This is a genomic window from Ramlibacter sp. AN1015 (assembly GCF_037726105.1).
GTDB lineage: Bacteria > Pseudomonadota > Gammaproteobacteria > Burkholderiales > Burkholderiaceae_C > Ramlibacter.
In genome coordinates this window covers 113,577-225,424 of the sequence record NZ_JBBJUM010000007.1, presented here as the reverse complement: position 1 = coordinate 225,424, position 111,848 = coordinate 113,577, and the positions used below count along the sequence as shown (strand labels likewise).

Sequence of the window (111,848 nt, the reverse complement as noted above, 5' to 3'; positions counted from 1 at the left end):
CGACGAGCTCGACGCCTTCAAGGCCGAAGGCGCGAGCCGCATCCTGGTGCTGCCGGCCTATCCGCAGTATTCGGGCACCACCACGGCCAGCGTGTTCGACGCCGTCGCGCAATGGGCGGCGCGTTCGCGCAACCTGCCCGAGCTGCGCTTCGTCAACCGCTACCACGACCACCCCGGCTACATCGACGCCCTGGCCCGCGGCATCGAACGCCACTGGCGCGACCACGGGCGCGGCGAGCACCTGGTCCTGAGCTTCCACGGCGTGCCGGCGCGCACGCTCGCGCTGGGGGACCCCTACCACTGCGAGTGCCACAAGACCGGACGGCTCCTGGCGGCGCGCCTGGGCCTCGATGCCGCGTCCTGCACCATCAGCTTCCAGTCGCGCTTCGGCCGGGCCAAGTGGCTCGAGCCCTACACCGAACCGACCTTGCAGGCGCTGGCGCGCCGCGGCGTGCGCCGCGTCGATGTCGCGTGCCCCGGCTTCACCAGCGACTGCCTGGAAACGCTGGAAGAAATCGGCATGGAGGGCCGCCATGCCTTCCTGGCCGCCGGCGGCACCGACTATCAGGCCGTGCCATGCCTCAACGAGGCGTCCGACTGGATCGCTGCGCTGTGCGATATCGCTGCGCACGGCCTCGCCGGCTGGCCCAGCCGCGATCAGCCTGACGCGGCCGCGCTCACGCGCTCTCGCGACGCCGCGCGGTCGCTGGGCGCCACCGCCTGAGCCGCTCGCCGCCTTCTCAGCTGCGCAGCAGGTTGCGGCCCAGCACTTCGGTCTGCGGATCGGCCAGGCCGAGTTGCTCGCGCGCCGGCGGCAGCTGAGGCCGCGCGCCGGTCATGCGCAGCAGCTCGCGCGTCTCGCGCAGCACCACGAACTGCTCCTCGCCGCCCTCGTGCGGCCGCGCGCGCAGCATGCGCTCGTGGTCGCACAGCACGGTCTCGAGCAGGTCCACCACCTGGCGCGGCAGGAACAGTCCGCCGTCGAGCTCGGGGATCGCCTTGGGAAGTTGTCGCATCGCTTTTTCTCCTTGGATGCGAATCAGCGTAGAAGGGGGCCCCCGCCCCCTCTGTCGGCGCAGCGGGCGGCCGGGCGGCTGCGCGCTTCTGATGCCGCTGTCGGCCGCTGCCTACTTGGCGAGCAGCTCGCCATGGGCCGGCGGCTCGACCCGGACCGCTGCCTTGTTGGCGCCCGGCACCGCCCGCCGGGCCAGCAGGGTGTACATGGTGGGCACCACGAACAGCGTGAGCAAGGTGCCCAGCGACATCCCGCCCACGATGACCCAGCCGATCTGCTGGCGGCTTTCGGCGCCCGCGCCGTCGGCAAGCGCCAGGGGTACCGCGCCCAGCACCATCGCGCCGGTGGTCATGAGGATCGGGCGCAGGCGCTGCGCCGAGGCGCGCACCAGTGCATCGACCATTTCCATGCCGTCTTCGCGCAGCTGGTTGGCGAACTCCACGATCAGGATGCCGTGCTTGGTGATCAGGCCCACCAGCGTGATCAGACCGATCTGCGAGTAGACGTTGAGCGAGCCGCCCGACCATTTCAACGCAAGCAGCGCGCCCACCATCGACAGCGGCACCGACAGCATGATCACCAGCGGATCGACGAAGCTCTCGAACTGGGCGGCCAGCACCAGGAAGATGAACACCAGTGCGAGGACGAAGACGATGGCGAGCGCGCCCTGCGAAGCGCGAAACTCGCGCGAAGTGCCGTTCAGGTCGGTGGTGTAGCCGCTCTTGAGCAGCTTGGCGGCGGTCTGGTCCATGAAGGCCAGCGCCTGGCCGAGCGAATAGTCGGGCGCCAGGTTGGCGGTGATCGACACCGAGCGGCGCTGCCCGAAGTGGTTCAGCTCGCGCGGGCTCACGTTCTCGCGGACCTTCACCAGCGCCGACAGCGGAATCATGGTGTCGCCGCGTCCGCGCACCTGGATGCGGTCGATGTGTTCGGGCGTGCTGCGGCCGGCCGACTGCACCTGCACGATGACGTCGTACTGTTCGGCGTCGCGCTTGTAGCGCGTGACGTTGCGGCCCCCCAGCATGGTCTCCAGCGCCTTGGCGACCACATCGACGCCCACGCCGAGGTCGGCGGCGCGGTCGCGATCGACCTCGATGCGCAGCTCGGGCTTGTTCAGGCGCAGGTCCACGTCGGGCGAGACGATGCCCGGGTTCTTCGCCATCTCGTCGAGGAACTGACGGGTCACGCGATTGAGGTTTTCGTAGCTGTCGGAGGTCTGGATCACGAAATTGAGCGGCCGCTCCCGGAAGCCCTGCCCCAGCGAGGGCGGCGTGATGGCGAAGGCGTTGACGCCGGGCAGCGAGTTGAACTTCGGACCCAGCTCACGCGCCATCTCCAGGGTGGTGCGCTGGCGCGCCTCCCAATCGACCGCGCGGAAGATGACGCTGGCCTGCGACACCGTGGGATTGCCGACGTTGGCGAAGATGCGGTCGAACTCCGGGAAGGGCTGGCCCATGCGCTCCAGCGCCTGCGCGTAACGGTCGGTATAGCCCAGCGTGGATCCGTCGGGCGCATTCACCGTTGCCAGCACCACGCCGCGGTCCTCCAGGGGCGACAGCTCTTGCTTCATGGTCGGCCAGACCGAGGCGATGCCCCAGGCGCTCAGCACCATGACCCCCAGCACCAGCCAGCGCGCCTGGACCACATGGCCCAGCATCCGGCTGGAGCCCGAGGCACCGCGCCAGCGCGCCGTCACCACCCAGCGCAGCAGCCGCCCATAGCCTGCCGAAAGGCCGGTGAGCGCGCGCTCCATGCCACGGTCGAAGCGCCCGGGGCTCGGGTTGTGGCGCAGCAGCTTGGAGCACATCATCGGCGTGAGCGTCAGCGCGACGAAGCCCGACACCAGCACCGCGCCGGCGAGCGCCAGCGCGAATTCGACGAACAGCCTGCCCGTGCGCCCCGGGGTGAACGCGAGCGGCGCGTACACGGCCACCAGCGTGAAGGTCATGGTCACCACGGCAAAGCCGATCTCGCGCGCGCCCTTGATGGACGCAGAGAACGGATCGAGCCCTTCCTCGATGTGCCGGTAGATGTTCTCGAGCATGACGATGGCGTCGTCCACCACCAGCCCGATCGCCAGCACCAGGGCGAGCAGCGTCAGTGTGTTGATCGTGAAGCCGGCCAGCGCCATGAGCGCGAAGGTGCCCACCAAGCTGACCGGAATGGTGACGATCGGAATGACCGAGGCGCGCAGCGTGCGCAGGAACACGAAGATCACCAGAGCCACCAGCACCACCGCCTCGGCGATGGTGCGGTAGACGTTCTTGACGGAGCGGTCGATGAACAGCGAGTTGTCGTTGGCGATATCGACGCTGACGCTGGGCGGCAGGTCGGCCCGCAGGCGCGGCAGCATTTCGCGCACGCCGGCCGAGAGCGTCAGCGGGTTGGCGGTGGCCTGGCGGATCACGCCCGCCGAGATCGCGGGTCGGCCGTTCAGGCGCACCGCGCTGCGCTCGTCGGCCGGGCCCTCGCGCACCTGGGCGACGTCGCGCAGCTTCACCGGGTAGCCATTGGCGTTCTTGATCACGATCTCGCCGAACTGCGCAGGCCGCACCAGGTCGGTCTGCGAGGTGACGCTGAACTCGCGCTGCTGCGATTCGATGCGGCCGGCGGGGAGCTCGAGGTTGCTGCGCCGGATGGCGTCTTCGACGTCCTGGGTGGTGAGGCGATAGCCGGCGAGCTTGTCGGCGTCGAGCCAGACGCGCATGGCGTACTTGCGCTCGCCGAAGATGCGCACGTCGGCCACGCCGCTCACGGTCTGCAGTCGCGGCTTGACGACCCGGTTCACCAGGTCGTTGATCTGCAGCGGACCGAGCGTGTCGCTGGTGAAGGCCAGCCAGATCACCGGGAATGCGTCGGCTTCCACCTTGGCGATCACCGGCTCGTCGATCGCCTGGGGCAGGCGGTTGCGCACGCGCGAGGTGCGGTCGCGCACTTCGGCGGCGGCGGCGTCGGCATCTTTCTCGAGCCGGAAACGCACGGTGATCTGGCTCTGCTCGGCGCGGCTGATCGAGGTGAGCACATCGACGGCATCGATGCCGGCGATCGAGTCTTCCAGCGGCTTGCTGACCTGCGACTCGACCACCTCGGCCGACGCGCCCGGATAGCGCACGCTGACCGTGACGACGGGCTCGTCGATCTTGGGGTATTCGCGCACCGACAGGCGCTCGAAGCTCACCGCGCCGATCAGCAGCACCAGCAGCGACAGCACCGTCGCGAGGACCGGGCGCCGGATGGAAATCTCGGGCAGTTGCATAAGCGCCTCCGCCCGTCAGTTGCCGGGGCGGCCGGCAGACGCCATCTGCACGCAGGGGTTGGACCCCGCAACCTGCGGGCGCGGCGCGCCGGCGGAGGATGATCGGCCTGCCCCCGCGGCGGCCGTGCCGGACGCACCGGAGGAACCCTGAGCCGGTCCAGTGCCTTGCGCAGCCCGCGCTCCCTGCGCGGCCTGCGCCTCGTGCCTGCCCGGCACGCCCGAAGCGCTGGCCTCACCGCGACCGCCTGCGCCGTTCATGTCTGCGCGCCCGCCCGCGCCGCCGGAACCCGGCACATCGATCACCCGCACCGGCATGCCGTCGCGCTGGATGCGCTGCTGCCCCGCGACGACCACGGTGTCGCCGGGCTGCAGGCCGTGCAGCACCTCGACGCGTCCGGGTTGGCGCAGACCGACCTGCACTTCGACGCGCTGGGCAACGCGGGTGTCCTGGTCCGGGCCATCGACCAGCTTGATGACGAACTGGCGATTGCCCTGCGGCACCAGCGCCTCCTCGGGCACGACCAGCGCCTGGGCGCGCTCGCCGAACACCGCCGTCACCCGCGCGAACATGCCGGGGCGCAGCTGCTGCTGGCGGTTGTCGATGCAGCCGCGCACGCCCACCGAGCGACCGTTGGCATCGACCAGGGGATCGATCGCCTGCACGCGGGCGCCGAAGCGCTGCCCCGGCAGCGCATCGACCTCCACCATGGCGGACTGGCCGGGGCGCAGCCGCGCCTGGAACCGTTCGGGCAACCGGAAATCGACCAGGATCGCATCCAGGTCTTCGAGGTTGACGATGTCGGCGCCGTCCTTGAGGTACTCGCCGACGTGCACGTTGCGGATGCCGGCGGTGCCATCGAACGGCGCCACGATGCGCAGGCGGTCCGCCTGGGCCCGCGCCAGCGCCAGCTTGGCCTGCGCCACCTGCAGCGCGGCGCTGCTCTCGTCCACCGAGCGCTGGCTGATGAAGCCCTGCGCCACCAGCTCCTGGTTGCGACGGTGGTTGGCTTGCACGATGGACAGCTCGGCCTGCGCCTGCTGCACCTGTGCCCGCGGCAGTTCGTCGTCGAGTTGCACGAGCAACTGCCCGCGCCGCACGCGCGCACCGTCGCCGAAGTGGATCTGGGCCACGCGGCCGGAGACCTCCGGGCGCAGCATCACGCTCTGCCGCGAGCGCAGGCTGCCGACGGCGTGCGCGTCATCGACCAGCCGGACGACCTCGACTCTTGCCACCTCGACGGCCGGCGGTCGCGACGGCTGCGTGGCGGCACTGGCGGGGGCACTGGCGGGGGCGGCCGGCCCGCGGGCGCCGGCGCCCGCGGGCGCTGCGCCGCGCTCGGCGCCGGACGCGGATTGTGCCTGCGCGGCGGCCGGGACGTAGCGGTTCTGATACCACCAGGCCGCACCCGATGCGACGGCGATACCGGCGGCGGCCACGACCACATACAGAGGCTTCGATGCCATGTGCACTGCTTTCGTACGACTGCGGCGCGCGCTGCATGTGGCGCCGAGCCGCCCAATGTAGCAGCGCACGCCACGCGAACGCATCCGTAGGGGCCGCGCGGTGTCGCCCCGTCGGGCGCAGTGTTGCTCGAGCGCGGCGGTTCAGCGCGGATGCGCCGCTCGGCACCTTGCACGCGGGCTCGGTGCAGCCGCGGGCAAGACCCATTGCGCGGCGCGCCCGCCGGCGCGCGGGTCAGCGACGCATCGTCTGCTCGCAGCCGCGGTTGGCGAGCAGGTCGGCGCGCTCGTTGCCGGGGTCCCCGTTGTGTCCGCGCACCCAGCGCCAATCGATCACATGGCCGCCCTGCTGCACCAGCGCGTCGAGCTGCTGCCATAGCTCGACGTTCTTCACCGGCTGCTTGCTGGCGGTGCGCCAGCCCTTGGCCTTCCAGCCGGGCAGCCACTCGGTGATGCCCTTGAGCACGTACTGGCTGTCGAGCCAGAGGGTGACGTTGCACGGCCGCTTCAGCGCCTGCAGGGCCTGGATCACCGCCATCAGCTCCATGCGGTTGTTGGTGGTGACGGGTTCGCCGCCGAACAGTTCTTTTTCGGTGCTGCCGGACTTCAGCAGTACACCCCAGCCGCCGGGGCCCGGGTTGCCCTTGCAGGCGCCGTCGGTGTAGATCTCGATGGAGTTCAAGGCTTGTGCTTGCGTTGGTGGATGCGGTGGCCGCGGTTGGCCACGGGCACGGGGGCCGTGGCGATCTTCGTCTTGCGCTTCCAGCGTTGGCCCATCACGCGCACGCCCCGCACGCGCTTGACGGCCACCAGGAAGTAGGCGGCTCCGAAAATGGGCCACCAGCGCTCGCCCAGGCGGTCCATCCATTCGTAGCGCGCGAGCCATTTTTCGCTGGACAGCGCCGGGCGCCAGCAGCCGAAGCTGCCGATCTCGACCTCGAAGTTGAGCAGCCGCAGCCAGTCGCGCAGCCGCCGGTAGCCGATGAACTCGCCAGCGTCCGGCAGGTACAACTGCCCCACGCCGATGCGCTGCAGCATGCGTGCCCGCGCCTGGCGCATGCCCCACAGGCTCGCGGGGTTCAGCCCGCTGATGACGACCTTGCCTTCGGGCACCAGCACCCGCTCCACTTCGCGCAGGGTGCCGTGCGGATCGGCACTGAGTTCGAGGGAATGCGGCAGGATCACCAGGTCGAGGCTGCCCGCCTCGAAGGGCAGCGCATGCGAATCGGCCACCAGGTGAGGCCGCCGCCCGCGGGCGTCTTCGCCGTGCTGCAGTCCTAGCCAGCGGTGCGGCATGCGGTTGGCGCGCAGCGAATCGATGTCGGGCAGCCCCAATTGGAGCGCGTGGTAGCCGAAAATGTCGGCGACGGCGTCATCGAAGGCCGCTTGCTCCCAGGCCTGCAGATAGCGGCCCGGGGGTGTCTCCAGCCACTGCTGCATTCCTATAATCCGCTCGCTCATGAACTTGATTCCACTGCCGGCCTTCCAGGACAACTACCTCTGGCTGTTGCAAGACGGACATCGGGCACTGGTCGTCGACCCTGGCGATGCCGACCCCGTACATGCCGGATTGCGGCAGGCCGCAGCGCAGTTGGAAGCAATTCTAGTCACGCACCACCATGCGGACCACACCGGCGGCGTGGCCTCCCTGCGCGAATCGACCGGCGCCGCGGTGTTCGCCCCGGTGCGCGAAGCCGTCCCCGAGCCGGCCACCCGCGTGGCACACGGCGACACGGTGCGGGTTCTGGGGCTGAGTTTCCAGGTGATCGCGGTGCCCGGGCATACGGCCGGCCACATCGCCTACTACTGCCCCGATGCCGGCGGTCTGCCGCTGCTCTTTTGCGGCGACACGCTGTTCTCGGGCGGCTGCGGCAGGCTATTCGAAGGAACGCCGGCGCAGATGCTGGCGTCGCTGGATACGCTGTCCGCCCTGCCCGGCGCCACCCGCGTCTGCTGCGCCCACGAATACACGCTTTCCAACCTGCGCTTCGCCTGCGCCGTGGAGCCCGACAACACCGACCTGCAGCATTACCTGCGCCACTGCGAGCAGCGGCGCGCGGCCGACCAGCCCACCCTACCCAGCACCCTTGCGCAGGAACGGCTTATCAACCCCTTCCTGCGCACCCGCGAGGCGACCGTCGTGCGCGCCGCCCATGCCTACAACGGCGCGGATCCGGCCGACGAAGTCGCCGTGTTCGCCGCCATCCGCGAGTGGAAAAACAACTTCCGATGACACGACTCCTGAACCTGGCCGCCCTGGGCCTGACGCTCTGGCTGGCCGGCTGCGCCAGCGTGCCTGGCGAGAGTTCCAGCCCCGCCTCACCGGCGCCCGGCGCCTCGGCCGAGGCCGACACCGGCCCTGCGCCGGCCGCCGCCCACCATCCACGAGCGACGCCCCCCGTGGCTGCCGCGCGGCCCGCGGCGCCCGCGCTGCGTGCCTTGTCCGAAGGCGGCCCGCTCAAGCCGATCTCGGTCGCCGAGCTGGCGTCCGAGGGCGTTGCCATGCTGGAGCCGCCGCCCGACATGTGGCATCGCATCCGCCAGGGATTCGCCATGCCCGATCTCGACGGAGATCTGGTGCGCCAGCACGAGCAGTGGTATGCGAGCCGCCCCGACTACATCCAGCGCATGACCGAGCGCTCGCGCAAGTACCTGTTCCACGTGGTCGAGGAACTGGAGCGTCGCGGCATGCCGAGCGAGCTCGCCCTGCTGCCCTACATCGAAAGCGCCTTCAATCCGCAGGCGGTCTCCAGTGCCCGGGCCGTGGGCATGTGGCAGTTCATGCCGGCCACGGGCGCCGATTTCGAGCTGCGCCAGAACCTGTTCCGTGACGACCGCCGCGACGTGCTGGCCTCTACCCGCGCGGCGCTGGACTACCTGCAGATGCTGCACGGCATGTTCGGGGACTGGCACCTGGCGCTGGCCGCCTACAACTGGGGCCAGGGCAGCGTGGGCCGCGCCATCGCGCGCAACCAGAAGGCGGGCCTGCCCACCAGCTACGAGCACCTGAACATGCCTGCCGAGACGCGCAACTATGTGCCCAAGCTGCAGGCGGTCAAGAACATCGTGGCCAACCCGGAGCGCTTCCGCACCGAACTGCCACTGATCGAGAACCACCCCTATTTCCAGGCCGTGGACATCACGCGCGACATCGACGTGGAACTGGCGGCCAAGCTGGCCGACGTGCAACTCGAGGACTTCAAGGCGCTGAATCCTTCGCTGAACCGCCCGGTCATCCTGGCCGCCGGTACCCCCCAGATCCTGCTGCCCTGGGACAACGCCAAGGTGTTCAGCCGCAACCTCGAAGCCTATGCCTCGGGCCAGTATGCGAGCTGGACGGCCTGGACCGCACCGGCCAACATGAGCGCAGGCGACGCCGCGCGCCGCGTCGGCATGAGCGAAGCAGATTTCCGCAGCATCAACAACATTCCGCCGCGCATGATGATCCGCGCCGGATCGGTGGTGCTCGCACCGCGCCATGCCAAGGTGCTGGAGGACGTTCCGGGCCGTGTAGCCGACACCGCGCAGCTGCACCTGGCACCCGAGGTGGTGACCCGGCGCACCGTGGTGAAGGCGCGCAAGAACGATACGGTGGCGCGGATCGCCGCACGCTACCGGCTGCGGGCTTCGGACGTGGCCCACTGGAACGAGGTGTCGGAAAAGGCTGCCTTGAAGGTCGGGCAGCAAATGATCGTGTACCTGCCGGTGCGTGCGACGTCGCAATCGGCGGCCAACCGCAGGTCGGCGCCCTCCAGCCGGACCACGACCGCTCGAAAGAGCCGTCCGCCACAGGCCCGCGCAGCGAAGCCGGTACCCAAGGTCGCCGGTAGCCGCTGAGCCGGCGCAGCGCAGCGCAGCGGGAGAAGGCGCAAAGCGATGCGCCTGCGTGCCGGCCGGGCGGACCTCCGGCTGGCTCGGGCGAGGTGAAGGCGACAACTCGCCAAAGCGCGAGAGCATGAAGGGCGTCCAGGCAGGACGGCCGGCGTGGGGTGTCACACCGGAGTCTCAGGCCAGCCGGCGCCCAGCGATGCGCATGGTGTCGTGACTGTGGCGCGAGACGCTCGGCTGCCTGCCGTTGCGCCGCTCGCGATTCCCAGCGTTGCGAGGTACGAGACGGCCGCGAATCCGTGATGCGGCGGCCCGTGAGCCCTACTGCAAGGGCTCTTTCAGCGCCTTGGGAATGGGCAGAGGCAGCACGCTGATGCCCTCGTCCAGCAGCGCCTCGGTTTGTTCGCGCGTGGCCTGGCCGCGTATGCCGCGCTCCTGGACTTCGCCGTGGTGGATGCGCCGGGCCTCCTCGGCGAAACGCTCGCCCACGTCTTCGGTATGGGCCAGCACATGCCGCACCATCTTGAGGTAGGCGGCTTGCAGTGACTGTGCGGTCGGCGCAGCCGCTGCAGGCACGGGGTGCTCGCGCGATGCCGGCGCCGGTTCACCGGCGCCGAGGTTCAGGCGCGGCGCGCTCGGCAGCTTGACGATCTGTGTGTCGCCGCACATCGGGCATTCGAGCAGGCCGCGCTCGAGCTGGCTGCGGAAATCGTCTTCCGAGCCGAACCAGCCCTCGAAACCGTGCTGGGATGCGCATTGGAGGTTCAGCACCTTCATGGTGGGGAAGATGGCGTCTGCCAGTCGAGATTCCAAGCCCCCGCCAGCACCTGCTGCACCCACAGCGCGCCGGTGAGCGTCTTCGCGTCGGTGATGGTGCCGTCGCGGCACCAGTCGCGCAGCTGGTCGGGGGTGGCGTCGATCACCTCAACGAACTCACCGGCGTCGAGCTGGCTGCGCCCGGGCGTCAGCCCGCGGGCGAACCAGATCTCGATGAACTCGTCCGAATATCCGATGCACGGATGCAGCCGCCCGGCGCGCGCCCATTCGCGCGCCGTATAGCCGGTCTCTTCGGTGAGTTCGCGCATGGCCGCGCGCAGCGGCTCTTCGCCCGCATCGAGCTTGCCCGCCGGGAATTCGGTCATCACCTGCGCCACGGCATGCCGGTACTGCCGCTCCATGAGCAGGCGGCCGTCGTCCAGCAGCGGCACGATCATCACGGCGCCCGGATGCACGACGTACTCGCGGCTGGCCTGGCCCCCGTCGGGCAGTTCCACCACATCGCGCACTACCCGCAGGAAGTTGCCGCGCAGCAGTTCCTCGCGGCGCAGGGTGCGCTCTCGCAGGTGGGTGTCGCTTGGCATGGCGTGCGTGCCGTTCTCGTGGTGCTGTGACGCTCGTTGTGGCTGGATGATGCAGTCGCTCAGTGTGGCTGCGTGCAGGCGCTCCATGCCGGTTTGCTCACGTTTAGTCGCGATGCTTGTAGAGATAGCGCCACACGAAGCCGGGGAACGCCAGCGTCAGGAAGAGCGCGCCGGTGATGGCGTAGAACTCCCAGCCCTGCGGGGCGATCTGGCCTGCCCTGCGCTCGAGCAGCAGCCCGACAGCGCCGACCAGCACGTACAGGACCAGCAGCTCGACCAACCGCAGCGAGAGCGACTTGGGCCTGCGCAGGGGAACGAGGCCGAAGAGCCGCTGCGTGAGAAAAGGCAGATTGGCCGCGGCCAGCGCCAGCACGATCACCAGCCAGATGGCTGCGGTCTGGGACATGGATGGATCCGGATCCGGCTCAGCCGGCCAAGGTCCGCACGATGGCGTCGGCGCACAGCGCCATCAAGCCGCCGGGCAGGATGCCGAGCACCAGCACCAATGCGCCGTTGACGGTCAGCACCGCGCGGACATCGGCGGGCGCCGAGACCCGCACGGCCGTGATCGGTGCGTCGAAGTACATGACCTTCACGACGCGCAGGTAGTAGAAGGCGCCGATCAGCGACACCAGCACGGCGAAGATGGCCAGTCCGATGTAGAGGCCCTGGCCCGAGCCCACCAGCGCCTGCAGCACAGTGAGCTTGGCATAGAAGCCGACCAGTGGCGGCACGCCCGCCAGAGAGAACATGCACACGGCCATGATGGCCGCAAAGAGGGGGCTGCGCTGGTTCAGGCCAGCGAGGTCGGCGATCTCCTCGCTCTCGAAACCTTCGCGCGCCAGCAGCAGCATGACGCCGAAGGTGCCGAGCGTGGTCAGCACGTAGGTGACCACATAGAACATGGAGGCGCTGTAGGCGTACTGGGCGTTGGCCGTGCTGTTGCCAACGAACCCGGCCGTGAGGCCCAGCAGCACGAAGCCCATCTGTGCAATGGTCGAATACGCCAGCATGCGCTTGAGGTTGGTCTGGGCGATGGCGGCCAGGTTGCCCACCAGGAGCGATGCGATGGCCAGCACCGCCAGCATCTGCTGCCAGTCGATGGCCAGCGGCATCAGCCCCTCGACCAGCAGCCGGATGATGATGGCGAAAGCAGCGAGTTCGGGCGCCGCGCCCACCATCAGCGTGATGGCCGTAGGTGCGCCGTGGTAGACGTCGGGGACCCACATGTGGAAGGGAACGGCACCGACCTTGAAGGCCAGGCCCGCGACGATGAAGACCAGCCCGAACACCAGCACGTCGTGCCGGATGCGGCCACTGGCGATCACCTGGAAGACTTCGTTGATGTCGAGCGAGCCGGTGGCGCCGTAGAGCATGGACAGCCCGTACAGCAGGAAGCCGGACGCCATGGCGCCGAGCACGAAGTACTTCATGGCGGCTTCGGTCGCGCGCTCGTTGTCGCGCCGCAGCGCCACCAGGGCGTAGCTGCTGAGGGTGAGCACTTCGAGGCCGAGGTAGATCACCAGGAAGTTGCTGCCGCCGATCATGATGAACATGCCCAGCAGCGAGAACAGGCCCAGGGTGAAGAGTTCGCCGCCGCGCAGCATGTCGCGGTCGGCGGCATAGGGGCGGCCGTAGACCAGGGTCACCAGCATCGCGATGGCCGCGAAGGCCTTGAGCCAGTTGCCCATGGGGTCGCTCACGGCCATGCCGCCGAAGCCGTAGAGGGTCTGCCCGGTGAGGGCGAACTCGACGCTCAGCCAGGTGACCACGACCAGCGTCGCGACGGTGAGGCCATAGGTGAGGGTGCGCAGGCGGGTCGTCACGCCGAGGTCCACCAGCGCGATGACGCAGGCCATCACCAGCAGCAGGATCTCGGGCGCGAGGACGTACAGGCTCAGGGTGTCCAGCATGACGGGGTCGGCCTAGGTTGTCAGTTCAGTTTGGATGCGGACACGTGCCGCAGCAGCTCTTCGACCGAGACGTTCATGACGTCGGTGAAGGGCTTGGGGTGGATGCCCATGTACAGCACCGCGACGGCCAGGATGCCCAGCATCAGGAACTCGCGGGCGTTGATGTCGGAGAGCTGGCGCACGTCGTCGTTGGCGATGGGTCCCAGGTAGACGCGCTTGAACATCCACAGGGTGTAGGCGGCGCCGAAGATCAGCGCGGTGGCGGCAGCCAGGCCGAGCCCGAAGTGCGCCTGGGTCGCGCCCAGGATCACCATCCACTCGCCGACGAATCCGGCCGTGGCCGGCAGGCCGCAGTTGGCCATGGCGAACAGCAGCGCGAAGGCGGTGAAGTTGGGCATGGTGTTGACCACCCCGCCGTAGCTCGCGATGTCGCGCGAATGCACCCGGTCGTACAGCACGCCGATGGACAGGAACATGGCACCCGAGACGAAACCGTGGGCGATCATCTGCACCAGGCCTCCGGCGACGCCGAGCGGATTGAAGATGAAGAAGCCGAGCGTGACGAAACCCATGTGCGCGACCGACGAATAGGCCACGAGCTTCTTCATGTCCTGCTGCACCATCGCGACCAAGCCGACGTAGATCACCGCCACCAGCGACAGCGCGATCATCAGCCAGGCCCACTCGCGCGCCGCATCGGGCGCGATGGGCATGGAAAAGCGCAGGAAGCCGTAGGCGCCCAACTTGAGCATGATGGCCGCCAGAACGGCCGAACCGCCCGTCGGCGCCTCGACGTGCACGTCGGGCAGCCAGGTGTGCACCGGCCACATCGGCACCTTCACCGCGAAGGCGGCGAAGAAGGCGAAGAACACCAGCGTCTGCACTCCTGCGGCCAGCGGCAGGCGGTGCCAGGTGAGGATGTCGAAGCTGCCGCCCGCGGCCCAGTAGAGGTAGATTAGCGCCACCAGCATCAGCAGCGAGCCGAGCAGCGTGTAGAGGAAGAACTTGAAGGCCGCGTAGATCTTCCGCGGGCCGCCCCAGATGCCGATGATGAGGTACATCGGGATGAGGGTCGCCTCGAAGAAGACGAAGAACAGCATCGCGTCGAGCGAGGCGAACACGCCCACCATCAGGCCGGACAGGATCAGGAACGCGCCCATGTACTGGTTCACGCGTTCGGTGATGGCCTCCCAGGCCGAAATGACCACGATGACGGTGATGAAGGCCGTCAGCAGCACGAACCACAGCGACAGCCCGTCCACGCCCAGCACGTAGTTGATGTTGAAGCGGGGAATCCAGGTGGCGCGCTCTACGAACTGCATCGCGGCGGTGCCGTTGTCGAAGCGCGCATAGAGCGGCAGCGTCACCAGGAAACTGAGGATCGAGCCGATCAGCGCGATCCAGCGGACCGTGCGCGCCTGCTCGTCGCGTCCCATGGCAAGGACCAGCACGCCGAAGGCGATCGGGGTCCAGATGGCAAGGCTCAACAAACCCATTTTTCTTCTTCTCCTACTTGCCCAGCCAGGTCGCCCACGGGGCAACGAACCACGTCAAGAGCACGAACAGGCCCAGGATCATCCCGAGGGCATAGTGATACAGATAGCCCGTCTGCAGGCGGCGCGTGACGGCCGCGAACATGCCGACGAGGCGCGCGCTGCCGTTGACCGCGGCACCGTCGATCAGCGCCTCGTCGCCGCCCTTCCACAACAGCGTGCCGAGCCCGCGGGCACCGCGCGCGAGGATGTGCTCGTTAATCCAGTCCAGGTAGTACTTGTTGTCCAGCAACGTGTAGATCGGCATCGCGCGGCGCTTGATCGCGGCCGGCAGCGCCGGGTTCACCAGGTACATGTACCAGGCCAGCACGACGCCCGCGAGGGCGAGCCAGAACACCGGCGTCTGCAAGGCGTGCAGGGCCATTGCCACCGGGCCGTGCCACAGCTCGCGCAGTCCGGCCATCGCCGGGTGCCGCGCATCGACGGTGATGGCGTCCTTCAGGACGTCTCCGAACAGCAGCGGACCCATGGTGAAGAAGCCGATGACGACGGAGGGAATGGCCAGCAGCAGCAGCGGCACCGTGACGACCCACGGCGACTCGTGCGGCCGGTCGTGGTGTCCGTGTCCGTGCACGGCGTGGTCCTTGTGCGAGACGTCGGGCTCCTCGTCGGAAAAATGGGCCGGATGCGCTGCATGCGCATCGGCGCCGTGGTGCGCATCCGGGTTCTGGTCGAAGCGCTCCTTGCCGTGGAACACCAGGAAGTACATGCGGAACGAGTAGAAGGCCGTCACGAACACGCCGGCCATCACGGCGAAGTAGGCGAAGCCGGCGCCGGGCAGGCGGCTGAAGTGCACCGCCTCGATGATGCTGTCCTTGGAGTAGAACCCGGAGAACAGCGGCGTTCCGATGAGAGCCAGCGAGCCGAGCAGCGAGGTGATCCAGGTGATGGGCATGAACTTGCGCAGCCCGCCCATCCACCGGATGTCCTGGTTGTGGTGCACGCCCATGATCACCGAGCCGGCCGCGAGGAACAGCAGCGCCTTGAAGAAGGCATGCGTCATCAGGTGGAAGACCGCCACCGAATACGCCGACGCGCCGAGCGCCACGGTCATATACCCCAGCTGCGACAGCGTGGAATAGGCCACCACGCGCTTGATGTCGTTCTGGATGATGCCCAGGAAGCCCATGAACAAGGCAGTGATGGCGCCGATCACGAGGATGAAGGACAGCGCGGCGTCACTCTGCTCGAACAGGGGCGACATGCGCGCGACCATGAAGATGCCTGCCGTGACCATGGTCGCGGCGTGGATCAGCGCCGAAATGGGGGTGGGGCCCTCCATCGAGTCGGGTAGCCAGACGTGCAGCGGGAACTGCGCGCTCTTGCCCATGGCGCCGATGAACAGGCAGATGCAGATGACGGTGATCAGCAGCCAGTCGGTGCCGGGAAAGCCGATGCGGGCGAGCTCGGGCACGCGGGCGAAGGTTTCGGCGTAGCTGAGGGTGCCGGCATAGGCAGCGATCAGGCCGATGCCGAGGATGAAGCCGAAGTCGCCGACCCGGTTGACCAGGAACGCCTTCATGTTCGCGAAGATGGCGCTCGGTTTGTTGTACCAGAAGCCGATGAGCAGATAGGAGACCAGGCCCACCGCCTCCCAGCCGAAGAACAGCTGCAGGAAGTTGTTGCTCATCACCAGCATCAGCATGGCGAAGGTGAAGAGCGAGATGTAGGCGAAGAAGCGGTTGTAGCCTTCGTCTTCCTCCATGTAGCCGATGGTGTAGATGTGCACCATGAGCGAGACGAAGGTCACGACGCACATCATCATGGCGGTGAGGCCATCGACCAGGAAACCGATCTCCATGCGCAGGCCACCGACGACCATCCACTCGTAGATGGTTTCGTTGAAGCGCGCGCCATCGACCACGACGCTGCGCAGCGTGCTCGCCGACAGGATGAAGGCGACCAGCACACCCAGGATGGTGAGGCTGTGCGAGAGGCGCCGGCCGAACCACCGTCCGCCAAAGGTGGTGCCGAAGATCCCGGCCAGCACCGCGCCGGCCAGCGGGGCCAGCGGTACGGCGAGCAGGGTCGATGCAGAGAGGGTCTGGCTCATGGTTGTTCTTGGTATGGAAACTCCGGCGCTCGCCCCGCGGGAGAACCGCGAAGCGCGACGTGACGGGTTTCCTAGCCCTTGAGGGTGTTGAGTTCTTGCACGTTGATGTTCGACTTGTTCCGGAACAGCAGCACCAAAATGGCCAGCCCGATGGCCGATTCGGCCGCGGCCACGGTGAGGATGAAGAACACGAACACCTGCCCGTGCATGTCGCCGAGGTAATAGGAGAAGGCGACGAAGTTCATGTTGACCGCCAGCAGCATGAGCTCGATCGCCATCAGCAGAACGATCAGGTTGCGACGGTTCAGGAAAATGCCCACGACCGAGAGCGCGAACAGGATGGCGCCGACGGTGAGGAAATGTCCGAGGGTGACGGTCATGCCTTGCCCTCCGGTGCGCCGGCTTCGGGGGCGGCCGCGGCGGGCGCTGCCGTCGTGGGGGCGAGCTTCACGATCTGCAGCCGGTCGCTGGCGCGCACCCGCACCGCCATCGCGGGGTCGTAGTGGCGGCTGTCCTTGCGCTGGCGCAGGGTCAGCGCGATGGCCGCGACGATGGCCACCAGCAGCAGCACGGCGGCAATCTCCAGCGGGTAGAGGTATTGGGTGTAGAGCAGCACGCCCAGCTCACGGGTGTTCGAGACCTCCACCCCTTCGGCCACGGCAACCACCGGACGCACCTCCTCGCCGACACGGAAGCCACCGAGCAGCACCGCCGCCATTTCGAGCGCGATCACCACGCCGATGAAGCCGGCCAAGGGAAAACGCTTCCAGAATCCGGCGCGCAGCTGATCGACATCGATGTCCAGCATCATGACGACGAACAGGAACAGCACCATCACCGCGCCGACATAGACCAGCACCAGCGTGATCGCCAGGAACTCGGCGCGCAGCAGCAGCCACAGGGCGGAGGCCTGCGAGAAGGCCAGCACCAGGTACAGCGCGGCGTACACCGGGTTGCGCACGGTGACCACGCGGAACGCGGCAAACAGCAGCAGCGCCGAGAAGAGATAGAAGAAGCCGGTCTTGACGTCCATGGTGTGTTCTTTTTTTCGGCTGCGCCTCAGCGGTACCTTGCGTCCGCGGCCTTGGATGCGGCGATCTCGGGCTCGTAGCGGTCGCCGACGGCCAGCAGCATTTCCTTGGTGAAGTAGAGGTCGCCCCGCTTCTCGCCGTGGTATTCGAGGATGTTGGTCTCGACGATGGAATCGACCGGGCAGCTCTCCTCGCAGAAGCCGCAGAAGATGCACTTGGTGAGGTCGATGTCGTAGCGCGTGGTGCGGCGCGTGCCGTCGGCGCGCTGGTCCGATTCGATCGTGATCGCGAGCGCCGGGCACACCGCCTCGCACAGCTTGCAGGCGATGCAGCGTTCCTCGCCGTTCTCGTAGCGGCGCAGCGCGTGCAGCCCGCGAAAGCGCGGCGACAGCGGCGTCTTTTCTTCGGGGAACTGCACCGTGATCTTGCGGCTGAAGGCGTACTTGCCCGTCACCGCCATGCCCTTGAACAGCTCGACCAGCATGAAGCTGGAGAGGAAGTCCTTGAGGGAGAAGGCGGACGCCCTCTCCGTCGGCCGCTCCGTCGGCGGCCGCTGCGTCGGCTGGTCCGACGGCCTGGTGATGGTATCAGTCGACATAGTGTGAATTCCGGCGCGAGACGGCACGCGAGCGCACGGCGACGGCCGGCGCCCCTGGGGGGCGCGGCGACCGACCGCCATGGCGAGCGTGGTGGCTCACGTTCATTTCCAGATGTTGTAGGGGGTCTGCATCCACAGCCCCACGACGACCAGCCAGACCAGCGTCACCGGAATGAAGATCTTCCAGCCCAGGCGCATGATCTGGTCGTAGCGATAGCGCGGGAACGTCGAGCGCACCCACAGGAACATGGTGACGACCATGAAGGTCTTCATGCCCAGCCAGATCCAGCCCGGGATCCAGTTGAGCACCGGCGCATCGATCGGCGGCAGCCAGCCTCCCAGGAACAGCACCACCGCGAGGATGGACACGAGCCACATGTTGGCGTACTCGGCCAGGAAGAACATGGCGAAGCTCATGCCCGAGTACTCGATCATGTGGCCCGCGACGATCTCGGATTCACCCTCGACCACGTCGAACGGATGGCGGTTGGTCTCGGCGAGGCCCGAGATGAAAAAGACGACGAAGATCGGCAGCAGCGGCAGCCAGTTCCACGACAGGAAGTTCAGGCCCATGCCGGCGAAGTAGCCCACGTCCTGGCGCAGCACGATCTGCGTCATGTTGAGGGTGCCCGACACCATCAGCACGATGACCATGCAAAAGCCCATCGCGATCTCGTAGCTCACGATCTGGGCCGACGCGCGCAGCGCGCCCAGGAAGGCGTATTTCGAGTTGGACGCCCAGCCGGCGATGATGATGCCGTAGACCTCCAGCGAGGTGATCGCGAGCAGGAACAGCAGCCCGGCATTGATGTTGGCCAGCACGACGTCGGGCCCGAAAGGGATGACCGCCCACGCCGCGAGGGCCGGCATGATGGTCATCACGGGGCCCAGCAGGAACAGGCTCTTGTTGGCCGCCGACGGAAGGATGATTTCCTTGGTGAGCAGCTTCAGCGCGTCGGCGATGGGCTGCAGCAGGCCGAGCGGTCCGGTGCGGTTGGGGCCGACGCGGATCTGCGTGAAGCCGATGGCCTTGCGCTCCCACAGCGTGAGGTAGGCGACGGCGCCCAGCAGGGGCAGCACCACCGCGACGATCTTGATCAGCGTCCACACCACGGGCCAGCCCATCCCGGACCACCAGGGCGCCGCAAAGAGGCCGTTGCCGAAGCCGTAGAGGGTGTCGATCATGCCGGCTCCCCCTGCGCGGCGCGTGCCATGCGCGCATCCGCCGTGAGCTGCAGCGAAGGCGCGCGGCGCACGATGCTGTCGAGCTCATAGATGGCGGCGGTTGCCGGCCGCCCGGGCACCACCGAGAGATCGATGGCCGCGGCCGTGCGGTTGTCCAGGCCGCCCTGCACGAAGGCTTCGCCGGCGTCGGCGCCGCGCGCCGCCGCCAGCACGTCCTGGGACGACTCGAACTCGAAGCCGCCCAGGCCCAGCATGTTGCCGAGCACACGCAGCACCTTCCAGCCCGGACGCGTCTCGCCCATGGGTTTGACGACGGCGTTGAAGCTCTGCACGCGGCCTTCGGCGTTGACGAAGGTGCCGGGTGTTTCGCTGAACGGCGAGATCGGCAACAGCACGTCGCTGATGTCGAGGTTGCAGCGGAACGGGCTCAAGGTGACCACCATCTCCGCCTTCGCCAGCGCGGCGACCGCGCGCTCCCCGTGTGCCGCGTCGTGGGCGGGCTCGGTGTTCAGGAGGATCGCTGCCTTCAGCGCGCCTTCGAGCATCTGGCCCGCGTGCAGACCGCCCGGCCCCGGCAGGGCCCCGACCAGTTGCGCGCCCACCGTGTTGGCGGCTTCGGTGAGAAAGCCCACCGCGGCGGCGGTCTGCTCGCCGATCCACTGGGCCAGCGCGAGCAGGCTGCCGGCCTTCGCGTGGTGGGCCGCGGCGTTGCCCAGGAGGATGGCCTTGCGCTCGCCGGACAGCAGCGACCGCGCGACCCGCTTCGCAGCGTCGTCTGCCTCGGCCTGCACCGGCGCGGCGATGCCCTTTTCGGCTGCGACGGCGGCGGCGATGGCGGCGAGAGAACGGGCCCACTCACCCGCGGGAACGACCGCGTGGGACAGCAGCGGCATCGCCCAGTCGTGGGCGACGTCGTGGATGACGCTTACCTGGGCGCCCGTGCGGCTCGCTGCGCGCACGCGCAAGGAGAACAGCGGGTGGTCCTTGCGCAGGTTCGAGCCGACCACCAGCACGCGCTGCAGGTCGGACAGCTCGGCGATGCGCATCCCCAGCCAGCGCACGCCCTCACCCGAGGAGAACTCTGCGTGGCGCAGGCGGTGGTCGATGTTCTCGCTGCCCAGGCCGCGCACCAGCGAGCCGGCGAGGAACAGCTCCTCCACGGTGCTGTGCGGGCTGACCAGCGCACCGATGGACGCGGCGCCGTGGTCGGCCTTCACCTGGCGCAGGCCAGTGGCGACGTACTCGAGGGCGGTCTGCCAATCGACCGTCTTCCACTCGCCGCCCTGCTTGATCATGGGCGCGGTCAGGCGGTCGCCACCGTCGAGCGCCTCATAGGAGAAGCGGTCGCGGTCGGCCAGCCAGCACTCGTTGACGGCGTCGTTCTCGAGCGGCAGCACCCGCATGACCTTGTGGTTCTTGACCTGCACGATCAGGTTGGCGCCGGTGGAGTCGTGCGGGCTCACGCTCTTGCGGCGCGAGAGCTCCCAGTTTCGGGCGCTGTAGCGGAAAGGCTTGCTGGTGAGCGCGCCGACCGGACACAGGTCGATCATGTTGCCCGAGACCTCGGAATCGACCGTGTCGCCGAGCACGGTGGTGATCTCGGAGTGCTCGCCGCGATGGATCATGCCCAGCTCCATCACGCCGGCGACCTCCTGGCCGAAGCGCACGCAGCGGGTGCAGTGGATGCAGCGGGTCATCTCCTCCATGGAGATCAGGGGGCCCACGTCCTTGTGCAGCACCACGCGCTTTTCTTCCTCGTAGCGCGAGGCCGAGCCGCCGTAGCCGACGGCGAGGTCCTGCAGCTGGCACTCGCCGCCCTGGTCGCAGATGGGGCAGTCGAGGGGGTGGTTGATCAGGAGGAACTCCATGACCGACTGCTGCGCCTTCACGGCCTTGTCGCTGCGGGTGCGCACGATCATGCCGTTGGTGACCGGCGTGGCGCACGCCGGCATGGGCTTGGGCGCCTTCTCGACATCGACCAGGCACATGCGGCAGTTGGCCGCGATGGACAACTTCTTGTGATAGCAGAAGTGCGGGATGTAGGTGCCCGCCTTTTCGGCCGCATGCATCACCATGCTGCCTTCGGCGATCTCCACCTTTTTTCCGTCGAGCTCGATTTCAACCATGTTGTTGTGCTTTCCGGGATCAGCCGCGCGCGCCCGCGGGCACGGGCACCTGCGCGTCCGAGGTCGGCAGGTTCGGGCGGGCGATCTTGGCCTCGAACTCGTGCCTGAAGTGCTTGATCATGGCGCGCACCGGCATCGCCGCCGCATCCCCCAGCGCGCAGATGGTGCGGCCCTGGATGTTGTCGGCCACGGAGTTGAGCAGGTCCATGTCGGACGGCTTGCCGTGGCCGTTGTGGATGCGGTCCACCACGCGCCAGAGCCATCCGGTGCCCTCCCGGCACGGCGTGCACTGGCCGCACGACTCGTGCATGTAGAAGTAGGACAGGCGGCGCAGCGACTCGACCATGTCGCGGGTTTCGTCCATGACGATGACCGCGCCCGAGCCGAGCATGGAGCCGGCCTTGGCAATGGAGTCGTAGTCCATCGTGCACTGCATCATGAGGTCGGCCGGCAGCACCGGGGCCGACGAGCCGCCCGGGATCACCGCCTTGAGCCTGCGCCCACCGCGCACGCCGCCGGCGAGCTCGAGCAGCGTGCCGAACGGCGTGCCCAGCGGAACCTCGTAGTTGCCGGGCAACTCGACGTCGCCGGAGACCGAGAAGATCTTGGTGCCGCCGTTGTTCGGCTTGCCGCGTTCGAGGTAGGCCTGGCCGCCGTTGCGGATGATCCAGGGCACGGCCGCGAAGGTCTCCGTGTTGTTGATCGTGGTCGGCTTGCCGTACAGGCCGAAGCTGGCCGGGAACGGCGGCTTGAAGCGCGGCTGCCCCTTCTTGCCTTCCAGCGATTCGAGCAGGGCGGTTTCCTCGCCGCAGATGTAGGCGCCGAAACCGTGGTGGGCGTGCAGCTGGAAGCTGAAGCTGCTGCCCAGGATGCGCTCGCCCAGGTAGCCCGCCGCCCTCGCCTCTTCCAGCGCCTCTTCGAAGCGGTCGTAGGTCTGGAAGATCTCGCCGTGGATGTAGTTGTAGCCCACGGTGATGCCCATCGCATAGGCCGCGATGATCATGCCCTCGATGACGATGTGCGGGTTGTAGTGGAGGATGTCCCGGTCCTTGCAGGTGCCGGGCTCGCCCTCGTCGGAGTTGCACACGAGGTACTTCTGCCCCGGGAATTGGCGGGGCATGAAGCTCCACTTGAGCCCCGTGGGAAAGCCTGCGCCGCCGCGTCCGCGCAGGGCGCTTTCCTTGACGGTGGCGATCACCTGGTCCTGCGTCAGGCCCTGCGACAGGATCTTGCGCAGCGCCTGGTAGCCCTCGCGGGCCTCGTAATCCTTGAGGCGCCAATTGGTGCCGTCGAGGCCGGCGTAGATCTGCGGCTCGATGTGGCGGCCATGGAAGCAGGTCTGCACTCCGGTGGCCTGGAATTGCGCGAGAACGTGTTGGGCGTTCATCGGGATGGCTCCGCGTTCTTCAGACCCTCGACCAGCTGGTCGAGCTTGTCGTCGCTCATGAAGCTGCACATGGTGCGGTCGTTCACCAGCATCACCGGCGCGTCGGCGCAGGCGCCCAGGCACTCCGACTGCTGCAGCGTGAACAGACCGTCGGGCGTGGTCTCGCCCATCGCCACGCCGAGGCGCTGCTCCAGGTGGTGCAGCGCATGGCCGCCGCCGCGCAGCTGGCACGGCAGGTTGGTGCAGACGTTGAACTTGTAGCGGCCCAGCGCCCGCTGGTTGTACATGTTGTAGAAGGTGCTGACCTCGTGCACGGCGATGGGCGGCATGCCGAGGTAATCGGCGACCGCCTTCTCGAAGTCGGCGTTCAGGTGGCCCTGCTCCTGCTGGACGATGGCCAGGCAGGCCATGACGGCGGACTGCTTCTGCTCGGGCGGGTACTTGGCAACTTCGCGTGCGAAACGCGCGCGCGTGGCCTCGGAAAACACTACGGCCTGGTTCATCGGTCGATCTCTCCGAACACGATGTCCATGGTCCCGATCACGGCCACGGCATCGGCGATCATGTGTCCGCGCGAAAGCTCGTCCATCGCGGACAGGTGGGCAAAGCCCGGCGCGCGGATCTTGATGCGATAGGGCTTGTTGGCACCGTCGCTCACGATGTAGATGCCGAACTCGCCCTTCGGATGCTCGACGGCGGCGTAGGCCTCGCCCTCGGGCACCCTGAAGCCTTCGGAGAAGAGCTTGAAGTGGTGGATGAGCTCTTCCATGTTGGCCTTCATGGACTCGCGGTCGGGCGGCGCCACCTTGTGGTTGTCGGTGATCACGGGCCCGGGGTTGACCCGCAGCCACTCGACGCACTGCTGGATGATGCGGTTGGACTCGCGCATCTCCTGCACGCGCACGAGGTAGCGGTCGTAGCAGTCGCCCGTCTTGCCGATCGGGATGTCGAAATCGAGCCGGTCGTACACCTCGTAGGGCTGCTTCTTGCGCAAGTCCCAGGCGACCCCGCTGCCACGCAGCATGGGGCCGGTGAAACCCAGGGCGATCGCGCGCTCGGCCGTCACGACGCCGATGCCGACGGTGCGCTGCTTCCAGATGCGGTTGTCGGTGAGCAGGGTCTCGTATTCATCGACGTAGTGCGGAAAGCGCCTGGTGAAGTCGTCGATGAAGTCCAGGAGCGAACCCTGGCGGTTGGCGTTGAGCTCGCGGATGGCGCGCTCGTTCTTGATCTTGCTTGCCTTGTACTGCGGCATGCTGTCGGGCAGGTCGCGATAGACGCCACCCGGGCGGAAATAGGCCGCGTGCATGCGCGCGCCCGACACCGCTTCGTACATGTCGAACAGGTCTTCCCGCTCGCGAAAGCAGTAGATCAGCATGTTCATCGCGCCGATGTCGAGACCGTGCGCACCGAGCCACAGCAGGTGGTTCATCAGGCGCGTGATCTCGGCGAACATCACCCGGATGTACTGCGCACGCAGCGGAACATCGACGCCCAGCAGCTTCTCGATGGCCAGGCAGTACGCGTGCTCGTTGCACATCATCGACACGTAGTCCAGCCGGTCCATGTAAGGCAGCGTCTGGAGATAGGTGCGGGTTTCGGCCAGCTTCTCGGTGGCGCGGTGCAGCAGGCCGATGTGCGGGTCGGCGCGCTGGATCACTTCGCCGTCGAGCTCCAGCACCAGGCGCAGCACGCCGTGGGCCGCCGGATGCTGCGGGCCGAAGTTGAGGGTGTAGTTCTTGATTTCTGCCATGGCCGCCCTTCTCAGTGGAGGTTTCCATAGTTGTCTTCACGGATGATGCGCGGCGTGATCTCGCGCGGCTCGATCGTCACCGGCTGGTAGATGACGCGCTGGCGCTCGGCGTCGTAGCGCATTTCGACCTCGCCCGACACCGGGAAGTCCTTGCGGAACGGGTGCCCGATGAAACCGTAGTCGGTCAGGATGCGGCGCAGGTCGAGGTGTCCCTCGAACACGATCCCGTAGAGGTCGAACGCCTCGCGCTCGAACCAGTTGACCGCCGGCCACACGTCCATGAGCGAATCCACGACCGGCAACTCGTCGTCCGGCGCGAACACCCGCAGGCGTACACGCTGGTTCAGCTCGAGCGACAGCAGGTGCACGACCACCGCGTACCGTGGGCCGTCCCAGGCGCCGTTGCGGTATTCGCTGTAATCGACTCCGCAGAGGTCGATCAGCTGATCGAAGCGGCATTCCGGCGCGTCGCGCAGCGTGAGGGCAGCCTTCATGTAGTCGGCCGCTGTCACGGTGACCGTGATCTCGTCCAGGACCAGATCGACCCGCTTGGCCAGGGGCCCGAGCGTGTCGGCGACGGCTTGTCGCAAAGCCGTTGGGTCGACGGCGAACGGAGGTGCAGCACGATCTGTCATGTCGGGAGTCCTGCGGGCGCGCAGGCCAGGCGCTGCACTTCCCGGGTGGCGGGATGGTGGGACGTCATGCCCGGGCGATGGTCTGGGTGCGGCGGATCTTCTGCTGCAGTTGGATGATTCCGTACAGCAGCGCCTCCGCGGTAGGCGGGCAGCCCGGCACGTACACGTCCACTGGCACGATGCGGTCGCAGCCGCGAACCACGGAGTAGCTGTAGTGGTAGTAGCCACCCCCGTTGGCACAGGAGCCCATCGAGAGTACCCAGCGGGGCTCAGGCATCTGGTCGTAGACCTTGCGCAGCGCAGGCGCCATCTTGTTGCACAGCGTCCCGGCCACGATCATCAGGTCGGACTGGCGCGGGCTGGGGCGAAAGAGCATGCCGAAACGGTCGATGTCGTAGCGTGCGGCGCCCGCGTGCATCATTTCCACCGCGCAGCAGGCCAGGCCGAATGTCATCGGCCAGAGCGAGCCGGTCTTGGCCCAGTTGATCACCGTGTCCACCGTGGTGGTCACGAAGCCTTTGTCGGAGATGCCTTGGTTTGCCATATGACGAATTCCCACGGGTTCATGGAGCCGTTCCCCGCGCGACGTCGCGCGCGCTGAGCCGACGCCCTCACTCCCAGTCCAGCGCGCCCTTCTTCCACTCGTAGACGAACCCGACCACGAGGATGAGAAGGAAGACCATCATGGCCCAGAAGCCCACCGCTCCGATTTCCTGCAGGGAGACCGCCCACGGGAAAAGGAATGCGATTTCCAGGTCGAACAGAATGAACAGGATGGCTACGAGGTAATAGCGCACATCGAACTTGATGCGCGCGTTCTCGAACGCCTCGAAGCCGCACTCGTAGGGCGAGTTCTTGGCGGCGTCGGGCTTGTGGAAACCGGCGCCCCGCGCAAACAGGTGACCGAGGAGCTGCGGCAGGACCCCGATTGCAATGCCTACCAGGATGAACAAGAGGACGGGGAGGTACTGGTCTAGGTTCATCTTGGGGCCCGGGTCACCGCTTCAAGTCACCCGGCAATGCCGGTGACTCTCTTTTTGTGATGGTGCCGTCGGCGAGACTCGAACTCGCACAGCTTTCGCCACTACCCCCTCAAGATAGCGTGTCTACCAATTTCACCACGACGGCGTTTTGAGCTGCCCGGCAGCGCAGATGCTGCTTGTATTTCTTGCCTTGCCGGGCAGCCTCAGAGTTTACCCTGAAACCGTGGCGCTTCCAGAAGGAAGGCGCCACAAATTCGCGTCACCGCGCGGGAATCTGCGCGGGACCGGAAGCCGGCGCGGCCGGCTGGCCCGACGGCAGCGATGGCACGGCCGGGTTGGGTGCGGGACTCGGTGCGGCGGTTCCCGGAATCTGCGCAGCCCCGGTCGCCGGAGCGGGTGGCGCAACGGGTTGTTGTACCGCCCCGCGCTCGAGGACACTACCGGAGTCGGCCGGACGTGCTCCGCCGAAGTACGCCAGCGCCAGCGTGCACACAAAGAAGACGGTGGCGAGCACGGCCGTGGTACGCGAGAGGAAGTTCGCGCTGCCGCTGGCACCGAACAGGCTGCCCGAGCCGCCGCTGCCGAACGCAGCGCCCATGTCGGCTCCCTTTCCATGCTGCACGAGTATGAGCCCGATCATGGCGAGGGCAGACAGCAGCTGCAGGGTGAGGATGGCGGTGATGAGGAAATTCATGGGGTATCGACTCCGATGGGGATGCGCCGGCTCATGCGTTGCTGAAGCCGGCCGCGGCGATGATCTGCAGGAAGTCCGGGGCTTTGAGCGAGGCGCCGCCGATGAGCCCGCCGTCGATGTCGGGCTGCGCCAGCAGGCTTGCGGCGTTGCCCGCGTTCATGCTGCCGCCGTACAGGATGTGCACGCGCTCGCTGTGGGGCGTGGCGGCATGCAGCTGGGACCGCAGCACGGCATGCACCTGCTGCGCCTGCTCGGGCGTGGCGGTCTTGCCGGTGCCGATGGCCCATACGGGCTCGTAGGCGACGACGATCTCGCTGATGCAGTGGCCGTTGACATGGATGACGGCCGCAAGCTGGCGCTTGACCACCTCTTCGGTCCGGTCGGCCTCGCGCTCGGCCAGCGTCTCGCCGACGCAGACGATGGGAGTGATGCCGTGGGCCAGCGCCGCACGCGCCTTTTCGGCCACCAGCGCATCGGTCTCGCCGTGGTACTGCCGTCGCTCTGAATGGCCGACGATCGCGTAGCGCACACCGAATTCCTTGAGCATGCCGGCGGACACCTCGCCGGTGTAGGCGCCCTGCTCGTGCGCCGACACGTCCTGCGCGCCGAGCTCGAGCGCGCTGCCGTGGCGCAGCACCTGCAGCTGCGACAGGTAGGGCGCTGGCACGCACACCGCAGCGATGCAGTCGGCGCCGGCGAGCCCCGCCATGACGGCACGCACCAGAGCGTCGTTGGCCTCGATGCTGCCGTTCATCTTCCAGTTGCCGGCAATCAGTTTCTTTTTCATTGCTCTCGTGGTCGTGGGTTCACCAGGTCAACACGATCTTGCCGATGTGCTGGTTGGATTCCATGAGCGCATGCGCCTGGGCAGCCTGGCCGGCTGCGAAGGTGCCATGGATCACGGGCCTGATGCGGCCGGCCTCGATCAGGGGCCACACCTTCTCGCGCAGCGAGCTCGCGATGGCGGCCTTGAAAGCCACCGGCCGCGGGCGAAGCGTCGAGCCCGTGATGTGCAGGCGCCGGCGCAATACCAGCCCCGAGTTGATCTCGGACCTGGTGCCTCCCTGCACCGCGATGATGACGAGCCGGCCGTCTTCGGCGAGGCACTCAAGCTCCCGGGCGACATAAGCGCCGGCAACCATGTCGAGCACCACATCGACGCCCGCGCCGCCGGTCAGGCGCCGCACCTCGGCCGCGAAGTCCTGGGTGCGGTAGTTGATGGCGTAGTCGGCGCCCAAACGCAGGCATGCGGCGCACTTGTCGTCGCTGCCGGCAGTGACGATCACGGTCGCGCCCCAGGCCTTCGCCATCTGGATGGCAGTGACCCCGATGCCACTGGAGCCGCCCTGCACCAGGAGCGTCTCGCCCGACGCAAGACGCGCGCGGTCGAACACGTTGCTCCAGACAGTGAAGAAGGTCTCCGGCAAGGAGGCCGCCTCGATATCGCTCAAGCCGCCCGGCACCGGCAGGCACTGGCCGACCGGAGCGACACACAGCTGCGCGTAGCCTCCGCCGGCGACGAGTGCGCACACCCGCTCGCCAGCACGCAGGCCGGCCGCGGCCATGGCCTGCGCGTCGCCATCGACGATGGTGCCGGCGACTTCCAGGCCGGGGATGTCGGATGCGCCCGGCGGCACGGGGTAGTTGCCCGTGCGCTGCAGCACGTCGGGGCGGTTCACGCCACTGGCTGCGACGCGGATCAGGACCTCGCCGACCCCGGCCACGGGGTCTGGCCGCTCGGCGAGCCGCAGCACCTGCGGGTCGCCGAACTGGCTGATTTCAACGGCTTTCATGCGGATCTCGGTGTGGGCGCCGTCCGGCGGGAGCCGGGCGGCCGCTCGTTGCGCTCAGAGGTCCTGGGGCTCCGCTGCGGGCTGGCTCTCGCGCGCGGGACGCTCGATCAGGGCCTTCATGGACAGCTTCACGCGACCCTTCTCGTCGGTCTCGAGCACCTTCACGCGAACCATCTGGCCCTCGCTCAGGTAATCGGTGACCTTCTCGACCCGCTCGTGCGCGATCTGGCTGATGTGCAGCAGGCCGTCCTTGCCAGGCAGCAGGTTGACCAGCGCGCCGAAGTCGAGCAGCTTGGTGATCGGGCCTTCGTAGATCTTGCCGATCTCGACGACTGCCGTGAGCTGCTCGATGCGCTTCTTGGCTTCTTCGGCGCGGTCGGCATCGGTGGACGCGATGGTGATGGTTCCGTCTTCCGCGATGTCGATCTGGGTGCCGGTCTCTTCGGTCAGCGCACGGATCACGGCACCGCCCTTGCCGATCACGTCGCGGATCTTGTCGGGACTGATCTTCATGGTGTACAGGCGCGGCGCGAAGTTGCTCACTTCGGTCTTGGCCTCGCCCATCGCCTCCTGCATCTTGCCCAGGATGTGCATGCGTGCTTCCTTGGCCTGTGCCAGGGCGACCTGCATGATTTCCTTGGTGATGCCCTGGATCTTGATGTCCATCTGCAGCGCGGTGATGCCGTTGGTGGTGCCGGCCACCTTGAAGTCCATGTCGCCGAGGTGGTCCTCGTCGCCCAGGATGTCGGTCAGCACCGCGAAGCGGTTGCCTTCCTTGATCAGGCCCATGGCGATGCCCGCGACGTGCGCCTTCATCGGAACGCCCGCATCCATCATGGACAGGCAGCCGCCGCAGACCGAAGCCATCGACGAGGAGCCGTTCGACTCGGTGATCTCCGACACCACGCGAATGGTGTAGGGGAACTCTTCCTTGCTCGGCAAGCAGGCGATCAGCGCGCGCTTGGCGAGGCGGCCGTGGCCGACTTCACGGCGCTTGGTCGAACCCATGCGCCCGACTTCGCCGGTGGCGAAGGGAGGCATGTTGTAGTGGAACATGAAGCGGTCCTCGAACTCGCCGGCCAGCGCGTCGATGCGCTGTGCGTCGCGTTCGGTGCCCAGCGTGGTGACCACCAGCGCCTGGGTCTCGCCGCGCGTGAACAGCGCCGAGCCGTGGGTGCGCGGCAGCACGCCGTTGCGGATCTCGATGGGACGCACGGTGCGCGTGTCCCGACCGTCGATGCGGGGTTCGCCAGAGAGGATCTGGCTGCGCACGATGCCGGCTTCGATGGTGAACAGCAGCTCGTCCACCTTGACCGCCTCGTATTCGCCGCCCTCGGCCTTGAGCGTCTCGTGAATGGAGGCGGACGCCTCGCGCAGCGCCTGCGTGCGGGCCTGCTTGCTGCGGATCTGGTAGGCGGCGCGCAGCTTGTCTTCGGCAAGCTGCGTCACGCGGGCGATGAACGGCTCGTCGCGCGCCGGAGGCTGCCAGTCCCAGGCCGGCTTGCCGGCGTCGCGCACCAGTTCGTGAATGGCATCGATCGCGATCTTGCCCTGCTCGTGGCCGAACACCACGGCGCCGAGCATGACTTCCTCGGGCAGTTGCTGCGCTTCGGATTCGACCATCAGCACGGCCGCTTCGGTGCCGGCGACGACCAGGTCGAGCTGCGACTCCTTGCGCTGGGTCTGACCCGGATTCAGCACGTACTCGCCGTTGATGTAGCCGACGCGCGCGGCACCGATCGGGCCGGCGAAGGGAATGCCGGAAATGGCCAGCGCGGCACTGGTGCCGATCATGGCGGCGATGTCGGCATCGACTTCGGGATTGAGTGACACGGTGTGGATCACCACGTGGACTTCGTTGAAGAAGCCCTCAGGGAACAGCGGACGGATCGGACGGTCGATCAGGCGCGAGGTGAGAGTCTCCAGCTCGCTGGGCTTGGCTTCGCGCTTGAAGAAGCTGCCGGGAATCTTGCCCGCGGCATAGGTCTTCTCGATGTAGTCCACCGTGAGCGGGAAGAAGTCCTGGCCCGGCTTGGCGCTCTTGGAGGCGACGACGGTGGCGAGCACCACGGTGTCGTCGATGTTCACCAGCACCGCACCGGAGGCCTGGCGCGCGATCTCGCCGGTCTCCAGCGTGACGGTGTGCTGGCCCCACTGAAAGGTCTTGGTGAATTTCTTGAAGATGCTCATGTGCGTGCTTTCTCTCGGTTGATGGAGCAGACGCGGCGAACACGATGCCATTCCTTAGGGGCTCGACGAGCGCCGGGCAGGGAGGGCGCCCTCACCTTGCGCGCCCACCGTCCGCACCTGGGGTCCTCGAAGCCCGAAGGCGCCTGTAGCGCTCCTCGGCTTGGGCCGCAGCCCCTAAGGAATGACACAGCGCGTATTCGCGTGCCGTCTCCGAAGTGAAAAACGCCTGAGCTAGCGTGCAACTAACTCAGGCGCTCTCGGTGCTTCCGTGCTTACTTACGCAAACCCAGCTTGGCGATCAGCGCCGTGTAGCGCTCGGCCTCTTTGTTCTTGAGGTAAGCCAGCAGGCTCTTGCGGCGGTTCACCATGCGAAGCAGGCCGCGGCGGCCGTGGTGGTCCTTGGCATGGGTCTTGAAATGGGGGGTCAGCTCGTTGATGCGCGCGGTGAGCAGCGCAACTTGCACTTCGGGGCTGCCGGTATCGGCGGCGCCGCGGGCGTGGGCCTTGACGACCTCGGCCTTGTTGATGGCGGTCATTGACGAATTCCTTGGGAAGAATGGACTTGCGTTGGATGCTGGAATGCGGCTCCAACGTGCGCACGGTACGTGCCGTTCCGCGCCCAGAGGACGCAGAACCGCCGGATTATAGCGGGCCGCTGCACCCTGCCCCGGCGCGCCCCGAGGCGGCCCTCAGGGCTGGCGGCCCAGCCATTCGCGCAGCCGCTCCACGCCCAGCTCCAGGCGATGCGGCTCACGCGAGGCGAAGCACCAGCGCAACCAGCCTTCGGCCTGGGGCGCGAAGGCGCTGCCGGGCGCCAGGCCGAGCCCTGCCTCGGCGACCAGGCGCTTGGCCAGCTCGAGCGAATCTCCTTGCCCCTGCACCTGGAAGAACGCGTACATGCCGCCCTCGGCTGGCGCTACCGTCACCTGCGGCAGGGCTTGCAGCCGCGCCACCAGCAGGTCCCGGCAGGTGCGCAGGTGCGCGACCACCCGCGGAGTGACCTCGTCGCTGCGCTGCAGTGCGGCCAGCGCGCCGCGCTGCGTGAACACGCTGGCGCAGGAGGTGTTGAATTCCAGAAGCTTGCCCATGGGCTCGACCAGAAAGGGCGGGAGCACGAGCCAGCCCAGCCGCCAGCCCGTCATCAGGAAGCTCTTGGAGAAGCTGTGGGCCACCACCAGCCGGTCGTCGGGCTCGGCGACATCGAGGAAGCTCGGCGCGCAGGCGTTCGCGCTCGGGCCGTAGTAGAGCCGTTCGTAGACTTCGTCGGCCAGGATCCAGGTTCCCGTGCGGCGGCAGTGCTCCAGGATGGCGCGCTGCTGCGCCGGATCGAGCGTCCAGCCGGTCGGGTTGTTGGGAGCATTCAGAACCAGCAGGCGGGTGCGGGAGGTGACCGCCTCCAGCAGTGCCGCCACGTCGAGGGTCCATGCACCGTCCACCGGCCGCAGTGGGACGCAACGCAGGCGCGCGCCCATGATCTGCGGCTGGGCGGTGAGGTTGGGCCAGACCGGCGTCACCACCACCACCTCGTCGCCGGCATCGACCAGGGCCTGCACAGCCAGCATCAGCCCGCTGACGCCACCCGAGGTGACGGCCAGCCGCTGGGCGGCCACGGGGCGGTGCAGGCTGCTGGTGTACTGCGCCAGCGCCTCGCGCAGCTGCGGCAGGCCCAGGTTGTGGCTGTAGAAGGTCTCGCCCCGGCGCAGGGAGTCGATGGCGGCCTCGCGGATGAACTCCGGTGTCGGCTCGTCGCTCTCGCCGAACCAGAACGCGAGCACATCGCTGCGGCCGAGGCCGGCGTTGGCGACCTCCCGGATGCGTGAAGCCTCGAGGTTCAGGATCGCGCTGCGCATGGTGCCCTCAGTCGGGTCGCACCATGCGACAGCTGCTCGGCATCTCGGCTTCCGAGGTGGCGATCTGGCGGATCACGCGGAATCCGTAGCCGGAGCCCTCGACGTCGAAACGCACGCCGGGCGCACCCAGCCGGTCCATCACCCCCACCACCAGCGGCTGCTGGAACTGGTGGTCGGCCGCGCGCATGTGGCCTTTCTGGCCAGAAAACTCGAGCCGCACGCGCTCCAGCTGGGTCGCGACAGCGACGGTGTCGGTGGATCCGGCCTTCTCCAGCGCCTGCGCCAGCGCCTCCACCAGCAGCTGCATGCGCATGTGCACGTAGTCGTCCTGCGGCCGTGGAAAGCGTTGCCGGAACGACCGGTAGAACGCCTCGCTCTCGGCGGTGGGCACGTTGGGCAGCCAGTCCGCAACCGCTAAGACGCGGCCCACGCCGGCTTCGCCGATGGCGGCGGGGGCGCCCAGGGCGTTGCCGTAGAAGGTGTAGAACTTGCCCTCGTAGCCGGCATCGCGCGCGGCCTTCACCAGCAGCGTGAGATCGTTCCCCCAGTTGCCCGTGATGACTGCCTGCGCGCCGCTCGCCTTGATCTTGGCAGCGTAGGGAGCGAAATCCTTGACGCGCCCCAGCGGATGCAGTTCGTCGCCCACGATGCGCACGTCGGGGCGCTGCTCTCCCAGTTGGCGGCGCGCCTCGCGCAGCACGGCCTGGCCGAAGCTGTAGTCCTGACCGAACAGGTAGGCGCTGCGCACCTCGCGGTCGGCCTTGAGCACCTGCATGAGCGCCGCCATGCGCATGTCGGCGTGCGCGTCGAAGCGGAAGTGCCAGAAACTGCATTTCTCGTTGGTGAGGATCGGGTCCACCGCCGAGTAGTTGAGGAACAGCACGCGCTTGTCGGGTTCGCGCTCGTTGTGCTTGTTGATCGCATCGATCAGCGCCGCCGCCACGGCCGACGAATTGCCCTGCACGATGACGCGCGCGCCATCGTCGATGGCCGCCCGCAGCGCCGCGAGCGCTTCCTCGGTCTGGCCTTTGCTGTCGTAGCGCTGCAGCACCAGCGCGCGGGCGCCCTGCGGCAGCCGCACGCCACCGCGCTGGTTGACCCGCTCCACCGCCCAGGCGAGGTTGCGGAACACCGATTCGCCGGTGTTGGCGAACGCACCGGACAGGGCCTCGACCATCGCCACCTTGATTGGCTCGCGCGCCTGCTGCGCCTGCGCGAGGACGGGGAGAAATAGCGTCGCCGCGAGCGATTTCAAGACGCTCCTGCGCCGATTTTTTGCAGTCATGTCGCCCCCTTGAAAAAGGCCGAGACGGTGCACAGATCGTGTCCATGCAACGCTCGGCGGTTGTGAAAGCCGGGCAGTGTAAGTGAGCCGATCGACGACTTTTCCACAAACCTTCAGGAGTTCGCCATGTCCGTCTTCTTCGCCCCCGTGCTTCCCAGTGAAACCGTGAGCACCCGATTCTTCAACCCCCGCTTCCAGCGCTTCGTCAACGCAGCCTTCGTGGGCGCGCAGTCCGCCGCGCCGCGCGTGCAGGACGACGACAAGGCCTGGACTGTCAGCCTGGACGTGCCCGGTGTGGCACGTGAGGACCTGGAGATCAACGTGGAAGGCGCCATCGTGCGCATCCAGACCCGTCAGGAAGCGTCGCGCCAGTACAAGGCCGCCTACGAACTGCCGCAAGACATCGATGTCGAGGCGACCACCGCCCGGCTCGAAAACGGCGTGCTGACCCTCACGCTGGCCAAGCAGCAGCCGGCCAGCCGCGCCCGCCAGATCCCCGTGGCCTGACATGGGCCCTCCCCCGGCCGCCGCGACGGTTTGGCCGGAGCCCATAGCCCGGCAGCGGGCAAGGCATGGCTGCCGACCGGCTGGCGCCAGCGCCGCCGACAAGCGGCCTAGGCGGGCATTGCAACGTGAGGCGTGCGCACGAGGGTGCGACGCCGAGCTCAGGCCGGCTGCACGAGCAGCTCGTGCAGCGGCCAGCGGGGCCGCACGTCGAAGGCATAGTCGGCGCGGGCCTCCTCCACGCCGGCCTGCAGGCGCATGGCGGCCGCCATGGCGATCATGGCGCCGTTGTCGGTGCACAGCGCCAGTTCGGGGTAGTGCACGCGCACGCCGCGCTGCGCACATTCGGCGTCGAGCCGGGCGCGCAGCAGGCGATTGGCTCCCACGCCGCCCGCCACCACGATGCGCCGCAGCCCGGTCTGGCGCAGCGCGCGAACGGATTTCTTCACCAGCACATCCACGATGGCTTCTTGCGTCGCGGCGGCCAGATCGGCCTTGCGGCGTTCCAGATCGCCGCCTAGCTTTTTCGCCTGCGTCAGAACGGCGGTCTTGAGGCCGGCAAACGAAAAGTCGAGATCGCCGCTGTGCAGCAGCGGGCGTGGCAGTTGAAAGGCGGCTGCATTGCCGTCCTGCGCCAGTCGCGAGAGCGCCGGCCCCCCGGGGTACCCCAGCCCCAGCAGCTTTGCCGACTTGTCGAAGGCCTCGCCCGCGGCATCGTCGATGGTCTCGCCGAGCAGGGTGTAGCGGCCGACCGCGTCCACGCGCATCAGCTGGGTGTGGCCGCCGGACACCAGCAGCGCGACGAAGGGGAACTCCGGCGGGTCGGCACTCAGGAACGGCGAGAGCAAATGGCCTTCGAGGTGGTGCACCCCGAGCACCGGCAGCGACAGCGCCGCTCCCAAGGCGCACGCGACCCCCGCGCCTACCAGCAGGGCCCCTGCGAGCCCGGGCCCACGCGTGTAGGCCACCACATCCACCTCGGTCATCGGACGTCCCGCAGCGCCCAGCACTTCGTTCGCGAGCGGCAGAACGCGGCGGATGTGGTCGCGGCTGGCAAGCTCGGGAACGACCCCGCCGTAGTCCTGGTGCATGTCGATCTGGCTGTGCAGCGCATGGGCGAGCAGGCGCGGCACGGCCGCGCCCTCGGCCTCCACCAAGGCAACGCCGGTTTCATCGCAGGACGATTCGATACCGAGTACGAGCATGGGCCGGCAGTGTAGCCAGGGCGCCATTGCCCTTGAGCCGGCACGTGTGTTGCCGCTCTGACCGAACAGCGTTTCGATGCACCATCAGCTTATCGCCGGAAGTCATGATGCTTGCCCGAGAATGACCGCAATGGGCAGCATCAGTCATTACCTGAAGGAGATCGGCCGCGGCAAGCAGGGCGCGCGCGCCCTGGACCGCGCCCAGGCCGCAGACTGCTTCGGACAGGTGCTTGATGGCCTGGTATCCGACCTGGAGGTCGGCGCCTTCTGCATGGCCATGCGCATCAAGGGCGAGACGCCCGAGGAGATGTGCGGGTTCCTCGACGCGACGGCCGAGCGCAGCGCACGCGTTCCGGCCGGCGAGCGCCCCCTGGTGGTGATCCCCAGCTACAACGGTGCGCGCAAGCTGCCGGCTCTCACTCCGCTGCTGGGGCTGCTGCTGGCCCGGCAGGGGCTTGCGGTGCTGATGCACGGCGCCGCCACGGAAGACCGGCGCGTAGCCGTAGCCGAGGTGCTGGGCGCGCTGGGCGTGCAGGAGCACCTGCAGGGCACGGCCGTGGCGCCGGGCACGCTGGCCTGGCTGCCGACGCAGCGCCTGTGCCCGGGATTGCAGCGGCTGCTGGACGTGCGCCGCGTGGTCGGAGTGCGCAACAGCGCCCACAGCGTCGTGAAGCTCATGAACCCCTGCGCCGGCGCGGCGGTGATCGTGAGCAGCTACACGCACCCGGAGTATGCGGCCTCCATGGCCGAGGTGTTCGAGCGCACCAACGCAACGGCCATGCTGCTGCGCGGCACCGAAGGCGAGGCAGTGGCGGACGCGCGGCGGCTGCCCCAGATGGACGGCTTCATCCGGGGACAACGGCTGCAGCTGGAGGGCGGCTTGCGCGGCAGCGTCACGCAGCTGCCGGACCTGCCCTGCAGCACCGATCCGCAGGACACCGCCCGCTACATCCGTGCCGTGCTCTGCGGGGAACGGGCGGTGCCCGTATCGATCGGCCTGCAGGTTGAACACATCGTGCGCCTGGCATCGAAATGACGAACGCAAAGAAATCCTCCTCCCCTCGCGACCCGTTCGGCGCTTCGGGCAGTGTCACGCTGGTGGGCGCCGGGCCGGGCGATCCTGACCTGCTGACGCTCAAAGCCGTGCGCGCCATCGAGGCGGCCACGGTGCTGCTCGTGGACGAGCTGGTGGGCGACGGTGTGGTGGCGCTGGCACGACCCGGCACGCGCGTCGTGCACGTGGGCAAGCGCGGCGGCTGCCGCAGCACGCCGCAGGCGTTCATCGAAAAACTGATGATCACGGCGGCGCGCGAGGGCGAACGCGTGGTGCGGCTCAAGGGTGGAGACCCTTTCATCTTCGGGCGTGGCGGCGAAGAGGTGGAACACCTGCGCGCGGCGGGTATTTGCGTTTCCGTCGTCAACGGCATCACCGCCGGACTGGCCGCCATGGGCTCGCTGGGAGTCGCACTCACCCACCGGGACCATGCACACGGCGTGGTCTTCGTCACCGGCCATGCACGCCCGGGGCACGACTTCGACTGGCCGGCGCTGGCGTCGGTGGCGCACGCAACCCGCCTCACGCTGGTCATCTACATGGGCGTGCGCGGCGTCGCCGAGATCGAGCGTGGACTGCTGCGCGGCTTGCCTGCCGATACGCCGGCCGTAGTGGTGCAGCACGCCAGCCTGCCCCTGCAGCGGCAGGTAGCCACTCGCCTCGGCGAACTCGCCGCCACCGTGGCGCGCGAAGGGCTGGCCAGCCCGGCCGTCATCGTGGTCGGCGACGTCGTGTCCGGTCTCAGCGCAGCACAGCACGAACTCGAGCGCTGGGGCGCTGCCTGAGCGCCATGCGCGGCGGCAGGAGCGGTCGCTGCGCACCCCGCGCAGCCGTCGTCGTGACCACGTCCGACGCCCTCCCCCCACCTCCGCCCGGGTGGCAGGCCGCCGTGCCTACACTCGCTGCCCTATATGCACTCCTGTGACGTTCTCATCGTCGGCGCCGGCGCCGCCGGCCTGTTCTGCGCCGGTGTCGCAGGCCAGCTCGGATTGAAGGTGCTGTTGGTCGATCACGCGGCCAAAGTGGCCGAAAAGATCCGCATCTCGGGCGGCGGCCGCTGCAACTTCACGAACCGCGACCTGGATCCGCGAGCGCCGCACAAGCACTTCCTGGGCGAGAACCCGCAGTTCTGCCGTTCGGCCCTGTCGCGCTACACCGCGGCGGATTTCACGGCGCTCGTGCAGCGCCACGGAATCGCCTTTCACGAGAAACACAAGGGGCAGCTGTTCGGCGACCGCTCGTCGGACGACTTCATCCGCATGCTGCTGACCGAGTGCGCCGCCGGCGGTGTGACCCACTGGCAGCCCTGCGCGGTGCACGGCGTTCGCCACCACCCGGACGCAGGCTACGAAGTGGATACCGACCGCGGCCCCGTGCACGCCACGCGCGTGGTGGTGGCCACCGGTGGACTGTCGATCCCGCAGATCGGCGCGAGCGATTTTGCGTGGCGTCTCGCGCGGCAGTTCGGGTTGCGCGTGGTCGAACCGCGCCCGGCGCTGGTGCCGTTGACGTTCGACGGCTCACACTGGGCGCCCTACGCGCAACTGGCCGGCCTGGCGCTGCCGGTGCGCATCGCTACCGGGCTGAAAAAGCAGCGCGTTGCATTCGACGAAGACTTGCTTTTCACGCATCGAGGTCTGTCCGGCCCGGCCGTGCTGCAGATCAGCAGCTACTGGCAGCCGGGCACGCCGGTGCGGCTGGACCTCGCCCCCGGGCGCGATCTGGGCGCAGCCTTGCTGACGGCCAAGCTGCAGTCACGCCGTCTGTTGGTCAACGAGTTGGCCGGCCACGTGCCCGCCCGGCTGGCCGAGGCCTGGGTGGGGCAGGATCCGTCGTGGCAGCGGCCGGTGAACGAGAGTTCCGACAAGGCTTTGGCTGCGCTCGCCGCGCGACTGTCGGATTGGGAGCTGTGCCCCACGGGCACCGAAGGTTGGCGCAAGGCGGAGGTGACGGCAGGCGGCGTGGACACGCGCGACCTCAGCTCACAGACTTTCGAATCCCGTCAGCCGGGGCTGCATTTCATCGGTGAAGCGGTCGATGTGACGGGCTGGCTCGGTGGCTACAACTTCCAGTGGGCCTGGTCGAGCGGCTTCGCTTGTGCACAAGCCCTGGCGCAGGCCCGCACGCCAGCCTGAGCTGTCCGGGCCCGCGCCAACCTGGCGCGCAAGGCGGCGGTACCGCGCCTGACGTGCCGGACCGGCGTGGCGAGCCGGGGCCGCCCAAAGACGCCGCTCCAGGCGCACAGCCCTACACCTGGGTGGCCGAAAAGGCACGTGCAGGGGTGACGTAGCACGCCGGCGGGATGGAATCCCAGTCGCGCGCAACCCGCCTGGTGGACACGTTCAGCAGGCTTTCGTGGCCCGCTGGAGCCGACGCCTGGGCCGCACGGGGCAAACACACGGTGAAGCGGCTGCCACAGCCTGGTCCTGCACTGGCGACCTCGAGCGTTCCGCCATGCAACTCGACCAGGCCCAGAGCGATGCCCAGCCCCAAGCCCAGCCCGCCGTACGGGCGGTGCAGGCTTTGCTCTCCTTGCGCGAACGGTTCGAACACCTCGGGCAGCATCGTCGCGGCGATGCCGCAACCAGTGTCCTCCACCTCGACCTGCACCTGATCGCCGGAGGATGACAGCCGCAGCCAGACCTGCCCGTTCGCAGGCGTGAACTTCTCGGCGTTCTCCAGCAGCCGTGCGAACACCTGCTCGAGCCGCTGCGGGTCGCCCTCCACCCACAGCGGCTCGTCGGGCGGCGTCCAGTGCACCGGCGCACCCTGCGCGAATCGAGGCATGCAGGTGCCCAGGGCCCGCGCCAGCACTGCACCTAGATCGATGCGCTCCGGCCGCAGCTGCAAGGTTCCATCGGCGATGCGCGCCGCCTCCAACAGGTCGTCCAGCAAAGTCGCAAGGTGCTTCACCTGCCGCCTGATGAGCCGGCGCTCGGACACCAGCAGGTCGGGAGCGCGTCGCTCCATGAGTTCCAGGGCAAGCACGATGGGCGCCAAGGGATTGCGCAGCTCGTGACCGAGCGTGGCCAGCATCTCGTTGCGCGCCCGTCGTGCTGGCGGCAGCGCGGCGCCGCCAGCGCCGTCGTGGGGCTGCGCCTGCGGCTGCGGACCCGACTGCGCCGCCGCGAACGTGCATGCCAGCAGGGACGCCAGCTCGCGTGTCCGGGCGCGCCGTTCGCCGGCCTGGCGGCTGTCGTCGGCGTCCAGCGTGCACACCACCAGCCGGCCGAACACTCCGGCACCTCTTCGCAGCGGTACGCAGTAAAGCGAGGTGAAGCCCAGAGCGCGCAGTGCCTCGTTGGACGGATGGCTGAACTCGTCCGCGCTCAGGCCAGCCTCGCCCAACAGCTGAGGCATGCATTCAAGTAGCGCCGGCGCGGCCGGATGCTGCGCAGATGCCACCACCAGGGGCGGCTTCGCGCTGTAGCGCCGGTCGAGCCAGGCACAGTCGCCCAACGCTGGCAGCGCCATGGCGAGCGCTGCTGGGACGTTCGCGTCCGGGTTTGCCGCATGCAGATCGCCCTGCGTGGTGAGCAGCCGCGCAATGCGCCCCAAAGTACGTTCCCACTGTGTATGTTCCATGATCGGCTACATCTTGAGTATTACGTCGGAACCCATTCTGCTTCATTTGCCATGGTTTGTGGGAGGTGGCGGGCCCGGGTAAGCCGCCGCTGGCAGGGCGAGATCCGCTGGCTATAATCGCGGGCTTTGCTGGCAAACCCCGGCGGCCTGATCACCACCACAGCCGGGGAACCCGCTGCAAGCCCGATCTTCTTGCGGCACCTTTTGGATCCAAGACACACGCATGACGACTATTCGAGTCAAGGAAAACGAGCCGTTCGACGTGGCCCTGCGCCGCTTCAAGCGCACGATCGAGAAGCTGGGCCTGCTCACCGAGCTGCGCGCACGCGAGTTCTACGAGAAGCCGACGGCTGAGCGCAAGCGCAAGAAAGCTGCTGCGGTCAAGCGCCACTACAAGCGCGTGCGCAGCATGCAGCTGCCCAAGAAGCTCTACTGATCTGCCGTGGGCGCGCGAGCGCCGCGCTTCGCTGACCGGAGCTTCCGGGCACCGGCGTCAGCAGCAGAGAAGTTCACCCGGCCGTCTGCGGCCGGACAGGCCCGCCCGGGGACGCCCGCGCGGGCCTTTGCTCGTCAACATCGCATCGGCAGCCCGGCCGCCGAGCTCGCAAGCAGGAGAAGATCGCATGACTACGCCCCTCAAGGACCGCATCAACGACGACATGAAGGCCGCCATGCGCGCGAAGGACACGGAGCGCCTGGGCACGATTCGCCTGCTGAACGCGGCCATCAAGCAAAAGGAAGTGGACGAGCGCACGAGCCTGGACGACCCGGCGGTGGTGGCCATCGTCGATAAGCTCATCAAGCAGCGCAAGGACAGCATCGAAGCATTCGAGAAGGCCGGACGCCAGGACCTCGCCGACAAGGAAGCCGCCGAGATGCGCGTGCTGCAGGCGTATCTGCCCGAACGCCTGTCCGCCGAGGAAGTCCAGGCAGAAGTCCGAACCCTCGTTGCCGAACTCGGCGCCGGCGGGCCCGGAGACATGGGCAAGGTCATGGGCGCCGCCAAGCTTCGTCTGGCGGGCAAAGCCGACATGCAACAGGTGTCGGCGGCGGTGAAGGCAGCACTGGCCGGCTGATCCGGTCGGAAGAAGTGCCACTCGCGGCGGCCGCGAACGGCACCGGACTGCGGCGCTCACTCGCGCCGGCAACGTCTTCGCGAGTCACAAGACGATGCCGGGCAGCGACCTACGGAAGGAGTGAGCGCTCTACGCCGAAGGCCGGAGCGCGCGAGTCTTTCTGTGCGAGTTCCTGGCAGCGATCTTTCTGCCTCGGAAGGCGAACAGGCCGCATCCATCGACCTCCATCCGGCTCCCGTCGGCGCCAGTGCCGCTGAACGTCCACTTCGATACATCTGATCGCCGCATACGAAGCGACGCGAAAACTGCCACTGATCATCGGGACGGTTTGCCACGCCGCGGAGAATCCGGCGCGAACCGCATCGATTGCGACGAACGGGTGCCGCGCGCGTGCTGGCCCGCGCATGCCTGGAAGACGCAGTCGTCCGCCTTGAAGCGAGCGCATCAGCGCATCGACCGCGTGCCGGTTCCATGCAACCGCGATCGGCTGTTGGGAGGCTCATACCCGGCCCCCAGCGCTTCCTAGTCGGCGCGGCCGACTCGCCAGTCTCCGAAACGAGGTGCCACGGGAGCAATCATGTTCACCGGGGGCTCTTGCCTGGGGAGGCAAAGATCGTCGAGGAGGAGAAAACGGAATACCGGGCGCTGCGCAGTTGCAGCAGCACAGCCGCGGCGAGGAAAGGCACCAGCCAGATGACCCGGGACTGGAAGCGATCCAGGGGCGCGGCGAACACGGCACAGATCAGGGCGTTGGCCAGGACACCCGCCCCGACCACCAGCGCGAACTGATCGAAGCCGGGCGGCCGCGGCAGCGCCGAGGACCGCCTGCGCCAGGCCAGCAGCACAAGCGATCCCGCCACGGCGGCATACGTCGCGCCGCTCAGCCACCCGTCGAAGTCGCCGCCGCGCACCCCCTGGCTGCCGCGCAGGTCCGCCAGCACGTCGTCCGGCACCCGCCCCAGATAGAACTTTTCCACGGCACCCGGCGGCTGACGGCCGACATCGACCCGGAAGCTGGCAAGCTGCTCCAGCACATCGGCGCCCAGCCCACGGGCGACGCCGAGAGGATCGAAGCGCACCACGTCCAGGACGAAGGCGATCTGCTCCTGTGCCATCCTGCGTTTGGCCTGCGCGTCGGCCAGCCAGAAGGCGCCCTTCGTCGGATCGTCCGAGAACAGGAAATCGTCCCAGTGCGTCGGGAAATTTGCGACGTAATCGCAGACCACGTAGCCGGCCTGGGGGCAGTTCTGCCGGAGGAATTCGGTGCCGGGACCCATCCCGATCAGATGGCCGGTGGCGTGGGGCAAGAGCACCGGAGGCGCACCCGACGCGGCCGTCATGGCCTTGTTGAACACCCACTCGGCGGCCACTCCGCCCACCACACATCCGGTCACGAGCACCAGCGCCGGCCATGGCGTTCGCAGGCCGAGGCGCAGCAGCTTGCAGCCGAGCATGAAAAGGAGCATCGCGGCTGCCAGCGCGAGATGGCTGGGGTGGGCGGCTATGGCGAACAGCAGCAGCGCCGCCACGCCGACGCGTTCCCATCGTCGCAAGCGGTTCCAGTAGGCAGCCAGAACCCCGCTGCACAGGACCGTCACGCCGGCGAACAGGTCGGGCATCAGCAGGCCCGTGAAAGCGGCCAGCGGCGTCAGCAGGGCGAGGCCAGCGCCGACCGCCAGCAGGTGCCGCCTACGGAAGCCCCATAGACGAACGATCACCAGGTGCAGCATGGCGGCCACGCAGAGCGCCTGCGCCACGACCGCCAGCCAGAGGCTGCCTGCCGCATGCGCGCCATACAGCAAGGCACCGTAATACACGGAGCGTCCAGCCAGACTCACATTGCGATCGGTCTCCGCCGGCGCGGCGGCGGCAGCCGCCCCGGATTCCGAAGCGGCGCTCGCTTCGCCCATCCACGGCTTGATGCGGTCCGCGCCCAGCACCTTGCTCGCGCCCACCTCCGCGCGCCGCACGTAGACGGGAGTGTCCGGATAGAGAAACGGCTGCTCGTTCAGGATGGCGGCCAAGCACAGCAGCGCCGCCGTTGCGAACACGGCGAGGCTAGCGAGCGCACGCGCCAGCCGATCGGGCGGCTCCGCCACTGTTGAGGACGAGGCCGCTGAATCGGTCTTGGCCGGCGCGCCGGGGGCTGGACGAGGCTGCTGCATGAAACAATGCTGATCGGGAGCGGGGCAGGATGCACGGAGCCACGCAGCACCGGAGCAAGTGAAGGTAAGCACCGTGAGTCATTGTGTCCCAGCCCACCAATGCTATGTGATCGCCACCGGCGCGAGGGCCTGCAGGGCCGAATGCCAGCGTTCCGTCGCTCTTTCTTGCCGGCGGACGGAGGGACGCAGTAATGACTGACAAGCCATGGGCTGGCGCCACGGAAGAATGCACGCACATTTGCCCCACTGTCATCCCATGCACCGCCGCATCGCCCTGGTCCAACTCGGAGCCCTCTTCACCGCAGCCTGCGGGGGCGGGAGCGGGGGCGGCGGAGCGGGGCCCGCGACAGCACCGGCGCCCGCTCCCGCGGTAGCAGTCGGTGTCTCACCGCCAGCGCCAGCGCCAGCGCCCTTGAGCCGAAACATCGCGATGTGGGGAGACTCGCTCACGCCCCAGGTGGCAGCAGGGCTGCGGCTGCTCTATGCGGACCGCGAGATATACAACGGGGGCGTGAACGGGGAAACATCGGGTGAAATCGGCGGCCGCCACCTCGCGGACGAGACCCACCGCGACTGGATCAACGTGTTCTGGTATGGCCACAACAACCAGACCGAAGCCGACCAGATCCGGGCCGACATCGCGGCGTCGGTGGCCCACCTCGAGCCCGGAAACGATCGATTCGTCGTCATGTCGGTAGTGAACCAGGCGACCTCGCGCGAGGTTCGTGGTGGGACGGACTACCGCGGCATCCTCGCGTTGAACGAGTCGCTTGCGGCGACATACCCGCAGAACTACCTCGACATCCGCTCGTACCTGGTGCAGCAGTACGACCGCGATCGGCCGCAGGACGCGGCCGACTTCGCAAACGACGTGGTGCCGAGTTCGCTGCGCTACGACCACATCCATCTGCTCGTCGAGGGCAGCCGGGTCGTCTCGCGTCGGCTGAAGGCCTTTATCGACGAGAAGGGCTGGTAGGTTGCGAGCCGGCATGTACCCGGCTCACGACCGCCTCAGGGCTGGCCCTTGCGCCAGGGGCCCTCGACTACCAGCGTGATGCCGGGGCTCTGGATGTTGACGAACATGAACCGGCCGTCGTGCGAGAAGCAGCCGCCGCAGAACTCGCTGCCGTTGACGGCGTTCTCCGCGACGCGGAACAACTCGCCGCTGCGGTTCAGGCCGACGATGTTGTTTCCGCCACCGCCGTCCTCGAACATGTAGAGGCGTCCATCCGGCCCGACGGTGATGTTGTCCGGCGCCTCCAGCACGGAACGGTCGGTGGACTCGACGACCAGGGTTACGGTCTCACGCTGCGGGTCGTAGGCCCACACCTGGCCGGCGCTGATTTCGCCGCCGCTGGTGCAGCAGAAGTAGACCCGGCCGTCGCCGTACCAGGCGCCCTCGCCTCGCGCGAAACGCGCTGCGCCCAGTGCCTGGCCCTGGCCCCGGGTGCTGTTCGCCAGGCCGTTGTCCAGCGGATCGGGATCGGAGATATCGACCCACTCCACGGCCAGCGGCTGGTGCAGCGTGCCCAGGAAGTTCTTTGCGGTGTTGGCCCCGGCCGGGAAATCCTTGAGCCTCAAGGCCTGCAGCGTTCCCCCGTCGAGCAAGCGGCCGCGGTGGTGCGGCACGTAGCGGTAGAAGAGGCTGTCGCCGGTGTCCTCGGTCTGATATACGACGCCGGTGCGCGGATCGACCGCGCAAGCCTCGTGATTGAAGCGGCCCATGCCGAGGATGGGCATGGCCTGCGTCGGCCCGTCTGCGAGCGCCGGCACCTCGAAGACGTAGCCGTGGCGCTGCTGGTAGGTCGAAAGCGACGCGTTGGGCAGCGAAGTGCTCTCTTCGCAGGTGAGCCAGCTGCCCCAGGGCGTCGGGCCGCCGGCGCAGTTGTTGTTGGTGCCGCCCAGAGATGCGTAGTCGCGCAGCAGCCGCCCGCTCTGGTCAAGCACCAGCGTGGTGGTGCCACCGTTGGCGTAGGTGTCGAACTTGTAGCCCGCCGCGACGTCCACGCCCTTCTGGTTGCCGTACTTGGTCTCGCGGTTGCTCAACTCGTGGTTGCGCACCAGCACCGTGGTCGCACGCGGACCTGGAAAGCAGGCCATTCCGTCGTGATCGCCGGGAACGAGCGAGCCGTCGCTCATGGTCTGTCCCGTGCACGAGATCGCCCAATAACGAAAGCCCGGCGGCAAGCTCAGAAGCGGCCGGTTGCGAAGGTCGAAGGCACCCTCTACGAAGAGCTCCTCCGTGTTCAGCGGCAGTACGGGCGAGAGGGCACCGAATCCGGGACCGAAGGAAGGCGCTGCGCCCGCGGTGCGCGCAAACAGGGTGGCCAGCGGCGCAACCATGGCGCCCGCGCCGATGGTTTTCATGAAGTTCCGGCGAGAAGAAGTCATTGATCGATCCAGCAGGTGTTGTGTTGAAGGGCCGTGTGCTGGCTCACCGGATGCGAACACGCATCGGGAGGAGGCGGGAGCCGACGGCGTCGCCTGTTGCCAGCGAAGCGAAGGTACGGTGCGCACGTGACAGTGGCGTGAAGGTCCGCACCCGACCCCGCATCGCCGTTCGGCGGTTGATTCACAGGATGGGAGTGTCGATGTGACGCGCGGCCATGCCCACGCGCGGCAGGCGACGACGACGGACAGCCAGCGCAAGCAGGCCTGCGCCCGCCAGCGTCACCCCGTGATGATCGGGCGAAGTGACGCGCTCTCGTTCACGACGAAATCGAAGAACGCCGCGACCCGCGGCGTTCGCCGCAGTTCCGGGGTGGTCAGCACGCGCCAGACGCGCGTCAATTCGGCGACGGGCTCGATCACCCGTACGAGATCGGGTTCTGCATCACCGAGCGCGGTGGGAAGCGGCGCCACCCCCACGCCGGCCTTGGCCGAGTAGACAAGGCCCAGGACGCTGTTGCTGCGAGCAACGAGCGAGGCCTCGGGTGCCACCTTCCTCAGCCATGCGGCAATCCGATGCTTGGCCATGGTCTCGTCGAATCCCACCAGCGCATGTCGCGCCAGGTCTTCGATCCGTTCGGGTCGCCCATGGCGTTCCACGTAGGTCCGGCTGGCGTAGACGGCCCAGATCGAGTCGCCGATCTTTCGCCCGATGAGGTCTCCGTCGTCGGTATCTCCCGAGCGCAAGGCCACGTCGGCATCGCCTGCCATGAGATCGACGTACTTGTCGCTCATGACGAAGTGAACCTCCAGTGCCGGATGGCAGGCCCGGAATCGATCGAGGAACGTCGATTGGGTGATCCGGTACACGATCGGCTCCGGACAGGTCACGCGAATGACGCCGCTGACGTCGGCAACTGCGACCAGAAGCTGTCGCTCGAATGCCAGCACCGCCGACTCGATGCGCTCCGCGTACGGCAGCATCGCTTCGCCGAATGCGGTCAGGCGATATCCCGTAGGCCGTTTCTGCACGAGTGGCTGACCCAGGCGCCGCTCGAGTTCGACCAGCCGCCGCTGCACGGTCGATTGATCGACCTCGAGAGCACGCCCGGCCGCCAGCGTGCTCCCATGGCGTGCGACGCCTATCAGGTACTTGAGGTCGTCCCAGTTGAAGGCGCGAGCGGTATGCGGCATTGCGGCCCCCTTTCTGCAGTCTTGCGCCTTACGGCAGGCGGCGCCGATCCCTAAGCTGATGCCGGATCAACACACAAGGAGTAGACATGAAAGTGAGTTCCGATCGCAAGAACGAAGCGAGCCTCGCACCCGCGACGGATGAACTGGCGTTCAAGTCAGGGATGCGCATGCAGTGGGACGAGGCCGCACCTGGCTGGAACGCCCACGCTCCGAAGATCCGCGCCTGGCTCGGCCCCGCAACCGACGCGATGCTCAGCATGGCCGGGGTGGCACAGGGCTCCCGTGTGCTCGACATCGCCGCCGGGACAGGCGACCAGACGCTGGCGATCGCCGAGCGTGTCGGTCCGCAGGGCAGCGTCCTGGCGAGCGACCTCTCACCCGCCGCCGTGGCGCTCGCCGAAGACAACGCGCAAGCCGCCGGCTTCGCCAATGTGCGCGTGCAGGTTGCCGACGGCGAGGACCTCCAGGTCGAGGCTGCATCGTTCGACGCAGCAGTCTGCCGGCTCGGGCTGATGTTCTTCCCGGACCCTCTGCGGGGCCTGCAGGAGATGCACCGCGCACTGCGACCCGGTGGCGGCGCCTGCACGATGGTGTTCTCGAGCCCGCAGAAGAACCCGTGCCTGACGATCATGATGTCCACGGCCCTGAAACACGCCGGCCTCCCACCGCGCGATCCCGAGTCGCCGGGCGGGCTGCTCAGTCTGGGCCGGCCCGGCCGCATCGACGAGCTCTTCAAGGCCGCAGGGTTTCGCGATGTCGCGACCACCGAGATGTATGCGCCGTTTCAGCTGCCGTCGGTAGAAGGCTATCTCGACTTCATCCGCACCTCGGCAAGTCCGATACAGCAGATCCTGGGCCGCCTTGCCAAGGAAGCGGCCGACGCCGCCTGGCGCGAGATCCAGGAGCGCTTGTCCGCCTTCGCAACTCCGCAGGGCTGGGTGGGGCCGAACGAACTGCTCTTGACAGCCGGACGCCGCTGACAACCAGCCGCCTGAGCAGACGCGCTGCGCTCGCCCCGAACCGCTCGGTCGGTGATCCGCACCACCGTCGCTGCTCAGGCGCGCCCTTGCAGCACCCCCTTGGCAACCGTGTTGCGCTGGATTTCGCTCGTGCCGGCCACGATGCGGTACATGCGCAGCCGACGGAAGATGACCCGACCGGATGGCGCGACGGATCTTGTTCGCACCGCGCCTGGCCGATCCTGAGGCGCAGAAGCGGGCAGCCCCATGCGGCGCCCCCAGGGCCGCGGCCGCTTGGGGGACGTGGAGCAAAATTGCACCAATGCAGAGATCCTTCTTCGGCCTCGCCGTGGTGCTGGGGCTCGTATCGGCCGTAGGCCCCTTTGCCATCGACATGTACCTGCCGGCGCTGCCGACCATCGGCCGCGCGCTGGACGCTTCGCCGGCGACGGTGCAGGCCAGCCTCATCGTCTTCTTCCTGGCGCTCGGCCTGGGGCAGATGGTGTACGGCCCGGTATCCGACATGCTCGGGCGCAAGGGGCCCCTGTATTTCGGCCTCGGCCTCTTCTCCGTCGGCAGCATCGGCTGCGCACTCGCTCCGGATTCCGGAACGCTGCTGGCGATGCGCTTCGTGCAGGGGCTCGGCGCATGTGCGGGGATGGTGATTCCGCGGGCCGTGGTCCGCGACCTGCACACCGGCACCGATGCGGCGCGCCTGATGTCCATGCTGATGCTGGTCTTCAGCGTGTCTCCGATCCTCGCGCCGCTCACCGGCAGCCTGCTCATCGAGACCTTCGGCTGGCGCGCCGTCTTCTGGGCTGTCGTGGTGGCGGCCGCGGTGGCCGCTGCCCTCCTCTACAACTTCCTTCCCGAGACGCGGCCGCCTGAAGACCGGATCGACAGCAGCTTCCGAAGTGCGATGCGGTCGTACGCGGTGTTGCTGCGGGACCGGCATTTCGTGGGCCTGTGTCTCATCGGCGGCTTCGGCGTGGCGAGCTTCTTCGCGTATCTCGCCACCTCCTCATTCGTGCTGATCGACCACTATGGGCTGAGCCCGCGGCAGTACAGCGTGGCGTTTGCGGCGAACGCCGCATCGTTCATCGGGGCGTCGCAGCTCACTGCGCGCTGGGGCAGCCGCTTCGGTCTCGTGCGCATGGTGAAGGTGGCGGCCACCGCTTGTGCGCTCATCATGGCCTCGGCCCTGATGGCGCAGTTGGCCGGCGGGGACGACCTGTGGGCGATGCTGGCCATGCTGTTCGCGGGCTACGGCGCCCTGGGTCTGGTCGTGCCGGCGACGATGGTGCTGTCGCTCGAGGAGCACGGCTCCATCGCCGGAGCGGCGTCGGCGCTTGCCGGAACGCTGCACTTCGCGTGCGGCATCCTCGTGATGGGTACGGTGAGCCTGTTCGCCAACGGAGAGCCGGTGCCCATGCTTGCCGCCATCGCGCTCAGTGCGGCAATGGCTTGCGCCTTTGCCTGGGGAACGCTGCGTCGCCCCACGGCTGCCGCCTCCCCAAACCCGGCCTGAACGCAAGCCCGGCAGCGTCTCAGCGGCGCGGCAGCCGCAGGTTGTCGGCCAGGTGCTGGTAGACGGCGGCTATGCGGCGCAGGTGGCGTGACTCGGGGTGCGCCAGCAGCCACAAGGTGGACTCGCAGCCGTCCAGGGGGTCGGTCAGCGCCTTGAGTTGCGGCTCGATGGCCAGCATGAACACCGGCACCACGCCGACGCCGCAGCCGCTGCGGATGGCGTCGATCACGCCGACGATGCCGTCGGCGAGCAGGCGTGGCGCCAGCTTCGGAAACGCGCGCCGACGCCAGCGAACGCTCGGGTGCTCGGGCATCGACTCGTCCGGCGCGACCCAGTCCTGCGCGTCCAGCGGGCGGCGGCTACCGGCCGCGCGCAATCCGGCCACAACGAACTGGATCTGCCCCAGCTCCCGCCCCACCAGATGCTCGGGCGGCTTGGGCGTCGCCCGCAGCGCGATGTCCGCGTCGCGCTTGGTGAGGTTCAGTAAGGCGTTGTTCGCCTGCACCTCGAGCTGCAGCAGCGGATGGGCACGCGCAAGCGCGGGCAGACAGGGGAGCACGAGGCCGCGCAAAACCGAATCCGTGGTGGTGAGGCGCACGCGACCGTCCACCGCCCCCTGCGCACCCGTGGCGGCGGCGCGCGCGGCCTCGAGCTCGGCTTCGATGCGCTCCGCATGGCGGGCCACCTCCAGCGCCACGTCGGTGGGCAGATAGCCCTGCCGGCTGCGCTCGAACAGGCGCTGACCGAGTCGCCGCTCCAACCGCTGCAGTGCACGAAACACGGTCGAGGGGTCGCTGGCGCTGCGCGCGGCCGCTTCGGCCAGGGTGCGCCCACGGGCGAGCGCGAGCACCACCTGGAGGTCGGAGGCCGTCAGTTCGTATTGCGGATGTGCAATGGACGCTTTCATGAACGCTTATTTTCCTTGCGTTTCAGCAAACCTACATTCTGGGCCTCACCTCTTTCACAGGAACCAACGCAATGACCTCCTCTCCCCTCGATTCGCCCGCCCCGCTGGCTGGCACCGTGTTGCGCGTCGCCCTGGGCGCCATGTGGATCAGCCATGCCTTGCTCAAGGTGCTGGTCTTCACGCTCCCGGGAGCCGCGCAGTTCTTCGACTCCGTTGGCCCGCCGGGCATGCTCGTGTACCCGGTCGTCGCTGCCGAACTGCTCGGCGGGGTCGCCATCCTGGCGGGCTTCTATGGGCGCCAGGTGTCGCTGCTCCTGTCGCCGGTCCTCCTGGTTGCGACGTGGGTGCACCTGCCCAACGGATGGGTGTTCACCGCGCCCAACGGCGGCTGGGAATACCCCGCCTTCCTGATGCTCGCGTCGCTCGTGCACTGGCTGCTCGGCGACGGCGCCTACGCGAGCCGCCGCAGCAATGTGCTCGTCCCCGCCTGACCTTTCCGACCGATGTTCAAGGAGAACCCCATGAAGCTCTATTTTTCGCCTGCCTACTGCTCGCTTGCCGTCCACATCGCCCTGCGTGAATCGGGACTGCCTTTCACGCTGGCTCGCGTGGACACGATGGCTGCCCGCGTGGAGGACGGCAGCGACTTCCGCGCCGTGAATCCACGCGGCTATGTGCCCGTGCTGGAACTGCCGGACGGCAGCCGCCACACCGAAGTAGCGGCGCTGCTGCAGCATGTGGGCGAAGCCGCACCCGACATGGGCTTGCTGCCTCCAGCGGGCAGCCGCCAGCGGTTCGAAGTGCTGCAGTGGCTCACCTTCATCTCGAGCGAACTGCACAAGGCTTTCAGTCCCTGGCTGTTCCACAAGGAGACGGCCGACAGCACCCGACGCGAGGTCAAGGCCAGGATCGCAAGGCGGCTCGGCGAACTCGAGGCGCACCTGGCCAGCCGCCCATGGCTGGTCGGCGAACGCTTCTCCGTAGCCGACGCCTACGCGTTCACCATCGTGCGCTGGGGGCCCATGGCCGGCGTGTCGCTCGCCGCCTTCCCGGCGCTGCAGGCGTACCTCGCGCGCGTCGAATCGCGACCGGCGGTGCGGGCCGCCCTTGTCGCCGAGGGGCTGGCCCATGTCTGAGCCGCTGACGCTCGTGAGCCATGCGCTGTGCCCCTACGTGCAGCGCGCAGCCATCGTCCTGGCGGAGAAGGGCACGGCCTTCGAGCGTCGATGGATCGACCTGGCCGACAAGCCGGCGTGGTTCACCGCCATCTCGCCGCTCGGAAAGACGCCGGTCCTGCTGGTGGGCATGGAAGCGGTGTTCGAGTCCGCCGCCATTTGCGAGTACCTCGACGAGACCCACACGCCGCAACTGCACCCGGCGCACGCGCTGCAGCGCGCGCGGCACCGCGGCTGGATGGAGTTCGGATCGTCGGTGCTCAATGGGATCGCGGCCTACTACACCGCGCCGGACGTCCGGGCGCTGCAGAACCAGCGCGATCTGCTGCGGGCCCGGTTCGCGCAACTGGACGCGGCGCTGGACGCGAGCGGCCCCTGGTTTGCGGGCGAGCAGTTCTGCCTCGTCGATGCCGTGTTCGCGCCGGTATTCCGCTACTTCGACGCCTTCGAGGCCGCAGGCGAGCGCGGCTGGTTCGATGCGACGCCGCGCGTGCGCGCGTGGCGCACCGCGCTCGCGCAGCGCCCGTCGGTCATCGGCGCCGTCCCGAAGGACTTCGACCTCCGGCTGCGTGCCTTCCTGCTTGCGCGCGGCAGCGAGTTGTCTCGCCGGATGCAGGCCTGAGGGTTGTTGGAACGCCGCACCCCGAGGCGCAGCCTACCTGCGCTGCCCGGTGCGGCCTTCCGGCGCCTGCTGCCGCGCGAGTTCCCAGAAAGCCCGCCCGGCAGGTGAGAGACGCGTCGCGTCCAGGCACGCCAGCGCGACCCGACGGGCGACGCGTGGCGTGATGGGCCGGAATGCGAGCCCGGGACGCGGCTCGGGCACCGTGAGGGACGCCAGCACCGAGACACCGTTCCCGTGTGCGACGAACTCCAGGATCGAGATGACCTGGAAAAGCTCGTGAGCGACTTTGGGCCGCACGCCCGCACGTTCGAACATCCGCATGACCATGTCCTGCGACCCTGCCTGCGTCAGGATGAGGGGGTACTCGGCCAGGCTGCGGACCGGGACGGTCTCACTGCGAGCCAGGGGATGGCCCTCGGGCAGGATGGCCATGAGTTCATCGGTTGCGAGCGCCAGGGTGTCCAGCGTGGGCTGGGGCAGGCGAACCACACCGATTTCGACCTTGCGCTCGACCAGGTCCTGCTCGATGTCGGCGTCCGCGCGCTCCGTGACGTGGACCTGCACCCCCGGATATCGCCGGCGGAACGCCTCGAGCAGCGGCGGCAGGAGGCGCAGCGACGTACTGGGCCCGATCGATCCGATGCGCAGCGCTCCCGTCCGCAGCCCGGCCGACGCGGCGGAAGCCCCCTTCAGCTGCTGCAGCGATGCGAACACGTCGCGCGCGTGGACGAGCGCCAGCTCGCCCGCATGGGTCATCACGACCCCCGCTGCCATGCGATCGACCATCTCGCAGCCAAGGCCGGTCTCCAGGGCGCGCAAGGCATGGCTGGTGGCCGAGGCGCTCATGCCGATCCGCGCGCCTGCCGCCGAAATGCTCGAAGAGCCCGGCAGGCTCACCAGGAGCTCCAGCTGGCGCAGGGTAGGAAGGCCGGCGTCTGGCTTCATTGAAAACGGATTCAATTGAACGTGAAGATGCTTGAATCCTAGACTCCATGCCATGAACACACAAGCACGAGTCCACTGCCTGGAATCCGGCCAGGGTCTGCCGCTTGGCGGCTCCGGCGCAGGACACGTGGTCCTGGTGGAGGGAACGCTCCTGGTGCAGCAGCCGGCCGTCTGGCTGGCCGGCTGCTATGTGCGGCCTGCGGCGGTCCGGCTCGCAGCGCCGGCAGCCTGGCCGCGCGGAAGCTACGTGTCCTGCGTCGCGGTCGGCCCGTCGATCGTGCTCGTCCACGGCACCGCGCCGCTGCTTTCCCGCGAGCGGCTTCGGGCAGCTGCTACCTGGATACGCAGGCTCCCGAAGGCACTGGGTAACGACAGCGGACCTACGCGCGAGCCGCTCGCGCATTGAAGCAGCGGCGGCAGCGCGGGCCTGTGCAGTAGACAACAGGGGGGGGCAGCCGGGGGACGGAGCCCTTCTGACTTGCCGCCCCGGCGCGGCGCTTCAGCTGCCCGCCACCTTCATGCGCTCGATCAGCAGCGAGCCCACCGTCTTGGCGCCGTACGTGTACGTGTCCGCTCCCACCGCGGCAATGCCGGAAAGCATGTCGCGCAGATTGCCGGCGATCGTGATCTCCTGCACCGGGAACGCGATCTCGCCGTTCTCGACCCAGAAGCCGCTCGCGCCACGCGAGTAATCGCCTGTCACGTAGTTCACGCCCTGCCCCATCAGCTCGATGACGAACAAGCCGGTGCCGAGCTTGCGCAGCATGGCGGGCAGATCATCCTCGGGCTGGGTCTCGCGAGAGCTGAGCACGAGGTTGTGCGAACCGCCGGCATTGCCCGTGGTCTTCATGCCCAGCTTGCGCGCCGAGTAGCTGCTGAGGAAATAACCCTCGACCCGACCGGCATCGACCACCTTGCGCCCGCTGGTGCGCACACCCTCCTCGTCGAAGGGCGAGCTGCCCTTGCCGCGGCGCACATGCGGGTCTTCGGTGATGTCGATGTGCTTCGGAAGCACCTGCGTGCCAAGCGAATCGAGCAGGAAGGTGCTGCGCCGGTAGAGCGCGCCACCGCTGGTGGCTTGCACATACGCGCCGAGCAGGCCCGCCGCGAGGGGCGACTCGAAGAGCACCGGGCATTCACGCGTGCTGATCTTGCGGGCATCCAGACGCGACAGCGCCCGCTCGGCCGCATAGCGCCCGACCGCGGCCGGCCCGGCGAGCTCCTCGGCGTTGCGCATGGAGCTGTACCAGGCGTCGCGCTGCATGTTGTCGCCGCGGCCGGCGATCGGAGCGACGGAGATCGAGTGGCGCGAACTGGCGTAGCCGCCGCGAAAGCCCCGCGTGTGCGCGCTGAAGAAGTGGCTTTGCTGCGCCGAAACGCCGGCGCCTTCGCTGTTGGTGATCTTGCGGTGCGTCTTGAACGCCGCTTCCTCGCACACCAGCGCGATACGCGCCGCCTCCTCGCTGTCGATGTTCCAGGGGTGGAAGAGGTCGAGATCCGGCTGGTCGGCCGCCTGTGCGATGTCGGCTTCGTCGGGCAGCCCGGCCACCGGGTCTTCGGCCGTGAAGCGTGCGATGTCGTAGGCCGCCTGCACCGTCTGCTCGATGGCCGCTACGGAGAAATCCGACGTACTCGCATTGCCTCGGCGCTGGCCGATGTACACCGTCACGCCCAGTGACTTGTCGCGGTTGCGCTCGACGTTCTCGAGCTCGCCCTTGCGCACCGACACCGACAGCCCGCATCCTTCCGAGGCTTCAGCGCCGGCATCGGTTGCCCCCAGCTGCTTCGCGTGGGCCAGGGCCTTGTCTACGAGTTCTTCGAAGTGCGCGCGACTGTAGCTAAAGCCGCGCTGGGCGCTCGGATCGGGTTTGTTCATGGCGGGGCTATGATACTTGCGACCCCGGCGCGGCTCGGGCCCGCCTCCCCCATTTCACGCATGTCACGCAAACCAAAACGAGGCTACTTCGTGCGCGGCCAGTTCGTCGCCGAAGGCAGCGAACTCGACCAGCAACTCAAGGCCGAGCTGAAGGGCTCGGACATCAGCAAGACCGACCTCAAGCGCGAGAGCGAACAGCTGCAAAAGCTCGGCGAATCGCTGATGACGCTGAGCAGCGACCGGCTCCAGGCGCTGCAGCTTCCCGAAAAGCTGGTGGATGCCCTGGACGAGGCGCGCCGCATCACCAACTTCGAAGGCCGGCGCCGCCAGACGCAGTTCATCGGCAAGCTGATGCGCCTGCTCGACGAGGACACGCTGCAGGCCGCGCGCGACGCGCTCGAAGCGCAGCACCAGGGCTCCGCGCGCGAAACCATGGCGCTGCACGAAGCCGAGCGCTGGCGCGATGCGCTGCTCGCGCGCGACGAGGCCGTGGGCGAATGGCTCACGCGCTACCCGGGCACCGATGCGCAGCAGCTGCGCGCACTCGTGCGCCAGGCACGCAAGGACGCACCACCGGCTTCCGCCGCCGCCGTGTCCCACGGCCTGGCGCCGCGCCAGGGACGCGCGTTCCGCGAAATCTTCCAGGTGGTGCGCGAACAGCTCGCCGCCGACGCGGATGGCGCCAGCGAACAGCCAGAGGACACCCCGCAATGAGCGACTTCGACCCGGTGCGCATCGGCATCGTCTCCATCAGCGATCGCGCTTCCAGTGGCGCCTATGAAGACAAGGGACTGCCGGCACTGCAGGCCTGGCTCGGGCGCGCCCTGCGCAACCGAATCGACTACGAGCCGCGGCTCATTCCCGACGAGCGCGAACGCATCAGCGCCACGCTGGTGGAACTTGTCGATGCAGGCTGTGCGCTCGTGCTCACCACGGGCGGCACCGGCCCGGCCCTGCGCGATGTGACGCCCGAGGCGACGCTCGACATCGCGGACAGGGAGATGCCGGGCTTCGGTGAGCAGATGCGCCAGATCAGCCTGCGCTTCGTGCCCACGGCCATCCTCTCGCGGCAGGTGGCCGTCATCCGCGGACGTTGCCTCATCATCAACCTGCCCGGACAGCCGAAATCGATCCAGGAAACGCTCGAAGGACTGCGCGACGCACAAGGAGCGTCGGTCGTGCCGGGCATCTTCGCGGCCGTGCCCTATTGCATCGATCTCATCGGGGGTCCGTACCTGGAGACGGACGAGTCCGTGTGCAAGGCGTTCCGGCCAAAGACCGCGATCAGGCCCGCGCCCGCGCAGTAGGCGCATAACCGACAACGAGCCCGACAACGAGCCCGACGACGAGCCCGACGACGAGCGCGTCGCGTGACGCGCGGTGTGCGCCGTTCTCGAAGCACAAGGGCTTGAAACGGCCGCGCGGCCGAGCGGTGCCGGCGCCTATTTGCCCACCAGCTGCGACAGCTTCTCTGCCTCGAAGCACTCGGTGCGGGCCGCCTCGTCGGGCACGCAGTCACCCTTGCGACGGGCGTCCGCCAGGTGCTCGATGGCCTGCCACAGCAGTGCGATCTGGTGCTCCTGCGACGAGGCGTTGTCGATCAGGCCCTTGAGTGCCTGCGACACCGGGTCGTCGCTCTGTGTCACACCGTAGGCCGAAAAGCCCAGGCGGCTTGCGACGGCTTCGCGCCGGGCCGAGTCTTCCGCCTGAATGATGCGCGCCGGGATGCCGACCGCCGTGGCGCCCGGCGGCACGGGCTTGGTAACCACCGCATTCGAACCGATGGCCGCGTGGTCGCCCACCTCGAAGCCTCCCAGCACCTTCGCTCCGGCGCCGACCACGACGTTGCGCCCGAGGGTGGGATGGCGCTTGGCTCCCTTGCTCAGCGAGGTGCCGCCCAAGGTGACGCCCTGGTAGATGGTGCAGCCGTCGCCGATCTCCGCGGTCTCGCCGATCACCACGCCCATGCCGTGGTCGATGAACACGCCGTCACCGATGCGGGCACCCGGGTGGATTTCGATGCCGGTGAGCCAGCGCGAGAACTGCGAGGTGAAGCGGCCGAGCCAGCGCATGCGCCGGTCCCACAGCCAATGCGCCATGCGATGCAGGACCAGCGCATGCAGGCCCGGATAGCAGGTGACTACTTCCCAGCTGCTGCGCGCAGCGGGATCGCGGTCGAGGATGCACTGGATGTCGGAACGCAGACGGCTGAACATGATGGCGCCGAGTCTAAGCTTTGCCCCGTGACGCTGCTTGCGACATGGCCTTGGCCACCCCACGCAGAATATGGATCTCTTCCGGCGTCGGAGCGGCGCGGTTGAACAGCTGGTGCAGCCGCGGCATCAGCTTCTTCGGTGCCTGCCGGTCGAGGAACCCGATGTCCACCAGCGCGCGCTCCCAGTGCGCCAGCATGCCGGCCAGCGCCTGGGCATCGGCGGGTTGCGGGGCCGCTTGCGCGGCAGCCGGCACCGCACGCCCGCTGTCGAAACCGCCGAGCGCCTGCCGCCACTCGTAGGCGATCACCTGCAGGGCCGCGGCGAGGTTGAGCGAGCCGAACTGCGGATCCACCGGGATGCGCAGCGCCACATGGCAGCGGTACACGTCGGCATTGGCCATGCCGAAGCGCTCGGGTCCGAACAGGAACGCCACGCCGGCAGGCTGCGGGTGCGTTGCGGCGAGCTGCGCCAGGTGTTCGCGGGGTGCCCGCGTGGGCGGTCCGAAGTCGCGCGGCGTCATGGCCGTGGCGCACAGGTGCGACACCCCCTCGAGTGCTTCGTCGAGCGTCGCCACGATGCGCGCGCGCTGCAGCACATCGACCGCGCCGCTGGCGCGCTGCACGGCCTCCTCGCGCTCCAGCACGTCGGGCCAGCGCGGCGCCACCAGCACCAGGTCGTCGAAGCCCATCACCTTGATCGCGCGCGCCGCGGCACCGACATTGCCGGCATGGCTGGTCTGGATGAGGATGAAACGTGTCTTCACGGCGGGAAAAGTAGAATGGCGGTATTGTCGTGCGACCGCATCGCCGGTCGTTCCCCGCGTCTCGCCGGTGCCCCGCCGCCGCGCCGAGCCTGCTCCTTCTCCTTCACAACCGATGTCGTCCAACCTGCACCCCATGCTCAACGTGGCCATCAAGGCCGCACGCGCCGCCGGCGCCATCATCAATCGCGCCGCACTCGACGTCGAATCGGTGCGCATCTCGCAAAAGCAGGTGAACGACTTCGTCACCGAAGTGGACCACGCTGCCGAGCAGGCCATCATCGAAACCCTGCTCACGGCCTACCCCGACCATGCGATCTGGGCCGAGGAGTCGGGCAAGACCCAGGGGCGCCAGGGCTCCGACTTCGTCTGGATCATCGATCCGCTGGACGGCACCACCAACTTCATCCACGGCTTCCCGGTCTACTGCGTGAGCATCGCGCTGTCGGTGCGCGGCAAGATCGAGCAGGCGGTGATCTACGACCCGACCCGCAACGACCTGTTCACCGCCACCCGCGGCCGCGGCGCCTACCTCAACGAGCGCCGCATCCGCGTGAGCAAGCGCACCGACTTGCGACAGTGCCTTATCTCTACCGGGTTCCCGTTCCGCCCGGGCGACAACTTCAACAACTACCTGCGCATCATGGCCGACGTGATGCAGCGCACCGCCGGGCTCAGGCGGCCCGGTGCCGCGGCACTCGATCTCGCCTATGTCGCGGCCGGCTTCACCGACGCGTTCTTCGAGACCGGGCTTTCGGCCTGGGATGTCGCGGCGGGCTCGCTGCTGGTGACCGAGGCCGGCGGCCTGATCGGCAACTTCACCGGCGAGCCCGAGTTCCTGGAGCAGCGCGAGTGCCTGGCTGGTGCACCGCGGGTGTACGGGCAGCTCGTGCCCATCCTGCAGAAGTACAGCAGATTCGCCAGCGCAGGCGAGAAGGCGCAGGTGCGGCAGGCGGCACAAATCGACCGTCAGGCGCTTGCCGATGAAAGTGCAGCGGCCAACCCGCCGAGCGATGCTTCCGACACGTCCGCCTCAGACGCCGCCGTCGGCGACGATGCGTCAGTGCCCGGTCAGGACGTGACCGGCACCGGCGCGAAGGCGCCGGCAACCGGCACGGGCCGCGCGGTCCTGGGCATCGGGTCCGGCGCCGAGGCGCCGGGCACCCCGCGCGCCTGAGTAGAAAGAAGCGTCGCGCGTTCAGCTGCGACGCTTGCTGCCGGCGCTCTTGTCGGATGGTGCGTCCGCAGCGCCGCGCACGTCGTTGGCCTTGGCGTCGGCCGCGCGCCGCGGCTGCCGTTGCGAAGCCTTCGCGTTGCTGGCCGTCTTGCTCGCGCTGGACGCGCTGGCGCGATCTCCGCTCGGGCGGTTGGAGGACGATGTGCTCTTGGTGCCTGAAGATTTCATGGTGCTGGCCTCTACATCGGTGCTTGCGTGATCGGCGCACGTGAACGGCGCCGGAACCCATTGGCGGTGTCTTGCCGGCAGCGCGCCAGTGGATGCGGTCCGACGGCGCTGTAGGAGTGGTGAGCGAAACGACGCCCTCAAGGGCGCGAAGCCTTGCGTGCTGGCGCGAGCTCGGCTCGTACGCGCGCGTCGCCATCGTTGCCCTTTGTGATGCGGTCCCGGTGGTGCATGGGCAGGGCCGCGGCCCGTGCGTGCGCCTCGCGCCCGTGGTGGCGGCGACCGCGTGCGTCGGACGCGGCGCTGGCGTGCGTCTCGAACGGCTTGTCCCAGTTCCGCACAGGCCGGCGTCGGCGGTCCGCGGCGAATTCCGCTTCGCGCTTGATGAAGGCACACCACGCCTCGCCCAGACTCGTCCGCGGCGAGGAACCGTCGAGCACCTGAACGGCCGCCCAGGTGCGCAGGTTTGCGAATGCCTTGGCCGCGATCGGGGCGCGTTCCTGGAGCTGGGTCCCGGCGAGCAGGTTGCAGGCTTCGAGGTCCAGCGTCCCCAGCGCCTCGTTGGCAGCGCGGCGGGACCCGTCGATCACGTCTTCGCCCCGCGATGCACCGCCGCTGTGCTCCAGCAGTTCTCGCACCTGTTGCTCCAGGAGACGGCGCAGCGCCGCCTGGCTGTCCTCGTCCAGCTGCTCGAAGCCCGGAAGCCGCTCCACCGCGGCGGCCGAAGCATCGGCTGCGGCACGCCGCAGGTTCTCTTGCGACGCTCGCTGCACGATCGCGAGCAGGGTCGATTCGTTCACGACGTCCATGGCGCCCACCATCGACTTCACCAGGGCCTCGCCGTCTTGTCGCCCCAGCGCCGGGCAGCGGTCCTGCAGCACGGTGGCGAAGGCCCGCTGCCACTCGTCGTTGGCCTTGCGATAGCTGGCGCAGGTCTGCGCCGCCGCCCCCAGGCTGGACCAGGCTCCTGCCAGGGTCTTGCCGCCCGGCATTTCGGCGAGGGAGCCCATGACGCGCGTCCGGATGCCCGGCCGCTGTCTCCTGGTGAAGGCGATCCAGCCGGAACTCACCTTCTCGAACGCGCTGGCGCGGGCCGGCACGGAACGGCCGTGTACTGTGTTCATGACTCCCCTTCTGGGTGACCGGACGTGGTGGTGCGTGACAGCGCACCGACAAGCGGGCTGAGTACCCCCGCCGCCGCAGCGGTTCATCTCAGCAGCGGCAAAAAGAACGTCGCGGCATCGAGGGCATTCGACCGGCTCCACGGACGAGGCCATCGGTACGGGTCGGGCGCCCCGAGGCGGCGAACAGCGGTACGCTGGCAAGCGCAAGCACCTGGACCGGCCGGCTGCTCGGATGCCGGGTGCTGGCGGGCATCGGCTTTCTGAGCTACAGCGCCTGCCTCTGGCACCGCGTGTCGCCGTCACGCCCGCCGCAGCCCCGGTGCGCAGTGCTCCTGCTAGCCATCTCTTACAGGTCAACCGTTTCGGTCACCCCCAGGAGCTGCCTGCGTCGGTACGCTGGGAACCTCTGCGAGCGCTGCGTGCACGCGCGCTTGCCGCGAAACCGAGCGGCACCGGTCGATTCGACTACGGCGGCTCACCACGCCAGGAGCGCGAGATGGACATTTCACGACGCGACTTTGGACGCCTGCTCGCCGGCGGCGGAACGGCTGCCGGCGCACTGGTGGGCGCAGGCATGAGCCTGGCGCCAGCCGCCGCTCGCGCCCAGCAGTTGCGCATCGCCAATGCAAAGGCCACGCCCAGCATCTGCCCGTATTGCGCGGTGGGCTGCGCCACCCTGGTCCACACGGTCGATGGCCAGGTCGTCAACATCGAGGGCGACTCGCGCAGCCCCGTCAACGAAGGCACGCTGTGCCCCAAGGGCGCGGCCATTTTCCAGTTGCACGTCAACCCCAACCGACCGAAGCAGGTGCTGCACCGCGCGCCTGGTGCGCCCGACTGGGAAGTGTGGGACCTGGAGCGGGCGATGGCCCGGGTCGCCGAGCTGACGAAAAAGACGCGCGACGAAACGTTCGTCGAACGGCTCGCCAATGGCAAGGAGGTCAACTCCACCACCTCCATCTTCTCGCTCGGTGGGGCCACGCTGGACAACGAGTGGAACCACATCCAGCAGAAGCTGATGCGCGGCCTGGGCATCGTGCCCATCGAAAACCAGGCGCGAATATGACATAGCTCCAGTGTTCCCGGTCTGGGAACCAGGCTAGGCCGCGGCGCGGCCACGATGTATCCGAGAGCCATGGAGGACTCGGACTGCGTGGTCGTCATGGGCTCCAACATGGCGGAGAACCATCCGGTCGCGTTCCGCTGGCCGATGAAGGCCAAGGTCGAGCATGGCGCCAAGCTGATCCACGTGGATCCGCGGTTCACGCGCACCAGCGCCATGGCCGACATCTACGCGCCGCTGCGCTCCGGATCGGACATCGCGTTCCTGGGCGGGCTGGTCAATTTCGTGTTGAACAGCGAGCGATGGAACAAGGATCCGTTCTTTCGCACCTTCGTCACCACGTACACCAATGCCGCGACCATCGTGTCCGACCAGTTCCGGGACACCGAGGACCTCGACGGTGTGTTCTCGGGCCTGATGGCCTATACCGGCGAAGCGAAGGAGTGGCCCTTCAACGGCTTCGTCGGCGAATACGAAACGCGGTCGTGGGACTACGCCGGCACGGACATGCAGTCGCGTGGCCGCGTCGCCGACACCGAACGCTCGGGCGAGCAGGACCATGCCTCGCGCCAAGGCGGGCAAGGCGCGCAAGGCGGGCAGAGCGGGGAAGGCGGCCAGGGGAGCGGCGACGCGACCTATGACCAGCGCGAGGAGCGTGCCAAGCGCGCGGTGAAAGCGGCAGAGGGCGGCCCGCCTTACGACAGGATGGTGCAGGCACTGGTCACGCCGCCCGAGCAGCGCGACGAGTCGCTGGCCCATCCGCGCAGCGTGTTGCAGATCGTGCGCCGCCATTTCTCGCGCTACACACCCGAGATGGTCGAGCAGGTGACCGGCTGCCCGCGCGACGTGTTCCTGCGCGTGGCGCAGACCATCCTGGACAACTCGGGCGCCGATCGCACCACCTCCTTCGCCTATGCCGTGGCCTGGACGCAGCACACCTACGGCGTGCAGATCATCGGCTGCGCGGCGCTGCTGCAGTTGCTGCTGGGCAATGTGGGGCGGCCCGGCGCCGGCGTCATGGCCCTGCGCGGCCATGCATCGATCCAGGGATCGACCGATATTCCGACCCTGTACCACTCGATCCACGGCTACATGGCGCATCCGTCGGCGCTGAAGCCGCATGCGTCGCTCGCCGAGTGGCTGGCCGAAGAGACGCAGCCCACCGGCTACTGGGCCAACACGCCGAAGTTCATGGTGTCGTACCTGAAGTCGATGTACGGCGACGCGGCCACGCGCGAGAACGACTTCGGCTATCGCTGGCACCCGAAGATCATCGGCGACCATTCACATATGCCGATGTTCGTCGCGATGAACGAGGGTCGCGTCAAAGGCATGTTCTGCATCGGCCAGAACCCCGCCACCTCGCTGAACGCCAAGGTCGAGCGCGCGGGGTTGCGCAAGCTCGAGTGGCTGGTGGTGAAGGACAACTGGCTGCACGAGACCGCGATGTTCTGGAAGACGGCGCCGGAGGTGCGCTCCGGTGAGATCGCCACCGCCGACATCGCCACGGAGGTGTTTTTCTTCCCCTCCGCGCAGGTGGCGGAGTACGACGGCAGCTTCACCAACACGCAGCGCCTGCTGCAGTGGCACTACAAGGCCGCCGAGGCGCCGGGCGACTGCCGCTCGGACATGTACTTCACCTACGAACTCGGCAAGCGCCTGAAGGCGCTCTACGCCGACTCGACGCTGCCTCGCGACGAGGGCTTCAAGCGCCTGGTGTGGGACTTCGAAGCCGAGGACCCGCGCGAGCGAAAGCGGGGCGAGCCTTCGTCCGAGAAGATCCTCAAGGAGATCAACGGCTACTACAGCGCAGATCCTGCCCGCCACGTGGCGAGCGCCGGAGACCTGGCCGACGACGGCTCGACCAGCTGCGCGTCCTGGATCTACTGCGGCGTGTTCCCGTCGGCGGACAAGAACCGGTCGGCCAATCGTGAGGCCGACCCGCCGGGCGTTCCCGGCGCGCACCTGGGCTGGGGCTTCGCCTGGCCGGCGAACCGGCGCATCCTCTACAACCGCGCATCCGCGGATCCGCAGGGCCGGCCCTGGAGCGAACGCAAGAAGTACGTCTGGTGGGACGAGGCCCAGCGCAAATGGGCCGGCCTGGACGTACCCGATTTCCCCGAGACCAAGCCGCCCACCGACCCGGCCAGGCCCGACGCGACCGGCATGGATGCCCTCTCGGGGAGCGACCCCTTCATCCTGAAGCCCGACGGCGTCGGCTGGCTTTTCGTGCCGGAGGGCCTGGTCGATGGCCCGCTGCCCACCCACTACGAGCCCGCGGAGTCGGTGGTGCGCAATCCGCTGTACAAGCAGCAGTCCAGTCCGGTGCTCAAGCACTGGAAGCTGGCCGGCAACGCGCTGGCCACCCTGGCCGACCCCAGCTACCCGCACGTCATCACCACGTATCGCCTGACCGAGCACTACCTGGCTGGCGCCATGAGCCGCTGGAACCCGTGGCTCACCGAGCTGCAGCCCGAGCTCTTCGTCGAGCTGTCGCCCGAGCTGGCTCGCGAGAAGGGCATTGCCAACCTCGACCGCGTGCGCGTCATCAGCCCGCGCGCTTCGGTGGTCGCGAAGGCGCTGGTGACCAAGCGCATGCAGCCGCTGCGCGTTGCCGGCCGGACGGTGCACCAGGTGGGCATGCCCTTCCACTGGGGCTGGGAAGGGCTGACCACGGGAGACGTCGTCAACGAGATGAGCGCGCTGGTGGGCGATCCGAACGTATCCATGCACGAGGGCAAGTCCTTCGTGTGCAACATCCAGAAAGCCTGAGCAGGAGCGCACCATGGCCGAACCGATGGGCTTTTTCACCGACCCGACCGTCTGCATCGGCTGCAAGGCCTGCGAAGTCGCCTGCAAGCAGTGGAACCAGCTGCCGGCGCTGGACGACGAGCGCAGCACGCTGTCCGGCGACAGCTACGACAACACGCGCAAGCTGGACGGGACGCACTGGCGGCATGTGAAGTTCATCGAGCAGTTCGACGACGACCGCCGCGACGGCCGCTGGACCATGTTGAGCGACGTGTGCAAGCACTGCGTGCAGGCGGGCTGCCTCGAGGTGTGCCCGACCAACGCCATCATCCGCACCGAATTCGACACGGTCGTGATCCAGTCCGACACCTGCAATGGCTGCAAGGCCTGCCTCGCGGCGTGTCCCTTCGGCGTGATCGACATCAACCCGGTGTCCAACACCGCGCAGAAGTGCACCCTGTGCTATGACCGCCTGCAGGCCGGCATGGAGCCCGCCTGCTCGCAGGCCTGCCCGACCGACTCCATCGTGTTCGGCCCCGTGTGGCAACTCAAGCAGCGCGCGGCGCGCCGCGTGGAACAGCTCCATGCGGCCGGCGAGAAGCGGGCGGTGCTGTACGGTGCCGACGACAAGATGCTGGGCGGCCTGAACGCCTTCTTCCTGCTGGTGGACCGGCCGGAAGTCTATGGACTGCCGCCCGACCCGAAGATGCCGAGCCGGAACCTGGCTCCCGGCGCGTGGTTCAGCGTGCTGGGCGCCATCGTCGTCGGTCTGGTCAGCGTGTTCAACTTCCGCGATCGCCGCGCGGACGACATCGACGGAGCCTGACGATGATCGACGCTCCGAGCAGCACCTGGTTCAGCGCCTCGCCGCACTGGCACTGGCTCATCGTCCTGTACTTCATCCTTGGCGCACTGGCCGGCGGCACCTACTTCCTCTCGGCGATGATCGACCTGGCAGGACGCGAAAGCGACCGGCGGCTGGCGCGGCTGGGTTACTTCATCACGCTGCCGCTCCTGGTCGTGATCGGCGTGGTGCTGATCGTCGATCTGTCGCGGCCCGACCGCTTCTGGCACCTGCTCGTCGCAAATCACACGCTGCTGCCGATGTTCAAGTACTGGGTGCCGATGTCGATCGGATCGTGGGCGGTCCCGCTGTTCAGCTTTTTCGCGCTGCTGTCGTGCATTGCCGCCTTTGCCGAGCACCGCCGCCCGCACTGGCACCTTGCGCGGCGGCTGCGGCCGCCAGGCGTCCTCGGCGCGCTCGTTGCCATTCCCGGCGCCCTGCTCGCCCTCGTGGTCACCGGCTATACCGGCGTAATGCTGTCGGTGCTGAATCGTCCGGTCTGGTCCGACACGTCGCTCTTCGGCATGCTGTTCCTGGTCTCTGCCGTCACCATGGCCGCTGCGCTGCTGGTGCTGGGGGCCCGCACGATGGGCTGGCAAAGCGCTGCAGTAGGGGCGCTGCAGCGCATCTGCGTCTGGCTGCTGGGGGTGCAGATTCTCGTGCTGATCGCGCTGTTCATCTCGCTCGGGCCGGCCGCCCGGGGCTGGCTCAACGTCTGGGGACTCGTGCTCGCGATCGGCATTGCCATCGGCATCGTGGTGCCGCTGGTGGTGGCCTTCAGCCGCAGGCGACATGTCTCCCACGGCCTGCCGGTCGCCGCCGCCCTGGTGCTCGCCGGAGGCTTTCTCGTGCGCACGGCGATCGTGTTCGTCCCCGAGGTCAACGCACCATGAAGCGGCTGCCGGGCTTTCTCTGCGTGCTGCTTGCCGCGTGCGGCAGCCCGGAGGCCGAGCGCACGCAGGGCGGGGGGCCTGGCGGCGACATCGGAAACCGCCCTGAGATCGTGCGGATGCATGAGGGCTCGCGCCCCTACCACGACACGCCGCACCTGGTGCCCGGTGCTGCGCCGGCACGGGAATCCGCGAGCCAGGCGCGGGAGTTCGGCCGGCGATGAGCGCCGCTTCGATAGCGGGCAACGCCCGATGAGCGCGCGCTCCCGGCTGGACACCCTGGCCCAGGCGCGCCCCGAGTGGGCGGCGTGGCTGCGCGTCGTGCGCGAGCTCGCCGCCGACCTTTCCGATCCGGCGTGGGATGCGAACCCGCCGCGCACGGCGCCGGCGTCCGATCGGGCGCCGCTGCTCGCCGGTGCCGAGATGCGGCCGGACACCCGTGCCATCGCGCGGCTGCTCGAGCGTCTGTCCGGCGTGGCGCGCGCGCAGGGACTGCATGCGATGGCGGGCGAGCCGAGGCAGGCGCCGGGGACGCCGGCCGACGCACTTGCGGTGTTCATGGCGGCCCTGAACGACGACGACGCGGCACTGGCAATGCAGGCCTCGCGCGCGGGCGCCTCGGCGCAGGGCTGGCGCACGCTCGCCGGCTTGCTGCCCATGCCCCACCTGCACGCCTGCGCGCGGCGCTGGGCTGCCGGCCCACGTGCCGCCTGGCCGCATGGCTACTGCCCGGTGTGCGGGGCCTGGCCGACGTTCGCCGAGTTGCGTGGCGTGGAGCGGGCGCGCCACCTGCGCTGCGGACGCTGCGGCGCCGGCTGGCCTATGCCGGTCCTTGCCTGCACCTATTGCGCAACGACGGACCACGACACGCTCGGCGCGCTGGTCGCGGAGGACAAGAAGGCCCACTTTTCCGTCGATGTCTGCCATCGCTGCTCGGGCTATCTCAAGTCGTGCACGACGCTGCAGGCGACGCCGTCCGACGAACTCCTCGCGGCGGACCTTGCGAGCGTCGAGTTCGATCTGGTCGCGCTCGAGCGCGGCTTCCTGAGGCCGCCGGGGCCTGGCGTCGCGCTGCGCGCGACGCTCTCCGTCGAAGCTGCGTCGATGCCGGCGCGACGCTGGTGGCGGTGATGGCCACGCTGCGGCCGGCCCGGGTATGCACGGCGCTGCTCGCCGCCCTCGATGCGTCCGAAGGGCGCAGCCGCGCCCGCAAGCGCGACCAGACCCCCGACGCGATCGGCCTGGCCATCCGGCGCGACCTGCTCGAGCGGGCCGCGCGCGACGACCCCGAGCCTGACGGGTTCGAGCAGTGGCTGCTCGACTACATCGACGCCAGCCCCAGTCCCGGTGCGGCACGCGCGATGGCCCGCACGGTGCTCGACGAATGGCGCCTCGCGCACCGCACGGAATGGTTTGCAGCGTGGCTCGAACACGGGGCGCACAGCGAAGACGCGCCGGACGCCTGTGCGCCCCGGTCCGGCGGGCTCGGAACGGGACGCGCCCGCGATTCCTGAGTCCATCGCCCCATCAAGGCACGTACCCCTCAGCCCGGGGCGCGAGGCTGGCGTCCCATAAGATGTCGTCCGTTCGCGGTGTAGCCATGGCCTTGCCATTCGGCAGCCGACGACCGGCAGACCACGACAGCCCACCAAGACCGCAACGATGGACGGCCACGCGACGGCAGATGACGGCGACGCGCTCGCACCTCGCACGTTGAGCACCTGATTGCACATGGAAACCTCTGACAAGCCGCGGCCGTCGCAGCCGCCCGGCGACGCGCTCGAAAAGCACACCCCCATGATGGCGCAGTACCTGGCCATCAAGCACGAGCACCCGCACACGCTCCTGTTCTATCGGATGGGAGATTTCTACGAACTGTTCTACGAAGACGCCGAGAAGGCCGCGCGGCTGCTGGACATCACCCTTACCCGGCGCGGTCAGTCGGCCGGGCAGCCGGTCACCATGGCGGGTGTTCCCTTCCACTCGGTCGAGACCTACCTTGCGCGGCTGATCCGGCTGGGCGAGTCGGTGGCCATCTGCGAGCAGGTCGGCGAGGTCGGCGCTACCAAGGGGCCGGTGGAGCGCAAGGTCGTGCGCGTAGTCACGCCCGGCACGCTGACGGACACCGCGCTCCTGAGCGACAAGGCCGAAGCAGTGCTGCTGGCCGTGCACCAGGGGCCCCGCCACAGGCTGGGCCTGGCCTGGATGGCCGTGACGCAGGGCCTGCTGCAGCTGGCCGAGTGCGCCGGTGACGAGCTCGAGGCCTGGGTGGGGCGGATCGCCCCCAGCGAGCTGGTCTACAGCGCCGAGGTCACGCCCGCCTTCGAGCAGCGCCTGAAGGCGCTCGACACCGGCGGCCAGCTCTCGCTCGCGCTGCGTCCGGCCTTCCAGTTCGACGCCGGACTCGGCGAGCGCAAGCTGCTCGAGCACCTGGGGGCGGCCAGCCTGGGGGCCTGGGACGCCGAGGCCCTGGCGCAGGCGCATGCCGCGGCGGCGGCCCTGCTCGGCTACTGCGAACACACGCAGGGCCGCGCGCTCACGCACGTGCACGGCCTGCGGGTGCAGCGAGACGACGAGCTGATTGCCCTGCCTCCCACCACGCGGCGCAACCTGGAGCTGGTGCAGACCCTGCGCGGCGACGACGGCCCGACCCTGTTCAAGCTGCTCGACACCTGCATGACCGGGATGGGCAGCCGCGCCCTGCGCGCCTGGCTGCTCGAGCCGCGCCGCGACCGCGCGCAGGCCGTTGCGCGCCACGAAGCCGTGGCGGCGCTGCGGGACGGGCCCCTGGATACCCTGCGTGGCTGCCTCAAGGGCATCAGCGACGTCGAACGCATCACGGCGCGCATCGCACTGCGCCAGGTGCGCCCGCGCGAACTGGTGGGCCTGCGACTGTCGCTCGCGCAGGCGCAGCAGCTCGCTCCGGTGCTCGCGGGCCAGCCCGGCCAGCTGGCGGCCATCGCGCAGCATCTGGAGCCGCCGCACGGCTGTGCGCCGCTACTGGCGCGCGCCCTGCTCGAAGAGCCGGCGGCGCTGGTGCGCGACGGCGGTGTCATCGCCGCCGGCCACGACGCCGAGCTCGACGAGCTGCGCGCGACCCAGGACAACGCCGACGGCTTCCTGCTGCGGCTGGAGGCGCAGGAGCGCGAACGCACCGGCATCGCCAACCTGCGGGTGCAGTTCAACCGCGTGCACGGCTTCTACATCGAGGTCACGCAGGGACAGCTCGACAAGGTACCGACCGACTACCGTCGCCGCCAGACCCTCAAGAACGCCGAGCGCTTCATCACCCCCGAGCTCAGGGCGTTCGAGGACAAGGCACTGTCCGCACAGGAACGTGCGCTTGCGCGCGAGAAGTGGCTGTACGAGCAACTGCTGGAGGCACTGCAGGCGCACGTGCCCGCACTCACGCGGCTCGCGCAGGCGCTCGCTGCGCTGGACGCGCTGTGCGCCCTGTCCGAGCGCTCGCTCACCCTGCGCTGGTCGCGCCCGGTCTTCACGCGCGAACCGGGCATCGAGATCGTCCAGGGCCGCCATCCGGTGGTCGAGGCGCGGCTCGCGGAGACTTCCAGCGGCGCCTTCATTCCCAACGACACGCGCCTCGGTCCACGCCAGCGCATGCAGATCGTGACCGGGCCGAACATGGGCGGCAAGTCGACCTACATGCGCCAGGTGGCCCTGGTCTGCCTGCTGGCGGCCATGGGCTCGTACGTGCCGGCGCAGGCCTGCCGGCTCGGACCGATGGATGCGATCCACACCCGCATCGGTGCGGCCGACGACCTCGCCAACGCGCAGTCCACCTTCATGCTGGAGATGACCGAAGCGGCGCAGATCCTGCACGCGGCCACCTCGCAAAGCCTGGTGCTCATGGACGAGATCGGCCGCGGCACCTCGACCTTCGACGGTCTTGCACTGGCCTCCGGCATCGCGGCCTACCTGCACGACCGCAGCCAGGCCTACACCCTCTTCGCGACCCACTATTTCGAGCTCACCGAGTTTCCGGCACAGCACCGCGCGGCAGTGAACTGGCACGTGGGCGCGGCCGAGTCGGGGCACGACATCGTCTTCCTGCACGAGCTGCAGCCCGGGCCCGCCAGCCGCAGCTACGGCATCCAGGTGGCGCGGCTCGCGGGCATGCCGGCCGCCGTGGTGAACCACGCCCGGCACGCCCTGGCGGCGCTGGAGACGCAGCAGTTGCAGTCGCGCGAGCAGGTAGACTTGTTCGCGCCCCCGCCCGAGGTCCAGGCAGCCGCGCCGAGTGCGGTGGAGGCTGCACTGGCGGCGCTCGACCCCGATGCGATGAGCCCGCGCGAGGCGCTCGACGCCCTCTACCAATTGAAGAAACTCAAGCCATGACCTATTGCGTCGGCATCAAGCTCAACGCCGGGCTGGTGTTCCTGTCCGACTCCCGCACGAACGCCGGGGTGGACCACATCAGCACCTTCCGCAAGATGATCGTGTACGAGCAGGCCGGCGACCGCTTCATGGTGCTGCTCACGGCGGGCAACCTCTCCATCGCGCAGTCGGTGCGGGAGGTCCTGCAGTCCGAAGAGCTCAACGATCCGGACGGCGGCGCGCCCATCACCATCTGGAACGCGCGCAGCATGTTCGATGCCGCGCGCGTGCTGGGCCAGGCGGTGCGCCACGTCTACCACCGCGACGCGCAGGCCCTGCAGCACGCCGGGGTCGAGTTCAACGTCTCCATGATCTTCGGCGGCCAGGTCCGGGGCGAGGCGATGCGCCTGTTCAGCGTCTATTCGGCGGGCAATTTCATCGAGGCCACCTCCGAGACGCCCTACTTCCAGATCGGCGAATCCAAGTACGGCAAGCCGGTGCTCGATCGCCTGCTCTCGCCCGAGACGCCGCTGCAGGAGGCCACCAAATGCGCACTGGTGTCCATGGACTCCACCATGAAGTCCAACCTCTCCGTCGGCCCGCCCCTGGACCTGGTGGTCTACGAGGCGGACACCTTCCGCTCGGAGCGGCTGGTGTGCATCGACATGGCCAACCCGTACTACCGCATGATCAACAGCAGCTGGGGCGAGAAGCTGCGCGAGGCCTTCGACAGCCTCGAGGACCCGGTCTGGGACGACCCCGGCCAGGCGAACTCGATCAACGTCGAATGCCGACGCGGCAAGCCGCTGAAGAAGATCACGCGCGTCGATGAGAAGCTGATCTGAGCGCGGCTGCACGCTCGCACGCACCCATGCCGCTCATCGTTTTCTCGCACGCCAACAGCTTTCCCGCAGGCACCTACACCCAGCTTTTCGCTCAGCTGCGCAAACGCGGATTCAGCGTCGGTGCGCTGGACAAGTTCGGCCACGACGCGCGCTTCCCGGTGCGCAACAACTGGTGGGAGCTGGTGGAGCAACTGCGCGAATTCGCCGAAAAGCGCGTGGTGCAGGCGGGGGAACCCGCCTGGCTGGTGGGCCACTCGCTGGGCGGCTTCCTCAGCCTGATGTGCGCGGCGCGCCATCCGCATCTCGCGCGCGGCGTGCTGCTGCTCGATTCGCCCCTTCTGGGAGGCTGGCGCGCCACCGCCTTCGGCGCCATCAAGCGCACCCAGCTCGTGGGCGCCATCTCGCCGGGCGCGGTCAGCCGCAGGCGCCGCAACCGCTGGCCCTCGCAGCAGGCGGCGCTGGAGCACTTCCAGCAGAAGAAGGCCTTTGCGCGCTGGGACGAACAGGTGCTGCGCGACTACATCGCCCACGGCACGCACGACGAGGACGGGCACCGGGTGCTCAGCTTCGATCGGGAGGTCGAGACCGCCATCTACAACACGCTGCCGGACAACCTGCCCGCTCTCCTGCGCCGCCGGCCCCTCAAGTGCCCGGCCGCCTTCATCGGCGGGCTGCAGTCCCTGGAGCTGCGGCAGGTGGGGCTCGCGATGACGCAGCAGGTGACGCACGGGCGCATGACCATGCTCGACGGCAGCCACCTCTTTCCCATGGAAAAACCCCTGGCGACGGCCGCCGCCATCGAAGCGGCGCTGCTGGCACTGGGCGCCTGAACGGCGCAGGCGGCGCGCCGTTCAGGCGCCCAGCCAGCCGGCCCAGGAGGCCAGCAGCACCACCGTGCCGAACACGATGCGATACCAGGCGAAGGGCACGAAGCTGTGGCTGGAGATGTAGCGCAGCAGCCAGCGCACGCACACCCAGGCGCTGGCGAACGCGAATACCAGGCCGATGGTGAACATCGGGAGGTCCGCGATGGTCAGCAGCTGGCGCTCTTTCCAGAGGCTGTACGCCCCTGCGCCGATCAGGGTCGGGATGGCCAGGTAGAACGAAAAATCGGTGGCGGCCCGGCGCGACAGCCCGAACAGCATGCCGCCGATGATCGTGGCGCCGCTGCGGCTCATGCCCGGCACCAGCGCGGCGCATTGCGCCAGGCCCACCTTCAGGGCGTCCACGGCGCCTAGGTGGTCCGCGTCCTGGATGCGCGCGAGGCTCTGGGGCCGCTTCTCGGCCCACAGGATGACGAAGCCGCCGACGATCAGCGCGATCGCCACCACCACGGGATTGAACAGGTGCGCGTGGATGAAACCTCCCAGCAGCAGCCCCAGCAACACCGCCGGCGTGAACGCAAGGAGCACGTTCAGCACCAGGCGCCGCGCATGGGGCTGGGACGGTACGGCCACCGCGGTGGCCCGCAGCTTCTGCCAGTACACCAGGATCACCGCGACGATGGCGCCGGTCTGGATGGCGATCTCGAACACCTTGGCCTTGGCGTCGGTGAAATCGAGCAGCGCGCCCGCAAGAATCAGGTGCCCGGTGCTGGAGATCGGCAGGAACTCGGTCAGGCCCTCCACGATGCCCATGATGGCGGCCTTGGCCAGCGTCACGACGTCCACGCACTCTCCCTCGGAAAAAGACGCGGATTATCGCCGCCGTTCGCGGCGCCACGGGGGCGTTTGGCGCCGCCTCCGTGCGTCTCGTCGCATGGCGGTGGCCGCGGCGTCCCGCGGAAAGCACAGTGGCTCCCACTACGTCACGGAAGCTCCTGCCATGCAAACCCTGAACATCGTTGTCGCGATCCACCTCAGCGCCGCGCTCGCGGCCCTGGCGCTCGGGCCGGTCGCCCTCTGGGCGCGCCGCGGCCGCACGCAGCGCCCGTGGCTGCACCGTGCGGCCGGCTACGCCTGGGTCACCTTCATGCTGGTCGCGGCGTTCAGCGCGCTCTTCATACGCGAGGGCCGCCTGCCGAACGTCGCCGGGTTCTCGCCCATCCACCTGCTGGTGCCGCTCACGCTGGCAAGCCTATGGGGCGCCTTCCGGGCGCTGGCACGCCGCGACTTCGTGCTGCACCGGCGCATCATGCAAAGCCTCTACCTCGGCGCCTGTGTGGTCGCCGGTGCGTTCACGCTGCTGCCGGGACGCCTGCTCCACGGCGTGGTGTTCGGCGCCTGAGTGCAGCGCCATACTCGCTGCCATGCCGCCCGCCGCGCTGAATCCTTCCAGCCTCGCACGCCGCGGCCTGCAGGTGGCCGCGCTCAACACCGCCATCGCCCTGGGGCTCACCGTCGCCGGGCCGGAAGGCTTCGCCACCAACCTGCTGTATTCGCAGCTGATCGGATTGGGCATCTGGTCAGCCATCGACCTCGGGCAGGCGCTCCTGATCCCGGACTGGCAGGTGCAGTGGCGCCGTATCGCCGTCCTGGTGCCGCTCGGGATCGTGTGGGGTTTCCTGTTCGGCACGGCGCTGGCCGACGCGATCTCCGGCCGGCCGCCGCTGGCCTTGATGCTGGGTGCGCCGCGGCGCACGCTTGGCCTGCTGGTCCTGAGCATGGCGGCGGCCGCCGCAGCCACCTACTACTTCACGAGCCGCGAGCAGGCACGGCAGGCGCGCCAACGAGAAGCCGCGCTGCGGCGCGAGGCGATGCAGGCGCGCCTGCGCCTGCTGGAATCGCAGCTGCAGCCGCACATGCTGTTCAACACGCTGGCCAACCTGCGCGCCCTGATCGCCGCCGATCCGCCTCGTGCGCAGGAGATGCTCGACCGGCTGGTCGCGTACCTGCGCTCGACGCTCAGTGCGTCGCGCGCGCCGACGCAGCCGCTTGCCGACGAATTCGCGCGCCTGGGCGACTACCTGGCCCTGATGCAGATACGCATGGGGCCGCGCCTGCGCTGCGCGCTGCTGCTGCCGGACGACCTGGCGTCTTGCGCGGTCCCGACGCTGCTGCTGCAGCCGCTGGTGGAAAACAGCATCGTTCACGGTCTGGAGTCGCTGCGCGAAGGCGGAAGCATCGAGGTAAGCGCCCGGCGCGAGCACGACATGCTGCTGCTGGAGGTGGCAGATTCGGGGTCGGGCCTGCCGCCGCGCGGAGAGCGCACCCCGGCCGGATTCGGACTGGAGCAGGTGCGCGAGCGCCTGCGCACGCTCTATGGCGACCGTGCCGACCTGACGCTGCAGCCTCGCGACGGGGGCGGAACGCACGCGCTGGTGCGGCTGCCCGCAAGCACCTTCCAGGAGAACCACGCATGCCCACCGCCCTGATTGCCGACGACGAGCCGCTGCTGGCGCAGGCCCTCTCGTCCGAGCTCGCGCACATCTGGCCGCAGCTGCAGGTGCTGGAGCACGTGGCCGACGGCGTCGCCGCAGTCGAGCGCGCCCTGGCGCTGCGACCGGACCTGCTGTTCCTGGACTTCCGCATGCCCGGGCTCGGCGGGCTCGAGGCTGCCCGCGAGCTGGCGCAGGACTGGCCCGCGCAAGCGCCCTTTCCTGCCATCGTGTTCGTCACCGCCTACGACCAGTACGCCGTGCAGGCCTTCGAACTGCAGGCCGTCGATTACCTGCTCAAGCCGGTGTCGCCGGCACGGCTGCAATCGACCGTGGACCGGCTGCGCCGCAGCGTGGAAAACCGGCATGCCGACCCCGACGCAGTGCTCGACGGCCTGCGCAGGCTGCTGTCCGCAAGCGCGCCCGCAGCGGCCGCGACACCGTACCTGAGCACCATCCAGGCCGCCGTCGGAGCCCATGGCCTGCACGTCATTCCCGTCGAACAGGTGCTCTGGTTCGAGGCGGCCGACAAGTACGTGCGCGTCCTGACCGCCGAGCGTGAATACCTGATTCGCACGCCTTTGAAGGAGCTGCTTGCGCGCCTGGATCCGCAGCAGTTCTGGCAGGTGCACCGCGGCAGCGTGGTGCGCGCAAGCGCCATCGAGGCTGTCGATCGCGACGCATCGGGTCGCATGCACCTGACGCTGCGCGGATGCAAGCAGCGCGTGCCCGTGAGTCGCCTGCACGCCGGCCTGTTCAAGCCGATGTAGTCGGCGGCGGCGCCGGACGCCGACCTATCAGGTGGTGACATTCCGGCACGACGTCGGGGCGCCGTCCTACAAGACGGCTGAGGCGCCGCCCGTCTACTAGCTCCATAGCGAATGCACGAGGCGGCGCAGTGCAGACATGCAGGCGGCGCCTCCCAGGGAAATCACCCCGACTCCTCTGAGTCCCCTCCTCCTCCGGGGTGAGCTGGTCCGGCCCTCCGTCCCGCGACTGGCATATTGGCCCCCAGGCCACAACCTGGGGGCTTTTTTTTGGTCTGGTAGGCGTCGCACCGTGTCGCGCTAAGTTCGTCGCCGTTGCCTCGCCCCGCTTCCGGCCCCGCCGCGGCCCACACCGCCGTACGCCACGGCCCACACCGCCGTGCGGCTGCCGCCGGCACGGGTAGGGCGGCTCCTACCGTCGCGTCCGTGGCCGGCGGTCAGCAGATGTGCGCGGCAGTCACTACGCTGTACGGCATGAAAGATTCGCCGTCCGCGCGAGAGCTCCAGGAGCGCCGCAGCACCGACCGCCCGTCCCGGACGGATGCGCCGGCCGCGCGCGCCGCGCCGGGCGGCCGGAGCGGCTACGGGACCGAAACGTTGCGCCACTACCTGCGCGAGCAGCTTGCGCACAGTGAATTGATGCGATCCGCCACCTGGGCGGGCAACGGCGAATCCAAGCCGCGCGCGAAGGAGTAAGACCCCCGCGTCCGCGCGCTCGGCCGCAAGTAAGAACGCCTCGGCTGCATTGCAGGCGAGGCGTTTGTCCGTGTCGCGTCCGCAAGCCGGAGAGCGACTCACGCAACTAGCGACGGTGGTGTCCGTGCCCGTGTCCGTGCCCTCGTCCGCCGCCGCGGTGCGGGTGCTTGTGCCCGTGCCCATGCCGGTGGGGCCTGCCGTGAAACTGCGGCCCCGGATGCCAGCCATGGATGACGGGCGCCGGCTGGACGTAGTAGCCGGGAGTCCCATAGACCACGCGCGGCGGGCTGTAGACGACAGGCGGGTGCGCGTAGATCGGCGCCGGCTGCACATACACCGGGGCTGGCTGCACGTAGATCGGCGCGGGGCGCACGTACACCGGTGCCACGTTGCCGACGCCGATCGATACGCCGGGCGCGGGCGATACCCCGAGCGACCAGTAGACGTCGGAGCCGGCATGCGCTGCACCGGCCCCACCAGCAAGCGCCGCACAGGCGAGGACCCAACGAAGTCCTGTGGATCGGATGGAATTCATGGCTCGACTCCTGTGGCGGTTGCGCGGGCGAGCCCGGTGCCCTCCCATCCACCGATTGGAAGGGCTGGCCACGCAGGCGTTGGCAACGGCCGGGTCAAACGCGTAGCCAGACGTAACGATGCAGCAGCCGCGCCTAGAATCGACCGCCTATGAGCGCGCCGACCGATAAAGACAGCCCGAAAGCCAGCAACTTCCTGCGCCAGATCATCGAGCGCGACCTGAGCCAGGGCACCTATGCGCAGCGGCACTGGGCCGGCCGCCCCGGCGACGCGGCAACGCACCAGTCGGGGCCGCTCGATCCGGCCCGCATCCGCACCCGCTTTCCGCCCGAGCCGAACGGCTACCTGCACGTGGGCCACGCCAAGAGCATCTGCCTGAACTTCGGACTGGCGCGCGACTATGGCGGCGTGTGCCACATGCGCTTCGACGACACCAACCCCGAGAAGGAGGAGCAGGAGTACGTCGATGCCATCCTCGACGCCGTGCACTGGCTCGGCTTCTCCTGGGATGCGCACGGCACCAGCCACCTCTATCAGGCGAGCGACTATTTCGACTTCATGTACCGCGCGGCCGAATACCTGATCGGCGCCGGCCTGGCCTACGTGGACGAGCAGACCCCCGAGGAGATGCGTGCCAGCCGAGGCGACTTCGCCCGCCCCGGCACCGACAGCCCTTTCCGGGACCGCAGCCCCGAGGAAAACCTGCAGCGCTTTCGCGAGATGCGCGCGGGCAAGCTGCCCGACGGTGCGGCCGTGCTGCGCGCGCGCATCGACATGGCCAGCCCGAACATCAACATGCGCGACCCGGCCCTCTACCGGATCAAGCACGCCCAGCACCACAACACCGGCAGCCGCTGGTGCATCTATCCGATGTACACCTTCGCGCACCCCATCGAGGATGCGCTGGAGAACATCACGCACAGCCTGTGCACGCTCGAATTCGAAGACCAGCGACCGTTCTACGACTGGCTGCTCGACCGCCTGCGCGAGGGCGGCCTGATCAACGCCCCGCAGCCGCGCCAGTACGAGTTCGCGCGGCTGAACCTCACCTATGTCCTCACCAGCAAGCGCAAGCTGAAGCAGCTGGTCGATGAAGGCCACGTGCAGGGCTGGGACGACCCGCGCATGCCCACCATCGTCGGGCTGCGCCGGCGCGGCTACACGCCCGAGAGCCTGCAGCTGTTCTCCGAGCGCATCGGCGTGACCAAGGCGAACGGCTGGATCGACTTCAGCACGCTGGAGATCGCCCTGCGGGACGACCTCGATCCGAAGGCGGCGCGGGCGATGGCGGTGCTCGATCCGGTACAGCTCGTGATCGACAACTGGGACGAGGCCTTCGGCCTCGGGCACCTCGAACCCTGCACGGCGCCGGTGCACCCGCACCAGCCCGAGCGCGGGCAGCGCAGCTTCGTCTTCGGCAAGGAGCTCTGGATCGAGCGCGGCGATTTCGAGGAGGTGCCGCCCAAGGGCTACAACCGCCTCTACCCCGGCAGCCGGGTGCGGTTGAAGTACGGCTACGTGGTCGAGTGCGTGGGTGCCGACAAGGACGAACGCGGCGAGGTGGTGGCCGTGCACGCGCGCGTGTTTCCCGAGACCAAGAGCGGCACCCCCGGCAGCGACAGCGTCAAGGCCAAGGGCGTGATCACATGGGTCAGCGCAGCCGACGCCGTGCCCGCGCAGGTGCGCCTGTACGAGCGCCTGTTCTCCGTGCCGCAGCCCGATACCGGCGAGCGCGATTTCCTCGAAGAGCTCAATCCCGACAGCCTCAAGGTCGTGGCTGCGCAGGTCGAGCCCTCGCTTGCGCAGGCCCGCGCCGACGACAAGTTCCAGTTCGAGCGGCACGGCTACTTCGTCGCCGACCGCAAGGACCACGCACCCGGCAGCCTGGTGTTCAACCGCGCCACAGGCCTGAAGGACACCTTCGCGCGCTGACGCGCCACCGCAGGCGCCGCGGCCGGCCTGGCCCCGGCGGCGCCTCGCCCCCCAACGCGCTTGCGGAGGCCGGCGTCGCCGATCCTGGAATCCCCGAGTGCCAAACGGCGCAAGCCGCTTAAGCTCATGCACCGCACACCCGGGAGCCCCATGCGACGTTTCCTCGACTTCCTCTACGACGGCGCCGCCTGGCTCGCGGCGCTCGCACTGGTAGGCACCTTGTTGATGGTCCTGCTGTCCATCGTCAGCCGGCAACTCGGCTTCCATGTCCCGGGCACCGACGCCTACGCCGGCTACTGCATGGCAGCCGCCGGCTTCCTGGCGCTGGCCCACACCCTCAAGCGCAACGAGCACATCCGCGTGACCCTGGTGCTGGGGCGGCTGCACGGGCGCGCGCGCCACCTGCTGGAGCTGTGGGCGCTGTCGGCGGCCGTGGCGCTGTCGGGGCTGTTCGCTTTCTATTCGGTGCGCCTCGCGTGGCAGTCGCACCTGTTCAACGACATCTCGACCGGCAACGACGCCACGCCGCTGTGGATTCCGCAGCTGACGATGGCGCTGGGCACCCTGATCCTCTTCGTCGCACTGTGCGACGAGTGGGTGCTGGAGCTGCGCCGGCGGCGCACGGTGGAAGCAGTGGCCGAGGGGCAACGCCATGAATGAGTTCGTCGTCACGGCGCTGCTGATCGTGGCGCTGTTCGCGCTGCTGGGCAGCGGCGTGTGGATCGGCCTCACGCTCGCCGGCGTGGCATGGATCGGCATGGAGCTGTTCTCCTCGCGCCCGGCCGGCGACGCCATGGCCGTGACCATCTGGGGCGCGTCGTCGAGCTGGACGCTCACCGCGCTGCCCCTGTTCGTCTGGATGGGCGAGATCCTCTTTCGCACCCGACTGAGCGAGAGCATGTTCCGCGGACTCGCTCCCTGGGTGAGCCGCCTGCCGGGCCGGCTGCTGCACACCAACGTGATCGGCTGCACCATCTTCGCGGCCGTCTCCGGCTCCTCGGCGGCCACCTGTGCAACCGTCGGCAAGATGTCGCTGCCGGAGCTCGATGGGCGCGGCTATCCACCGCAGCTCACGGTGGGCTCCCTGGCCGGGGCCGGCACGCTCGGCCTGCTGATTCCGCCCTCGATCATCATGATCGTCTACGGCGTCTCGGCCGACGTGTCGATCGCCCGCCTGTTCGTGGCCGGCCTGATCCCCGGCCTGGTGCTGGCGGGCCTGTTTTCCGCCTACATCGCGGCCTGGTCGCTGCTGCACCCGGGGCGCATCCCGCAGCCCGACAGCGGCATGTCGATCGCCCAGCGGCTGATGGAAGGACGGCACCTGCTTCCGGTGGTGCTGCTGATCGGCGGTGTGCTGGGCTCCATCTACACCGGCGTCGCCACCGCCACCGAAGCCGCCGCCGTGGGCGTGGTGGGCGCCCTCACGCTGTCCGCCGTGCAGGGCTCGCTCACCTGGCACACCTTTCGCGAGTCGCTGCTCGGCGCCACGCGCCTGTACTGCATGATCGCGCTGATCCTGGCCGGGGCCGCCTTCCTCACGCTGGCCATGGGCTACATCGGGCTGCCGCGCCACCTCGCCGAGTTCGTGGGCTCGCTCGGGCTTTCCCCCTTCGGTCTGGTCATCGCGCTGGCCGCGTTCTACGTGCTGCTCGGGTGCTTCCTGGACGGGATATCGATGGTGGTGCTGACCATGGGCGTGATCCTGCCCACCGTGCAGGCGGCGCAGATCGATCTGGTGTGGTTCGGCGTCTTCCTCGTCATCGTTGTGGAGATGGCGCAGATCACTCCGCCCGTCGGCTTCAACCTGTTCGTGCTGCAGGGCATGACCGGACGCGAGATCACCTGGATCGCACGCGCGACCCTGCCCTTCTTCCTGCTGATGGTGGCGATGGCGCTGCTGCTGTGGTTCGTGCCCGCACTCGCACTGTGGCTGCCCGGCAAGATGTGACGCGGCTGCGCGCCGGGCTCAGCGCGGCGTGGCGAACACCTGGGCCCAGTAGATGCCGTGCTGGCTGGCCCGCTCGGTCGCGAACGCAACGCCCATCTGCGTGAACGCGGGCTGCATGATGTTGGCGCAATGCCCGGGGCTGTCGAGCCAGCCCTGCACCACCGCTTCGGCCGTCTGCGGCCCCGCGGCCACGTTCTCGCCCACCCGGCGCCAGTCGTAGCCGGTGCGGTCCACCCGCTGGTCCACCGTGCTGCCCTGGCTGCCGGTGTGGTCCATGAAGTTGTTGCGGGCCATGTCCTGCGCATGCGCCGCGGCGGCCTCGTTCAGTCGCGGATTCAACTGCAGCGGCGCAGCGGCCTCGAAGCGCTCGTTGCCGCAGCGACGCGGCTCGGAGCGTGCCTGGTTCACCCCCTCGAGCACCCGGCGGGCGACATCCGGCGCCTGCTGCTGGGAGGGCGGGCTGAACGGGTCGGCCAGCACGATCCAGGTGGCATTGCCCGCGCGGTGGATCCCCACCTCGGAAAGCTGCCCGTTCAGCAGCGGCTCGCAATAGCGCTGGCGCACCGTCTCGACCATCGCGGGCACGTCCGAGTGTCCGCTCAGCTGGATCTGGAACGCGCGGTCGGCGCGGTAGCCGGCCTGCTGCAGCGCCTGCTGCAGGCCGGTGCCCTGGGCCATCCGCCGGGCCGCCGCGGACAAGGCGGGCACGGTGCGCAGCGGAGCCGACAGGCCCTGCTTGCCGCCGCACCCCTGGCTGCGCGCCTGCGCGAGCGCCTGGGCCAGGCCCTCCTCGCCGGGCGGCTCTTTCTGGGCAAAGGACGCGGGGACGGCAAGGGCCAGACCCCACAAGACGGCAGCAGCAGCAGCAGGAAGTCGCATGCCGGTGGGATGCCGCGGCGGCAGAAAAGTGCCTGCGGATGGGCCAGGCCTGTGCCGGCTCCTTTGTTGGCCGAAGTACGGCCGTCGCCCTCGGGTTCGGGAAGGCCGCCCCACACCGGGGCCGGCGGCAGGGATGCCGTGGCTCGCAGCACCAGTCCTGCGTCAACAGCCTAGGGCGCCAGTTCGGTCCAGCCGCCGCCCAGCGCGCGGTACAGCGCCACTTGGTTGAGCAGCACCTGCAGGCGGTTCTGGATGACCGCCTGCCGGGCGGTGAAGGTGCTGCGCTGCGCGTCGAGCAGTTCGAGGCTGCTGGACACACCCGCGTCATAGCGCAGCTGCGACAGCCGCAGCCGCGTCGCTTCGGCCTCCGCCACGCGCTGCTGGGCCGCGAGCTGCTCGGCCAGCAGCCTGCGGCCCGCCAATCCGTCGGCCACTTCGCGAAAAGCTGCCTGGATGGCCCGTTCGTACTGCGCCACCGCGATGTCCCGCGCGGCCTCGGACGCACGCAAGGTGGATCGGTTGCGCCCGGCGTCGAACACGGTCTGCAGCAACTGCGGCGCCGCAGTGAACGCCCAGGTGCCGCCCTGGAAGAGGCTGCCGAGCTCCGCACTGGCCGAGCCCAGCCCCGCGGTGAGCGTGATGCGCGGGAAAAAGGCGGCGCGCGCCGCGCCGATGTTGGCGTTGGCCGTCACCAGCTGCATCTCCGCCTGGCGCACGTCCGGCCGCTGCACCAGCACCTGCGAGGGCAGCCCGGCGGGCAGCTGCGGCAATGCCACACCGTCGAGCGTGGTCGCCGCGCGGAAATCGGCCGGCAGCGCCTGGCCCAGCAGCAGATCGAGCGTGTGCTGGTCCAGCAGACGCTGGCGCTGCGCCTGCGCGAGCACCACGCGCGCAGATTCGGCCAGCGACTCGGCCTGCCGCAGGTCCAGTTCGGACGAGGCGCCGTTGTCGAAGCGCAGCTTCACCAGCCGCAGCGACTCCGCGCGCGTCTGCAGCGTGCTGCGCGCCAGCGCGAGCAGCTCCTCGTCGGCCAGCAGGTTGAGCCAGGCCGTGGCCACCGAGCCGACCAGTGCGACCTGCGTCGCCCGGGCGGCCTCGCGGGTGGCCAGGAACTGCGCGCGTGCAACCTCGCCGAGGCTCGCGATGCGGCCGAAGAAGTCGATCTCCCAGGATGTCACCAGCAGCCCGGCGCTGTAGGTGGTGACCGGGTCGCCCGTGACGCCACGCGCGCGGCTGGCGTTCACGCCCACGCCGACGTTCGGCACGCGCTCGGCATTGCGGATGTCGAACTGCGCGCGCGCCTGCTCGATGTTGGCGATGGCCGCGCGCAACTCGCGGTTGTTGGACAGCGCCGTGGCGATCAAGCCGCGCAGCTGCGGCTCGGCGAAGAACCGCTCCCATTCGAGGCTGGCCGCCTCGGCATCCCCCACCGCAGGCGCGGCGTGCGGAAAGCGGTCGGGCACCGGCAGCGCCGGCCGCTCGTAGACGGGCATCACGGAGCAGGCCGACAACAGCAGTCCCGCCGACAGCGGCGCCATCGTGCGGCGCCACGCGTGCATCTTCCTCATACCTGGTCTCCTGCCGTCGCTCCGCGCGGCATGTCGTGCCCGTATTCGTGCGCGTGCAGCTTGCGCTGGCGGTCGCTGCCGCGGAAGAGGCGGCGCACCACGACGAAGAACACCGGCACGAAGAACACCGCCAGCGCCGTGCCGGTGAGCATGCCGCCCACCACCGCCGTGCCGATCGCGCGCTGGCTGGCCGAGCCGGCGCCCGTGGCGATGGCCAGCGGCACCACGCCCAGACCGAACGCCATCGAGGTCATGACGATCGGGCGAAAGCGCAGGTGCGCCGCGGCCAGCGCGGATTCGACCAGGCTCCTGCCCTGCGCCTGCAGGTCCTTGGCGAACTCGATGATCAGGATCGCGTTCTTCGCCGACAGCCCGATGATGGTCACCAGCCCCACCTGGAAGTACACGTCGTTGGCATAGCCGCGCAGCCAGGTCGCGAGCAGTACGCCCAGCACCCCCAGCGGCACCACCAGCACCACCGCGAGCGGGATCGACCAGCTCTCGTAGAGCGCGGCCAGGCACAGGAACACGGCCAGGATGGCAAAGCCGTACAGGATCATGGCCTGGGCGCCGGCCAGCTTCTCCTCGCGCGACTGGCCGGTCCATTCGTAGGCGAAGCCGGTGGGCAGCTGCCCGGCCAGCCGCTCCATCTCGTCCATGGCCGCTCCGGTGCTGTAGCCGGGCGCGGGCGCGCCGGAGATGCGCATGGCGGGGTAGCCGTTGTAGCGCACGGTCTGCATGGCGCCGGTCACCCAGCGCGTGGTGGCGAACGCCGACAGCGGAACCGGCCGTCCCTGGTTGTTGATTGCGTTGAGCTCCAGCAGGTCGCGCGGCTGCATGCGCGCCGGTGCATCGGCCTGCACGATCACCCGCTGCAGCCGCCCGCGGTTGGGAAAGTCGTTGATGTAGCTCGAACCAAGTGCGGTGGAGATCACCGAATTGATCGCGTCGAAGGACACGCCCAGCGCCTGCGCCTTGTCGCGGTCGATGTCCAGCTGCAGCTGCGGCGCGTCCTCCAGCCCGTCCGGCCGCACCTGCGCCAGGATGGGGCTCTTGGCCGCCAGCCCGAGCAGTTGGTCGCGCGCTGCGATCAGCGCCTCGCGGCCCGCGCCGCCTCGATCCTGCAGGCGGAAGGTGAAGCCTGAAGCAGTGCCCAACTCGGGAATCGGCGGCGGGCTCAAGGGGAAGATGAAGGCGTCCCGAATACCCGCGAGCGCGCCGAAGGCCCGGCCCGCGAGCGCCTGCGCCGACTGGCCCGGCTCGGTGCGCTCGTCCCAGGGCTTGAGCGTGACGAAGGCCAGCGCGGCGTTCTGCCCCTGTCCGGAAAACGAGAAGCCCAGCACGCTCACCATGCTCTGCACCTCCGGCTGCTTGAGCACGAATGCCTCGACCTGCTCCATCACGCCGCGGGTGCGCTCGAGAGTCGCGCCGGGCGGCAGCTGCACGTTCACCAGCATGTTGCCCTGGTCCTCGGCCGGCAGGAACGAGGTCGGAAGGCGCGTGTAGACGAACGCCGCGGTGGCGGCGATGACGCCGTAGAGCACCAGCCAGCGCGGCGCCCGGCGCAGCATGCGCGCGACCACGCCTTCGTAGCCCTTGGCCGTACGGCTGAAGCCGCGGTTGAACCAGCCGAAGAAGCCGCGCTTCTCATGGTGGTGGCCCGCAGCCACCGGCTTGAGCAGCGTGGCGCACAGCGCCGGCGTGAGCGAGAGCGCCATGAGCGCCGAAAACGATATGGACGACACCATCACCGCGGCGAACTGGCGGTAGATGTTGCCCGTGGAGCCGGCGAAGAACGCGAGCGGCACGAACACCGAGATCAGCACCACCGTGACGCCGATGATGGCGCCCTGGATCTGTCCCATCGCCTTGCGCGTGGCCTCGCGCGGCGGCAGGCCTTCCTCGCTCATGATGCGTTCGACGTTCTCGACCACCACGATGGCGTCGTCCACCACGATGCCGATCACCAGCACCATGCCGAACATGGTGAGCACGTTGATCGAGAAGCCCAGCGCCAGCAGCGTGGCGAAGGTGCCCAGCAGGGCCACCGGCACCACCAGCGTCGGGATGATCGTGTAGCGCCAGTTCTGCAGGAACAGGAACATGACCAGGAACACCAGCGCGACCGCCTCCAGCAGCGTGACCACCACCTGCTGGATCGAGATGCGCACGAAGCGCGAGCTGTCGTACGGAATCTCCCAGCTCATGCCCTGCGGGAAATAGGGCGCCAGCTCGGCCATGCGGGCGCGCACCGCGTCGGCCGTGGCGAGGGCGTTGCCGGTGGGCGCGAGCTGCACGCCGATGCCGGTCGAGGGCTTGCCGTTCAGGCGTGCGGACGTCGCGAAGTTCTGGGCGTTCAGCTCGACGCGGGCCACGTCTGCCAGCCGCACGGTCGAGCCGTCGGGGTTGGCGCGCAGCACGATGTTGCGAAACTGCTCCTCGGTGCCGAGCTGCCCGTTGACGATCACCGTCGCGGCGATGCCCTGCCCGGCGATGTTGGGCAGATCGCCGATGGTGCCCGACGAGACCTGCGCGTTCTGGGCGCGGATGGCGGCGTTCACCTCGGCGGTGGACAGGTTGAAGGACGCGAGCTTCTGCGGATCGATCCAGATGCGCATCGCCTGCTCGGTGCCGAACAGCTGGGCCTGGCCCACGCCGGGCAGGCGCTGGATTTCAGGGAGCACCGAGCGCGAGGCGTAGTCGCCCAGGTCCACCGGCGTGAAGTTCGGATCGTCCGAGCTGAGGATGGCGAACAGCAGGAAGTTCGAGCGGGCCTTGTCGACGCGCACGCCCTGCTGCGTCACCGCCTGCGGCAGCCGCGGGCTGGCACGGGCGAGGCGGTTCTGCACGTCGACCTGCGCGAGGTCGGGGTTGGTGCCGGGCTGGAAGCTCAGCGTGATCTGGCCGCTGCCGTTGGCCTGCGCCACCGATTCCATATAGATGAGGCCGGGGGCGCCGTTCATCTCTTGCTCGATCACGCTGATGACGCTCTGCTCCAGCGTGCGCGCGGAAGCGCCGGGGTAGGTGGCCGAGACGACGATGGACGGCGGCGCGACCGGCGGGTACTGGGACACCGGCAGCTGCGTGATGGCGACCGTCCCGATGACGATGAGGAAAAGTGCGATGACCCACGCGAAGATGGGCCGGTCGATGAAGAAGCGGGCCATGAACTGCCGCTCCTCAGGACTGCTTGTTGGCCACCGGCGCCGGCGCACTGGCCGGCGTGCCGTTCTGCCAGGGCACCGGCTTGACGGGAGCGCCCGGGCGCAGCTTCTGGAAGCCGTCCACGATCACCTGCTCGCCGGCCTTGAGCCCCTCGAGGATCACCCACTGGTTGCCCTGCGAGTCCCCCACCTGCACCTGCCGCTGCGACACCATGCCGTCGGCACCGACCACCATGACCGTGTCGGCCTGGCCGCCGCGCGTCACCGCCTGCTGGGGCAGCAGCACCGCGTTCTGGGCCTGTGCCTGCTGCAGCCGCACGCGCACGTACAGGCCCGGCAGCAGGTCGCCGCGGGGGTTGGGCACCTCGCCGCGCAGGCTCACCTGGCCGGTGGCCTGATCGACCGACAGGTCGGAGAACAGCAGCCGGCCCGGATGGGGGTATTCGCTGCCGTCCTCCAGCAGCACGCGGAACAGCGCACCGCCCTCGCCCGCGCGCTGCAGCTTGCCCTGCTCGAACGCCCGGCGCAGTGCCAGGACCTCGCTGGCCGGTTGCGTGAAGTTCACGAAGAGCGGCTGGATCTGCTGGATGACGGCCAGCGGCGTGGGCTCGCCCTGCCCCACCAGCGCGCCTTCGGTGACCAGCGCCCGGCCGATGCGCCCGGAAATCGGTGCCACCACTTCGGAATAGCCGAGGTTGATGCGGGCCGTCTCGACGGCGGCGCGGCTGGCGGCGACCTCTGCCTCGGCCTGCTTCTGCGCAGCCTGCGCGTTGGCGTACTCCTGCTGGCTGATGGCGTTGGCCTCGGCCAGCGGCTTGTAGCGCTTGGCCGTGGCCGACGCGTTGCCGAGGCTCGCCTGCGCACGGGCCAGGCTCGCCTCGGCGCTGGCCAGGCTCGCGCGGTAGGGCGCGGCATCGATGCGGAACAGCGCTTGGCCGGCCTTCACGTCGGAGCCTTCGCGGAACAGCCGTTCCTGCACGATGCCGGCCGCGCGTGCCCGCACCTGGGCCACCCGTGACGCTTCCAGCCGGCCCGGCAGCTCAGTCACCAGCCCCACCGGCCCGGGGTTGACCGTCACCACGCCCACGTCGGGCGGCGGCGGTGCGGCGGCGGCCGGCGGTGGCGCCGCCTCCTGACGGCCGCAGCCCGCCAGCACGCTGGCGACGGCAAGGGAAAGTACGAGCGAGCGGAAGAGCGGCAACGGCAGGGCCATGGATCGCCTTGGGAAGAAATGAAGCAAGCCGCGCAGTATACATACATGCGTGCATGTATAGTCCGGCGATGGCCCGACGTACCAAGGAAGAAGCTCTCGCAACGCGCTCCGCGCTGCTCGACGCCGCCGAGCATGTGTTCCAACGCCAGGGCGTGTCGGCGAGTTCGCTCGCCGACATCGCGGCCGAGGCGGGCGCGAGCCGGGGGGCCATCTACTGGCACTTCCAGGACAAGGCCGATCTCTTCAACGCGATGATGGAGCGGGTCAGCCTGCCGCTCGAGCATGCCCTGCATGGCGCCGACACCGGCGAGGCGCGGGATCCGCTGCCGGCGCTGCATGCCGCGCTGCTTGCCGTGCTCGCCCGGGTAGCCAACGACCCGCGCACGCGGCGCGTGCTGGAGGTGGCGACCCACAAGGTGGAGTACGTGGACGGCGTGATGGGATCGGTGCGCGCGCGGCACGTGCGCGTGCGCGACGAGTGCCTGCTGGTGGTGCGGGAGGTGCTGGGCCGCGCGGCCCGCTGGCGTGGCGTGACGCTGCCGGTGCCCCTCGACGCCGCTGCGCGCGGCCTGCACGCGCTGGTCGATGGACTGATCCAGAACTGGCTGCTGGCGCCGACCGCATTCGACCTCGAACGCATTGGTTCGCAGGCGCTGCACGCCTACCTGGCCGGCCTGGGGCTCTCGCCCGATGCCAGCGCACCGGAGACGGCGGCGCAGCGCGGAGCAGCCGCGCGCCCCGGGTAATACCGCATCACGCGCACGGCGCCGCGCGCGTACCCTGCTGCTCCCAACGCAACCCCTTGCGGAGCACCGATGAAACTGAAGTTCGCGCTTTCCGTCGCCGCCCTGGCATTCGCCTCTGGCCAGGCCTTCGCGCAGGCCAAGTGGGACCTGCCGGCGGCCTACCCCGCCAGCAACTTCCACACCGAAAACCTCGTGCAGTTCGCCAACGACGTGGACAAGGCCACCGGGGGCAAGCTCAAGATCACGGTGCACCCGAACGCGTCGCTGTACAAGGCGCCGGAGATCAAGCGCGCGGTGCAAGGCGGGCAGGCGCAGATCGGCGAAATCCTGCTGGTCAACTACCAGAACGAGTGGCCGCTGTTCGGCGCCGATGGCATTCCCTTCCTGGCCGACAGCTACGACGGCGCCATGAAGCTCTACCAGGCCCAGCGTCCGCTGCTGGACAAGAAGCTCGGCGAGCAGGGGATGATGCTTCTCTACGCGGTGGCCTGGCCGCCGCAGGGCATCTACACCAACCGCACGCTCAATTCGGCCGCCGACATGAAGGGCCTGAAGTGGCGCGCCTACAGCCCGGCAACCGCCCGCATCGCCGAACTCGTGGGCGCGCAGCCCGTGACGGTACAGGCCGCGGAACTGTCGCAGGCCATGGCCACCGGCGTGGTCGATTCCTACATGTCCTCGGGCTCCACCGGCTTCGACACCAAGACCTACGAGCACATCAAGCGCTGGTACGACACCCAGGCCTGGCTGCCCAAGAACGCCGTCATCGTGAACCGGGCCGCGTTCAACGCCCTCGACAAGGGCACGCAGGACGCGCTGCTCAAGGCCGGCGCCGACGCCGAGAAGCGCGGCTGGGCCGCAAGCCAGCGCACGAACCGCGAGTCGCTCGACAAGCTCAAGGCCAACGGCATGCAGATCGTCGAGCCTCCGGCGCAGCTGAAGACCGACATGCAGAAGGTCGGCGAGACCATGCTCAAGGAGTGGCTCGACAAGGCCGGCCCCGAAGGGCAGCAACTGGTGAACGCCTACCGAAAGTAGTGCGAGCGCCGCAGCGGCGCGGCCGATAGATCAGTAGCTCTCGCCCCGCAGGAACTGCTCGGCCGGCGGCGAGACCCCCCGCAAGACCTCACGGTCGAAGAAGCGTTCGGCGGGGAGGTCGGCCAGCAGCTGCCCCTGTTCGAGGTAGAGCACGCGCGTGGCGAGGCGCTTCACCTGTCCGAGGTTGTGGCTCGCGAACACCAGCGTGGTGCCCGACTGCGCGAAGGCGGCGACCAGACTCTCCACCTCGCGCTTGGCATGCGGGTCCAGGCTCGAGGTGGGCTCGTCCAGGAACAGGACGTCGGGCGCGAGGCTCCAGGCCCGGGCCAGCGCGAGCCGCTGCTGCTGGCCGCCGGAGAGCGCGGGCGCGTGGCGTTGCGCCATCGGGGCGAGGCCGACGCGCCCAAGGGCGTCGAGCGCACGCGCACGCGCATCGCGCCAGCGCAGACCGCGCAGCCACAGCCCCAGCGCCACGTTGTTGACGGCGCTGGTGCGCAGCATGAACGGGCGCTGGAACACCATGGCTTCGCGCGCATGGGCCTCGCGCCGGCGGCTGCCCGTGCTGGGGCGGACCAGCCCGTGCAGCACGCGCAGCAGCGTGCTCTTGCCGCTGCCGTTGGAGCCGATGAGCGCCACCCGCTCGCCGCGGTCGATGCGCAGATCGAGGGCGTGCAGCGCCATGACAGGCCCGAAGCGCACCGACACGTCCTGCAGCACGAGCAGCGGTTCGCAGCCCGCCGCAGTCGCCGCCTGCGGCGCCTCAAGGCCGGCAAGCGACGAGGCGTTGCGTGGGGTCGAGGCGCTGTGCCGGGCCGCCGCAGCTGCCACGCCCGCAGCGGGTGCACCGTGGAGCACCGGGGATGCGGCGTCAGGCTTCATGCCGCCACCTCGGCACCGGCGCGCGGCAGCACGGCTGCGTCGCCGCGCGACAGTCGCCAGCGGCGCAGCAGCGCCACCAGCGCATTCAGCGCAAGCACCACCGCCAGCAGCACGATGCCGAGCGCCAGCGCCAGCGCCAGGTCGCCCTTGCTGGTCTCCAGGGCGATGGCGGTGGTCATGACGCGGGTGAAGCCATCGATGTTGCCGCCCACGATCATCACCGCGCCGACTTCGGAGACGGCGCGGCCGAAGCAGGCGATTGCCACGGTGAGCAGGGCATAGCGCTCGTGCCAGGCAAGCAGCAGCGCACGCAAGGCGGTGCCGGCGCCCAGCGAGGCGAGCTGCTCGCCGTGCGGGCGTTCGCTGTCCTCGACCACCTGGCGCGTCAGCGCGGCGGCCACCGGCAGCACCAGCACCGACTGCGCCAGCACCATGGCCTCGAAGGTGAAAAGCAGCCCGAGGAAGCCCAGCGGCCCGGAACGCGACAGCAGCAGGTACACCACCAGACCGACGACCACCGAAGGCACGGCCAGCAGCGTGTTCAGCACGGTGAGCACCGCGCCGCGACCGGCGAAGCGCCCGACCCCCAGCAGCGCGCCCAGCGCCACGCCGAACCCGCACGCCAGCGCGCAGGCCGCGGCGCTCACGCCCAGCGAACGCGCCACGATCGCCCACAGCGCCGCGTCGCCGCGCACGATGAGGTCCCACGCCGCCAGGGCGCTGTCCGAAAAGCTGCTCATGGGCCGCCATGCTAGGGCCGTCCCGCACCCCATCCGGTAAGTGACTTCCGCTATGAACCCGCGAACATAGCTGCCGGGCACCCGTGCCGACCTGCTCGTTCGCAGCGGCATACTCGCGCTCCGTGCACAAGATCGAACTCTCGTACGCGCTCACGACCGAGACGGGCGAGCGCGGCATCCGCAATCCCCTGATCGGCCTGCTGCAGGCCGTGCGGCAGGAGGGCTCGATCTCGGGCGCGGCGCGCCTGCTGGGACAGTCCTACCGCCACGTCTGGGGTGAGTTGCGCCGCTGGGAGGCCGAGCTCGGGCGAGGTCTGATCGTCTGGGACAAGGGGCAGCCGGCGCGGCTCACGCCCTTCGGCGAGAAACTGCTGTGGGCCGAGCGCCAGGCGCAGGCCCGGCTCGCACCGCAGATCGAGGCGCTGCACGCCGATCTCGAGCGCGCCTTCGCGGTGGTGTTCGACGACCGTACCCAGGTGCTCACCCTCTGGGCGAGCCACGACGACGGCATTGCAGCGCTGCGCGACCATACGGCCGTGCAGGGGCTGCACCTGGACATCCGCTTCGTCGGCAGCGTCGATGCGATCGCCGCACTCAACGAGGGCCGCTGCACGCTCGCGAGCTTTCACACGCCGCCCTCGCCCGCCGAGGGCACGCTCGCGCAGCGCATCTACCAGCCGCTGCTGCGGCCAGGGCTGCACAAGATCATCGGATTCGCCCGGCGACGCCAGGGGCTGCTCGTGGCGGCGGGCAACCCGCAGGACGTGCGCGACCTCGCCGACGTGGCGCAGCGGGGTCTGCGCTTTGTCAACCGCCCGCTGGGCAGCGGCACGCGGCTGCTGGCCGAGCAGCTGCTGCTGGACGCCGGGCTGCGCGCCGGACAGATCACCGGGTGGGACCGCATCGAGCCCTCGCACGCTGCGGTAGCCGAGGCGGTCGCCTCGGGCACGGCCGACGCCGGCCTCGCCATCGAGAGTGCGGCGCACGGCCGCGCGCTGGGGTTCGTGCCGCTGCTGGCTGAGGACTACTTCCTGGTGTGCCTGAAATCGACCCTGGAGGAGTCGCCGGTGCGCGCGCTGCGTGCGGCGCTCGCCGATCCTGCCTGGCAGGCGCGCCTGGCCACCCTGCCCGGCTATGCGCCCGCGCGCAGCGGCGAGGTCTTGAGCCTGAGTGCGCAGCTGCCCTGGTGGCACTTCGGGCGCAGGCGTGGCACGGACGCCGGCTCCGGAACCAGCTAGCGCCGCCTCTGCACCGCGCTCGAGCGGCCACGAGGCTTCTTCGCCTCAGGGCTGCTCGCGTTCGCCCAGCAGCCGGTCGGCGTAGTCCTGCCAGCGCGCGCCTTTCGGGATGTCCTGGAAAACGCCGCGCGCAGCGCCGTCCGCCACCCACTGCTGCTTGTCGGCGATGGCCGCCGTCATCAGCGGCTCGAAACCCGCTTCACGCACCGTGTTGGCCGCCTCGCGCATCTCCTCGGCGCGGCGCTTGCCGTGCTGCACGACCCGGCTGAAGAAATAGGCGCCCTGGGCGTTCCAGTCGATCGACGGGAAGGTCTCGGCCAGCGTGGGCAGCACGTGGTCCTCGACGCCGTAGGCCCGCGCGGTGGCGTAGCTCTCGATGACCAGCGCCTCCAGGCCCTTGATCATCACGCTGCGGCACATCTTGATGGCGCTGGCCACGCCCAGGGCGTCGGACACGCAGCGCGCGTCCATGCCCCAGCCTGCCAGCACCGGCGCCAGGGCTGCGGCCTGCGCGCCGCCCAGCAGCATCGGCACCCGGATGCCGTAGGGCGGCACCGAGGTCATCACGCCGGCTTCGACATAGTGCGCACCGCCTACCTCGATGGCCGCGGCCGCCTGCTGCTTGGTGCCGGGCGATGCGGAGTTCAGGTCCAGGAAGACGGCGCCGGCCTGCATGGCGGGCGCCGCTTCCTGCGCAACGGCCAGCGTGTTCGACGCCGTCACCGCGGAGATGACGAGGTCGCAGGACGCGCACAGCGCCTGCATCGACTCGCGCGCCTCGATGCCCGCACTGCGGGCGCGTGCAAGCGCCGCGTCGCGCTGCGGTGCGCCGGGTGCGAAATGCAGGTCCCATGCCGCGATGGATTCGATGCCGGACTGCGGGCGCAGGCCCGCACCGAAGATCTGGCCCACTTCGCCGAAGCCGACCAGGCCGATGTGACGGATGTTCATGCGGGTGCCTCCTTGTGGCCGCGCGGACGCGGCCCGTCGTTCATTGCTTGGGGATGCTGGCGCGCGCTATCACCTCACCCCAGCGCCGCACGTCCCGTGCGAGCAGCTCGCCCAGCTCGCGCGGCGTGCTGCCCTGGGCGTGCAGCGTGAGGTCGGCCAGGCGCTGGCGCACCTCGGGCTGGGCGAGTGCGCCGTTGATCGCCTTGTTCAGGCGCTCGATAGCCGCTTCGGGCGTCTTGGCAGGTACCGACAGGCCGTTCCACGAAGAGGCGTTGAAACCCGCCAGGCTTGCGCCCGTTTCCGCCACGGTGGGCACGCCCGGCAGGCCTGCTTCGCGCCGGTCGCCCAGCACCGCGAGCGGGCGCAACGCGCCGGCCTTGATCTGGCCCATGACGGGCCCGAGGATGTCCACGCCGACATCGACCTGGTTGCCGCGCAGCGCATTGATCAGCGCGGGCGTGCCGTTGAAGGGTACCGTCTGCGCATCGATGCCCGCGGCGCTCTTGAACAGTTCCGCCGCGAGATGCTGGGTGGTGCCCAGCTGGGGCGAGCCGATGTTGAGCTTGCCCGGGTTCGCGCGGGCGTGGGCCAGCAGCTCGGACAGGGACTTGAAGCGGCTGTCCTGCGGCACGAGCAGCGCGAGGTTGAAGGTGGCCAGCTGCGAGACCGGGGCGAAGTCGCGCAGGGTGTCGAAGGGCAGCTGCTTGAACAGGCTGGCGCTCACCGCCGTGCCGCTGGAGACCAGCAGCATGGTGTGGCCGTCGGGCTCGGCCCGGCTCACCGCTTCGCCGGCGATGACGCCGCCGGCGCCGGGCCGGTTCTCGACGATCACCGGCTGGCCCAGCGGGCCGGAGATGGCCTGGGCGATGGTGCGTGCGGTGATGTCGGCCGCACCGCCCGGCGCGAGCGGCACGACGATGCGCAGCGTCTTGGTGGGGAAGGCCGCGGCCGCGCCTTGCGCCCAGGCACCCGGTGCCAGCAGCACGCCGGCGCCTGCGCAGGCGGCCGCCTGCAGGAAGTCACGTCGAAGTCGGGCCATGAAAATTCTCCGCTCGTCAGAACAGAACCTGGATCAGGTACAGCGAAATTCCCGGGAAGAACAGCAGCAGCACGACCCGCATCACGTCCCAGGCGAGGAAAGGCAGGACACCTTTGTACGTCTCCACCATCGGAACGTCGGGCGCCAGGTTGTTCACCACGTAGACGTTCAGCCCCACGGGCGGCGCGATCAGCCCGATGCCCACGGTCATGAGCACCAGGATGCCGAACCAGATCGCCTTCAGGTCGGGCGCCAGGCCCCACAGGTCGAGGCCCATGACGGCCGGGAAGATGACGGGAATGGTGAGCAGCAGCATCGACAGCTCGTCCATCACGCAGCCCAGCACCACGTACAGCAGCAGCACCGCCGACACCACGACCAGGGGCGATACCGGCAAGGTCGTGACCCAGTCGGCCACGCGGGCCGGCATTTCCGTGAGCGCCAGCGAGGTGTTCATCATGTCCGCGCCCAGGAAGATCAGGAACACCATGGCCGTGGTCTCCGAGGTGGCGACGAAGGCGCTGACCAGCGCCTTGCGCCCCAGCTCGCGCCGCAGCGCGCCGGCCACGAAGGTGAGCAGCGCGCCGATGGCCGCGCCCTCGGTGGGCGAGAAGACGCCGCCGTAGATGCCGCCGAACACCGTGAGGAAGATCACCACGATGGGCCAGATGGAGCCCAGGGCGCGCAGGCGCTCGCCCCAGCCCACCGGCTCGCTCGGGGTGGCGAACTCGGGCCGGACGCGGCAGTACAGCGCCACGACCACGATGTAGCCGAGCATGGCAAGCAGCCCGGGGATCATGGCCGCGGCGAACAGCTTGGCGATGTTCTGCTCCGTCAGGATGGCGTAGACCACCAGCGGCACGGACGGCGGGATCAGGATGCCCAGCGCGCCGCCGGTGGCCAGCGACGCGGTGGACAGCCGGCCGTGGTAGCCGTGGCGCTTCATCTCGGGGTAGGCTACTTGCGTGATGGTGGCCGAGGTCGCGACCGACGATCCGCACACCGCGCCGAAGGCGGCGGCGCTCAGGATTGCCGCCATCGCCAGGCCGCCGCGAATGTGGCCGATGAAGGCCGCCGCCGCACGGAACAGATCGCGGCTGAGGCCACCCTGCGTGGCGAACTGCCCCATCAGCAGGAACAGCGGAATGACGCTCAGCTCGTACACGGTGAGCCGTGCCACCGCGCTGCCCTTGAGCAGATTGAGCAGCGGATCGGCGCCTGTGAGTACGAAGTAACCCAGCGCGCCGGGCACGAACATGGCCGCCGCGATGGGCGTGCGCAGCGCCATGAGCAGCAGCATGGCGCCGAACATGGACAGTCCGATGGCGGTGGCGCTCATGCCGCGCCTCCTTCGAGCGCCGCCAGCGGACGCTGCGCGAAATGCATGGCGGTCTGCACCAGCGCGATCAGGCAGGCCAGTCCCAGTCCGGGCGCCAGGGCCGCGTACGACCACCACATGGGCAGGCCGAGGATCATGGTGGACTCGTAGGCCTCGTGCACCGAGAAGGCACCGACGCTGGTGCGCCAGGCGAGCAGCGCGTAGGTGGCTGCGAGGAGCAGCGTGCCGATGCCGTCCAGGCGCCGGATGGTGGGAGCGGGCAGGCGCTGGGTGAAGAAGTCCACGATGATGTTGGCGCCCTTGAGCTGGCACCACGGGATGCCCAGCGAGATGGCGAGCGCGATGCCCATCTGCGTGAGCTCCACGTCGCCCTGGATCGGCTCCAGCCAGATCGCGCGCCCCACGACGCTCCAGGTCACCAGCACGGCGACCCCGAATGCCACGGCCGACCCCAACAGGGCGAACCACAGCGTCAACGCCCTCAATGCTCTGAACATCCTCGCACTCCTGCAGACACGAAAAACGCCGGCATCGCGGCCGGCGTTGCGGTCAGGCCGTCGGCCCGCCGGTTACTTCTTGGCGGCGTCGCCCTTGTACTTGGCCAGCAGGTCGCGGGCGTCCTTGAGCATCTCCTTGCCCGGAAGCTTGCGGTTTTCGAGGTCGCGCACCCATTCCTGGTACAGGCTGTCGCTGGCCTTCACCCAACGATCGGTCTCGGCCGGGGACAGCTGGATGAAGTTGTTGCTGCGCGCCTCGGCGAGCTTGCGCGCCGCGGGACGGCTCTCGTCCCAGACCTTGCCGATCTGGCGGGACAGCTGGGCGCCCGAGTTGTCGTCGATCACCTTCTTGAGGTCGGCCGGCAGGCTGTCGTACTTGGCCTGGTTCATCGCGAAGATGAAGCCGGCGGTGTAGAGCGCCGGGTGGCCCGGGTCGGTCTCGGTGTGGTACTTGCTCATCTCGTGCAGCTTGAAGGCGGGGATCACCTCCCAGGGCAGCACGTAGCCGTCGATGGTGCCCTTGGACAGTGCATCGGCGACGCCGGTCACCGGCATGCCGACCGGCGTGGCGCCCAGCTTGCCCAGCAGCTTGTTGGTCTGCCGCGTGGGAGCGCGCATCTTGAGGCCGCGGAAATCCTCGAGCTTGTTGACCGGCTTGGACGAGGTGTGCACGAAGCCCGGGTCATGCACCCAGGTGGCCAGGATCTTGGTGCCCGGGAATTCTTCCTTGGCGTGCTTCTGGTAGTAGTCCCAGGACGCCTGCGCGCCCTGCTCGGCCGAGCTCACCATGAACGGCAGCTCGAACACCTCCATGCGGGGGAAGCGGCCGGCGGTGTAGCCCGGCAGGGTTACCACGAGGTCGTCCACGCCATCCTTCACCCGGTCCACCAGCTGCGGCGGGGTGCCACCGCCGGACATTGCGGGCAGCAGCTGGCAGCGCATGCGGTTGTTGGACTCGGCCGCGATCTTGTCGCACCAGGGGCCGATCACCTTCTGCGGCGCCATGGCCGCGGTGGGCCAGATGTGGTGGAACTTGAGCACCACCTCCTGGGCGGAGGCGGAGCCGGCGGCGAGGGCCAGCGCGGCTGCTGCATACAAGGCGGGGCGGGAACGCGATTTCATGGAAGTCTCCTGGCTCGGTGGTTCGATGGATTCGACGGTTGGAACACGGAACGGCCCCGCCGTGGACGCATCGTGTCGCGAGGCGCCGCAGGCACGAAGAGGCGCGGCTTCTCGCAGCGATGCAGCTGCGCGCATGGGGGCCGGCTAGATGAAAACGGGGCGAATGGTACTCCTGTCAGGAACGCTGCCGTATCAGGCGCATGCCGGGCATGCGGCTCATGTCGTGGCTGCGGACGGCCTCGTGCAGGTTGCGCTGGGCCAGCCGCGCGTGCTCTCGCATGATGGCCTCGGCGCGGCTGCCGGCGCGCTGCTCGATCGCTTCGAGGACCTGGCGGTGCTGGTCCTGCGCGACCACCAGCATGTCCCGCGCCTGCGGCGTCTCGGCCTGCAGCACCACGAAGGCCGAGGGGGATGCGAAGGGCAGGCGCACCACCCGCTCCAGTTCGCGCGCGAGGGTGCCGCTGCCGGCCATCTCGGACAGGAGCTGGTGGAAGCGGGCATTCAGGCCGACGTAACGCGAAAACGCTTCGCCTTCCAGGGCGCTTGCGCGCAGCAGTGCGTCGATGCCGTCGAGGCAGGCGCGGGCCTCGGCCAGCACCACCGGCGCCACCCCCCGCTCGGCGGCCATGCGTGCGGCCAGGCCCTCGATGGTGCCGCGCAGCTCGATCGCGTCGAGGACGTCGCGCTCGGAGAAGGTGCGCACGGCGAACCCCCCGTTGGGCAGCGCTTCGAGCAGACCCTCCTGCTCCAGGCGCATGAGCGCCGCGCGGATGGGCGTGCGCGACATGCCGAGCTTGTCCACGATGGCCAGTTCGGCGATGCGCGCGCCGGCCGGAAGGTCACCCGCCAACACCAGTTCGCGCAGTCTCAGCAGGGCGCGCACGGCCTGCGAGCCGGAGGGCTCCACTTCGGGCGCTCGCGCTTCTTCGCGTTCAAGCTGGGCTGTCATGTATGCAATGTAGCCGAACGAACCGGCATAGAACCCGTGGTTTACCCGAGTTTCCGCCGATTGTCGGGATGTCGGACTGCTCGAATGTATACAACGAGAATCCAGCCTCGCATAATCTGGGCCGAAATCCTCCACTCCGACCTCCTCCACCCACCTCCACCTCCACCTCCCGGACCGAACCATGTACCCCAAGAACGCCTGGTACGTCGCCTGCACCCCCGACGAAATCGACAGCAAACCCCTTGGCCGGATGATCTGCGGCGAGCAGATCGCGTTCTACCGGGCCGAGGAAGGCAAGGTTGCCGCGGTGGAGGACTTCTGCCCCCACCGCGGCGCGCAGCTGTCGCTGGGCACCGTATGCGAGGGCAAGCTGGTATGCGGCTACCACGGCCTGGTGATGGGCTGCGACGGCAAGACGGTGTCGATGCCCGGCCAGCGGGTGGGCGGCTTTCCGAAGATCCGCAGCTTCCCCGTGGTCGAGCGCTACGGCTTCATCTGGGTCTGGCCGGGCGATCCGGCCCAGGCCGACCCCGCCGCCATGCACCACCTCGAGTGGGCAGAGAACCCCGAGTGGGCCTACGGCGGCGGCCTCTACCACGTCAAGTGCGATTACCGCCTCATGATCGACAACCTGATGGACCTGACGCACGAGACCTACGTGCACACCACCAGCATCGGCCAGAAGGAGATCGACGAGACCCCGGTGAGCACGCGCACCGAAGGCGATCACGTCGTCACCAGCCGCTTCATGGACAAGGTGATGGCCCCGCCCTTCTGGCGTGCCAACCTGCGCGGCAACGGCCTGCCCGACGACCAGCCGGTGGACCGCTGGCAGGTGTGCCACTTCTATCCGCCCAGCCACATCCTGATCGAGGTCGGCGTGGCGCTGGCCGGCCACGGCGGCTACCACGCCGAGGCGAAGTACAAGGCCTCCAGCATCGTGGTGGACTTCCTCACGCCCGAAACGGAGACCTCCATGTGGTACTTCTGGGGCATGGCGCGCAACTTCAACGTGAAGGACCGCAACCTCACGGCGCAGATCCGCGAAGGCCAGGGCAAGGTGTTCGCCGAGGACACCCAGGTGCTGGAGGCACAGCAGCGCAATCTGCTCAAATATCCCGACCGGCGCCTGCTGATGCTCAACATCGACGCCGGCGGCGTGCAGTCGCGCCGCATCGTCGAGCGCCTGATCGCGAAGGAACAGGCGCAGGGGCAGCCGCCCCTGCAGCAGGCTGCCTGAACCTGGAATGGGAACCATGGAATTGACCGTAGTGAGCCGCACGCCGCAGGCGGAGGGCATCGACAGCTTCGAACTCGCACGCGCCGACGGCGGGCCCCTGCCGGCCTTCAGTGCCGGCTCGCACATCGACGTGCACCTGCCCGGCGGGCTGGTGCGCCAGTACTCGCTGTGCAACGACCAGACCGAACAGCACCGCTACCGCATCGCGGTGCTGCGCGACCCGGCCTCGCGCGGGGGCTCGGTCGCCATGCACGAGCGCGTGAAGCCGGGCGACCGCATCACCGTGAGCGAGCCGCGCAACCATTTCCCCCTGGAGCACGCCCCCCACACCCTGCTGCTGGCCGGCGGCATCGGCATCACGCCGCTGCTGTGCATGGCCCAGCGGCTGGCCACGGCCGGCGCCAGTTTCGAGCTGCACTACTGCACGCGCTCGCTCGCGCGCACCGCCTTCCGCGACGAGGTCACCGCCTTCGGCGAGCGCACCCGGCTGCACCTCGACGACGGCGACGCCGCACAGAAGCTGGACCTGCCTGCGGTGCTGTCCGCGCAGCCGGCCGGCACGCGCCTGTACGTCTGCGGCCCTGCGGGCTTCATCGACTTCGTGGTGCAGGCCGCCAAGGCGCGCGGCTGGCCGGCCGACCGCATTCACCTGGAATACTTCGGCGCCGCGCCGCAGGACACCGCGGGCGACGGCGCCTTCGAGGTGCGCCTGGCCAGCACCGGAAAGACCTACACCATCCCCGCCGACAAGAGCGTCACCAGCGCCTTGCACGAGCAGGGCGTGGAGATCCTGGTCTCCTGCGAGCAGGGCGTGTGCGGCACCTGCCTGACCCGCGTGCTCGAAGGCGAGTGCGACCACCGGGACCTGTACCTCACCGACGAGGAAAAGGAGCGCAACGACCAGTTCACGCCCTGCTGCTCGCGCGCGAAAAGCGCGGTGCTCGTGCTGGACCTGTAGCCACGGCTGGCACTGCAGCCAGCCGCTAATATCGCGCCCGGCACACACAACGAGGACGACACAATCATGAAGCAACTCCCTGCCCGCTACGACCACGTCGGCAGCTTCCTGCGGCCCAAGTACCTGCTCGACGCGCGCGAACAGAAGGCCCGTGGCGAGATCTCACCCGAGCAGCTGCGCGCCGTCGAAGACAAGGCCATCGCAGAGATCGTGCAGTTCCAGCAGGACGTCGGCCTCAAGAGCGTCACCGACGGCGAGTTCCGCCGCACCTATTTCCATATCGACTTCCTCGAGCAGCTAGGGGGCGTCAAGACCGACGTGCCGGTCACCATCCGCAAGCCCGACGGCAGCGAGGAGCTGGCGCCGCCGGTGATCCGCGTGACCGACAAGGTGCGCCACGCCAAGGACATCCAGAAGGCCGATTTCGAGTACCTGAAGTCGCAGGTGGCTGCCGGCTGCACGCCGAAGGTGACGATCCCCTCGCCCACCATGCTGCACTTCCGCGGTGGCCGCGCCGGCATCAGCCGCGAGGCCTATCCCGAGCTCGACCCCACCTTCTACGACGATGTGGCCAAGGCCTACGGCGACGAGCTGCAGTCGCTCTACGACGCCGGCTGCCGCTACGTGCAGATGGACGACACCAACCTCGCCTACCTGTGCGACGAGAAGATGCGCGAGGCGGCCCGCCAGCGCGGCGACGACCCGAACGAGCTGCCGCACCGCTATGCCGGCTTCATCAACAAGGTGGTCGCGCGCAAGCCCGAAGGCATGCTGCTGGCCATGCACCTGTGCCGCGGCAACTTCAAGAGCACCCATGCGGCAGCCGGCAACTACGAGCCGGTCGCCGAGGCCCTGCTGTCCGAGATGAACATCGACGCGTTCTTCCTGGAGTACGACGACGAGCGCTCGGGCGACTTCCGCCCGCTGCGCTACCTGAAGGCCGGCAAGACCGTGGTGCTCGGACTGGTCACCACCAAGTTCGGCGAGCTCGAGAGCAAGGATGCGCTCAAGCGGCGCATCGACGAAGCGGCGAAGTACGCGCCCATGGAACAGCTGGCGCTGTCGCCGCAGTGCGGCTTCTCCAGCACCGTGCACGGCAACAACATCGCCGTCGAGGCCCAGCGCACCAAGTTGCGGCTGGTGATCGAGACCGCACAGGAGGTCTGGGGCGGCGCCTGAGCGCTTGGCGCTTGACGCCTCACCCGACGACGCAAGGCCCGCGGCTATCGCGGGCCTTTTTGCTGGTCCGCCCACCGCCGGCGTCGTCGCCGCGGCAGCTCTATGCTGGCGCGTTCATAGCTCGCAAGTCCCGAGTCGCTCGCGCCATGCGGGCCCTAGCATGCGGTCCCTGTCCCTCACCCCTGCCGCTCATCCCTGCCTCACACCGGGCAGCAACACACCATGCATTTCGCCCGCGCCTTCTGCATCGCCGCACTGAGCTTCGCAGCTGCCACCTGGTCGCACGCCCAGTCCAGCATCGTCGTCGCGTCAACCACCTCCACGGAACAGTCGGGCCTGTTCGGCCACCTGCTGCCGGCGTTCAAGAAGGCTACGGGCATCGACGTGAAGGTGGTGGCCGTCGGAACCGGCCAGGCGATCGACATGGCGCGACGCGGCGACGCCGACGTGCTGTTCGTGCACGACCGCGTGGCCGAGGAGAGATTCGTCGCGGACGGGTTCGCGGCGCGGCGCCACCCGGTCATGTACAACGACTTCGTCGTGGTGGGCCCCCGCTCCGACCCGGCGCGCGCCTCGGGGGCCGACATCCAGGAGGCCTTCAGGAGGGTCGCGACCACCGGCTCGACCTTCATCTCCCGCGGCGACAAGAGCGGCACCCATGCCGCGGAGCTGCGCTACTGGAAACAGGCCGGCCTCGAGGCCGGCAAGACCGTCGGATACCGCGAGTGCGGCTGCGGCATGGGTCCGGCGCTGAACATCGCCGCCTCGAGCAGCGCCTACGCACTCGCCGACCGTGCGACCTGGCTGAACTTCAGGAACCGCGCCGACCTCGCCGTTCTGGTCGAAGGCGACAAGCGCCTGTTCAACCAGTACGGCGTGATGGCCGTGAGCGCGAACAAGCACCCGCACGTCAAGGCGGCCGAGGCGCAGAAGTTCGTCGATTGGATCGTTTCGCCGCAAGGGCAGCAGGCGATCTCCGCCTATCGCATCGGTGGCGAACGGCTGTTCTTTCCGAACGCCGGCACCGATAACTGAGTGGGCCCTCCCCCGGTCGCGCCTCGTGCACGGCTGGCGCCTCACCATCGCGTGGCCCCGCCCGTCGGTGGGTGTGCGCCGGGGCCTCCACCGCCACGGCAAGGCGCGGCAATCGCCACTCTCCTACGGCCTGTCGCGCTCGGCGCTCGCACAATGATCGGCTTCGCCTCCTCGGCGCCCCCTTTCGTACCGCACGCATTCCTCTGCAGCGCAATGCCCCGCCGGAACAGTCGTCCCCCAGCACCGCCGGTCCCACGCACGCCGCAGTGCGGGCGCCTGAGGACGGGCGCCGCACTGGCGGCGCTGGGCTGCCTTGCGCTTCCTGCCCGCGCGCACCTGGTGGCCGGGCTCGAGGGCCATGACCTCTGGCACGCGTGGAGCGACCAGCTCTGGCTGTGGCTGCTGTGGGGATTGCCGGGTCTGCTGGTGGTGGGTGGCATCGCGCGCCTGTGGGGGCAGGCACGGTGGGGGGCCGGCGTGAGCTTCGCGCAGGCCGGCTGCTTCGTCGCCGGATGGCTGGCGCTCGGGGCGTCCCTGCTGTCGCCGCTCGATGCGTTCGGCGAAGTGCTGTTCTGGGCGCACATGGTGCAGCACGAAGTCGTGCTGCTGGTGGCGGCGCCGCTGCTGGTCCTCAGCCGCCCGCTCGGGCCGCTCGTGTGGGGCCTGCCCGCGGCCTGGCGTCCCGGCGCCGCGAAGCTGGCGCGCGGGCTCGGGCTGCAGTGGGCGATGCGTATCACCACGCGGCCGCTCACCGCCTGGTGGGTGCACGCCGTGATCCTGTGGGGCTGGCACGTGCCCGTGCTGTTCGACGCCGCGGTGCGCCACCAGTGGGTACACGATCTTCAGCACACCAGTTTCCTGCTGGCGTCGCTGGTGTTCTGGTGGGCGCTGTTCCAGGGACGCGGGGGACGCGAGCGCGAGGGGGCCGCGATCTTCTATCTGTTCACGACGCTGCTGCACACCTCGGCCCTGGGCGCGCTGCTCACGTTTTCGCGCCGCGTCTGGTACCCCGTCTACGAGGGGCGCACCCAGGCCTGGGGCCTCACCGCGCTCGAAGACCAGCAGCTGGGCGGGCTCATCATGTGGGTGCCCGGCGGCATGGTGTTCCTGGCGGCTGCGCTGGTGCTGTTCGCCTCCTGGCTGGAAAGCGGAAACACCACCGCGCGCGGCCGGACGGCGCCGGTCCGCGAGCCGCGCTAGGACGCAGGGGAAGCACCGGCGCAGGAAGGCGCAGGAAAGGCGCAGACACGACGAGCTGCCGCGCAAGGTACGAGGACGTTCAAACTTGCGGCGCAACGCCCTGCCGGCCAGGCTGCCGCGCACCTTCAGGCGCGCCCGATCGCCCGGCCCTTGATCATGGCTGCCGCCGCGGCGTCGGCGACCGGCTCGGCGGCGATTGGCCCACGCGCCGGGTGCTGCTCGAGGGGCGCAGGCGCAGCGACGGATTCACCGGCGCCCGGTGCGCCGCCGGTGCACAACTCCTGCAGCACCCGCTGGCGCACCCGCGCATCGACATCGACCGGGAACTTGCGCGCGAAGAAGGCCGGCTGGCCGCGCAGCATTTCCAGGTGCTCCTCGAGCAGCAAGCCCGGATGCGCCTCGTTGAACCGGTGCACGTAGTGGTTGATCGGCCCTTTGCTCGCGCCGGCCTGCATCAGCAGGGTCGGAATCAGGAACTCCTCGGCGATGCGCAGCCGGCTGAAGTAGGCGCGCACGCCCTGCCGGTCGAAGCCGTCCACCAGCGAGCGCAGCACCGAACGTCGCGCGCCGAACCACACCGAGCCGTAGTACGGGCGGAAGTCGCGGTCGAACAGGTGCCGGCCCAGGGCGGGCCGGCTCACCGCCCGCATGGTGCCGAGCGCGAGCTTGGGCAGGACACCGGAGCGCCCGCCGCTTCGGATCCAGATGCCGGCCTCGTCGCGCCGTGCATGCTCGCGGCCGAAGTAGGTCCAGGTGAGTCGGCGCGTGAATCGGTGACGCAGGCTGCCCTCGGGCGTGAACGCCCGGTAGCCCACCGACATCAGCGCATCGACGTCGTCCAGCAGATCGATGCAATCGAAGTGCGCGTCGGCGGGGCCGCACAGGTGCTGCTCGAACTGCGCCATGGGCTTGATCGGCAGGCAGCTCGGGCTGAGCAGCTGGAGGTAATCGAAATCGTGCTCGGCCAGCGCGTGCCTAAGCGTATGGAAGATGCCATCGACGAAACCGAACACCGCCCAGCCGGTGGGCACCGGCTCGGGCACGAAGACGGCATTGGGTGCCGTGAGGCGGAACTCCGGCTGCTGGCTGAAGTCGTGGTGCACCAGGACCGTGTGCGGGGCCAGCGCCCGCACCAGCTGGTCCACTCCGGCCGCCGGCGCAACCGCCGACATGAGGGCGAACACGATGCGAGGCTGGTGGGGCGCTGCGCCCTGCATGGAATCCCGGTACACGCGTGCGTTCTCCGGGGCTCAGTGCTTCCAGTAGAAGCGCTCGTCGAGCTGGCCGCTCTGGCTGAGGTAGCGCAGCTGCTTGAGCCGCGTGAAAGGCCGCGAGTCGAACAGCGCCGCGTCGAGCTGGATGCGGCTGAACACCTCGTGCAGCTGGCGCGCACCGCGGCGCGCGTCCCAGCTGCAGCGAAAGCCCGGCAGCTGCTCGTGGATCTTGGCGAAACTCACGCGGTAGCTGCGGTTGTCGGCGCCCGCCTGGCCGAAGCTCAGCTCGCAGCCGGGAAACACCTCGGCCACGATCTGCGCGATCTCGCGCACCTGGTAGTTGTCGGCGTCGTGACCGACGTTGAAGACCTGGTTGTGCACGGCATCACGGGGCGCCTCCAGTGCGCAGGCCACCGCCTCGCAGATGTCCAGCACGTGCACCAGCGGCCGCCAGGGCGTGCCGTCGCTGGTCATGGCGATGCGGCCACTGGTGGCGGCGATGCCGCACAGGTTGTTCAGCACGATGTCGAAGCGCATGCGCGGCGAGGCGCCATAGGCGGTGGCGTTGCGCAGGAAAGTCGGCGAGAAGCCGTCGGCGGCGAGCGCGCCGACGTCGCGCTCGACGAAGGTTTTGCACCGCGCATAGGCGGTCTGCGGATTGGTCGGCGACTCCTCGGTCATGGGCGCGCCGCCGTCGGCCACGCCATAGACGCTGCACGAGGAGGTGTAGACGAAGCGCTGCACGCCGGCTTCACGCGCGAGCTCCGCCAGGCGCAGCGAGGCCTGGTGGTTGATCTCGTAGGTGAGCTCGGGAACGTTCTCGCCCAGCGGGTCGTTGGACAGCTCCGCAAGATGCACCACCGCATCGACGCCCTGCAGGTCCTCGGCGCCGACCTGCCGGATATCACGGTTGACGGTGCGCGGAAAGCCCGGCACCAGGCTGCGGTCGCTGAATAGCCAGCCGTCGCGGTAGTAGCCGGTGTCGAGGCCGACGATGTCGTGGCCGCGGGCTTGCAGATACGGAGCGAGCAGGCAGCCGATGTAGCCTTCGACGCCGGTGACGAGCAGTTTCATGCGTTCCTCGTGCAGGGAGAAAGTTGGGGGAAGAAGCGGTCCATCTGCTCGCGCCAGAGCCGGTCGGCCAGACGCCCCGCAGGCAGTTCGACGTCGTCGAAGGTCAGCACCTCGTCGCGCGCCATGTCGTGCTTGAGGCGGCAGCCTTCGGCCAGTCCGATGGGCAGCAGGTTCTGCCGGCGCGCCACGTCGGCGTTCTCCGCCAGGCCATAGGTCATGTAGCAGCCCAGGCCGTCGAGCACGGCGCCGGCGCGCAGCTCGGTCTTGGCGGTCGCCACCACCTCGACCAGCGGTGCTCCCAGCGGCGTCAGCGCGGCGTCGCCGAACAGGACCGCGCGCGCCACGGTGTTGGGCACCTCGAAGTGGCACAGGTGGTAGGGCGTGTAGAAGCAGTAGAGCGGCCCCTTGCCCAGCTTGTAGAGGTCCAGGTAGTGGCGCTGCTGCGGATGGTCGTGCGTGCCCAGCACGTACACGCCCGGCCCGGGCATGGCGCCCACGACGTAATCGACGATGCCAGGCCCCTCGACCAGGTCCTGCAGCGGATACAGCTCCACCGCCTGCTGGATCGGCGTGCCTGCGGGGACGGTGGGGCCATGCATGCCGCGCTTGGCCACGCGCATGCCGGTGCCGTTGGCGACGATGGCGTTCTCGAAGGAGATCTTGGTGCCGTCGGCGAAGGAGGTCACCATCGACGGGTTCTGCCCCCACTGCTTGGCAAAGCCGGCCTGCGTGGTCGGGTTGCGGTAGGGGTCGTGCAGGCCCTTGATGTTGCCGCACAGCACCGGCTTGACCCCGATGCCGCGCACGAAACGATAGAGGTTCATCATCACGCCGGGCTGGTCGCCGTCGGCGTTGGTGAGCACCACGCCAGCGCGGTCGGCATAGGTCTTGAGGATCGGTCCGACGGTGCCGTCCACTTCGGCGTTCATGAGGACCACGTGCTTGCCGTGGCCGATGGCCTCGAGCGTGACCGCGGCGGCCTCCTCGATGGTGCCGGTGACTTCGACGATGGCATCGATGCCTTCGGCGCGGCACAGCAGCAGCGGATCCTGCGTGATGGCGGGCGTTCCCGCCTGGATGCACTGCTCCAGCGCAGCCACCGACTCCACGGTGCGTACGCCCTCCTGGCCAGCCTCACGGTACGCCCGTGCGGCCGTCTCGAGCGTGCGGTTGGCGATGGCGGCGACCCGCATGCCCGGAACCGACAGCGCGATCTGCAGCGCGACCCCGCGGGCCATGAAGCCTGCGCCCACCAGGCCGATGCGGATGGGGCGGCCCTCTCGGGCGCGCTGTTCGAGCGCCTTGTCGATGAGGATCATTGAACCTCCCGCTGGAAGGGGGGCCAGCTGCGGTCCTTGTCGGAGGCGTCGCGCACGGGCACGGGCCACTCGATGCCGAAGGCCGGATCGTCCCAGCGCAGGCCGCCCTCGGCCTCAGGCGTGTAGAAGGCCGAGACCTGGTAGGTGACGGCAGCGTCGTCGGTGAGCGAGACGAATCCGTGCGCAAAGCCCTTGGGCACCAGCAGCATGCGGCCGTTATCTTCGCTGAGCTCGGCTCCGAACCACTGGCAGTAGGTCGGCGACTGCGGCCGCAGGTCGATGATGGCGTCCCAGATGGCGCCGCGGGCGCAGCGCACCAGCTTGTCCTCGGCGTGGGGCGCCTTCTGGAAGTGCATGCCGCGCATGGTGCCGGCGTTGCGGGTGAGCGAGAGGTTGGTCTGCACCATGCGCTCGGGCAGCCCGCGCTCGGCGAACTCCTTCTCGCAGTAGATGCGCGCGAACCAGCCGCGCGCGTCCTGGCGGCGCTCGGGCACGACCAGCATGGCGCCTTCCAGGGGCGTGGGGGTGAAGATCATCGCCGAGTCCTCCTTACCAGAGCTTCCAGGGCGCGCGGCCGCTGGTCCACATCGCTTCGAGGGTCTGCTTGTCGCGCAGGGTGTCCATGGGCTGCCAGAACCCCTCGTGGCGGTATGCCGAGAGCTGGCCGGCGGCGGCCAGGCGCTCCATCGGCTCACGCTCCCAAACGGTGTCGTCGCCATCGATGAGCCCCAGCACCTCGCGCTCGAGCACGAAGAAGCCGCCGTTGATCCAGGCTCCATCGCCGCCCGGCTTCTCCTTGAAGCTGCCGATGCGCGCGCTGTCCGCGTGCAGGGTGAAGGCACCGAAGCGGCCCGGCGGCTGCACGGCCGTGACGGTAGCCTGCGTACCCTGGGCCTTGTGGAAGGCGACCAGGGCCCGGATATCGACATTGCCGACGCCGTCGCCATAGGTGCAGCAGAACGGCCCGTCGGTCAGGTAGGGCATTGCACGGCGCAGGCGCCCGCCGGTCATGGTCTCCAGGCCGGTATCGACCAGGGTGACACGCCAGGGCTCGTTGGAGGTGCGCAGCAGCGTGGTGGTGTTCTCCCGCATGTCGAAGCGCACGTCGGCGCCATCGAGTGCGTAGTCGCGGAAGAACTGCTTGATGACGTGGCCCTTGTAGCCGCAGCAGATCACGAAGTCGCTGATCCCATGGGCCAGGTAGATCTTCATGATGTGCCAGAGGATCGGACGCCCGCCGATCTCCACCATGGGCTTGGGACGGACTGCGCTTTCTTCGCTGATGCGGGTGCCGTAGCCGCCAGCAAGGATGACTGCCTGCATGGGCCGCCTCAACGATTGAAAGAGCCCGGGAGGCGGTGGCGGCTGCGCGTGTTGCTCATTGTGTCTCCCGTTGATTTCTGAGACCTCAATGCTGTGCTTCAGCGCGGAACGCTTACGTCAGCGTCAACCTACATCGCCAGTCAGACGCCGCCTCAGCCTCAGCAGGAGCGCGCCCCCCGAGCCTGCGCGGCAGCTCAGGCGCGAGGCTCAGCCGTGCGGAATGGGGGTGACTTCCCAGTGCTGCAGGACGCGCTCATGGCTGTCCACGCTCTCCAGGCGCACCCGGAAACCCCACAGCCGCCCCACGTGCTTGAGCACCTCTTCGGCACTGTTGTCGAGCGGACGGTCGTTCTGGCGCACGTGGCGCAGCGTGAGCGATCGATCGCCGCGCAGGTTGACGTTCCAGACCTGGATGCTCGGCTCGCGGAAGTTCAGGTCGTACTGGCGCGAGAGCGCCTCGCGCACCCGCCGGTAGCCCGTCTCGTCGTGGATCGCGGCCACTTCGAGCTCCTTGCGCGAAGCGTCATCGACGATGGAGAAGAGGCGGAACTCGCGCATGAGGTGCGGCGAGAGGAACTGGCCGACGAAGCTCTCGTCCTTGAAGTGGCGCATGGCATGGTCCAGCGTCTTGAGCCAGTCGCTGCCCGCGATGTCGGGAAACCACTCGCGGTCTTCCGCCGTGGGGTGCTCGCAGATGCGGCGCAGGTCGGTGAACATCGCATACCCGAGCGCGTACGGATTGATGCCCGAGTAACGCGGGTCGGTCACCGGCGGCTGGAACACCACGTTGGTGTGCGAAGCCAGGCACTCGATCATGAAGCCGTCGGCCAGCTGGCCTTCGTCGTACATGGTGTTGAGCAGGTTGTAGTGCCAGAAGGTGGCCCAGCCCTCGTTCATCACCTGCGTCTGGCGCTGCGGATAGAAGTACTGCGCGACCTTGCGCACGATCCGCACGATCTCGCGCTGCCAGGGTTCGAGCAGCGGCGCATTCTTCTCGATGAAATAGAGCAGGTTCTCCTGGGGCTCCTCGGGGTAGCGCTTGTGCTCCTTGCGCTGCTGCTTGCCGGGCGTGCGCGGCAGGGTGCGCCAGAGATCGTTCACCTGCTGCTGCAGATAGGCCTCGCGCTCCTTGCGCCGCTGCTCTTCCTCCACCATGGAGATCTTCTGCGGGCGGCGATAGCGATCGACGCCGTAATTCATCAGGGCATGGCAGGCATCGAGCACCTCCTCCACCGCCTCCAGGCCATGGCGCTCTTCGCAGTCGGCGATGTAGCCCTTGGCGTAGACCAGGTAGTCGATGATCGAACTCGCATCCGTCCACATGCGGAACAGATAGTTGCCCTTGAAGAACGAGTTGTGTCCGAAGCAGGCGTGGGCCATGACCAGCGCCTGCATGGGCATCGTGTTCTCCTCCATCAGGTAGGCGATGCACGGGTCGGAGTTGATGACGATCTCGTAGGCCAGGCCCATGTGGCCGCGGCGGTAGTTCTTCTCGCTGGAGATGAACTGCTTGCCGAAGGACCAGTGGCGGTAGTTGACCGGCATGCCGACGGATGCGTACGCGTCCAGCATCTGCTCGGCCGAGATGAGCTCCAGCTGCACCGGATAGGTGTCGAGCTTGTAGCGCTCCGCCGTGCGGCGGATGGCGTCGAAGTAGGTCTCGAGCAGCTCGAAGTTCCAGTCCGACGCGGCGGGCAGCCGGGGGCGGCGCTGCTGCAGGACGGCATTCATGATGTGATCACTCCGTTCGGGCTCTTTCTGAAGAGGTCACGGAACACCGGGAATATCTGGGCTGGCGTGACGATCTTCTGCATGGCGAAGTGCGCGTTGGCGTCGCGCACGCGGGTGTACTCCTCCCAGAGGTTCTGGTCTTCGTCGGCCACCTGCACGTAGGCGAAGTAGCGCACCAGCGGAAGCAGCTTGTTCTCGAGGATGTCGCGGCACTTGGACGAGTCCTGCTGCCAGTTGTCGCCGTCGGAAGCCTGCGCGCCATAGATGTTCCATTCGCTGCCCATGTAGCGCTCGCGGATCACCTGGTGCATGAGCGTCAGCGCACTCGAGACCACCGTGCCGCCGCTCTCGGTCGCATGGAAGAACTCGTCCTCCTGCACTTCGGCCGCCTGCGTGTGGTGGCGGATGAACACCACGTCGGTCTGCTTGTAGTGGCGCGAGAGGAACAGGTAGAGCAGGATGAAGAACCGCTTGGCCAGGTCCTTGCGCGCCTCGTCCATCGAGCCGGAGACGTCCATCAGGCAGAACATCACGGCCTTGCTGGTGGGCAGCGGCTCGCGGATGCGGTGGCGAAAGCGCAGGTCGAACGGATCGAGGAAAGGCACGCGCCCCAGCCGCTTGCGCAGCTCCTCGACCTCCGCGCGCAGCATGTCGATCTCGGCCGCCGGCGTGTCGGGCCGCTGCTCGAGCAGGCGCAGGTGCTCTTCGGCGCGGCGCAACTCGAGGCGGGCCTCGCCGCCCATGGCGATGCGCCGTCCCAGCGCCACGCGCATCGAGCGCACCACGTGCAGGCTGGTCGGGTTGCCCTCGGAGATGAAGCCCGCTCGCCGGGTCTTCCACTCGGGCGCATCGGCCAGCAGCTGCGTGCGGATCAGGCGCGGCAAGGCCAGGTCGTCGAAGAAGTAGTTCATGAACTCCTCCCGCGTGATGCGGAAGGTGAAATCGTCTTCGCCGCTGCCGTCGGGCGAGGCGTCGCCGCTGCCGCTGCCGCCACCGCCGCCGCGCGGCCGCGGTATGCGGTCTCCGCGCACGTACTCCTGGTTGCCCGGATGCACCATCTCGCGATTGCCCCCCGAGCCGTGGTGGAACACCGGCTCGGAGACGTCGCGCTTGGGAAGGCTGATGTCGGCGCCTTCCTCTATGTTGTGGATGCTGCGGTCGCCCACCGCCTTGCGCACCGCATCGCGGATCTGCTCGCGGTAGCGCCGCAGGAACCGCTCACGGTTGCCGATGGACTTGTTCTTGCCCGACAGCCTGCGGTCGATGATCTGGTGGAGCGCGTTGCGCTCCCCTGGTGTTTTGCTCGGCCCCGTCACTGGCGCCCCTCTGCCTCAAGGATGTCACGAGCTCTTGCGCACCCGCAGGTACCACTCGCACAACAGGCGCACCTGGCGGTGCGTGTAACCCTTCTCAACCATGCGGTTGACGAAGTCTTCGTGCTTCTTCTGCTCGTCGGCGCTGGCCTTGGCATTGAAGCTGATCACCGGCAGCAGGTCCTCGGTGTTCGAGAACATCTTCTTCTCGATCACGGTGCGCAGTTTCTCGTAGCTGGTCCACACCGGGTTCTTCCCGGCGTTGTTGGCCCGAGCGCGCAGGACGAAGTTGACGATTTCGTTGCGGAAGTCCTTGGGATTGGACAGACCCGCGGGCTTCTCGA

107 protein-coding genes and 1 tRNA gene (2 of these 108 cut by a window edge) are annotated in these 111,848 nt (G+C 68.7%); 43 read left to right on the top strand and 65 right to left on the bottom strand.

Annotated elements, in window-relative coordinates; translation table 11 throughout:
• On the top strand, positions 1–724 hold the 3' portion of the coding sequence (hemH, locus tag WG922_RS13405; RefSeq protein ID WP_340283178.1) for a ferrochelatase. Its footprint begins 380 nt before the window's first position; only the last 724 of its 1,104 coding nucleotides appear in the window; its start codon lies off the left edge, out of view; the stop codon is at positions 722–724.
• Between the two features lie 16 nt (positions 725–740).
• Here hemH and WG922_RS13400 read toward each other — a convergent pair whose 3' ends face one another.
• The 5 genes from WG922_RS13400 to WG922_RS13380 all read right to left on the bottom strand — a co-directional run bounded on the left by WG922_RS13400 (position 741) and on the right by WG922_RS13380 (position 7,172).
• Positions 741–1,016: a hypothetical protein gene (locus WG922_RS13400; protein WP_340283177.1), complete on the bottom strand. Its 276-nt coding sequence runs from the start codon at positions 1,014–1,016 to the stop codon at positions 741–743.
• Between the two features lie 111 nt (positions 1,017–1,127).
• Positions 1,128–4,271: an efflux RND transporter permease subunit gene (locus tag WG922_RS13395; protein ID WP_340283176.1), complete on the bottom strand. Its 3,144-nt coding sequence runs from the start codon at positions 4,269–4,271 to the stop codon at positions 1,128–1,130.
• Between the two features lie 15 nt (positions 4,272–4,286).
• On the bottom strand, positions 4,287–5,735 hold the full coding sequence (locus WG922_RS13390; RefSeq protein WP_340283175.1) for an efflux RND transporter periplasmic adaptor subunit: 1,449 nt from the start codon (positions 5,733–5,735) through the stop codon (positions 4,287–4,289).
• A gap of 232 nt (positions 5,736–5,967) precedes the next feature.
• Positions 5,968–6,414: a ribonuclease HI gene (gene rnhA, locus WG922_RS13385; protein ID WP_340283174.1), complete on the bottom strand. Its 447-nt coding sequence runs from the start codon at positions 6,412–6,414 to the stop codon at positions 5,968–5,970.
• Complete coding sequence (locus WG922_RS13380; RefSeq protein WP_340283230.1) at positions 6,411–7,172, bottom strand: class I SAM-dependent methyltransferase; 762 nt, start codon at positions 7,170–7,172, stop codon at positions 6,411–6,413. Before WG922_RS13380 ends, rnhA begins: the two co-directional genes overlap by 4 nt.
• 19 nt (positions 7,173–7,191) lie before the next feature.
• On the opposite strand from WG922_RS13380, the gene gloB reads away from it, so the two are divergent.
• On the top strand, positions 7,192–7,965 hold the full coding sequence (gene gloB, locus WG922_RS13375; protein WP_340283173.1) for a hydroxyacylglutathione hydrolase: 774 nt from the start codon (positions 7,192–7,194) through the stop codon (positions 7,963–7,965).
• The gene (locus tag WG922_RS13370) at positions 7,962–9,569 is read left to right on the top strand and encodes a transglycosylase SLT domain-containing protein (RefSeq protein WP_340283172.1); all 1,608 of its coding nucleotides are present in this window, start codon (positions 7,962–7,964) and stop codon (positions 9,567–9,569) included. The genes gloB and WG922_RS13370 overlap by 4 nt, the downstream gene beginning before the upstream one ends.
• 312 nt (positions 9,570–9,881) lie before the next feature.
• On the opposite strand, the gene WG922_RS13365 is transcribed toward WG922_RS13370, so the two are convergent.
• The 25 genes from WG922_RS13365 to WG922_RS13245 all read right to left on the bottom strand — a co-directional run bounded on the left by WG922_RS13365 (position 9,882) and on the right by WG922_RS13245 (position 33,950).
• A complete protein-coding gene (locus WG922_RS13365; protein ID WP_340283229.1) occupies positions 9,882–10,337 on the bottom strand; it encodes a DUF1178 family protein in 456 nt (151 codons plus the stop codon).
• Positions 10,334–10,921 (bottom strand): NUDIX hydrolase, encoded by a 588-nt coding sequence (locus WG922_RS13360; protein WP_340283171.1) that lies wholly within the window; start codon positions 10,919–10,921, stop codon positions 10,334–10,336. Before WG922_RS13360 ends, WG922_RS13365 begins: the two co-directional genes overlap by 4 nt.
• Positions 10,922–11,024: 103 nt before the next feature.
• Positions 11,025–11,327 carry a DUF2818 family protein gene (locus WG922_RS13355; protein WP_340283170.1) on the bottom strand — a complete coding sequence of 101 codons (303 nt, stop codon included), beginning with the start codon at positions 11,325–11,327 and terminating at the stop codon, positions 11,025–11,027.
• Positions 11,328–11,346: 19 nt separating this feature from the next.
• Positions 11,347–12,834: an NADH-quinone oxidoreductase subunit NuoN gene (nuoN, locus tag WG922_RS13350; RefSeq protein ID WP_340283169.1), complete on the bottom strand. Its 1,488-nt coding sequence runs from the start codon at positions 12,832–12,834 to the stop codon at positions 11,347–11,349.
• A 20-nt stretch (positions 12,835–12,854) separates the two neighbouring features.
• On the bottom strand, positions 12,855–14,330 hold the full coding sequence (locus tag WG922_RS13345; RefSeq protein WP_340283168.1) for an NADH-quinone oxidoreductase subunit M: 1,476 nt from the start codon (positions 14,328–14,330) through the stop codon (positions 12,855–12,857).
• A 13-nt stretch (positions 14,331–14,343) separates the two neighbouring features.
• Entirely contained in the window at positions 14,344–16,440 is a 2,097-nt protein-coding gene (nuoL, locus tag WG922_RS13340; RefSeq protein WP_340283167.1) for an NADH-quinone oxidoreductase subunit L, read from the bottom strand.
• A 71-nt stretch (positions 16,441–16,511) separates the two neighbouring features.
• Positions 16,512–16,820 carry an NADH-quinone oxidoreductase subunit NuoK gene (gene nuoK / locus WG922_RS13335; protein WP_340283166.1) on the bottom strand — a complete coding sequence of 103 codons (309 nt, stop codon included), beginning with the start codon at positions 16,818–16,820 and terminating at the stop codon, positions 16,512–16,514.
• Positions 16,817–17,473, bottom strand: a complete 657-nt coding sequence (locus tag WG922_RS13330) for an NADH-quinone oxidoreductase subunit J (protein WP_340283165.1) — start codon at positions 17,471–17,473, stop codon at positions 16,817–16,819. The genes nuoK and WG922_RS13330 overlap by 4 nt, the downstream gene beginning before the upstream one ends.
• Before the next feature lie 26 nt (positions 17,474–17,499).
• Complete coding sequence (gene nuoI, locus WG922_RS13325; protein WP_340283164.1) at positions 17,500–18,069, bottom strand: NADH-quinone oxidoreductase subunit NuoI; 570 nt, start codon at positions 18,067–18,069, stop codon at positions 17,500–17,502.
• Positions 18,070–18,171: 102 nt separating this feature from the next.
• Entirely contained in the window at positions 18,172–19,254 is a 1,083-nt protein-coding gene (gene nuoH, locus WG922_RS13320) for an NADH-quinone oxidoreductase subunit NuoH (protein ID WP_340283162.1), read from the bottom strand.
• Positions 19,251–21,380 carry an NADH-quinone oxidoreductase subunit NuoG gene (nuoG, locus tag WG922_RS13315; RefSeq protein WP_340283161.1) on the bottom strand — a complete coding sequence of 710 codons (2,130 nt, stop codon included), beginning with the start codon at positions 21,378–21,380 and terminating at the stop codon, positions 19,251–19,253. The genes nuoH and nuoG overlap by 4 nt, the downstream gene beginning before the upstream one ends.
• Positions 21,381–21,399: 19 nt before the next feature.
• Positions 21,400–22,767 carry an NADH-quinone oxidoreductase subunit NuoF gene (gene nuoF / locus WG922_RS13310; protein WP_340283160.1) on the bottom strand — a complete coding sequence of 456 codons (1,368 nt, stop codon included), beginning with the start codon at positions 22,765–22,767 and terminating at the stop codon, positions 21,400–21,402.
• Positions 22,764–23,255, bottom strand: a complete 492-nt coding sequence (gene nuoE / locus WG922_RS13305) for an NADH-quinone oxidoreductase subunit NuoE (protein ID WP_340283228.1) — start codon at positions 23,253–23,255, stop codon at positions 22,764–22,766. The genes nuoF and nuoE overlap by 4 nt, the downstream gene beginning before the upstream one ends.
• Before the next feature lie 11 nt (positions 23,256–23,266).
• Positions 23,267–24,520, bottom strand: coding sequence for an NADH-quinone oxidoreductase subunit D (locus tag WG922_RS13300; RefSeq protein ID WP_340283159.1), 1,254 nt, complete (start codon positions 24,518–24,520; stop codon positions 23,267–23,269).
• A gap of 11 nt (positions 24,521–24,531) precedes the next feature.
• Positions 24,532–25,155 carry an NADH-quinone oxidoreductase subunit C gene (locus tag WG922_RS13295; RefSeq protein ID WP_340283158.1) on the bottom strand — a complete coding sequence of 208 codons (624 nt, stop codon included), beginning with the start codon at positions 25,153–25,155 and terminating at the stop codon, positions 24,532–24,534.
• A gap of 64 nt (positions 25,156–25,219) precedes the next feature.
• Positions 25,220–25,699: a NuoB/complex I 20 kDa subunit family protein gene (locus tag WG922_RS13290; RefSeq protein ID WP_340283157.1), complete on the bottom strand. Its 480-nt coding sequence runs from the start codon at positions 25,697–25,699 to the stop codon at positions 25,220–25,222.
• Positions 25,700–25,766: 67 nt separating this feature from the next.
• A complete protein-coding gene (locus WG922_RS13285) occupies positions 25,767–26,138 on the bottom strand; it encodes an NADH-quinone oxidoreductase subunit A (RefSeq protein ID WP_340283156.1) in 372 nt (123 codons plus the stop codon).
• A gap of 60 nt (positions 26,139–26,198) precedes the next feature.
• Positions 26,199–26,283 (bottom strand) — tRNA-Leu (locus tag WG922_RS13280).
• 114 nt (positions 26,284–26,397) lie between these two features.
• Positions 26,398–26,832, bottom strand: a complete 435-nt coding sequence (gene secG / locus WG922_RS13275; RefSeq protein ID WP_340283154.1) for a preprotein translocase subunit SecG — start codon at positions 26,830–26,832, stop codon at positions 26,398–26,400.
• A 31-nt stretch (positions 26,833–26,863) separates the two neighbouring features.
• Complete coding sequence (gene tpiA, locus WG922_RS13270; RefSeq protein ID WP_340283153.1) at positions 26,864–27,619, bottom strand: triose-phosphate isomerase; 756 nt, start codon at positions 27,617–27,619, stop codon at positions 26,864–26,866.
• A gap of 19 nt (positions 27,620–27,638) precedes the next feature.
• Complete coding sequence (locus WG922_RS13265) at positions 27,639–28,625, bottom strand: NAD(P)H-quinone oxidoreductase (RefSeq protein WP_340283152.1); 987 nt, start codon at positions 28,623–28,625, stop codon at positions 27,639–27,641.
• Between the two features lie 54 nt (positions 28,626–28,679).
• A complete protein-coding gene (gene pnp / locus WG922_RS13260; RefSeq protein WP_340283151.1) occupies positions 28,680–30,815 on the bottom strand; it encodes a polyribonucleotide nucleotidyltransferase in 2,136 nt (711 codons plus the stop codon).
• Between the two features lie 272 nt (positions 30,816–31,087).
• Positions 31,088–31,351, bottom strand: a complete 264-nt coding sequence (rpsO, locus tag WG922_RS13255; RefSeq protein ID WP_340283150.1) for a 30S ribosomal protein S15 — start codon at positions 31,349–31,351, stop codon at positions 31,088–31,090.
• A 153-nt stretch (positions 31,352–31,504) separates the two neighbouring features.
• Positions 31,505–32,665 carry a pyridoxal phosphate-dependent aminotransferase gene (locus WG922_RS13250; protein ID WP_340283149.1) on the bottom strand — a complete coding sequence of 387 codons (1,161 nt, stop codon included), beginning with the start codon at positions 32,663–32,665 and terminating at the stop codon, positions 31,505–31,507.
• Between the two features lie 7 nt (positions 32,666–32,672).
• Entirely contained in the window at positions 32,673–33,950 is a 1,278-nt protein-coding gene (locus tag WG922_RS13245) for a branched-chain amino acid ABC transporter substrate-binding protein (RefSeq protein ID WP_340283148.1), read from the bottom strand.
• A 126-nt stretch (positions 33,951–34,076) separates the two neighbouring features.
• Between WG922_RS13245 and WG922_RS13240 the strand changes: the two genes are divergently transcribed.
• Positions 34,077–34,457, top strand: coding sequence for an Hsp20/alpha crystallin family protein (locus tag WG922_RS13240; RefSeq protein WP_340283147.1), 381 nt, complete (start codon positions 34,077–34,079; stop codon positions 34,455–34,457).
• Positions 34,458–34,615: 158 nt separating this feature from the next.
• Here WG922_RS13240 and tsaD read toward each other — a convergent pair whose 3' ends face one another.
• Positions 34,616–35,686, bottom strand: a complete 1,071-nt coding sequence (tsaD, locus tag WG922_RS13235; RefSeq protein WP_445322830.1) for a tRNA (adenosine(37)-N6)-threonylcarbamoyltransferase complex transferase subunit TsaD — start codon at positions 35,684–35,686, stop codon at positions 34,616–34,618.
• 103 nt (positions 35,687–35,789) lie between these two features.
• On the opposite strand from tsaD, the gene ybiB reads away from it, so the two are divergent.
• From ybiB to WG922_RS13220, 3 genes are all read left to right on the top strand, one after another.
• Positions 35,790–36,695, top strand: coding sequence for a DNA-binding protein YbiB (gene ybiB / locus WG922_RS13230; protein ID WP_340283144.1), 906 nt, complete (start codon positions 35,790–35,792; stop codon positions 36,693–36,695).
• Complete coding sequence (gene cobA / locus WG922_RS13225) at positions 36,692–37,498, top strand: uroporphyrinogen-III C-methyltransferase (RefSeq protein ID WP_340283143.1); 807 nt, start codon at positions 36,692–36,694, stop codon at positions 37,496–37,498. Before ybiB ends, cobA begins: the two co-directional genes overlap by 4 nt.
• Positions 37,499–37,624: 126 nt before the next feature.
• Complete coding sequence (locus tag WG922_RS13220; RefSeq protein WP_340283141.1) at positions 37,625–38,848, top strand: BaiN/RdsA family NAD(P)/FAD-dependent oxidoreductase; 1,224 nt, start codon at positions 37,625–37,627, stop codon at positions 38,846–38,848.
• Positions 38,849–38,960: 112 nt separating this feature from the next.
• Here WG922_RS13220 and WG922_RS13215 read toward each other — a convergent pair whose 3' ends face one another.
• On the bottom strand, positions 38,961–40,298 hold the full coding sequence (locus WG922_RS13215; RefSeq protein ID WP_340283140.1) for a sensor histidine kinase: 1,338 nt from the start codon (positions 40,296–40,298) through the stop codon (positions 38,961–38,963).
• Positions 40,299–40,521: 223 nt separating this feature from the next.
• Between WG922_RS13215 and rpsU the strand changes: the two genes are divergently transcribed.
• A complete protein-coding gene (gene rpsU, locus WG922_RS13210) occupies positions 40,522–40,734 on the top strand; it encodes a 30S ribosomal protein S21 (protein ID WP_012346814.1) in 213 nt (70 codons plus the stop codon).
• Positions 40,735–40,921: 187 nt separating this feature from the next.
• The gene (locus WG922_RS13205; protein ID WP_340283139.1) at positions 40,922–41,374 is read left to right on the top strand and encodes a GatB/YqeY domain-containing protein; all 453 of its coding nucleotides are present in this window, start codon (positions 40,922–40,924) and stop codon (positions 41,372–41,374) included.
• Between the two features lie 581 nt (positions 41,375–41,955).
• Here the strand turns inward: WG922_RS13205 and WG922_RS13200 are convergent.
• The gene (locus tag WG922_RS13200) at positions 41,956–43,473 is read right to left on the bottom strand and encodes a hypothetical protein (protein ID WP_340283138.1); all 1,518 of its coding nucleotides are present in this window, start codon (positions 43,471–43,473) and stop codon (positions 41,956–41,958) included.
• A gap of 478 nt (positions 43,474–43,951) precedes the next feature.
• Here WG922_RS13200 and WG922_RS13195 point away from each other — a divergent pair, with 478 nt between their 5' ends.
• A complete protein-coding gene (locus tag WG922_RS13195) occupies positions 43,952–44,515 on the top strand; it encodes a hypothetical protein (RefSeq protein WP_340283137.1) in 564 nt (187 codons plus the stop codon).
• A 35-nt stretch (positions 44,516–44,550) separates the two neighbouring features.
• On the opposite strand, the gene WG922_RS13190 is transcribed toward WG922_RS13195, so the two are convergent.
• Positions 44,551–45,930, bottom strand: a complete 1,380-nt coding sequence (locus tag WG922_RS13190; protein ID WP_340283136.1) for an alkaline phosphatase PhoX — start codon at positions 45,928–45,930, stop codon at positions 44,551–44,553.
• A gap of 279 nt (positions 45,931–46,209) precedes the next feature.
• Positions 46,210–47,121: a LysR family transcriptional regulator gene (locus WG922_RS13185; protein ID WP_340283135.1), complete on the bottom strand. Its 912-nt coding sequence runs from the start codon at positions 47,119–47,121 to the stop codon at positions 46,210–46,212.
• Between the two features lie 86 nt (positions 47,122–47,207).
• Here WG922_RS13185 and WG922_RS13180 point away from each other — a divergent pair, with 86 nt between their 5' ends.
• Positions 47,208–48,101, top strand: coding sequence for a class I SAM-dependent methyltransferase (locus tag WG922_RS13180; RefSeq protein WP_340283134.1), 894 nt, complete (start codon positions 47,208–47,210; stop codon positions 48,099–48,101).
• 74 nt (positions 48,102–48,175) lie between these two features.
• Here the strand turns inward: WG922_RS13180 and WG922_RS13175 are convergent, their stop codons facing one another.
• Positions 48,176–48,307, bottom strand: coding sequence for an acyl-CoA dehydrogenase family protein (locus WG922_RS13175; RefSeq protein ID WP_340283133.1), 132 nt, complete (start codon positions 48,305–48,307; stop codon positions 48,176–48,178).
• Positions 48,308–48,402: 95 nt separating this feature from the next.
• Here WG922_RS13175 and WG922_RS13170 point away from each other — a divergent pair, with 95 nt between their 5' ends.
• On the top strand, positions 48,403–49,608 hold the full coding sequence (locus tag WG922_RS13170; protein WP_340283132.1) for a multidrug effflux MFS transporter: 1,206 nt from the start codon (positions 48,403–48,405) through the stop codon (positions 49,606–49,608).
• Positions 49,609–49,627: 19 nt separating this feature from the next.
• Here WG922_RS13170 and WG922_RS13165 read toward each other — a convergent pair whose 3' ends face one another.
• Positions 49,628–50,515: a LysR family transcriptional regulator gene (locus tag WG922_RS13165; RefSeq protein WP_340283131.1), complete on the bottom strand. Its 888-nt coding sequence runs from the start codon at positions 50,513–50,515 to the stop codon at positions 49,628–49,630.
• Between the two features lie 71 nt (positions 50,516–50,586).
• On the opposite strand from WG922_RS13165, the gene WG922_RS13160 reads away from it, so the two are divergent.
• From WG922_RS13160 to WG922_RS13150, 3 genes are read left to right on the top strand one after another with little or no spacing between them, the layout of a single operon-like run.
• Positions 50,587–51,006 carry a DoxX family protein gene (locus WG922_RS13160; protein ID WP_340283130.1) on the top strand — a complete coding sequence of 140 codons (420 nt, stop codon included), beginning with the start codon at positions 50,587–50,589 and terminating at the stop codon, positions 51,004–51,006.
• Positions 51,007–51,036: 30 nt separating this feature from the next.
• Positions 51,037–51,651, top strand: coding sequence for a glutathione transferase GstA (gstA, locus tag WG922_RS13155; protein ID WP_340283129.1), 615 nt, complete (start codon positions 51,037–51,039; stop codon positions 51,649–51,651).
• Positions 51,644–52,312: a glutathione S-transferase family protein gene (locus WG922_RS13150; RefSeq protein ID WP_340283128.1), complete on the top strand. Its 669-nt coding sequence runs from the start codon at positions 51,644–51,646 to the stop codon at positions 52,310–52,312. The genes gstA and WG922_RS13150 overlap by 8 nt, the downstream gene beginning before the upstream one ends.
• Before the next feature lie 33 nt (positions 52,313–52,345).
• Here the strand turns inward: WG922_RS13150 and WG922_RS13145 are convergent, their stop codons facing one another.
• Complete coding sequence (locus WG922_RS13145) at positions 52,346–53,257, bottom strand: LysR substrate-binding domain-containing protein (RefSeq protein ID WP_340283127.1); 912 nt, start codon at positions 53,255–53,257, stop codon at positions 52,346–52,348.
• 52 nt (positions 53,258–53,309) lie between these two features.
• On the opposite strand from WG922_RS13145, the gene WG922_RS13140 reads away from it, so the two are divergent.
• Positions 53,310–53,663, top strand: a complete 354-nt coding sequence (locus WG922_RS13140) for a hypothetical protein (RefSeq protein ID WP_340283126.1) — start codon at positions 53,310–53,312, stop codon at positions 53,661–53,663.
• 93 nt (positions 53,664–53,756) lie between these two features.
• Here WG922_RS13140 and pmbA read toward each other — a convergent pair whose 3' ends face one another.
• Positions 53,757–55,133 (bottom strand): metalloprotease PmbA, encoded by a 1,377-nt coding sequence (gene pmbA, locus WG922_RS13135; protein WP_340283125.1) that lies wholly within the window; start codon positions 55,131–55,133, stop codon positions 53,757–53,759.
• Positions 55,134–55,193: 60 nt separating this feature from the next.
• Here pmbA and yjgA point away from each other — a divergent pair, with 60 nt between their 5' ends.
• Both yjgA and mog read left to right on the top strand, forming a co-directional pair.
• Positions 55,194–55,847, top strand: a complete 654-nt coding sequence (gene yjgA / locus WG922_RS13130) for a ribosome biogenesis factor YjgA (RefSeq protein WP_340283124.1) — start codon at positions 55,194–55,196, stop codon at positions 55,845–55,847.
• Positions 55,844–56,440: a molybdopterin adenylyltransferase gene (gene mog / locus WG922_RS13125; RefSeq protein ID WP_340283123.1), complete on the top strand. Its 597-nt coding sequence runs from the start codon at positions 55,844–55,846 to the stop codon at positions 56,438–56,440. The genes yjgA and mog overlap by 4 nt, the downstream gene beginning before the upstream one ends.
• A 135-nt stretch (positions 56,441–56,575) precedes the next feature.
• Here mog and cysE read toward each other — a convergent pair whose 3' ends face one another.
• Positions 56,576–57,349 (bottom strand): serine O-acetyltransferase, encoded by a 774-nt coding sequence (cysE, locus tag WG922_RS13120; RefSeq protein ID WP_340283122.1) that lies wholly within the window; start codon positions 57,347–57,349, stop codon positions 56,576–56,578.
• Between the two features lie 13 nt (positions 57,350–57,362).
• Positions 57,363–58,112, bottom strand: coding sequence for an RNA methyltransferase (locus tag WG922_RS13115; RefSeq protein WP_340283121.1), 750 nt, complete (start codon positions 58,110–58,112; stop codon positions 57,363–57,365).
• Positions 58,113–58,224: 112 nt separating this feature from the next.
• Here WG922_RS13115 and WG922_RS13110 point away from each other — a divergent pair, with 112 nt between their 5' ends.
• Positions 58,225–59,286 (top strand): inositol monophosphatase family protein, encoded by a 1,062-nt coding sequence (locus WG922_RS13110; protein ID WP_340283120.1) that lies wholly within the window; start codon positions 58,225–58,227, stop codon positions 59,284–59,286.
• Positions 59,287–59,307: 21 nt separating this feature from the next.
• On the opposite strand, the gene WG922_RS13105 is transcribed toward WG922_RS13110, so the two are convergent.
• Positions 59,308–59,514, bottom strand: coding sequence for a hypothetical protein (locus tag WG922_RS13105; RefSeq protein WP_340283118.1), 207 nt, complete (start codon positions 59,512–59,514; stop codon positions 59,308–59,310).
• Between the two features lie 137 nt (positions 59,515–59,651).
• Positions 59,652–60,635: a hypothetical protein gene (locus WG922_RS13100; RefSeq protein ID WP_340283116.1), complete on the bottom strand. Its 984-nt coding sequence runs from the start codon at positions 60,633–60,635 to the stop codon at positions 59,652–59,654.
• A gap of 496 nt (positions 60,636–61,131) precedes the next feature.
• On the opposite strand from WG922_RS13100, the gene WG922_RS13095 reads away from it, so the two are divergent.
• The 9 genes from WG922_RS13095 (at position 61,132) to WG922_RS13055 (ending at position 72,193) form a co-directional block, all read left to right on the top strand.
• Entirely contained in the window at positions 61,132–64,470 is a 3,339-nt protein-coding gene (locus tag WG922_RS13095; RefSeq protein ID WP_340283115.1) for a molybdopterin-dependent oxidoreductase, read from the top strand.
• Between the two features lie 13 nt (positions 64,471–64,483).
• Positions 64,484–65,275 carry a 4Fe-4S dicluster domain-containing protein gene (locus tag WG922_RS13090; protein WP_340283114.1) on the top strand — a complete coding sequence of 264 codons (792 nt, stop codon included), beginning with the start codon at positions 64,484–64,486 and terminating at the stop codon, positions 65,273–65,275.
• A 2-nt stretch (positions 65,276–65,277) separates the two neighbouring features.
• On the top strand, positions 65,278–66,186 hold the full coding sequence (gene nrfD, locus WG922_RS13085; protein ID WP_340283112.1) for an NrfD/PsrC family molybdoenzyme membrane anchor subunit: 909 nt from the start codon (positions 65,278–65,280) through the stop codon (positions 66,184–66,186).
• On the top strand, positions 66,183–66,407 hold the full coding sequence (locus tag WG922_RS13080) for a hypothetical protein (RefSeq protein WP_340283111.1): 225 nt from the start codon (positions 66,183–66,185) through the stop codon (positions 66,405–66,407). The genes nrfD and WG922_RS13080 overlap by 4 nt, the downstream gene beginning before the upstream one ends.
• 28 nt (positions 66,408–66,435) lie before the next feature.
• Positions 66,436–67,314 (top strand): formate dehydrogenase accessory protein FdhE, encoded by an 879-nt coding sequence (locus WG922_RS13075; protein WP_340283109.1) that lies wholly within the window; start codon positions 66,436–66,438, stop codon positions 67,312–67,314.
• The gene (locus WG922_RS13070) at positions 67,314–67,697 is read left to right on the top strand and encodes a hypothetical protein (protein ID WP_340283108.1); all 384 of its coding nucleotides are present in this window, start codon (positions 67,314–67,316) and stop codon (positions 67,695–67,697) included. The genes WG922_RS13075 and WG922_RS13070 overlap by 1 nt, the downstream gene beginning before the upstream one ends.
• 217 nt (positions 67,698–67,914) lie before the next feature.
• The gene (gene mutS / locus WG922_RS13065) at positions 67,915–70,539 is read left to right on the top strand and encodes a DNA mismatch repair protein MutS (RefSeq protein ID WP_340283107.1); all 2,625 of its coding nucleotides are present in this window, start codon (positions 67,915–67,917) and stop codon (positions 70,537–70,539) included.
• Positions 70,536–71,363: a proteasome-type protease gene (locus WG922_RS13060; RefSeq protein ID WP_340283106.1), complete on the top strand. Its 828-nt coding sequence runs from the start codon at positions 70,536–70,538 to the stop codon at positions 71,361–71,363. Before mutS ends, WG922_RS13060 begins: the two co-directional genes overlap by 4 nt.
• 26 nt (positions 71,364–71,389) lie before the next feature.
• Entirely contained in the window at positions 71,390–72,193 is an 804-nt protein-coding gene (locus tag WG922_RS13055; protein WP_340283104.1) for an alpha/beta hydrolase, read from the top strand.
• A gap of 21 nt (positions 72,194–72,214) precedes the next feature.
• On the opposite strand, the gene WG922_RS13050 is transcribed toward WG922_RS13055, so the two are convergent.
• Entirely contained in the window at positions 72,215–73,033 is an 819-nt protein-coding gene (locus tag WG922_RS13050) for an undecaprenyl-diphosphate phosphatase (protein WP_340283102.1), read from the bottom strand.
• Positions 73,034–73,187: 154 nt separating this feature from the next.
• Here WG922_RS13050 and WG922_RS13045 point away from each other — a divergent pair, with 154 nt between their 5' ends.
• The 4 genes from WG922_RS13045 to WG922_RS13030 all read left to right on the top strand — a co-directional run bounded on the left by WG922_RS13045 (position 73,188) and on the right by WG922_RS13030 (position 76,142).
• Positions 73,188–73,589 carry a DUF2306 domain-containing protein gene (locus WG922_RS13045; RefSeq protein ID WP_340283100.1) on the top strand — a complete coding sequence of 134 codons (402 nt, stop codon included), beginning with the start codon at positions 73,188–73,190 and terminating at the stop codon, positions 73,587–73,589.
• A 22-nt stretch (positions 73,590–73,611) separates the two neighbouring features.
• A complete protein-coding gene (locus WG922_RS13040; RefSeq protein WP_340283099.1) occupies positions 73,612–74,676 on the top strand; it encodes a sensor histidine kinase in 1,065 nt (354 codons plus the stop codon).
• Complete coding sequence (locus WG922_RS13035; RefSeq protein ID WP_340283098.1) at positions 74,661–75,449, top strand: LytR/AlgR family response regulator transcription factor; 789 nt, start codon at positions 74,661–74,663, stop codon at positions 75,447–75,449. The genes WG922_RS13040 and WG922_RS13035 overlap by 16 nt, the downstream gene beginning before the upstream one ends.
• A gap of 423 nt (positions 75,450–75,872) precedes the next feature.
• Positions 75,873–76,142, top strand: a complete 270-nt coding sequence (locus WG922_RS13030; RefSeq protein WP_340283097.1) for a hypothetical protein — start codon at positions 75,873–75,875, stop codon at positions 76,140–76,142.
• Between the two features lie 106 nt (positions 76,143–76,248).
• Here the strand turns inward: WG922_RS13030 and WG922_RS13025 are convergent, their stop codons facing one another.
• Positions 76,249–76,677: a hypothetical protein gene (locus tag WG922_RS13025; RefSeq protein ID WP_340283095.1), complete on the bottom strand. Its 429-nt coding sequence runs from the start codon at positions 76,675–76,677 to the stop codon at positions 76,249–76,251.
• A 149-nt stretch (positions 76,678–76,826) separates the two neighbouring features.
• Here WG922_RS13025 and WG922_RS13020 point away from each other — a divergent pair, with 149 nt between their 5' ends.
• The 3 genes from WG922_RS13020 to WG922_RS13010 all read left to right on the top strand — a co-directional run bounded on the left by WG922_RS13020 (position 76,827) and on the right by WG922_RS13010 (position 80,556).
• Positions 76,827–78,608 carry a glutamine--tRNA ligase/YqeY domain fusion protein gene (locus tag WG922_RS13020; RefSeq protein ID WP_340283093.1) on the top strand — a complete coding sequence of 594 codons (1,782 nt, stop codon included), beginning with the start codon at positions 76,827–76,829 and terminating at the stop codon, positions 78,606–78,608.
• Between the two features lie 150 nt (positions 78,609–78,758).
• On the top strand, positions 78,759–79,268 hold the full coding sequence (locus WG922_RS13015) for a TRAP transporter small permease (RefSeq protein WP_340283091.1): 510 nt from the start codon (positions 78,759–78,761) through the stop codon (positions 79,266–79,268).
• Positions 79,261–80,556, top strand: a complete 1,296-nt coding sequence (locus WG922_RS13010) for a TRAP transporter large permease (RefSeq protein WP_340283090.1) — start codon at positions 79,261–79,263, stop codon at positions 80,554–80,556. The genes WG922_RS13015 and WG922_RS13010 overlap by 8 nt, the downstream gene beginning before the upstream one ends.
• Before the next feature lie 18 nt (positions 80,557–80,574).
• On the opposite strand, the gene WG922_RS13005 is transcribed toward WG922_RS13010, so the two are convergent.
• The 4 genes from WG922_RS13005 to WG922_RS12990 form a co-directional block, all read right to left on the bottom strand.
• On the bottom strand, positions 80,575–81,435 hold the full coding sequence (locus WG922_RS13005; RefSeq protein ID WP_340283089.1) for a CAP domain-containing protein: 861 nt from the start codon (positions 81,433–81,435) through the stop codon (positions 80,575–80,577).
• A 170-nt stretch (positions 81,436–81,605) separates the two neighbouring features.
• Positions 81,606–83,003 (bottom strand): efflux transporter outer membrane subunit, encoded by a 1,398-nt coding sequence (locus WG922_RS13000; protein WP_445322829.1) that lies wholly within the window; start codon positions 83,001–83,003, stop codon positions 81,606–81,608.
• Positions 83,000–86,170, bottom strand: coding sequence for an efflux RND transporter permease subunit (locus tag WG922_RS12995; RefSeq protein WP_340283088.1), 3,171 nt, complete (start codon positions 86,168–86,170; stop codon positions 83,000–83,002). The genes WG922_RS13000 and WG922_RS12995 overlap by 4 nt, the downstream gene beginning before the upstream one ends.
• Positions 86,171–86,183: 13 nt before the next feature.
• Positions 86,184–87,380, bottom strand: a complete 1,197-nt coding sequence (locus WG922_RS12990; protein WP_340283087.1) for an efflux RND transporter periplasmic adaptor subunit — start codon at positions 87,378–87,380, stop codon at positions 86,184–86,186.
• A gap of 68 nt (positions 87,381–87,448) precedes the next feature.
• On the opposite strand from WG922_RS12990, the gene WG922_RS12985 reads away from it, so the two are divergent.
• Together WG922_RS12985 and WG922_RS12980 are read left to right on the top strand one after the other, a co-directional pair.
• Positions 87,449–88,126, top strand: coding sequence for a TetR family transcriptional regulator (locus WG922_RS12985; RefSeq protein WP_340283085.1), 678 nt, complete (start codon positions 87,449–87,451; stop codon positions 88,124–88,126).
• Between the two features lie 69 nt (positions 88,127–88,195).
• Positions 88,196–89,164: a TRAP transporter substrate-binding protein gene (locus tag WG922_RS12980; RefSeq protein WP_340283084.1), complete on the top strand. Its 969-nt coding sequence runs from the start codon at positions 88,196–88,198 to the stop codon at positions 89,162–89,164.
• Between the two features lie 30 nt (positions 89,165–89,194).
• On the opposite strand, the gene WG922_RS12975 is transcribed toward WG922_RS12980, so the two are convergent.
• Positions 89,195–89,845 carry an ATP-binding cassette domain-containing protein gene (locus WG922_RS12975; protein ID WP_340283225.1) on the bottom strand — a complete coding sequence of 217 codons (651 nt, stop codon included), beginning with the start codon at positions 89,843–89,845 and terminating at the stop codon, positions 89,195–89,197.
• Positions 89,846–90,039: 194 nt separating this feature from the next.
• Positions 90,040–90,783 (bottom strand): ABC transporter permease, encoded by a 744-nt coding sequence (locus WG922_RS12970; RefSeq protein ID WP_340283083.1) that lies wholly within the window; start codon positions 90,781–90,783, stop codon positions 90,040–90,042.
• A 122-nt stretch (positions 90,784–90,905) separates the two neighbouring features.
• Here WG922_RS12970 and WG922_RS12965 point away from each other — a divergent pair, with 122 nt between their 5' ends.
• A complete protein-coding gene (locus tag WG922_RS12965) occupies positions 90,906–92,021 on the top strand; it encodes a substrate-binding domain-containing protein (RefSeq protein WP_340283082.1) in 1,116 nt (371 codons plus the stop codon).
• 45 nt (positions 92,022–92,066) lie between these two features.
• On the opposite strand, the gene WG922_RS12960 is transcribed toward WG922_RS12965, so the two are convergent.
• The 6 genes from WG922_RS12960 to WG922_RS12935 form a co-directional block, all read right to left on the bottom strand.
• Positions 92,067–92,972 carry an NAD(P)-dependent oxidoreductase gene (locus tag WG922_RS12960; protein WP_340283079.1) on the bottom strand — a complete coding sequence of 302 codons (906 nt, stop codon included), beginning with the start codon at positions 92,970–92,972 and terminating at the stop codon, positions 92,067–92,069.
• 40 nt (positions 92,973–93,012) lie between these two features.
• Positions 93,013–94,011, bottom strand: coding sequence for a Bug family tripartite tricarboxylate transporter substrate binding protein (locus WG922_RS12955; protein ID WP_340283078.1), 999 nt, complete (start codon positions 94,009–94,011; stop codon positions 93,013–93,015).
• 16 nt (positions 94,012–94,027) lie between these two features.
• Positions 94,028–95,350: a TRAP transporter large permease gene (locus WG922_RS12950; protein ID WP_340283077.1), complete on the bottom strand. Its 1,323-nt coding sequence runs from the start codon at positions 95,348–95,350 to the stop codon at positions 94,028–94,030.
• On the bottom strand, positions 95,347–95,847 hold the full coding sequence (locus WG922_RS12945; RefSeq protein WP_340283076.1) for a TRAP transporter small permease: 501 nt from the start codon (positions 95,845–95,847) through the stop codon (positions 95,347–95,349). The genes WG922_RS12950 and WG922_RS12945 overlap by 4 nt, the downstream gene beginning before the upstream one ends.
• A 72-nt stretch (positions 95,848–95,919) precedes the next feature.
• Positions 95,920–96,969 (bottom strand): TRAP transporter substrate-binding protein, encoded by a 1,050-nt coding sequence (locus WG922_RS12940; RefSeq protein WP_340283075.1) that lies wholly within the window; start codon positions 96,967–96,969, stop codon positions 95,920–95,922.
• A 175-nt stretch (positions 96,970–97,144) separates the two neighbouring features.
• Positions 97,145–97,918 carry a GntR family transcriptional regulator gene (locus tag WG922_RS12935; RefSeq protein ID WP_340283074.1) on the bottom strand — a complete coding sequence of 258 codons (774 nt, stop codon included), beginning with the start codon at positions 97,916–97,918 and terminating at the stop codon, positions 97,145–97,147.
• A gap of 181 nt (positions 97,919–98,099) precedes the next feature.
• Here WG922_RS12935 and WG922_RS12930 point away from each other — a divergent pair, with 181 nt between their 5' ends.
• From WG922_RS12930 to WG922_RS12910, 5 genes are all read left to right on the top strand, one after another.
• A complete protein-coding gene (locus tag WG922_RS12930) occupies positions 98,100–99,158 on the top strand; it encodes an aromatic ring-hydroxylating dioxygenase subunit alpha (RefSeq protein ID WP_340283073.1) in 1,059 nt (352 codons plus the stop codon).
• 7 nt (positions 99,159–99,165) lie between these two features.
• A complete protein-coding gene (locus tag WG922_RS12925; protein WP_340283071.1) occupies positions 99,166–100,116 on the top strand; it encodes a PDR/VanB family oxidoreductase in 951 nt (316 codons plus the stop codon).
• A 66-nt stretch (positions 100,117–100,182) separates the two neighbouring features.
• Positions 100,183–101,295 (top strand): 5-methyltetrahydropteroyltriglutamate--homocysteine S-methyltransferase, encoded by a 1,113-nt coding sequence (locus WG922_RS12920; protein WP_340283069.1) that lies wholly within the window; start codon positions 100,183–100,185, stop codon positions 101,293–101,295.
• Positions 101,296–101,517: 222 nt separating this feature from the next.
• On the top strand, positions 101,518–102,330 hold the full coding sequence (locus WG922_RS12915) for a substrate-binding domain-containing protein (protein ID WP_340283068.1): 813 nt from the start codon (positions 101,518–101,520) through the stop codon (positions 102,328–102,330).
• Positions 102,331–102,669: 339 nt separating this feature from the next.
• A complete protein-coding gene (locus tag WG922_RS12910) occupies positions 102,670–103,530 on the top strand; it encodes a cytochrome c oxidase assembly protein (protein WP_340283067.1) in 861 nt (286 codons plus the stop codon).
• Positions 103,531–103,655: 125 nt separating this feature from the next.
• On the opposite strand, the gene WG922_RS12905 is transcribed toward WG922_RS12910, so the two are convergent.
• From WG922_RS12905 to WG922_RS12870, 8 genes are all read right to left on the bottom strand, one after another.
• The gene (locus WG922_RS12905) at positions 103,656–104,762 is read right to left on the bottom strand and encodes a hypothetical protein (protein WP_340283066.1); all 1,107 of its coding nucleotides are present in this window, start codon (positions 104,760–104,762) and stop codon (positions 103,656–103,658) included.
• An 18-nt stretch (positions 104,763–104,780) separates the two neighbouring features.
• Positions 104,781–105,818, bottom strand: a complete 1,038-nt coding sequence (locus WG922_RS12900; RefSeq protein ID WP_340283064.1) for an NAD-dependent epimerase/dehydratase family protein — start codon at positions 105,816–105,818, stop codon at positions 104,781–104,783.
• Complete coding sequence (locus tag WG922_RS12895) at positions 105,815–107,137, bottom strand: NAD(P)H-dependent oxidoreductase (RefSeq protein WP_340283063.1); 1,323 nt, start codon at positions 107,135–107,137, stop codon at positions 105,815–105,817. The genes WG922_RS12900 and WG922_RS12895 overlap by 4 nt, the downstream gene beginning before the upstream one ends.
• Positions 107,134–107,673: a dTDP-4-dehydrorhamnose 3,5-epimerase gene (gene rfbC, locus WG922_RS12890; protein ID WP_340283062.1), complete on the bottom strand. Its 540-nt coding sequence runs from the start codon at positions 107,671–107,673 to the stop codon at positions 107,134–107,136. The genes WG922_RS12895 and rfbC overlap by 4 nt, the downstream gene beginning before the upstream one ends.
• A 13-nt stretch (positions 107,674–107,686) precedes the next feature.
• Positions 107,687–108,460, bottom strand: a complete 774-nt coding sequence (gene rfbF / locus WG922_RS12885; protein ID WP_340283061.1) for a glucose-1-phosphate cytidylyltransferase — start codon at positions 108,458–108,460, stop codon at positions 107,687–107,689.
• A 207-nt stretch (positions 108,461–108,667) separates the two neighbouring features.
• Positions 108,668–110,191 (bottom strand): SpoVR family protein, encoded by a 1,524-nt coding sequence (locus WG922_RS12880; RefSeq protein ID WP_340283060.1) that lies wholly within the window; start codon positions 110,189–110,191, stop codon positions 108,668–108,670.
• Positions 110,188–111,507: a YeaH/YhbH family protein gene (locus WG922_RS12875; protein ID WP_340283059.1), complete on the bottom strand. Its 1,320-nt coding sequence runs from the start codon at positions 111,505–111,507 to the stop codon at positions 110,188–110,190. The genes WG922_RS12880 and WG922_RS12875 overlap by 4 nt, the downstream gene beginning before the upstream one ends.
• 24 nt (positions 111,508–111,531) lie before the next feature.
• Positions 111,532–111,848: the 3' portion of a PrkA family serine protein kinase gene (locus tag WG922_RS12870; RefSeq protein WP_340283058.1), read on the bottom strand. It continues 1,606 nt past the right edge of the window; 317 of the gene's 1,923 nt are visible here — the last part of the coding sequence; its start codon lies beyond the right edge, outside the window; the stop codon is at positions 111,532–111,534.

Bases quoted from the DNA above. Each gene is read 5' to 3' on its own strand.
- WG922_RS13400 (WP_340283177.1), bottom strand. From the start codon at position 1,016: ATGCGACAACTTCCCAAGGCGATCCCCGAGCTCGACGGCGGACTGTTC.
- WG922_RS13395 (WP_340283176.1), bottom strand. From the start codon at position 4,271: ATGCAACTGCCCGAGATTTCCATCCGGCGCCCGGTCCTCGCGACGGTG.
- WG922_RS13390 (WP_340283175.1), bottom strand. From the start codon at position 5,735: ATGGCATCGAAGCCTCTGTATGTGGTCGTGGCCGCCGCCGGTATCGCC.
- WG922_RS13380 (WP_340283230.1), bottom strand. From the start codon at position 7,172: ATGCAGCAGTGGCTGGAGACACCCCCGGGCCGCTATCTGCAGGCCTGG.
- gloB (WP_340283173.1), top strand. From the start codon at position 7,192: ATGAACTTGATTCCACTGCCGGCCTTCCAGGACAACTACCTCTGGCTG.
- WG922_RS13370 (WP_340283172.1), top strand. From the start codon at position 7,962: ATGACACGACTCCTGAACCTGGCCGCCCTGGGCCTGACGCTCTGGCTG.
- WG922_RS13365 (WP_340283229.1), bottom strand. From the start codon at position 10,337: ATGAAGGTGCTGAACCTCCAATGCGCATCCCAGCACGGTTTCGAGGGC.
- WG922_RS13360 (WP_340283171.1), bottom strand. From the start codon at position 10,921: ATGCCAAGCGACACCCACCTGCGAGAGCGCACCCTGCGCCGCGAGGAA.
- WG922_RS13355 (WP_340283170.1), bottom strand. From the start codon at position 11,327: ATGTCCCAGACCGCAGCCATCTGGCTGGTGATCGTGCTGGCGCTGGCC.
- nuoN (WP_340283169.1), bottom strand. From the start codon at position 12,834: ATGCTGGACACCCTGAGCCTGTACGTCCTCGCGCCCGAGATCCTGCTG.
- WG922_RS13345 (WP_340283168.1), bottom strand. From the start codon at position 14,330: ATGGGTTTGTTGAGCCTTGCCATCTGGACCCCGATCGCCTTCGGCGTG.
- nuoL (WP_340283167.1), bottom strand. From the start codon at position 16,440: ATGAGCCAGACCCTCTCTGCATCGACCCTGCTCGCCGTACCGCTGGCC.
- nuoK (WP_340283166.1), bottom strand. From the start codon at position 16,820: ATGACCGTCACCCTCGGACATTTCCTCACCGTCGGCGCCATCCTGTTC.
- WG922_RS13330 (WP_340283165.1), bottom strand. From the start codon at position 17,473: ATGGACGTCAAGACCGGCTTCTTCTATCTCTTCTCGGCGCTGCTGCTG.
- nuoI (WP_340283164.1), bottom strand. From the start codon at position 18,069: ATGTCGACTGATACCATCACCAGGCCGTCGGACCAGCCGACGCAGCGG.
- nuoH (WP_340283162.1), bottom strand. From the start codon at position 19,254: ATGATCGACACCCTCTACGGCTTCGGCAACGGCCTCTTTGCGGCGCCC.
- nuoG (WP_340283161.1), bottom strand. From the start codon at position 21,380: ATGGTTGAAATCGAGCTCGACGGAAAAAAGGTGGAGATCGCCGAAGGC.
- nuoF (WP_340283160.1), bottom strand. From the start codon at position 22,767: ATGAACGCCCAACACGTTCTCGCGCAATTCCAGGCCACCGGAGTGCAG.
- WG922_RS13300 (WP_340283159.1), bottom strand. From the start codon at position 24,520: ATGGCAGAAATCAAGAACTACACCCTCAACTTCGGCCCGCAGCATCCG.
- WG922_RS13295 (WP_340283158.1), bottom strand. From the start codon at position 25,155: ATGACAGATCGTGCTGCACCTCCGTTCGCCGTCGACCCAACGGCTTTG.
- WG922_RS13290 (WP_340283157.1), bottom strand. From the start codon at position 25,699: ATGGCAAACCAAGGCATCTCCGACAAAGGCTTCGTGACCACCACGGTG.
- WG922_RS13285 (WP_340283156.1), bottom strand. From the start codon at position 26,138: ATGAACCTAGACCAGTACCTCCCCGTCCTCTTGTTCATCCTGGTAGGC.
- secG (WP_340283154.1), bottom strand. From the start codon at position 26,832: ATGAATTTCCTCATCACCGCCATCCTCACCCTGCAGCTGCTGTCTGCC.
- tpiA (WP_340283153.1), bottom strand. From the start codon at position 27,619: ATGAAAAAGAAACTGATTGCCGGCAACTGGAAGATGAACGGCAGCATC.
- WG922_RS13265 (WP_340283152.1), bottom strand. From the start codon at position 28,625: ATGAAAGCCGTTGAAATCAGCCAGTTCGGCGACCCGCAGGTGCTGCGG.
- pnp (WP_340283151.1), bottom strand. From the start codon at position 30,815: ATGAGCATCTTCAAGAAATTCACCAAGACCTTTCAGTGGGGCCAGCAC.
- rpsO (WP_340283150.1), bottom strand. From the start codon at position 31,351: ATGACCGCCATCAACAAGGCCGAGGTCGTCAAGGCCCACGCCCGCGGC.
- WG922_RS13250 (WP_340283149.1), bottom strand. From the start codon at position 32,665: ATGCGCAGCGCGATCCTGAACCTCGAGGCTTCACGCATCCGGGAGGTC.
- WG922_RS13245 (WP_340283148.1), bottom strand. From the start codon at position 33,950: ATGACTGCAAAAAATCGGCGCAGGAGCGTCTTGAAATCGCTCGCGGCG.
- WG922_RS13240 (WP_340283147.1), top strand. From the start codon at position 34,077: ATGTCCGTCTTCTTCGCCCCCGTGCTTCCCAGTGAAACCGTGAGCACC.
- tsaD (WP_445322830.1), bottom strand. From the start codon at position 35,686: ATGGCGCCCTGGCTACACTGCCGGCCCATGCTCGTACTCGGTATCGAA.
- ybiB (WP_340283144.1), top strand. From the start codon at position 35,790: ATGGGCAGCATCAGTCATTACCTGAAGGAGATCGGCCGCGGCAAGCAG.
- cobA (WP_340283143.1), top strand. From the start codon at position 36,692: ATGACGAACGCAAAGAAATCCTCCTCCCCTCGCGACCCGTTCGGCGCT.
- WG922_RS13220 (WP_340283141.1), top strand. From the start codon at position 37,625: ATGCACTCCTGTGACGTTCTCATCGTCGGCGCCGGCGCCGCCGGCCTG.
- WG922_RS13215 (WP_340283140.1), bottom strand. From the start codon at position 40,298: ATGGAACATACACAGTGGGAACGTACTTTGGGGCGCATTGCGCGGCTG.
- rpsU (WP_012346814.1), top strand. From the start codon at position 40,522: ATGACGACTATTCGAGTCAAGGAAAACGAGCCGTTCGACGTGGCCCTG.
- WG922_RS13205 (WP_340283139.1), top strand. From the start codon at position 40,922: ATGACTACGCCCCTCAAGGACCGCATCAACGACGACATGAAGGCCGCC.
- WG922_RS13190 (WP_340283136.1), bottom strand. From the start codon at position 45,930: ATGACTTCTTCTCGCCGGAACTTCATGAAAACCATCGGCGCGGGCGCC.
- WG922_RS13185 (WP_340283135.1), bottom strand. From the start codon at position 47,121: ATGCCGCATACCGCTCGCGCCTTCAACTGGGACGACCTCAAGTACCTG.
- WG922_RS13180 (WP_340283134.1), top strand. From the start codon at position 47,208: ATGAAAGTGAGTTCCGATCGCAAGAACGAAGCGAGCCTCGCACCCGCG.
- WG922_RS13170 (WP_340283132.1), top strand. From the start codon at position 48,403: ATGCAGAGATCCTTCTTCGGCCTCGCCGTGGTGCTGGGGCTCGTATCG.
- WG922_RS13165 (WP_340283131.1), bottom strand. From the start codon at position 50,515: ATGAAAGCGTCCATTGCACATCCGCAATACGAACTGACGGCCTCCGAC.
- WG922_RS13160 (WP_340283130.1), top strand. From the start codon at position 50,587: ATGACCTCCTCTCCCCTCGATTCGCCCGCCCCGCTGGCTGGCACCGTG.
- gstA (WP_340283129.1), top strand. From the start codon at position 51,037: ATGAAGCTCTATTTTTCGCCTGCCTACTGCTCGCTTGCCGTCCACATC.
- WG922_RS13150 (WP_340283128.1), top strand. From the start codon at position 51,644: ATGTCTGAGCCGCTGACGCTCGTGAGCCATGCGCTGTGCCCCTACGTG.
- WG922_RS13145 (WP_340283127.1), bottom strand. From the start codon at position 53,257: ATGAAGCCAGACGCCGGCCTTCCTACCCTGCGCCAGCTGGAGCTCCTG.
- WG922_RS13140 (WP_340283126.1), top strand. From the start codon at position 53,310: ATGAACACACAAGCACGAGTCCACTGCCTGGAATCCGGCCAGGGTCTG.
- pmbA (WP_340283125.1), bottom strand. From the start codon at position 55,133: ATGAACAAACCCGATCCGAGCGCCCAGCGCGGCTTTAGCTACAGTCGC.
- yjgA (WP_340283124.1), top strand. From the start codon at position 55,194: ATGTCACGCAAACCAAAACGAGGCTACTTCGTGCGCGGCCAGTTCGTC.
- mog (WP_340283123.1), top strand. From the start codon at position 55,844: ATGAGCGACTTCGACCCGGTGCGCATCGGCATCGTCTCCATCAGCGAT.
- cysE (WP_340283122.1), bottom strand. From the start codon at position 57,349: ATGTTCAGCCGTCTGCGTTCCGACATCCAGTGCATCCTCGACCGCGAT.
- WG922_RS13110 (WP_340283120.1), top strand. From the start codon at position 58,225: ATGTCGTCCAACCTGCACCCCATGCTCAACGTGGCCATCAAGGCCGCA.
- WG922_RS13105 (WP_340283118.1), bottom strand. From the start codon at position 59,514: ATGAAATCTTCAGGCACCAAGAGCACATCGTCCTCCAACCGCCCGAGC.
- WG922_RS13100 (WP_340283116.1), bottom strand. From the start codon at position 60,635: ATGAACACAGTACACGGCCGTTCCGTGCCGGCCCGCGCCAGCGCGTTC.
- WG922_RS13090 (WP_340283114.1), top strand. From the start codon at position 64,484: ATGGCCGAACCGATGGGCTTTTTCACCGACCCGACCGTCTGCATCGGC.
- nrfD (WP_340283112.1), top strand. From the start codon at position 65,278: ATGATCGACGCTCCGAGCAGCACCTGGTTCAGCGCCTCGCCGCACTGG.
- WG922_RS13080 (WP_340283111.1), top strand. From the start codon at position 66,183: ATGAAGCGGCTGCCGGGCTTTCTCTGCGTGCTGCTTGCCGCGTGCGGC.
- WG922_RS13075 (WP_340283109.1), top strand. From the start codon at position 66,436: ATGAGCGCGCGCTCCCGGCTGGACACCCTGGCCCAGGCGCGCCCCGAG.
- WG922_RS13070 (WP_340283108.1), top strand. From the start codon at position 67,314: ATGGCCACGCTGCGGCCGGCCCGGGTATGCACGGCGCTGCTCGCCGCC.
- mutS (WP_340283107.1), top strand. From the start codon at position 67,915: ATGGAAACCTCTGACAAGCCGCGGCCGTCGCAGCCGCCCGGCGACGCG.
- WG922_RS13060 (WP_340283106.1), top strand. From the start codon at position 70,536: ATGACCTATTGCGTCGGCATCAAGCTCAACGCCGGGCTGGTGTTCCTG.
- WG922_RS13055 (WP_340283104.1), top strand. From the start codon at position 71,390: ATGCCGCTCATCGTTTTCTCGCACGCCAACAGCTTTCCCGCAGGCACC.
- WG922_RS13045 (WP_340283100.1), top strand. From the start codon at position 73,188: ATGCAAACCCTGAACATCGTTGTCGCGATCCACCTCAGCGCCGCGCTC.
- WG922_RS13040 (WP_340283099.1), top strand. From the start codon at position 73,612: ATGCCGCCCGCCGCGCTGAATCCTTCCAGCCTCGCACGCCGCGGCCTG.
- WG922_RS13035 (WP_340283098.1), top strand. From the start codon at position 74,661: ATGCCCACCGCCCTGATTGCCGACGACGAGCCGCTGCTGGCGCAGGCC.
- WG922_RS13025 (WP_340283095.1), bottom strand. From the start codon at position 76,677: ATGAATTCCATCCGATCCACAGGACTTCGTTGGGTCCTCGCCTGTGCG.
- WG922_RS13020 (WP_340283093.1), top strand. From the start codon at position 76,827: ATGAGCGCGCCGACCGATAAAGACAGCCCGAAAGCCAGCAACTTCCTG.
- WG922_RS13015 (WP_340283091.1), top strand. From the start codon at position 78,759: ATGCGACGTTTCCTCGACTTCCTCTACGACGGCGCCGCCTGGCTCGCG.
- WG922_RS13010 (WP_340283090.1), top strand. From the start codon at position 79,261: ATGAATGAGTTCGTCGTCACGGCGCTGCTGATCGTGGCGCTGTTCGCG.
- WG922_RS13005 (WP_340283089.1), bottom strand. From the start codon at position 81,435: ATGCGACTTCCTGCTGCTGCTGCTGCCGTCTTGTGGGGTCTGGCCCTT.
- WG922_RS13000 (WP_445322829.1), bottom strand. From the start codon at position 83,003: ATGAGGAAGATGCACGCGTGGCGCCGCACGATGGCGCCGCTGTCGGCG.
- WG922_RS12995 (WP_340283088.1), bottom strand. From the start codon at position 86,170: ATGGCCCGCTTCTTCATCGACCGGCCCATCTTCGCGTGGGTCATCGCA.
- WG922_RS12990 (WP_340283087.1), bottom strand. From the start codon at position 87,380: ATGGCCCTGCCGTTGCCGCTCTTCCGCTCGCTCGTACTTTCCCTTGCC.
- WG922_RS12985 (WP_340283085.1), top strand. From the start codon at position 87,449: ATGGCCCGACGTACCAAGGAAGAAGCTCTCGCAACGCGCTCCGCGCTG.
- WG922_RS12980 (WP_340283084.1), top strand. From the start codon at position 88,196: ATGAAACTGAAGTTCGCGCTTTCCGTCGCCGCCCTGGCATTCGCCTCT.
- WG922_RS12975 (WP_340283225.1), bottom strand. From the start codon at position 89,845: ATGGCGCTGCACGCCCTCGATCTGCGCATCGACCGCGGCGAGCGGGTG.
- WG922_RS12970 (WP_340283083.1), bottom strand. From the start codon at position 90,783: ATGAGCAGCTTTTCGGACAGCGCCCTGGCGGCGTGGGACCTCATCGTG.
- WG922_RS12960 (WP_340283079.1), bottom strand. From the start codon at position 92,972: ATGAACATCCGTCACATCGGCCTGGTCGGCTTCGGCGAAGTGGGCCAG.
- WG922_RS12955 (WP_340283078.1), bottom strand. From the start codon at position 94,011: ATGGCCCGACTTCGACGTGACTTCCTGCAGGCGGCCGCCTGCGCAGGC.
- WG922_RS12950 (WP_340283077.1), bottom strand. From the start codon at position 95,350: ATGAGCGCCACCGCCATCGGACTGTCCATGTTCGGCGCCATGCTGCTG.
- WG922_RS12945 (WP_340283076.1), bottom strand. From the start codon at position 95,847: ATGTTCAGAGCATTGAGGGCGTTGACGCTGTGGTTCGCCCTGTTGGGG.
- WG922_RS12940 (WP_340283075.1), bottom strand. From the start codon at position 96,969: ATGAAATCGCGTTCCCGCCCCGCCTTGTATGCAGCAGCCGCGCTGGCC.
- WG922_RS12935 (WP_340283074.1), bottom strand. From the start codon at position 97,918: ATGACAGCCCAGCTTGAACGCGAAGAAGCGCGAGCGCCCGAAGTGGAG.
- WG922_RS12930 (WP_340283073.1), top strand. From the start codon at position 98,100: ATGTACCCCAAGAACGCCTGGTACGTCGCCTGCACCCCCGACGAAATC.
- WG922_RS12925 (WP_340283071.1), top strand. From the start codon at position 99,166: ATGGGAACCATGGAATTGACCGTAGTGAGCCGCACGCCGCAGGCGGAG.
- WG922_RS12920 (WP_340283069.1), top strand. From the start codon at position 100,183: ATGAAGCAACTCCCTGCCCGCTACGACCACGTCGGCAGCTTCCTGCGG.
- WG922_RS12915 (WP_340283068.1), top strand. From the start codon at position 101,518: ATGCATTTCGCCCGCGCCTTCTGCATCGCCGCACTGAGCTTCGCAGCT.
- WG922_RS12900 (WP_340283064.1), bottom strand. From the start codon at position 105,818: ATGAAACTGCTCGTCACCGGCGTCGAAGGCTACATCGGCTGCCTGCTC.
- WG922_RS12895 (WP_340283063.1), bottom strand. From the start codon at position 107,137: ATGATCCTCATCGACAAGGCGCTCGAACAGCGCGCCCGAGAGGGCCGC.
- rfbC (WP_340283062.1), bottom strand. From the start codon at position 107,673: ATGATCTTCACCCCCACGCCCCTGGAAGGCGCCATGCTGGTCGTGCCC.
- rfbF (WP_340283061.1), bottom strand. From the start codon at position 108,460: ATGCAGGCAGTCATCCTTGCTGGCGGCTACGGCACCCGCATCAGCGAA.
- WG922_RS12880 (WP_340283060.1), bottom strand. From the start codon at position 110,191: ATGAATGCCGTCCTGCAGCAGCGCCGCCCCCGGCTGCCCGCCGCGTCG.